98 protein-coding genes and 1 riboswitch (2 of these 99 running past the window's edge) are annotated in these 114,126 nt (G+C 75.2%); of the genes, 20 read left to right on the forward strand and 78 right to left on the reverse strand.

The genetic code is table 11. The features are described 5' to 3' along the window. Positions 1-436: the 5' portion of a CDP-alcohol phosphatidyltransferase family protein gene (locus JK356_RS11040; protein ID WP_236671139.1), read on the reverse strand. The gene continues 218 nt to the left of window position 1, outside the view; only the first 436 of its 654 coding nucleotides appear in the window; the start codon lies at positions 434-436; the stop codon falls past the left edge of the window. Positions 437-579: 143 nt separating this feature from the next. On the opposite strand from JK356_RS11040, the gene ptsP reads away from it, so the two are divergent. Further along, positions 580-2,247, forward strand: coding sequence for a phosphoenolpyruvate--protein phosphotransferase (ptsP, locus tag JK356_RS11045; protein ID WP_201867475.1), 1,668 nt, complete (start codon positions 580-582; stop codon positions 2,245-2,247). Positions 2,248-2,270: 23 nt separating this feature from the next. Here ptsP and JK356_RS11050 read toward each other — a convergent pair whose 3' ends face one another. From JK356_RS11050 to JK356_RS11065, 4 genes are all read right to left on the reverse strand, one after another. Continuing rightward, complete coding sequence (locus JK356_RS11050) at positions 2,271-3,212, reverse strand: hypothetical protein (RefSeq protein WP_201867476.1); 942 nt, start codon at positions 3,210-3,212, stop codon at positions 2,271-2,273. Positions 3,213-3,243: 31 nt separating this feature from the next. Next, positions 3,244-5,283 (reverse strand): acetoacetate--CoA ligase, encoded by a 2,040-nt coding sequence (locus JK356_RS11055; RefSeq protein ID WP_201867477.1) that lies wholly within the window; start codon positions 5,281-5,283, stop codon positions 3,244-3,246. A 273-nt stretch (positions 5,284-5,556) separates the two neighbouring features. After that, positions 5,557-6,006, reverse strand: a complete 450-nt coding sequence (locus JK356_RS11060; protein ID WP_201867478.1) for a roadblock/LC7 domain-containing protein — start codon at positions 6,004-6,006, stop codon at positions 5,557-5,559. 19 nt (positions 6,007-6,025) lie between these two features. Then, the gene (locus JK356_RS11065; RefSeq protein ID WP_236671140.1) at positions 6,026-8,398 is read right to left on the reverse strand and encodes a nitrate- and nitrite sensing domain-containing protein; all 2,373 of its coding nucleotides are present in this window, start codon (positions 8,396-8,398) and stop codon (positions 6,026-6,028) included. A 246-nt stretch (positions 8,399-8,644) separates the two neighbouring features. On the opposite strand from JK356_RS11065, the gene JK356_RS11070 reads away from it, so the two are divergent. Next, complete coding sequence (locus JK356_RS11070) at positions 8,645-8,929, forward strand: hypothetical protein (RefSeq protein WP_201867480.1); 285 nt, start codon at positions 8,645-8,647, stop codon at positions 8,927-8,929. An 18-nt stretch (positions 8,930-8,947) separates the two neighbouring features. Here the strand turns inward: JK356_RS11070 and JK356_RS11075 are convergent, their stop codons facing one another. Genes JK356_RS11075 through JK356_RS11095 form a run of 5 tightly spaced genes read right to left on the reverse strand, consistent with a single transcriptional unit; the run spans position 8,948 to position 21,161 of the window. Then, positions 8,948-13,570: a hypothetical protein gene (locus JK356_RS11075; protein WP_201867481.1), complete on the reverse strand. Its 4,623-nt coding sequence runs from the start codon at positions 13,568-13,570 to the stop codon at positions 8,948-8,950. Positions 13,571-13,618: 48 nt separating this feature from the next. Continuing rightward, positions 13,619-14,467: a hypothetical protein gene (locus JK356_RS11080; protein ID WP_307815526.1), complete on the reverse strand. Its 849-nt coding sequence runs from the start codon at positions 14,465-14,467 to the stop codon at positions 13,619-13,621. Continuing rightward, entirely contained in the window at positions 14,464-15,996 is a 1,533-nt protein-coding gene (locus tag JK356_RS11085; RefSeq protein WP_201867482.1) for a hypothetical protein, read from the reverse strand. The genes JK356_RS11080 and JK356_RS11085 overlap by 4 nt, the downstream gene beginning before the upstream one ends. 45 nt (positions 15,997-16,041) lie before the next feature. Then, the gene (locus JK356_RS11090; protein WP_201867483.1) at positions 16,042-19,665 is read right to left on the reverse strand and encodes a hydantoinase B/oxoprolinase family protein; all 3,624 of its coding nucleotides are present in this window, start codon (positions 19,663-19,665) and stop codon (positions 16,042-16,044) included. A 59-nt stretch (positions 19,666-19,724) separates the two neighbouring features. After that, the gene (locus tag JK356_RS11095; protein ID WP_201867484.1) at positions 19,725-21,161 is read right to left on the reverse strand and encodes a HEAT repeat domain-containing protein; all 1,437 of its coding nucleotides are present in this window, start codon (positions 21,159-21,161) and stop codon (positions 19,725-19,727) included. A 231-nt stretch (positions 21,162-21,392) separates the two neighbouring features. Between JK356_RS11095 and JK356_RS11100 the strand changes: the two genes are divergently transcribed. Then, positions 21,393-22,859, forward strand: a complete 1,467-nt coding sequence (locus JK356_RS11100; RefSeq protein ID WP_201867485.1) for a PP2C family protein-serine/threonine phosphatase — start codon at positions 21,393-21,395, stop codon at positions 22,857-22,859. 48 nt (positions 22,860-22,907) lie between these two features. On the opposite strand, the gene JK356_RS11105 is transcribed toward JK356_RS11100, so the two are convergent. Next, positions 22,908-24,377, reverse strand: coding sequence for a hypothetical protein (locus tag JK356_RS11105; protein ID WP_201867486.1), 1,470 nt, complete (start codon positions 24,375-24,377; stop codon positions 22,908-22,910). A gap of 237 nt (positions 24,378-24,614) precedes the next feature. On the opposite strand from JK356_RS11105, the gene JK356_RS11110 reads away from it, so the two are divergent. Continuing rightward, a complete protein-coding gene (locus JK356_RS11110) occupies positions 24,615-25,727 on the forward strand; it encodes a phosphotransferase (protein WP_201867487.1) in 1,113 nt (370 codons plus the stop codon). An 18-nt stretch (positions 25,728-25,745) separates the two neighbouring features. Here JK356_RS11110 and JK356_RS11115 read toward each other — a convergent pair whose 3' ends face one another. Together JK356_RS11115 and JK356_RS11120 are read right to left on the reverse strand one after the other, a co-directional pair. After that, positions 25,746-26,243 (reverse strand): hypothetical protein, encoded by a 498-nt coding sequence (locus tag JK356_RS11115; RefSeq protein ID WP_201867488.1) that lies wholly within the window; start codon positions 26,241-26,243, stop codon positions 25,746-25,748. 47 nt (positions 26,244-26,290) lie between these two features. Beyond that, entirely contained in the window at positions 26,291-28,105 is a 1,815-nt protein-coding gene (locus tag JK356_RS11120; RefSeq protein WP_201867489.1) for a serine/threonine-protein kinase, read from the reverse strand. A gap of 180 nt (positions 28,106-28,285) precedes the next feature. On the opposite strand from JK356_RS11120, the gene dhaK reads away from it, so the two are divergent. Genes dhaK through JK356_RS11135 form a run of 3 tightly spaced genes read left to right on the forward strand, consistent with a single transcriptional unit; the run spans position 28,286 to position 30,321 of the window. Beyond that, positions 28,286-29,272 carry a dihydroxyacetone kinase subunit DhaK gene (gene dhaK, locus JK356_RS11125; protein WP_201867490.1) on the forward strand — a complete coding sequence of 329 codons (987 nt, stop codon included), beginning with the start codon at positions 28,286-28,288 and terminating at the stop codon, positions 29,270-29,272. Positions 29,273-29,285: 13 nt separating this feature from the next. Further along, positions 29,286-29,903 (forward strand): dihydroxyacetone kinase subunit DhaL, encoded by a 618-nt coding sequence (gene dhaL, locus JK356_RS11130; RefSeq protein WP_307815527.1) that lies wholly within the window; start codon positions 29,286-29,288, stop codon positions 29,901-29,903. Further along, positions 29,896-30,321: a PTS-dependent dihydroxyacetone kinase phosphotransferase subunit DhaM gene (locus JK356_RS11135; protein ID WP_201867492.1), complete on the forward strand. Its 426-nt coding sequence runs from the start codon at positions 29,896-29,898 to the stop codon at positions 30,319-30,321. The genes dhaL and JK356_RS11135 overlap by 8 nt, the downstream gene beginning before the upstream one ends. Here the strand turns inward: JK356_RS11135 and JK356_RS11140 are convergent. From JK356_RS11140 to JK356_RS11150, 3 genes are read right to left on the reverse strand one after another with little or no spacing between them, the layout of a single operon-like run. Further along, positions 30,306-30,791, reverse strand: coding sequence for an NUDIX domain-containing protein (locus JK356_RS11140; RefSeq protein WP_201867493.1), 486 nt, complete (start codon positions 30,789-30,791; stop codon positions 30,306-30,308). The two genes, JK356_RS11135 and JK356_RS11140, sit on opposite strands and share 16 nt — an antisense overlap. A 5-nt stretch (positions 30,792-30,796) precedes the next feature. Next, a complete protein-coding gene (locus JK356_RS11145; protein ID WP_201867494.1) occupies positions 30,797-31,579 on the reverse strand; it encodes a glutamate racemase in 783 nt (260 codons plus the stop codon). 26 nt (positions 31,580-31,605) lie between these two features. Continuing rightward, positions 31,606-32,895: a TerD family protein gene (locus tag JK356_RS11150; RefSeq protein WP_201867495.1), complete on the reverse strand. Its 1,290-nt coding sequence runs from the start codon at positions 32,893-32,895 to the stop codon at positions 31,606-31,608. 273 nt (positions 32,896-33,168) lie between these two features. Here JK356_RS11150 and JK356_RS11155 point away from each other — a divergent pair, with 273 nt between their 5' ends. Beyond that, positions 33,169-33,705: a DUF6643 family protein gene (locus JK356_RS11155; protein ID WP_236671141.1), complete on the forward strand. Its 537-nt coding sequence runs from the start codon at positions 33,169-33,171 to the stop codon at positions 33,703-33,705. 331 nt (positions 33,706-34,036) lie between these two features. Next, positions 34,037-36,499 (forward strand): right-handed parallel beta-helix repeat-containing protein, encoded by a 2,463-nt coding sequence (locus JK356_RS11160; protein ID WP_201867496.1) that lies wholly within the window; start codon positions 34,037-34,039, stop codon positions 36,497-36,499. Between the two features lie 29 nt (positions 36,500-36,528). Here the strand turns inward: JK356_RS11160 and JK356_RS11165 are convergent, their stop codons facing one another. Next, positions 36,529-38,844, reverse strand: coding sequence for a hypothetical protein (locus tag JK356_RS11165; protein ID WP_201867497.1), 2,316 nt, complete (start codon positions 38,842-38,844; stop codon positions 36,529-36,531). Between the two features lie 148 nt (positions 38,845-38,992). On the opposite strand from JK356_RS11165, the gene JK356_RS11170 reads away from it, so the two are divergent. Further along, the gene (locus JK356_RS11170) at positions 38,993-39,823 is read left to right on the forward strand and encodes a DeoR/GlpR family DNA-binding transcription regulator (RefSeq protein WP_201867498.1); all 831 of its coding nucleotides are present in this window, start codon (positions 38,993-38,995) and stop codon (positions 39,821-39,823) included. A 48-nt stretch (positions 39,824-39,871) separates the two neighbouring features. On the opposite strand, the gene JK356_RS11175 is transcribed toward JK356_RS11170, so the two are convergent. After that, complete coding sequence (locus JK356_RS11175; RefSeq protein WP_201867499.1) at positions 39,872-41,374, reverse strand: PLP-dependent aminotransferase family protein; 1,503 nt, start codon at positions 41,372-41,374, stop codon at positions 39,872-39,874. Positions 41,375-41,483: 109 nt separating this feature from the next. Between JK356_RS11175 and JK356_RS11180 the strand changes: the two genes are divergently transcribed. Together JK356_RS11180 and JK356_RS11185 are read left to right on the forward strand one after the other, a co-directional pair. Further along, the gene (locus JK356_RS11180; protein WP_201867500.1) at positions 41,484-42,137 is read left to right on the forward strand and encodes a YitT family protein; all 654 of its coding nucleotides are present in this window, start codon (positions 41,484-41,486) and stop codon (positions 42,135-42,137) included. 244 nt (positions 42,138-42,381) lie between these two features. Then, positions 42,382-42,756 (forward strand): RNA polymerase-binding protein RbpA, encoded by a 375-nt coding sequence (locus JK356_RS11185; protein WP_201867501.1) that lies wholly within the window; start codon positions 42,382-42,384, stop codon positions 42,754-42,756. Between the two features lie 98 nt (positions 42,757-42,854). Here JK356_RS11185 and fxsA read toward each other — a convergent pair whose 3' ends face one another. From fxsA to JK356_RS11210, 5 genes are all read right to left on the reverse strand, one after another. Further along, positions 42,855-43,475 (reverse strand): FxsA family membrane protein, encoded by a 621-nt coding sequence (gene fxsA / locus JK356_RS11190; protein WP_201867502.1) that lies wholly within the window; start codon positions 43,473-43,475, stop codon positions 42,855-42,857. A gap of 3 nt (positions 43,476-43,478) precedes the next feature. Beyond that, complete coding sequence (locus JK356_RS11195; protein WP_201867503.1) at positions 43,479-44,243, reverse strand: polyprenol monophosphomannose synthase; 765 nt, start codon at positions 44,241-44,243, stop codon at positions 43,479-43,481. Then, positions 44,236-45,975, reverse strand: a complete 1,740-nt coding sequence (gene lnt, locus JK356_RS11200; protein ID WP_201867504.1) for an apolipoprotein N-acyltransferase — start codon at positions 45,973-45,975, stop codon at positions 44,236-44,238. The genes JK356_RS11195 and lnt overlap by 8 nt, the downstream gene beginning before the upstream one ends. 537 nt (positions 45,976-46,512) lie before the next feature. Next, a complete protein-coding gene (locus JK356_RS11205; RefSeq protein WP_201867505.1) occupies positions 46,513-48,156 on the reverse strand; it encodes an amidohydrolase in 1,644 nt (547 codons plus the stop codon). Between the two features lie 10 nt (positions 48,157-48,166). After that, complete coding sequence (locus JK356_RS11210) at positions 48,167-48,607, reverse strand: Lrp/AsnC family transcriptional regulator (protein WP_201867506.1); 441 nt, start codon at positions 48,605-48,607, stop codon at positions 48,167-48,169. Between the two features lie 224 nt (positions 48,608-48,831). On the opposite strand from JK356_RS11210, the gene JK356_RS11215 reads away from it, so the two are divergent. Continuing rightward, positions 48,832-49,230 (forward strand): hypothetical protein, encoded by a 399-nt coding sequence (locus JK356_RS11215; protein WP_201867507.1) that lies wholly within the window; start codon positions 48,832-48,834, stop codon positions 49,228-49,230. Positions 49,231-49,317: 87 nt separating this feature from the next. Here JK356_RS11215 and JK356_RS11220 read toward each other — a convergent pair whose 3' ends face one another. Together JK356_RS11220 and JK356_RS11225 are read right to left on the reverse strand one after the other, a co-directional pair. Beyond that, the gene (locus JK356_RS11220) at positions 49,318-49,755 is read right to left on the reverse strand and encodes an NUDIX domain-containing protein (protein ID WP_201867508.1); all 438 of its coding nucleotides are present in this window, start codon (positions 49,753-49,755) and stop codon (positions 49,318-49,320) included. A 17-nt stretch (positions 49,756-49,772) separates the two neighbouring features. Continuing rightward, complete coding sequence (locus tag JK356_RS11225) at positions 49,773-51,155, reverse strand: C39 family peptidase (protein WP_201867509.1); 1,383 nt, start codon at positions 51,153-51,155, stop codon at positions 49,773-49,775. A gap of 131 nt (positions 51,156-51,286) precedes the next feature. On the opposite strand from JK356_RS11225, the gene JK356_RS11230 reads away from it, so the two are divergent. Both JK356_RS11230 and JK356_RS11235 read left to right on the forward strand, forming a co-directional pair. Then, positions 51,287-51,886: a uridine kinase gene (locus JK356_RS11230; RefSeq protein ID WP_201867510.1), complete on the forward strand. Its 600-nt coding sequence runs from the start codon at positions 51,287-51,289 to the stop codon at positions 51,884-51,886. A 44-nt stretch (positions 51,887-51,930) separates the two neighbouring features. Next, a complete protein-coding gene (locus JK356_RS11235; protein ID WP_201867511.1) occupies positions 51,931-53,796 on the forward strand; it encodes an AAA family ATPase in 1,866 nt (621 codons plus the stop codon). Here JK356_RS11235 and JK356_RS11240 read toward each other — a convergent pair. The 14 genes from JK356_RS11240 to fmt form a co-directional block, all read right to left on the reverse strand. Then, positions 53,788-54,282, reverse strand: a complete 495-nt coding sequence (locus JK356_RS11240; RefSeq protein WP_201867512.1) for a PH domain-containing protein — start codon at positions 54,280-54,282, stop codon at positions 53,788-53,790. The two genes, JK356_RS11235 and JK356_RS11240, sit on opposite strands and share 9 nt — an antisense overlap. Further along, a complete protein-coding gene (gene hisG, locus JK356_RS11245; protein ID WP_201867513.1) occupies positions 54,279-55,127 on the reverse strand; it encodes an ATP phosphoribosyltransferase in 849 nt (282 codons plus the stop codon). Before hisG ends, JK356_RS11240 begins: the two co-directional genes overlap by 4 nt. Before the next feature lie 64 nt (positions 55,128-55,191). Further along, positions 55,192-55,464 (reverse strand): phosphoribosyl-ATP diphosphatase, encoded by a 273-nt coding sequence (locus JK356_RS11250; RefSeq protein WP_201867514.1) that lies wholly within the window; start codon positions 55,462-55,464, stop codon positions 55,192-55,194. Positions 55,465-55,476: 12 nt separating this feature from the next. Then, positions 55,477-55,998 carry a 6,7-dimethyl-8-ribityllumazine synthase gene (ribH, locus tag JK356_RS11255; protein ID WP_201867515.1) on the reverse strand — a complete coding sequence of 174 codons (522 nt, stop codon included), beginning with the start codon at positions 55,996-55,998 and terminating at the stop codon, positions 55,477-55,479. Positions 55,999-56,048: 50 nt separating this feature from the next. Beyond that, a complete protein-coding gene (locus tag JK356_RS11260; protein ID WP_307815528.1) occupies positions 56,049-57,374 on the reverse strand; it encodes a bifunctional 3,4-dihydroxy-2-butanone-4-phosphate synthase/GTP cyclohydrolase II in 1,326 nt (441 codons plus the stop codon). Beyond that, a complete protein-coding gene (locus tag JK356_RS11265; protein ID WP_201867516.1) occupies positions 57,371-58,027 on the reverse strand; it encodes a nicotinamide mononucleotide transporter family protein in 657 nt (218 codons plus the stop codon). The genes JK356_RS11260 and JK356_RS11265 overlap by 4 nt, the downstream gene beginning before the upstream one ends. Further along, the gene (locus JK356_RS11270; protein ID WP_201867517.1) at positions 58,024-58,656 is read right to left on the reverse strand and encodes a riboflavin synthase; all 633 of its coding nucleotides are present in this window, start codon (positions 58,654-58,656) and stop codon (positions 58,024-58,026) included. The genes JK356_RS11265 and JK356_RS11270 overlap by 4 nt, the downstream gene beginning before the upstream one ends. Before the next feature lie 325 nt (positions 58,657-58,981). Beyond that, positions 58,982-59,112: riboswitch (FMN riboswitch) on the reverse strand. Positions 59,113-59,176: 64 nt separating this feature from the next. Continuing rightward, complete coding sequence (locus tag JK356_RS11275; RefSeq protein WP_201867677.1) at positions 59,177-60,325, reverse strand: MalY/PatB family protein; 1,149 nt, start codon at positions 60,323-60,325, stop codon at positions 59,177-59,179. A gap of 132 nt (positions 60,326-60,457) precedes the next feature. Further along, positions 60,458-60,922, reverse strand: a complete 465-nt coding sequence (locus tag JK356_RS11280; RefSeq protein ID WP_269137126.1) for a phospholipase — start codon at positions 60,920-60,922, stop codon at positions 60,458-60,460. A gap of 841 nt (positions 60,923-61,763) precedes the next feature. Then, positions 61,764-63,200, reverse strand: coding sequence for a GuaB1 family IMP dehydrogenase-related protein (locus tag JK356_RS11285; protein WP_201867519.1), 1,437 nt, complete (start codon positions 63,198-63,200; stop codon positions 61,764-61,766). A 152-nt stretch (positions 63,201-63,352) separates the two neighbouring features. After that, on the reverse strand, positions 63,353-64,372 hold the full coding sequence (locus JK356_RS11290; RefSeq protein WP_201867520.1) for a sugar-binding transcriptional regulator: 1,020 nt from the start codon (positions 64,370-64,372) through the stop codon (positions 63,353-63,355). A 168-nt stretch (positions 64,373-64,540) separates the two neighbouring features. Then, positions 64,541-65,215, reverse strand: coding sequence for a ribulose-phosphate 3-epimerase (gene rpe / locus JK356_RS11295; protein WP_201867521.1), 675 nt, complete (start codon positions 65,213-65,215; stop codon positions 64,541-64,543). Between the two features lie 34 nt (positions 65,216-65,249). Next, the gene (locus JK356_RS11300) at positions 65,250-66,671 is read right to left on the reverse strand and encodes an RsmB/NOP family class I SAM-dependent RNA methyltransferase (RefSeq protein WP_201867522.1); all 1,422 of its coding nucleotides are present in this window, start codon (positions 66,669-66,671) and stop codon (positions 65,250-65,252) included. A gap of 97 nt (positions 66,672-66,768) precedes the next feature. Beyond that, the gene (gene fmt / locus JK356_RS11305; RefSeq protein WP_201867523.1) at positions 66,769-67,701 is read right to left on the reverse strand and encodes a methionyl-tRNA formyltransferase; all 933 of its coding nucleotides are present in this window, start codon (positions 67,699-67,701) and stop codon (positions 66,769-66,771) included. A 228-nt stretch (positions 67,702-67,929) separates the two neighbouring features. Here fmt and JK356_RS11310 point away from each other — a divergent pair, with 228 nt between their 5' ends. Continuing rightward, positions 67,930-68,421, forward strand: coding sequence for a hypothetical protein (locus JK356_RS11310; RefSeq protein ID WP_201867524.1), 492 nt, complete (start codon positions 67,930-67,932; stop codon positions 68,419-68,421). A 35-nt stretch (positions 68,422-68,456) separates the two neighbouring features. On the opposite strand, the gene JK356_RS11315 is transcribed toward JK356_RS11310, so the two are convergent. The 14 genes from JK356_RS11315 to pyrR all read right to left on the reverse strand — a co-directional run bounded on the left by JK356_RS11315 (position 68,457) and on the right by pyrR (position 84,633). Further along, the gene (locus JK356_RS11315; RefSeq protein WP_201867525.1) at positions 68,457-70,595 is read right to left on the reverse strand and encodes a primosomal protein N'; all 2,139 of its coding nucleotides are present in this window, start codon (positions 70,593-70,595) and stop codon (positions 68,457-68,459) included. A 48-nt stretch (positions 70,596-70,643) separates the two neighbouring features. Continuing rightward, positions 70,644-71,852: a methionine adenosyltransferase gene (metK, locus tag JK356_RS11320; protein WP_201867526.1), complete on the reverse strand. Its 1,209-nt coding sequence runs from the start codon at positions 71,850-71,852 to the stop codon at positions 70,644-70,646. 137 nt (positions 71,853-71,989) lie between these two features. Next, the gene (coaBC, locus tag JK356_RS11325; RefSeq protein WP_201867527.1) at positions 71,990-73,231 is read right to left on the reverse strand and encodes a bifunctional phosphopantothenoylcysteine decarboxylase/phosphopantothenate--cysteine ligase CoaBC; all 1,242 of its coding nucleotides are present in this window, start codon (positions 73,229-73,231) and stop codon (positions 71,990-71,992) included. Further along, the gene (rpoZ, locus tag JK356_RS11330) at positions 73,228-73,500 is read right to left on the reverse strand and encodes a DNA-directed RNA polymerase subunit omega (protein WP_201867528.1); all 273 of its coding nucleotides are present in this window, start codon (positions 73,498-73,500) and stop codon (positions 73,228-73,230) included. The genes coaBC and rpoZ overlap by 4 nt, the downstream gene beginning before the upstream one ends. Before the next feature lie 45 nt (positions 73,501-73,545). Beyond that, positions 73,546-74,097, reverse strand: a complete 552-nt coding sequence (gene gmk, locus JK356_RS11335; protein ID WP_201867529.1) for a guanylate kinase — start codon at positions 74,095-74,097, stop codon at positions 73,546-73,548. 36 nt (positions 74,098-74,133) lie between these two features. Beyond that, on the reverse strand, positions 74,134-74,457 hold the full coding sequence (locus JK356_RS11340) for an integration host factor, actinobacterial type (protein ID WP_201867530.1): 324 nt from the start codon (positions 74,455-74,457) through the stop codon (positions 74,134-74,136). A gap of 236 nt (positions 74,458-74,693) precedes the next feature. Beyond that, positions 74,694-75,548 (reverse strand): orotidine-5'-phosphate decarboxylase, encoded by an 855-nt coding sequence (gene pyrF / locus JK356_RS11345; RefSeq protein ID WP_201867531.1) that lies wholly within the window; start codon positions 75,546-75,548, stop codon positions 74,694-74,696. Next, a complete protein-coding gene (locus JK356_RS11350) occupies positions 75,545-76,660 on the reverse strand; it encodes a quinone-dependent dihydroorotate dehydrogenase (protein ID WP_201867532.1) in 1,116 nt (371 codons plus the stop codon). Before JK356_RS11350 ends, pyrF begins: the two co-directional genes overlap by 4 nt. Positions 76,661-76,665: 5 nt before the next feature. Further along, positions 76,666-79,977, reverse strand: coding sequence for a carbamoyl-phosphate synthase large subunit (carB, locus tag JK356_RS11355; protein ID WP_201867533.1), 3,312 nt, complete (start codon positions 79,975-79,977; stop codon positions 76,666-76,668). Next, complete coding sequence (gene carA, locus JK356_RS11360; RefSeq protein ID WP_201867534.1) at positions 79,970-81,121, reverse strand: glutamine-hydrolyzing carbamoyl-phosphate synthase small subunit; 1,152 nt, start codon at positions 81,119-81,121, stop codon at positions 79,970-79,972. The genes carB and carA overlap by 8 nt, the downstream gene beginning before the upstream one ends. Beyond that, complete coding sequence (locus JK356_RS11365; RefSeq protein WP_201867535.1) at positions 81,118-81,690, reverse strand: hypothetical protein; 573 nt, start codon at positions 81,688-81,690, stop codon at positions 81,118-81,120. The genes carA and JK356_RS11365 overlap by 4 nt, the downstream gene beginning before the upstream one ends. Beyond that, the gene (locus JK356_RS11370; protein ID WP_201867536.1) at positions 81,687-82,994 is read right to left on the reverse strand and encodes a dihydroorotase; all 1,308 of its coding nucleotides are present in this window, start codon (positions 82,992-82,994) and stop codon (positions 81,687-81,689) included. The genes JK356_RS11365 and JK356_RS11370 overlap by 4 nt, the downstream gene beginning before the upstream one ends. Further along, positions 82,991-83,971 (reverse strand): aspartate carbamoyltransferase catalytic subunit, encoded by a 981-nt coding sequence (locus tag JK356_RS11375; RefSeq protein ID WP_201867537.1) that lies wholly within the window; start codon positions 83,969-83,971, stop codon positions 82,991-82,993. Before JK356_RS11375 ends, JK356_RS11370 begins: the two co-directional genes overlap by 4 nt. 77 nt (positions 83,972-84,048) lie before the next feature. Continuing rightward, positions 84,049-84,633, reverse strand: coding sequence for a bifunctional pyr operon transcriptional regulator/uracil phosphoribosyltransferase PyrR (gene pyrR, locus JK356_RS11380; RefSeq protein WP_201867538.1), 585 nt, complete (start codon positions 84,631-84,633; stop codon positions 84,049-84,051). 208 nt (positions 84,634-84,841) lie between these two features. Between pyrR and JK356_RS11385 the strand changes: the two genes are divergently transcribed. Next, positions 84,842-85,342, forward strand: a complete 501-nt coding sequence (locus JK356_RS11385) for a transcriptional regulator (protein WP_201867539.1) — start codon at positions 84,842-84,844, stop codon at positions 85,340-85,342. Between the two features lie 133 nt (positions 85,343-85,475). Here the strand turns inward: JK356_RS11385 and nusB are convergent, their stop codons facing one another. From nusB to rpsD, 15 genes are all read right to left on the reverse strand, one after another. Further along, entirely contained in the window at positions 85,476-85,901 is a 426-nt protein-coding gene (nusB, locus tag JK356_RS11390; protein ID WP_201867540.1) for a transcription antitermination factor NusB, read from the reverse strand. A 2-nt stretch (positions 85,902-85,903) separates the two neighbouring features. Continuing rightward, entirely contained in the window at positions 85,904-86,470 is a 567-nt protein-coding gene (efp, locus tag JK356_RS11395) for an elongation factor P (protein ID WP_201867541.1), read from the reverse strand. Between the two features lie 64 nt (positions 86,471-86,534). Continuing rightward, complete coding sequence (locus JK356_RS11400) at positions 86,535-87,644, reverse strand: M24 family metallopeptidase (RefSeq protein ID WP_201867542.1); 1,110 nt, start codon at positions 87,642-87,644, stop codon at positions 86,535-86,537. Positions 87,645-87,720: 76 nt separating this feature from the next. Beyond that, positions 87,721-88,539, reverse strand: a complete 819-nt coding sequence (locus JK356_RS11405; protein ID WP_236671177.1) for an AAA family ATPase — start codon at positions 88,537-88,539, stop codon at positions 87,721-87,723. After that, entirely contained in the window at positions 88,536-88,976 is a 441-nt protein-coding gene (gene aroQ / locus JK356_RS11410; RefSeq protein WP_201867544.1) for a type II 3-dehydroquinate dehydratase, read from the reverse strand. The genes JK356_RS11405 and aroQ overlap by 4 nt, the downstream gene beginning before the upstream one ends. 52 nt (positions 88,977-89,028) lie before the next feature. Then, positions 89,029-90,153: a 3-dehydroquinate synthase gene (aroB, locus tag JK356_RS11415; RefSeq protein WP_201867545.1), complete on the reverse strand. Its 1,125-nt coding sequence runs from the start codon at positions 90,151-90,153 to the stop codon at positions 89,029-89,031. Further along, positions 90,150-90,665 (reverse strand): shikimate kinase, encoded by a 516-nt coding sequence (locus JK356_RS11420; protein ID WP_201867546.1) that lies wholly within the window; start codon positions 90,663-90,665, stop codon positions 90,150-90,152. The genes aroB and JK356_RS11420 overlap by 4 nt, the downstream gene beginning before the upstream one ends. After that, positions 90,662-91,846, reverse strand: coding sequence for a chorismate synthase (aroC, locus tag JK356_RS11425; RefSeq protein WP_201867547.1), 1,185 nt, complete (start codon positions 91,844-91,846; stop codon positions 90,662-90,664). Before aroC ends, JK356_RS11420 begins: the two co-directional genes overlap by 4 nt. 103 nt (positions 91,847-91,949) lie before the next feature. Beyond that, entirely contained in the window at positions 91,950-92,798 is an 849-nt protein-coding gene (locus JK356_RS11430) for a shikimate dehydrogenase (protein WP_201867548.1), read from the reverse strand. Further along, positions 92,798-94,606 (reverse strand): endolytic transglycosylase MltG, encoded by a 1,809-nt coding sequence (gene mltG, locus JK356_RS11435; RefSeq protein ID WP_201867549.1) that lies wholly within the window; start codon positions 94,604-94,606, stop codon positions 92,798-92,800. The genes JK356_RS11430 and mltG overlap by 1 nt, the downstream gene beginning before the upstream one ends. A gap of 99 nt (positions 94,607-94,705) precedes the next feature. Beyond that, on the reverse strand, positions 94,706-95,170 hold the full coding sequence (ruvX, locus tag JK356_RS11440; RefSeq protein ID WP_201867550.1) for a Holliday junction resolvase RuvX: 465 nt from the start codon (positions 95,168-95,170) through the stop codon (positions 94,706-94,708). Further along, positions 95,170-97,836 carry an alanine--tRNA ligase gene (gene alaS / locus JK356_RS11445; RefSeq protein WP_201867551.1) on the reverse strand — a complete coding sequence of 889 codons (2,667 nt, stop codon included), beginning with the start codon at positions 97,834-97,836 and terminating at the stop codon, positions 95,170-95,172. The genes ruvX and alaS overlap by 1 nt, the downstream gene beginning before the upstream one ends. Further along, the gene (locus JK356_RS11450; protein WP_236671143.1) at positions 97,836-98,144 is read right to left on the reverse strand and encodes a DUF6167 family protein; all 309 of its coding nucleotides are present in this window, start codon (positions 98,142-98,144) and stop codon (positions 97,836-97,838) included. The genes alaS and JK356_RS11450 overlap by 1 nt, the downstream gene beginning before the upstream one ends. Before the next feature lie 6 nt (positions 98,145-98,150). Continuing rightward, entirely contained in the window at positions 98,151-98,597 is a 447-nt protein-coding gene (locus JK356_RS11455) for a DUF948 domain-containing protein (protein ID WP_201867552.1), read from the reverse strand. A gap of 166 nt (positions 98,598-98,763) precedes the next feature. Further along, positions 98,764-99,375, reverse strand: coding sequence for a 30S ribosomal protein S4 (gene rpsD, locus JK356_RS11460; protein ID WP_201867553.1), 612 nt, complete (start codon positions 99,373-99,375; stop codon positions 98,764-98,766). 55 nt (positions 99,376-99,430) lie between these two features. Between rpsD and JK356_RS11465 the strand changes: the two genes are divergently transcribed. Beyond that, on the forward strand, positions 99,431-100,255 hold the full coding sequence (locus JK356_RS11465; protein ID WP_236671144.1) for a DUF2470 domain-containing protein: 825 nt from the start codon (positions 99,431-99,433) through the stop codon (positions 100,253-100,255). Positions 100,256-100,270: 15 nt separating this feature from the next. On the opposite strand, the gene JK356_RS11470 is transcribed toward JK356_RS11465, so the two are convergent. The 4 genes from JK356_RS11470 to JK356_RS11485 form a co-directional block, all read right to left on the reverse strand. Then, positions 100,271-101,623, reverse strand: a complete 1,353-nt coding sequence (locus JK356_RS11470; RefSeq protein WP_201867554.1) for a replication-associated recombination protein A — start codon at positions 101,621-101,623, stop codon at positions 100,271-100,273. A gap of 75 nt (positions 101,624-101,698) precedes the next feature. Next, a complete protein-coding gene (locus tag JK356_RS11475; RefSeq protein ID WP_201867555.1) occupies positions 101,699-102,349 on the reverse strand; it encodes a vitamin K epoxide reductase family protein in 651 nt (216 codons plus the stop codon). A 117-nt stretch (positions 102,350-102,466) separates the two neighbouring features. Then, positions 102,467-103,729, reverse strand: coding sequence for a histidine--tRNA ligase (gene hisS / locus JK356_RS11480; RefSeq protein WP_201867556.1), 1,263 nt, complete (start codon positions 103,727-103,729; stop codon positions 102,467-102,469). Between the two features lie 11 nt (positions 103,730-103,740). Continuing rightward, positions 103,741-104,454 (reverse strand): MBL fold metallo-hydrolase, encoded by a 714-nt coding sequence (locus tag JK356_RS11485; protein ID WP_201867557.1) that lies wholly within the window; start codon positions 104,452-104,454, stop codon positions 103,741-103,743. Positions 104,455-104,730: 276 nt separating this feature from the next. Here JK356_RS11485 and JK356_RS11490 point away from each other — a divergent pair, with 276 nt between their 5' ends. Then, positions 104,731-105,552 (forward strand): peptidylprolyl isomerase, encoded by an 822-nt coding sequence (locus tag JK356_RS11490; protein WP_201867558.1) that lies wholly within the window; start codon positions 104,731-104,733, stop codon positions 105,550-105,552. Positions 105,553-105,734: 182 nt separating this feature from the next. Beyond that, positions 105,735-106,964, forward strand: a complete 1,230-nt coding sequence (locus JK356_RS11495; RefSeq protein ID WP_201867559.1) for a DUF349 domain-containing protein — start codon at positions 105,735-105,737, stop codon at positions 106,962-106,964. 105 nt (positions 106,965-107,069) lie between these two features. Here JK356_RS11495 and JK356_RS11500 read toward each other — a convergent pair whose 3' ends face one another. The 6 genes from JK356_RS11500 to ruvB all read right to left on the reverse strand — a co-directional run. Next, positions 107,070-109,454, reverse strand: a complete 2,385-nt coding sequence (locus tag JK356_RS11500; RefSeq protein WP_374100642.1) for a bifunctional (p)ppGpp synthetase/guanosine-3',5'-bis(diphosphate) 3'-pyrophosphohydrolase — start codon at positions 109,452-109,454, stop codon at positions 107,070-107,072. 138 nt (positions 109,455-109,592) lie between these two features. Further along, positions 109,593-110,153, reverse strand: a complete 561-nt coding sequence (locus JK356_RS11505; RefSeq protein ID WP_201867560.1) for an adenine phosphoribosyltransferase — start codon at positions 110,151-110,153, stop codon at positions 109,593-109,595. A gap of 3 nt (positions 110,154-110,156) precedes the next feature. Beyond that, positions 110,157-111,368, reverse strand: a complete 1,212-nt coding sequence (gene secF / locus JK356_RS11510; protein WP_201867561.1) for a protein translocase subunit SecF — start codon at positions 111,366-111,368, stop codon at positions 110,157-110,159. A 1-nt stretch (position 111,369) separates the two neighbouring features. Beyond that, the gene (gene secD, locus JK356_RS11515; RefSeq protein ID WP_236671147.1) at positions 111,370-113,232 is read right to left on the reverse strand and encodes a protein translocase subunit SecD; all 1,863 of its coding nucleotides are present in this window, start codon (positions 113,230-113,232) and stop codon (positions 111,370-111,372) included. A gap of 102 nt (positions 113,233-113,334) precedes the next feature. Continuing rightward, on the reverse strand, positions 113,335-113,778 hold the full coding sequence (yajC, locus tag JK356_RS11520; protein WP_201867562.1) for a preprotein translocase subunit YajC: 444 nt from the start codon (positions 113,776-113,778) through the stop codon (positions 113,335-113,337). A 161-nt stretch (positions 113,779-113,939) separates the two neighbouring features. Then, on the reverse strand, positions 113,940-114,126 hold the end of the coding sequence (gene ruvB, locus JK356_RS11525) for a Holliday junction branch migration DNA helicase RuvB (protein ID WP_201867563.1). The gene runs 896 nt beyond the window's last position; the window shows 187 of its 1,083 coding nt (coding positions 897-1,083); the start codon falls outside the window, past its right edge — the gene reads right to left on this strand; it ends in the stop codon at positions 113,940-113,942.

The following is a 114,126-nucleotide window of genomic DNA, read 5'->3' on the forward strand; positions in this document are numbered from 1 at the left end:
GGGCGTATCCGCGGCGGTCGAGTATCCAGACCATGACCAGCAGCATCAGCTCCCGCGCCAGCAGAACGGCGGTCAGCCACAGCGGCAGGATGCCGCGCCATGTCAGACCCGTGAGAGTGGCGAGGATGTACAGGCGGTCGGCGGCCGGATCGAGGATGCGGCCGAGTTCGCTGACCTGGTTCCAGCGCCGGGCGAGCTTGCCGTCGAGGTAGTCGCTCACCCCGCTGGCGGCGAGGACGGCAAGAGCCCAGCCGTCGAGGGTGGGGCCGCCGAACTCCGGGGAGAGGATGAGCCAGAGGAACACCGGTACACCGGCGAGCCGCGCCATGCTCAGCAGATTCGGGATCGTCAGGATCCGGTCCTTGTGTGTGCTCGTCCCCTGGACCTCCACCCGGAAGCCTCCCCGCGTGTCCCGTATGCCGTTGTCCCGTTCCATGGCGTGTGCCTGACGCACCTTACCCGCTGCGGCAAAGCGCGCTGAGGGGAGGGGCGCCTTGAGATGACTTACGCTTTTGTGTGGCATGCCGCCCGGCAAGGCGCTGTTGCTGAGTTTCTGTCTTCCGCGGATGAGGCTGTGTGATGAAAACCAGGCTTCGGGGCGTCGGCGTGAGCCCGGGCGTGGCGATCGGCGAGGTGCGGCGCATGGAGACGTCGCTTCCGCCGGTGCCCCCGGGGCGGGTGGCGCCCGAGGACGCGCCCGCGGAGCTGGCACGCGTGCGGCAGGCCGTGGCGGCGGTGGCGGCGGACCTGGCCGCGCGGGGAGAGCTGGCGGGCGGGCAGGCCCAGGCGGTGCTCCAGGCGCAGGCGATGATGGCCCGGGACCCGGAGCTGGGGGCCGACGTCGAGCGGCGGGTGAGCGCGGGGGACACACCGGAGCGGGCGGTGACGGACGCCTTCGCCAGGTACCGGGAGCTGGTGTCCGGGGCGGGCGGGTATCTGGCGGGGCGGGTGGCCGACCTGGACGACGTGCGTGACCGGATCGTGGCGCGGCTGATGGGCGTGGCGATGCCGGGGGTGCCCGACAGCGACGAGCCGTACGTGCTGGTGGCGCGGGACCTGGCGCCCGCTGACACGGCACTGCTGGATCCCTCGCTGGTGCTGGCATTCATCACCGCGGAGGGCGGGCCGACGAGCCACACCGCGATCCTGGCGCGGGCCCTGGGGGTGCCGGCCGTGGTGGCACTGCCCGAGGCGGGCGCCCTGGCGGAGGGGACCGTGGTGGCCGTGGACGGCGGCACGGGCGAGGTGGTGCTGCGGCCGACGGCGGAGGAGCGGGCGGCGCTGGCCCGTTCCGAGGAACGGCGCCGGGCGGCCGCGGCACGGGCCGGCCCCGGGGCGACGGCCGACGGCCACGCGGTGCCGCTGCTGGCCAACGTCGGCGGGCCCGAGGACGTCGCGGCGGCGGTGGCCGCGGGAGCCGAGGGCGTGGGGCTGTTCCGCACGGAGCTGCTGTTCCTGGGCAGCGGGGGGCGGGAGCCCACCGAAGCGGAGCAGAGCGCGGTGTACCGGCGGGTGCTGGAGGCGTTCCCGCAGGGGCGCGTCGTGGTGCGGGTGCTGGACGCGGGGGCGGACAAGCCGCTGGGTTTCCTCGGCGGCGGTGCGGAGCCGAACCCGGCGCTCGGGGTGCGGGGACTGCGGGCCCTGCTGGCGCATCCCGGGGTGCTGGCCGGCCAGCTGCGGGCGCTGGCCCGAGCGGCGGAAGGGCTGCCCGCGGCACTGGACGTGATGGCGCCGATGGTCGCCGACCGGGAGGACGCCAGGGCGTTCCGCGAGGCCTGCCAGGCGGCAGGGCTGGCGGCCCGGCCAGGCGCCATGGTGGAGGTGCCGTCGGCCGCGCTGCGGGCGCGGGAGCTGCTGCAGGAGGCGGAGTTCCTCTCGCTGGGCACCAACGACCTGGCGCAGTACGCCTTCGCCGCCGACCGGCAGGCGGGAGCGCTGGCCCGGTTCCAGGACCCGTGGCAGCCGGCGCTGCTCGATCTGGTCGCGATGGCCGCCGAGGCGGCCAAGGCCGAGGGCAAGAGCTGCGGGGTGTGCGGCGAGGCCGCCGCGGATCCGCTGCTGGCGTGCGTGCTGGCGGGGCTGGGGGTGACGAGCCTGTCGATGGGCGCGGGCGCGATCCCGGCCGTGCGCGAAGCGCTGGCCGGGCACACGCTGGCGCAGTGCGAGCGGGCCGCCGCGGCGGCGCGGGCGGCCGGCGGCGCGGCCGAGGCCCGCGCCGCCGCGCGGGCGGCGCTGTCGGGCGGGTAGGGGGCGGCGGGGACAGGGGCGGCTCAGCCGCCGTCGCACCGGGCGGACGGGAGCGTGAACGCGGCCGTGTAGCTGACTCCGGGCTTTGGCGGGACGGGCTCGCCGGTGCGGGCGTCCGTGCAGTAGGCGGCGAAGACCTCGGCCTCGGTCAGCGCGCGCGGCCGGCCCTGGTGCACGCTCCAGCCGCGGACCCGCTGCGGGGCGGCGGCGTCCGCCGCGGAGCGCAGCACGAGCCCGGCCGGGCGGCCCGTCGCCAGACCGGCGGCGAGCACGGTGCACAGCACCAGCGCCTCGGGCTCGGCCACCCGCACCTCGCCGTCGCCGCCGAGCTCGGCGCTGAGGCTGGCGGTCAGCGGACGGCCGTCGGGGCCGTCTGCGCCGTCTCCGCCGAGGCTGCACACCAGATGGTGGACGCCGGGCTCGGCCCGGCGCAGCAGCGCGGTGAGCACCGAGGTGGCCCGCTGGAAGGCACAGCGCGCCGCGGCGGCGCCGCAGCGGGGGCAGTCACCCGCGGCGGCGAGCAGGGCCGTGCCGCGCTCCCAGGTCTCCCAGCGCTCGTGCTCGGCGAGCAGGGCGGGGACGAGGCGGTGCAGCGGCCGGCCGTCATAGGGCACGGTGGCGCCACGGGCGGCGATCTCCCCGGCGTACCGCGCCCGGGCAGACGGGCTGTCGGGGTCCAGCCGCTGCTCCTGGCACCAGTCGGCGAAGGCCGCCGGGTCGAAGAGCGCCACGCTGGTGTAGCCGTCGCGCCGGGCCAGGGAGCGCAGCAGGGCCTCCATGTGGCGCAGGTAGCTGTGGTGGTCGGCGAAGCGGAACGTGGGATAGCGGCGCATCTGCGCGAAGCCGGCCTCGTCGGCGACGACGGCGACGGTGCTCGCGGCTTCCCGCGGCGGCGCCGCCGGCCTGGTCCGGGCGGGCCGCCGCCCGGCGCCGCTCCGGCGGCCGCGGCCAGTGGTGCGTGCCATGACTCCCCCTCTACGGATCGGGATCTTCCGATCACTTACCGTAGTCGTCGCCACTGACAACGCCGCGCTGGCGGGCCAGACGGACGAACACCTCCAGCAGCTCGGGGTCGTCCACCGATCCGGGGTTGACCGCCTGCCGCAGCGGCGTACCGCTCAGCAGCCGCTTGACGGGCACCTCCAGGCGCTTGCCGGTCAGGGTGTGCGGCAGGCCGGGGACCTGGAGGATCTCGTCCGGGACGTGCCGGGGCGACAGCCGCTCCCGCAGCACGGCCCGCACCCGGTCCCGCAGCGCGTCGTCGAGGACCGCGCCGGGCGCCAGACGGACGAACAGCGGCATCCAGTAGCCGCCGCCGGGCTGCTCGACGCCGACGACGAGCGACTCGGCGATCTCGGGGAGGCTTTCGACGGTCTCGTAGATGTCCGACGACCCCAGGCGCACGCCCTGCCGGTTGAGGGTGGCGTCGGACCGGCCGTGGATGACGACGGTGCCGCGCGAGGTGAGCGTCACCCAGTCGCCGTGGCGCCAGACGCCCGGGAACATCTCGAAGTAGCTCTCGCGGTACCGGGCGCCGTCCGGGTCGTTCCAGAAGCTCACGGGCATCGACGGCATCGGGGTGGTGACGACCAGCTCCCCCACCGCGTCGGTCAGCGGCGTGCCGTCGGGCGCGTACGCCCGCAGCCCGGTGCCCAGGCACGGGGCCTGGAGCTCACCGGCGTAGACCGGCAGTGTCGGCACCGCCCCGGCGAAGCAGCTGCACACGTCGGTACCGCCGCTGACCGAGGCGATCCACAGGTGGGCCCCGGCCTCCTCGTGCAGCCAGCGGAAGCCGGAGGGCGGCAGCGGCGATCCGGTCGTGGCCACGCAGCGTGTCGCCGACAGGTCCAGGTCACGGCCGGGGCGGACGTCCGCCTTGGCGCAGGCCATGACATAGGCGGCCGAGGTGCCGAACAGCGTCGCCCGGGTGCGGGCTGCCACGCGCCACTGGGCGTCGGGCGCCGGGTGGCCCGGGCTGCCGTCGTACAGCACGACGGTGGCGCCGACGAGCAGGCCGGAGACCAGGAAGTTCCACATCATCCAGCCGGTGGAGGTGTACCAGAAGAACCGGTCCCCTGCCGCGAGGTCGCAGTGCAGCCCGAGCTGCTTGAGGTGCTCGACGAGGATGCCGCCGTGCGAGTGGACCAGCGCCTTCGGCAGCCCGGTCGTGCCGGAGGAGTACAGCACCCACAGCGGGTGCGCGAACGGCACCTGGGCGAATACCGGTTCGGCCTCACCCGCGGTCACGGCCGCCCAGTCCAGGGTGTCCTCGGGCGCGGAGGTGCCCAGCAGCGGCACGTGCACCACCGCGCGCAGGCCCGGCAGGCCGCGCCGCACCTGCGCGACAGTGGCGGTGCGGTCGTGGGCGCGGCCGCCGTAGCGGTAGCCGTCGGCGGCGATGAGCACGGCGGGCTCGACCTGCTGGAACCGGTCGAGCACGGCCCGCGCCCCGAAATCCGGGGAGCAGCAGGTCCACACCGCGCCGGTGGCGGCGGTGGCGAGAAGGGCGACGACCGCCTCGGGCACCGTGGGCAGGTAGCCGGCGACGCGGTCCCCCGGGCGGACGCCGAGCCGCCGCAGCTCAGCGGCGAGCGCGCCGACCTGGCGGCGCAGTTCCGCCCAGCTGACGGCGCGGGGCTCCGCCTGGCGCTCGTCGGCGCACAGCAGCGCCGGGGCGCCGGCCAGCGCCGGGTCGGCGGCGGCGCGCAGCGCGTGCTCGGCGTAGTTGAGGCGGGCGCCGGGGAACCAGCGGGCGCCGGGCATGACCGGATCGGCGAGCACCGCCCGGGGCGGGGAGGAGAACCGCACGCCGAACCAGTCGGTGACGGCGTGCCAGAACGCCTCCAGGTGAGTGACGGACCAGCGGTGCAGAGCGGCGTAGGAGGCGGCCGGGTCGCCGTCCGCCGGCGGCGGGGCGCCGTGGCGGGCGGCCGCGGCGGCGTGGAAGCGGGCGAGCTGGGAGGCGGCGGCCCGGTCGGGGCCGGGGCGCCACAGCGGCTCGGGCGGGGACGCGGGGTCGGCGTGCGCTGCTGTCATGGGGGCGGCTCCGGTGGGTACGTGACGCGGCAGAGCAGGACGATGCCAGCTCACCGCGGGCCGCGCCAGGGTCCGGACCCGCCCGGAACAACGGCCGGCGGCGCCGGGGCCACCCCCGTGGGTCCCGGCGCCGCCGTCACGGTCACCGACGCGGGGACGGCCGGGGCCGGTTCGCCGCGGCCGCCGCTGTCACCCGTTCGCGACACGCGTGCAGCACGGCGGAGACAACCCGGGCGGCTGACCCGCCGTCCCAGCCGTCCCAGCCGCCGTCAGTCAGCCGCCGGCCCCGGGACGCGGCGGGGTGGCCAGGTGCGGCCCGACCCGCTTGACCAGCAGCGTCATCTCGTAGGCGACCTGCCCGATGTCGGCGTCCGCCTCAGCGAAGACGGCAAGCGCGCTGCCGGACCCGGCGGCGGAGACGAGGAGGAAGGCGTCGTCGAGCTCGACCAGGGTCTGCCGCACTCCCCCGGTGTCGAAGTGCTTGCCCGCGCCCCGGGCGAGGCTGTGCAGGCCGGAGGCGACGGCCGCGAGCTGCTCGCTGTCCTCCCTGCCGAGGCTGCGGGAGGCGCCGCGCGCCAGCCCGTCGCTCGACAGGACCAGGGCATGGCGCACATGCGGGACACGGGCGACGAGTTCGTCCAGGAGCCAGTCGAGCTGGCCCCGCTCCTGCGGGCTGCCGTGGTGTGGGGTGCCGCCGTGGCCCGCGGCCTCCGGTGCGGTCATCGGTCTCCGCCTCATCCGTTCATGGTTGCGTGCCCGGCGGGGTCGGGCCCCGCCGGTTCTCGGTCTGCTGCCTTCCCCGCCGCCAGCCGCGCTGGAGCGACGACATGCGGGCACGGACGGCCTCGGCGTCCAGGTCCGCCACGGGGTTCTCCGGGCGGCCGTCCGGGGTGTCCGGGGACGCGTCCGCCGCGGGCCGGGGCGCCCGGGGACCGGGCGCCGCGCCCCGCACGCGGCGGGGCAGCCCGGAGCGCGTGGTGGCGGCCGCGGGTCTCTCCTGGTCCGGCGGGACGCCGGGCGGCGGCGCGACGGGCCGCCCGTGGTCGGCGACGAGCACGGGGGTGCGGCGCACCGGCGCACCCGGCTGCCGCCCATCGCCCGGCGGGTCCGGCGTGCCGTCGGCCTGCTGGCCGTCGCCGGCGGGCGGCCAGCCGGAGCCGGGTGCCGCCCGCGGGCCGGTGTCCGCGGGGGCGACGGGGGCTTCCAGCTCGACCGGCCCGTCGGCGGGCCCTTCCAGGAGCGCGGGCCGCTGCCCGTGCGGGAGAGCGTCCTGGCCGCCGGTCTCGGTGAGCAGGTCGCCGGGGATGAGGGTCACGGCGGTGGTGCCGCCGTAGGGCGACTCCCTGAGGGAGACCCGCACCCCGTGGCGCTCGGCGAGGCGGGCGACGACGAGCAGGCCGAGCCGGTCGGTGTCGGCGGCCTCCGGGTCCGGCGGCTGCGCGAGCCGCTCGTTGGCCTCCTGGAGCGCCTCGGCCGTCATGCCCAGGCCCCGGTCGTGGATCTCCAGCGTGAAGCCGTGCGGCACGCGCTCGCCGTAGACCTGGACGGCGGTGTGCGGCGGGGAGAAGACCGTGGCGTTCTCCAGCAGCTCGGCCAGCAGGTGGCGCAGGTCCGCCACGGCGGCGCCGGCGACGGCCAGCGCCGGCAGGCGGCGGATCTCGATGCGGTCGTAGTCCTCGACCTCGTCGACGGCGCCGCGGACCACGTCCATCAGCAGCTCGGACTTGGCCCACTGGCGGGAGCCCGCGGCGCCCGAGAGCACGACCAGTCCCTCGGCGTGGCGCCGCATCCGCGCGGTGAGGTGGGTCAGCCGCACCAGCTCGTCGCGGTCGACGCCGGTCCCGGCGCGCTGTCCGGCCGTCTCCAGGATGTTCAGCTGGCGGTGGAGCAGGACCTGGCTGCGGCGCGCGAGGTTGACGAAGACCTCGGAGACGCGGTGGCGGACGGCGGCGCGTTCGACGGCCGCCGACAGCGCGGCCCGCTGGAGGGTGTTGACCGCCTTGCCCACCTGCCCGGCCTCGTCGGCCCCGTACTCCAGGCGGGGCGCCTCGGTCTCCACGTCGACGCGGTCGCCGGCCGCCAGGCGGCGCAGCACGCCGGGCAGCCGCACCTCGGAGGCCTCGCGGGCCTCACGGACGAGGGTGCGCATCTCACGCAGCTGGGCGCGGGAGACGCGCCAGGCCACGGCGGCGGACAGCGCGACGGCGAGGAAGCCGCCCGCGCCGACGAGGACGGCGCGCCTGACCAGGCCGCCGCGCGCAGAGGCGGCGGCGTCCTCACACCGGTCGCCGGCCTCGGCGGCGAGACCGGCCAGTTCGCTGAGCGCGGCGCCGCTGACCTCGTCCCACTGCCCGGGCTGGACCGAGCCGGTCTCGGCCAGGGACTGTTCCGTGCTGCTGAGCACCCGGCCGCCGCCGTCCTCCCAGAAGCTCTCGTGGGCCAGGCGGTCCTCCAGCGGCAGGCCGCTGAGGAAGGTGTCGTAGGCGGCCTGGCGCTCGGTCATCAGCGCGGCCAGCGCGTCGCGTTCGGTGTCGGTGGTGCGCCCGGCGGCCAGCGCGCCTGCGACCAGCGCGTCCTCGCGTGCGAGGTACTCCCTGGCCAGGTGGAGTCCGGCGACGGCGCGGGCGTGCAGCCCGGTCTCGCTGTCGGTGGAAGGCGGGAGGGCGGCCAGCAGGCGCAGGGCCGGGTCGGCGAGCCTGTTGTAGGCGCCGAGGACCCGGGTGCGGGATATGGTGCCGCGCTCGACCTGGTCCCGGAGCTGGCCGAGGCTGCCGAGCGCGGTGGACAGGGCGTCGACGGCAGTGGCGGCGGAGCCGTCGAGGCCGCCGCGGGCGCTGGCGGCGCGGCTGAGGAGCCGGCTGGCGGCGGCGTCGGTGGCCTCACGGGTATCCTCGAGGCGGCTGAGCGACTCGGCGCGGCGCGGGTCGGCGCGGTGGATGACGGTCTGGCGCCGCTCCTGCTGGACGGCGGCGAGGAAGTCCTCGGCCTCCGGGGCCAGGGAGCTGGCGACGGACGACGCGCCGAGCGCCTGGCGGGCATCGGAGACAGTGATGGCCGTCGCGCAGGCCCAGACGACCGCGAGTGACAGCAGGGGCACCAGCGCGAGCGTGCTCATCCTGCGCCTGACCGTCGTGCCGCGTACGCGCATGCCCTCCCCAAGTCTCCGGGCCCGCACGGGGGTTGCCACCGTCCGACAGCGCGAGCCTACTACCCGCAACCGCCGGGTACGGCGTCATCGCGCAATGCGGCACGGAGTCCGCGCGGGGGCCCCATCCTGGCCCGGGACCGGCGCGGCCGCAAGGCGTTCTACCATGGGGGGCGACATATCCGCTCATCTCACCGTGCAGAGAGGGACAGCGGAGTGTACGCGAGACCCCGGCTCCCGGATCCCGTGCGCGCCGCGGCGGTCCGCGCCGTCATCATCATCGCCCTGACGCTCACCCAGCTGGTCGTGGTGCTGCTGTGCACGCTCGCCGGTTCGTGGCTGGCGTTCCCGATGCTGCTGACCACGATCGCCAGCACCGTCGTGGCCACCTGGGCGGTGCTGGACATCTGGGTCACCCGGCAGGCGTGGCAGCAGCGGAACGGTGTGCTCTCCGAACCGAGCAGCGTCGCCCGGCCGCGGCGGTGGCCCGCGCGGGGTTAGCCGCGCGGGCCGTCCCGGTCAGGGGGTGCCGCCCGGCGCGGGCCGCCGGAAGACGCGGGTGGCGGTGACCTCCCCGTGTGCGGGCGTGCCGCTGGTCTCCGGCGCGGGCAGACCGGGCCGCAGATGTTCCTCGACGCTGATGTACTTCAGGCCCGCCCGCAGGTCCGCGTCGTTGCGCAGCCGGATCACCAGGGGGAACTCAGCGAGCGCCGTGGTGTCGAACAGCCCCGTGGTGTACAGCAGCTGGACGCCCAGCGCGTCGGCCACGGCACGTTGCAGCTCCAGCAGGTACGTGGCGTTGGCCCGGCCGATGGGGTTGTCGAGGAAGAGGGTGCCCGCGTGGGCGTGCTGGTGGCGGCCCCGGTCGTTGCCCCGGAGCGCGGCCATCGTGCAGTACAGCGCGATGGCGGCCGTGAGCAGCTGGCCGCCGGAGAAGACGTCGCCCATCTGCCCGACCGGAACCCGCTCGGCGCGCAGCACGGCGTCGGGCTTGAGGATCTCGACGCTGACCCCCTTGGGCCGCAGCGCCGCGTGGACGCCGCGCAGCAGCAGCGTCATGCCGTCGCGGCGCAGGTCGGCGTTCTTGGCCACAGCGGCGCGGGTGGTGACGTCGACGACCTCGCCGAGCCGCTCGGTCAGGGTGGCCTGGTCGGGGTCCTCGAAGCGGATGCGCAGGAACTCCTGCCCTGACCACTCCCCCAGTCCTTCAGGGAGCCGGGACAGCCGCTGGGCCGCGCGGAGCGTGGCGAGGGAGGACTCGACGAGGCCGCGCAGCCGGTCGACGATGCTGTCGCGGTTGCGTTCCAGCTGGGCGAGTTCGTCGGTGAGGACGCGCAGCCGCGGGGCGAACGCCTCGGCCCAGGCGGGGGCGTGCTCGGGGAGTTCAGCGGCGGGCAGCTCCCGGATCTGCTGCCGGGCGGGGGTGCGCACCTGCTCGTAGCGGGCGGCGTTGGCGTGCCGCACGAGGCGGTCGCTGGCGTCGCGGAGGGCGGACTCGGCGGCGCTGAGCGCAGCGGCCTGCTCCCGCAGGGCGCGGCGGGCGCTGGCGGCGGCCTGGCGTGCCTCGGGCAGGCCCCCCGGGTAGGGCTCGGGAGCCGCGGTGGTGGCGGTGTCGTCGGCGGCGGTGTCCCGCTGCGGGTCGCGGAGCAGGTCGCGCAGCAGGGCGGCGGTCTCCTCGAAGCCCTCGGCGGCGTCACGGGCCTGGTGGTGGTCGCGGGCGAGGGCCTCGTGGGCCGCGCGGGCCGACTCCAGGGCCTCCTCGCGGGCGGCGAGGCCGGCCGTGGCCTCGCGCAGCAGCTGGCTGGCCTCCTCGGCGGTGGACGGCTGCTGGGAGGGAGGCAGGTCGATGTGGGAGCCGCCGTTCGCGGGGGCCAGCCGCTCGGCCTCGCCGCGGAGCCGGCCCAGCCGCTCGCTGGCGGCGCTGGCACGGGTCTCCAGCAGCTGGACGAGGGACTCGGCCCGGGCGGCGGCGGCCTGGCGCGACGGGCCGTCGGCGCCCTCAGGGCCGTCGAGCAGCTTGGCAGCGCGCGTCCGCACCTTGGCGCTGAGCCGGTCGAGGGCGGCGCGGGCGGCGCTTTCGTCGCCCTCGGCACGGGCCTGCTCGGCGCGCAGGTCGGCGCCGACGGCCGCCTTCTCGTACAGGCGGGAGGCGGAGCGGTAGGCCTCGCGCAGCGCGGGCAGCGACGCGGTGCTGGCTCCGCCGTCAGCGGCGGTGTCGTCGGCGGTGTCGTCGGCGCCGGTCTCGGGGACGCCGGAGATCTCGGTGGTCTCGGCGCGCAGGGCCCGGGCCGTGCGGCGGGCGTCGTCGGCGGCGCGCTGGGCGGCGCGCCGGTCCTCGTCGGCGGTACGGGCACGGGCGAGTGCCGCCTCGGCGCGGGCCTCGGCCTCGGCGGCCTCGGCGGCGAGTTCGCTGAGCCGGGCCTGCCAGCGGGGGCGCTCAGTGAGCCGGGAGGCCAGGCCGGCCAGGGCGTCAGCGGACCGGCCGGCGCGCTGGGCGGCCTCCTGCCGCTCGTCGCGGGCGCGGGCGGCCTCGGCGGCCGCCTCCTCCGCTTCGGCGCGGGCGGCGGCGGCCTCGGCGAGGCGGCGCTCGGCCAGCGCGGCCTCCTGGCGGGCGCGTTCGGCGGCCGCGGCCAGCTCGGCGAGGCGGCCCGGGGGGCAGTCGGCGCGCCAGGAGGCGAGGCGGGCGGCGAGCTGGCGGGCCTGCGAGACTCCCGCGGCCAGGTCCCGGATGCGGGCGTCACGGGCGGCGGCGCGGTCGCGCAGCGCGTGCCGTTCGTCGTCGGCGGCGCGCTCGTCGTGCATGGCGGGGTTCGGCGGGACGAGGAAGACATCGCTGTCCCCGCCGCCCGGGGCGGGAGCGGGGGCCAGGAGAGCGGCGGCGGTGCCGACGGCGACGGCGGAACGCGGCAGCAGGGCCGCGCCGGAGAGGACCTCGCGGGCGCGGGCGTGGGAGCCGGGGTCCGTGAGGATGACGCCGTCGACGAGTTCGGGGCGGGCGGCGAGCACCGCGGCGTGGTCGGCGGGCGGGACGGCCTGCGCCAGGTAGCGCCAGCCGGGCAGGGCCGGGATGCCGTGCTCGCCGAGGTACTCGACGGTGGCCAGGACGTCGGGGCTGGGCGGCAGCAGCCCGCCGTCGCCGAGGGCGGCGAGGATGCGGGAGTCCTCGGCGGCGGCGGTGCGCAGCTCGAACAGCTCGCGCTCGCCGTCGGCGATCTGCTCGTCGAGCAGGCGGGCGAGGGTCTCGGCGTTGCGGTCGAGGTCGTCCGCCGTGAGCGCCGGGCCGTCGCCGGCGGGGGTAACGCCGAGGAGACGGGCGAGGCGCTCCTCGGCGGCGAGGGCGGCGGCGGTGCGCTGCTCGGCGGCGCAGGCGTCCCGGGCGGCGGCCGCGGCGTCGGCGGCGCGGGCGGCGGCGAGTTCGGCCCGCCCGTGGTCGCGGGCGGCCTCGCTGGCGGCGTCGGCGGCGCGGCGGGCGGCCTCCCGGGCGCTCTCCCAAGCCGCAACCGCGGCGCGGGCGGCGTCGCTGGCGGCCAGGGCGGCGCGGGCGGGGTCGGCGTCCGGGCCGCCGTCCTCCAGCCACCCGGCCTCGACCGCCCGGGCCGTCTCCTCGCGGACCTCGGCCAGGCGCTGCCGCAGGTGCCCGGCCTCGCTGCGGGCCCGTTCGGCCTCGGTGGCGGCGGTGGTGGCGTCGCGGTACGCGTCCTCGGCGGCCCGCTGGAGCGCGGCGGAGCGCTCCTCGTGTTCGGCGGCGGCGCGTTCGCTCGCCGTGGCGGCCGCGTGCAGGGCGCGCACCAGGGCGGCGGCGGCCCTGCCGCGCGCGGCGAGCGCGGGGGCGGCGTCCCGCTCGGCTTCGCGGATGGCGGCGGCGGCGCGGGCGGCCCGGTCGGCGGCGGCGCGGTGCTGCAGCACGGTCTCGGTGGCCTGCCAGGCGGCGTGCAGCGTGCGGGCGTCGGCGAGTTCGCGGCGCTGGGCGGCGGCGTCCTTCTCCGCGGCGGCCAGGGCGAGGGAGGCGTGGCGGTAGGCGAGCTCGGCGGCGGTGCGGGCGGCGCGGGCGCGGGCGGTCTCGGCGGCCGTGACAGCCTGCTGGGCGGTGGCGAGACGGTCGGCGAGCCCGGCGGCGCGCGTCCGTTCGGCCTCGGCGCGGGCGGTCAGGCGGCGGGCGAGGGCGCGGGCGGCGTGCTCGGCGCGCTGGTGGCCGGCGCGGGCGGCGTCGCGCCCCGCCGCGGCTTCAGTGACGGCGGCCAGCAGATCGAGGGAGCCGGCGGTGAAGTCCCGTTCGGCCGCGAGCTCGTCGCGGCGGCCGAGCTTGTGGGCGAAACCGTGGACGAGGTCGGCCAGGCCGTCGGTGTCGCGGGTGTCGGTGACGGCGCGGAGCAGCAGGTCGGTGAAGTCAGCGTCGTTCTTCACGGCGAACAGGCCGGCGGCCTCGCCCTCGTCGGCGTTCATCTCGCGCTGGTAGCGGAAGAGCTCCGGGTCCAGGCCCAGGCGGCCGAGGTGCTCGGTCCAGCGCTCGTGCACTTCTTCCCAGACGACGTCCAGGTTGGGGTAGGCCTTTCCGGTCTCGATGAGGACGTCGCGGAAGCCCTTGAGCGTGCGGCGGCGGCCGCGGGCGCCGGAAGTGCCCTCGCGGGGCCGCAGCGCGGTGGACTCCGCCACGGGCAGGGAGTCCAGGCTCATGCCGGGGCCGGGGCGGAAGGAGTACCAGGCCTCGGTGAAGCGGCGGGGGTCGGTGGAGACCTGGCGGCCGCGCCACTCGCTGACCTTGCCGACGACGATGGTCTCGCCGGTCCTGGTGTGCTGCCATTCCAGCGCGACGTGGCCGCAGTCGTCGGCGAGGAGGAACTTGCGCAGCACGCCGGAGCTGGCGCCGCCCAGGGTGTTGCGGTGCCCGGGCAGCATGACGGAGAAGATGAGCTTAAGCAGCACGGACTTGCCGCCGCCGTTCTCCAGGAAGAGGACGGCGGCGGGCGCGGGGCGGCGCGGCGGCCCCGCCGGCTCGTCGGCCAGCAGCTCGAAGACGTCCGTCTGCGTGGGCGCGGGCTCGGGCACGGGGGCGCCGACGCCGCGCAGGTCGAGGTTGGTGTCGGCGTACCGGGCGCCGGCCGGCCCGATGGAGTACAGGCGGATCCGGGACAGCTCGTACATGGCGGCTTTCGTGAGCGGGCTTTCGTGAGGGGCGTCTCGTCGTGGCGGTCAGTCGTGGAAGGGCAGGCCGGCACCGTCGGGCAGGGGGTCCTCGCCGGCGGAGGGCGGCGCCAGCGAGGCCGTGCCGTCACTGACCGGGACGACGCCGAGCTGCATCAGCTCGGACATGGCGCTGCTGGCGGCCAGCTCGCGGACCTGGAGCTGGTAGCGGGGCGTGGTGCGGTAGGAGCCGCCCGCTTCGTCGCCGGTGCGCTGCAGGAAGCCGGAGTCGGCGAGAAAGGCGATGGCCTTGCCGACGATGCCGGTGGTGGAGCTGGCCAGGCGGCGGGCGTCCTTGGTGGCGCCGGTGGCGGTGCGGCGGGCGTAGACCCGCCAGGCCGCCTCCAGGCCGGGAGTCTCGCTGGCCGGATCGGTGTTCTCGCCCCGTTCCGCGGCGCGTTCGGCGAGGCGGCGGCAGGCCTGGCGGACGAACGCCTCGACGCCGTTGACGGTGATGCGGCCGAGGTAGTCGTCGTCGGCGAGGTCCTGCGGGCGGGGGAAGGCCAGGGCGGCAACGGCCAGGTGGGCCAGGCCGTGGAGGAAGCGGTCAGCGGGGTCAGCGGCGGCGCGGCGGGCGTAGTCGCCCATGCGGACCGCGAAGACGGAGTCCTCGGCAGCCGCCACGGCCATGCCCGCGCGCGGCGAGACCTCCAGGACGATCAGGCCCAGGCCGGTGGCGACGGCGTCAGTGAGCCGGGCAAACGCGGGGTCCTCGCGGTAGCGGCGCAGCAGCGCCGCGTACTCGGCGTCGCGGGCGGGCAGCAGCCGGGGGTGGAGCCCGAAGGAGACCAGGCGGGAGGCGTCGGCGGCGTCCGCGGGCGTCAGCGGCGGCGCGTCATCGCGGGCGGGGGTGGTCACGGCGCGTTCTCCGATCGTCCTGCGGCCATGCCGGCCGCGTCCAGCAGCGCGGTTCCGACGATGAGGTCGGAACCCCCGAACTCGGGGTCGTCCAGCGGGGTGCCGTCGTCGACGGCGAACAGCAGGCTCCGCTCGCCCTGCCGGTAGGCGGTGCCGACCGGCGGGCTGGCGGCGTGGACCGCGAGGAGGGCGACCAGGTGGGGCAGGTCGGGGTCGGCGCGGCGGGCCTCGGCGAGCAGCCCCGACAGCCGGCGGGGGGCGTCGGGCGGAACGCTGAGGAGCGCGGTTGCGGCGGCGAGCTGCTCCTCGCTGAAGCGGCTGTCGTCGGGGGTGGCCACCAGGTCAGGCTCGGGGAGCTCGGCTCCCAGGTGCTCGCGGGGGGCGGGCGGGGTGAGGAGCATCTCGGTGAGGTCGGCGAGGCGCACGGCGGCGGGGGGCCGGGGCGCGGTGCCGCGGCGGAAGTAAGCGTCGGTCACGCGCGTGGCCTGGTCCAGGGTCAGCTCCAGGACCGGGGCGAGCAGCTGGCCGTGCAGGTCGGTGCCGGCGCGGGCGGGGACCGGGCGGAACGCCTGGCGGTCCTGCTCGGCGCGGAACAGCGGCCCGGCCTGCAGGAGCCGGGACTGCAGCTGGGTGTGGCGCCGGATGCAGTCCTTGACGATGTCGACGAGCTCGGCGGCGCGCAGCTTGTGGCCCGGGTCCTCCGCCTCGTCGCGGGCGCGGCGGATGTTGGTGAGGATCGCGTTCTCGTGGCGGTAGCGCTCGGCGATGTGGGCGAGGGCCTCGTCGATCAGGTCGGGGACGGTGCGGACCCAGTCGACGGCGCGGACGTCGCGGCGGGTGGCTTCCAGGGCGCGGCGCAGCGCCTCGGCGTACTGCACGGTGCGGTACCTGGCCTGCTCGGCGGCGAGCTGGGCGTCGGCGAGGCGGCCGCGGCTGATGAGGACCTCCAGCTTGACCTCGGCGGCGATCTGGGCGCTGGTGACGTCCGTGTCGAGGGCGCCGACCAGCACGTTGACCGCCTCGTCGGTGGTGCGCAGGTAGACCTCGCCGCCGGGGCCCGGCACCTCCTCGATGAGCTTGAAGTCGTAGTCGCGGCGCACGTAGCTGCCGTCGGGGGCGAAGGTGCCGTAAACGGCGCGGAAGCCGCGGTCGACGCTGCCGACGTTGATGAGGCTGTCGAGCACCCAGCGGGCCACGCGCTCGTGCTCCTCGGCGGGGCGCGAGGGCGCCTGCGCGGCGACCCGGGGCAGCAGGCGGGCGACGACCTGCTCGTGGTCGGCGCCGGTGTCGAAGTCCATGCTGAGGGTGACCAGGTCGATGGCGGCGAGCCCGAGCTCGGCCATCGCGTAGACGCTGTACTCGCCCGCGAGGTTGGCCTTGCGGGCGTCCAGGTCGTGGAGCGGGGCGGTGCAGGCGAGCGCGCGCAGCCGCCGGGCGAGCCCCTCGTCGGCCGCGGGGCCGGGCGCCGGGCGCGGCGCGGGCGTCCCGGGCGGCGGGGCGGCGGGCGGCTGAGCAGCGGTTCCGGTCACGACGGACAGATTAGGCGGTGCCGCTGACAGCCGGCCGCCGGCCGGTCACTCCTCGCCGGGCGGGCCGTAACCGCCGCCGCCGGGCGTGCGGATCACGAGGACGTCGCCGGGGGCGGCCTCGGCGCTGTCGCGGCCCTGGAGCGTGACGGTCGTGCCGTCGGCGCGCAGCAGGGTGTTGGTGCCGAGGGCGCCGGGGCGGCCGCCGGCCATGCCGTACGGCGGGACGCGGCGGTGCCCGGTGAGCAGGGCGAGGGTCATGGGCGCCAGGAAGCGCAGCCGCCGTTCGACGCCGTCGCCGCCGCGCCACCGTCCGGCGCCGCCGCTGCCGGTGCGGACGCGGAAGTCCTCGACGCGCACGGGGTAGCGCCATTCGAGGATCTCCGGGTCGGTCAGCCGGGAGTTGGTCATGTGGGTCTGCACGGCGTCGGCGCCGGGGAAGCCGTCGCCCGCGCCGGAGCCGCTGGCGATGGTCTCGTAGTACTGGACGTCCTCGTTGCCGAAGGTGAGGTTGTTCATGGTGCCGGAGCCTTCGGCCTGCACGCCGAGGGCAGCGTAAAGGGCGCCGGTGACGGACTGTGAGGTCTCGACGTTGCCGGCGACGGTCGCGGCCGGGTAGGCGGGGGCGAGCATGCAGCCGGGCGGGATGCGGATGTCCAGCGGTGCCAGGCAGCCGCTGTTGAGGGGGATGTCGTCCGCGACGAGGGTGCGGAAGACGTAGAGGACGGCGGCCTTCACCACAGCGCTGGGGGCGTTGTCGTTGCCGGGCTGCTGGGGTGAGGTGCCCGCGAAGTCCAGGACGGCGGACCGGGCGGCGCGGTCGACGGTGACGGTGACGTGGATGACGGCGCCGGTGTCGGTCTCGTACCGGTAGGAGCCGTCGTGGAGGGTGGCGATGATGCGGCGCACGGCCTCCTCGGCGTTGTCCTGGACGTGGCGCATGTAGGCGCGGACCACGTCGAGCCCGAACTGGTCGATGATGGCGCGCAGTTCGGCGATGCCCTTCTCGTTGGCGGCGATCTGGGCGCGCAGGTCGGCGAGGTTGGCCTCGGGGTTGCGGGAGGGGTAGGGGCCGGAGGTGAGCAGGGCGCGTGTCTCGGACTCGCGCAGGCGGCCGTCGCGGACGAGGAGCCAGTTGTCGAACAGGACGCCCTCTTCCTCGATGGTGCGGCTGAACGCGGGCATCGAGCCGGGGGTGATGCCGCCGATCTCGGCGTGGTGGCCGCGGGAGGCGACGAGGAAGAGGAGTTCGGCGCCGGGCCCGTCGCCGGAGAAGACGGGCGTGACGACGGTGACGTCCGGCAGGTGGGTGCCGCCGTGGTACGGGTCGTTGACGGCGTAGACGTCGCCGGGTCGCATGGTGCCGGCGTTGCGGCGCAGCACCTCCTTGATGGACTCGCCCATGGACCCGAGGTGCACCGGGATATGGGGGGCGTTGGCGATGAGGTTGCCCTCGGCGTCGAACAGCGCGCAGGAGAAGTCCAGCCGTTCCTTGATGTTGACGGAGTGGGCGGTGTTCTCCAGCCGGACGCCCATCTGTTCGGCGATGGCCATGAAGAGGTTGTTGAAGACCTCCAGCTTCACGGGGTCGACGGCGGTGCCGATCGCGGTGGCCGCGGGCAGCGGCCGTACGCGGGTGAGCACCAGGTGCCCGTGCGGCCCGGCAGCGGCGCGCCAGCCGGGATCGACGACGGTGGTGGCGTCCGGCTCGGTGATCAGCGCGGGGCCGTCGACCGTCTCGCCGGGGCGCAGCGCGTCGCGGCGGTGCAGCGGTACGTCCTGCCACCGGCCCTCGGCGTACAGCGGCACACGCGCCGCGGGCGCCGCCGGGCGTGCCGGGGCGGCGGCCGGGGCGGCGGCCGGGTCAGGCGCGGTGGCGCGCGGCCCGGGGGCGCCGGTGGCCTCGGCGGCGACGAGCCCGGCGACGAGCGGCTTGTCCATGGTGAAGCCGTAGCGGGCGCGGTGGAGGCGGGCGAACTCCTCGGCCATCTCGGCCCGCCCGGCCAGCGGGACGGGCAGCGCGGCGTCGGTGCCCGCGTAGCGCAGGTGGATGCGGACGGCGGTGCGGATCGCGGCGTCGTCGATGCCGTCGGCGCGCAGGTCGGCGCGGGCCTGGGCGGCCAGCTCCCTGGCGGTCTCCCGGAGCGCGGGCATGGCCTCGTCGGTCAGACCGGTCTCGGCGGAGCGTTCGCGCAGGGCGGTGGCGTCGGCGACCCCGATGCCGTAGGCAGAGAGCACCCCGGCGAGCGGCGGGATGAGGACGGTGGACACGCCCAGGGCGTCGGCGACGGCGCAGGCGTGCTGGCCGCCGGCGCCGCCGAAGCTGGTCAGGGCGTACTGGGTGATGTCGTGGCCGCGCTGGACGGAGATCTTCTTGACGGCGTGCGCCATGTTCTGGACGGCGATCTCCAGGAAGCCGGCGGCGACTTCCTCGGGGGTGCGGCGGTCGCCGGTGGCGGCGGTGATCTCGCCGGCGAGGCGGGTGAAGCCGTCACGGACGGCCTGGGCGTCGAGCGGCTGGTCGCCGCCGGGGCCGAAGACGTGCGGGAAGTGGCCGGGCTGGATCCGGCCGAGCATGACGTTGGCGTCGGTGACGGTCAGCGGGCCGCCGCGGCGGTAGCAGGCGGGACCGGGATCGGCGCCGGCGGAGTCGGGGCCGACGCGGTAGCGGGCGCCGTCGAAGCGCAGGAGGGAGCCGCCGCCCGCGGCGACGGTGTGGATGTCCATCATGGGTGCGCCCATCCGCACGCCCGCGACCTCGGTGCCGAAGACCCGTTCCAGTTCGCCGGCGTAGTGGGAGACGTCGGTGGAGGTGCCGCCCATGTCGAAGCCGATGACGCGGTGGTACCCGGCCTCGGCGCTGGAGCGGGCCATGCCGACGACGCCGCCGGCCGGCCCGGAGAGCACCGCGTCCTTGCCGCGGAACCGGGCGGCTTCCCGCAGCCCGCCGTTGGACTGCATGAACAGCAGCCGCACGCCCTTCAGTTCGCTGGCGACCTGCTCGACGTAGCGCCGCAGCACGGGCGAGAGGTAGGCGTCGGCCACGGTGGTGTCGCCCCGGGTCACCAGCCGGATCAGCGGGCTGACCTCGTGGGAGGTGCTGACCTGGGTGAAGCCCGCCTCGGCGGCGAGGGCGGCGGCGAGGCGTTCGTGGGCGGGGTGGCGGTAGCCGTGGAGGAAGACGATGGCGGCGGCCCGGAAGCCGTCGCGGCGGGCGCCGGCCAGGGCCTCGGCAAGGGCGCCGGTGTCGAGGGGGCGCACGGTGGTGCCGTCGGCGGCGAGGCGTTCGGGCACCTCGATGACGCGGTCGTAGAGGACCTCGGGGGTGACGATGCGGCGGTCAAAGAGGCGGGGCCGGTTCTGGTAGCCGATGCGCAGCGCGTCGCGGAAACCCTCGGTGGTGACGAGCACGGTGGGCTCGCCCCGGCGTTCCAGGAGGGCGTTGGTCGCGACGGTGGTGCCCATCTTGACGACGGCCACGCGCTCGGCGGGGACCGGCTCGCCGGGGGCGAGCCCGAGCATGCGGCGGATGCCGGCGACGGCGGCGTCGCGGTACCGCCCGGGGGCGTGCGAGAGCAGCTTGGCCGTCTCCAGCCGTCCGTCGGGGCGGCGCCCGACGATATCGGTGAAGGTCCCGCCCCGGTCAACCCAGAATTCCCAGCGCCCGTTCACGCCGACATGGTGCCAGGCCGCCGGCGCGCGCGGCAGCCCCCGGCCCCGCCGGGCGCGGGTCAGCCGGCGGCGCGGCCGGCCAGCCGGCCGCGCACCACCGTCCGGACGCCGGCCTGCTCGGCGGGGTCGGCCGCCAGCCCCCGCAGCCGTGCCACGACGCGGGTGTCGACCGTGGTGGCGTAGCGGGCGCCGGTCGCCCGGGTGTCTTCCTCGCAGTCCCACAGGCATTCGATCGCGAAGCCGGCCGGGAACGACGGGTCGGTGGCCGCCAGGGCACGCGCGGCATGGCCGCGCAGCAGGGAGGACGACGTCTCGCGGTAGACGTGCCGCAGCACCGGCACGGCCGCCGTCAGGGCGAGCCGCCCCGCGCCCTCGACGAGCGACCGCAGGCCGCGGGCGTCGGGGCCCTGGGAGCGGACCAGGCGGCGCAGCGCTGCCAGGACGCGCGGCCCGTCGGCGGCCTCGCCGCGCCGGGCGAGCATGGCGGCCGCGCAGGCGCCGAGGTCGTCGGGCCGGTGAGCCCACCGCCTGGCCTGGGCCAGCGCGGACGGGCCGCTCATGCGGGAGAACGCGGTGACGGCGGCGCGTGAGACGTCGGGGTCGCCGCCGGAGGCGGCGGCGGACAGCAGCGCGAACGCCTCGGGGTCGGAGCGCTCGGCCAGGTGCCGCAGCGCGGCGGCGCGCGCGGCGGGCGGCCCGGAGGCGGCGGCGGACAGCAGCGCGGGCCGGTCACCGGGGCCGGCGACGGCCGCCAGGCAGCGGGCGGCCGCGGCCTCGCGCCACTGCCGCGGCGTCTGCTCGTACCCGTCCTGCGCCCAGGCGAGGATCTCCACGACGCTCCAGCCCGGGGCAGGCCCGGTGTGCCGCAGCTGCCGCTGCCACTGGTCGAAGTCGCCGGCCTGCAGGGCGCGGGACAGGCGTGCCCGCTGGGCCGGGCGGCCGGGGTCCTCGGCCCACACCCGCCAGGGGCGGGGCTCGAAGGAGTCCCTCACGGCGGCCGTGAGGGCGCGGTCGCCGTCGGGGGTGGCGGGGAAACGGGCCAGGATGCGCGGTCCCAGGGCGCGCAGTCCGTCGTCGTCGTCGCGGACGGCCAGCTCGTCGAGGGCCCAGCGCCAGTTGGAGCCGGTCACGGCGTACTGCCGCAGCAGCCGCAGCGCCTCGGCGTCGCCGTAGGAGACGAGGTGGCCGAGGACGGACAGGGCCAGGCCGGTGCGCTCCTCCTCGGTGTCGACCGCGTCCGCGGGGTCGGTGAGGTGGGCGGCGATCGCGTCCAGCCCGGGGTCCAGCTCGCGGTAGAGCCGGGCGTAGTACAGGGACCGGTGTTCGAGCCGCCAGTCGGGCCGGGGGTCATGGAGGACGCACTCCTCCAGCGCTGCCACGGCGGCCGCGCGGGGCGCGGCCAGGGCATGGAGCCACCCGTCGCCGCGCCCCCGCTGGAGAAGTCCCAGGAGGGTGCCGCTGGGCGCTATGCCTGTTTCGATCGGACTGGCGAACATATGAGTCAGCATCCGGTGAGGGCGATCCGGTGGCAACGGGATTTCCGCTGAACCGGCTTCTTGCCGGTCACGGCCGTTCTACACCTGGTCCCGGTCCCGCCCCCGGCCCGGGGTATCGTCCGGCCGCCGGGAACGGCCCAAACCCTTACGGCGCGGACGGGGCTGTGGGACAGTCGGGTCATCCGCCGCGGGCCGTGCCCGCGGGCCGGTCCCGCCGTCACGGGAGTCGCCATGCTCTCCTCTCCGCCCCCGTCCCGTCCCGCGCCGGCCACGCCGGGTGACGACGGGATCGACGCGCTGGTCGGGGCGGTCCTCCGGCTGCGTGACCGCGCCGGGGCGGCCCGGGATGCCGTTCCGCCCGGCGGGCAGCGCCGGGCGCGGTGGGAGGCGGTGGTGGCGCGGCTGGAGGAGGCGGCCGCCCGGCTCGCTGAGCTGCGGCCGGCCGCCGCGCCGGCGGGCACGGCGCGGCTCGGGGCCAGGGTCGGCAGCGCGGAGTGGAACCTGCTGACCGACGAGGTGACGTGGTCGGAGGAGACGTACGCGATCTTCGGCAGGGAGACGGCAGACGGCCCGCTGACGCTGGACCAGCTGCCGGCGTGCGTGCAGCCCGCCGACCGGCCGGCGCTTACCGCGGCGGTGACCGCGTGCCTCGTCGACGGCCGGCCCGTGGACTGCGAGGTCCGGGTGGACCGGCCCGACGGCACGGCGCGCACCGTGCAGCTGGCGGGCGAACCGGTCGTGGACGACGGCGGCGGCACGGTGGCGATGTGGGCCGTGGTCCGCGACGTCAGCGAGCTGCGGCGCGGGGGCGCGGCCGCGGCGGCGGGCGCGGGCGAGCTGCAGCGCGCGCGGGAGGCGGCGCGGGGGGCGCGGCGGCTTCAGCTGGCGCTGGCGGGTGCCGCGCCGGTGCCGTGGCTGGATCCGCTGGAGGGCGCGGACGGCACGGCGGGCGGTCTGGAGGTGGCGGCCCGGTGCCTGCCGGCGGCGGGGCGCTCCCTGGACGGGAACCGGGGCGGGGACCTGGGCGGGAAATGGTTCGACGCGATGGCGCTGCCGGGCGGCGGGCGGCTGCTGAGCGTGGGCGACCTGTCGGGGCAGGGCGCGGGCGCTGCCGCGGGGGCGGCCGTGGCCGTGGGAGCGCTGCGGGGCGTGGCGCTGACGGGCGTGCCCCCGGGCGCGCTGCTCGGCTACCTCAGCCAGCTGCTGGACCGGGGCACGCACCCGGCGCTGGCCAGCGCGCTGTGCTGCCGCTGGCTGCCCGGCGACGACGGGGGCGGGGTGCTGACGTGGGCCCAGGCCGGTCACCCCGCGCCGGTGGTGTGCCGGGCCGGCGGCGGCGTGGTGCTGCCCCGGCCCGCGGGGACGCTGCTCGGCGCGGTCGCCGGGGCCGCCTACGGGGAGCGGTCCGACCGGCTGCGGCCGGGCGACGTGCTGGTCCTCCATACGGATGGCCTGTTTCCGGACATCTCTCCCGGCGCCGCGGACCTCTCGCGGGACGCCGCTGCGCACTCCCCCGCGCCCGGAGCGCCGGGCTCCCGGCCGGCCGGGCGCGACCGGGGGGCGCGGCTGGTGTCGCTCGCCCCCCGGATCGCGGCGGCCACGAGCGCGGCCGGGTGCCTGGACGTGGTGGCGGAAGCGTGCGGCACGGCGGGCCGTGCGGAGGACGCCTGCGTGCTGGTGGCACGCGTCGCGCCCTGACGACCACGGGGCCTGCCCGTGGCTGCCCGGTGCCGTCCGCTCCGCCGGTCACACCAGCCGGGCGCCCCGCCCCGCGGTGCCGCCCAGCGCCGAGGGCATCGAGGTCTCGATGCGCTCCCGCAGGTCCTGGATCCTCGGGTAGTCGGCGTAGGCAGCGGTCAGGCGGTACATCTCGCGCAGCCGGTCCCAGGTGCGGTGCGAGGAGTTCTCCCCGATCGCGGAGAGCGCCAGCCGGGCGTAGGTGTCCGCCTGGTCGGGGTCGTCGGCGATGAAGCAGGCCGACGCCGCGGTGATCTGGTCGAAGATCCGTGACCGGTCGCGGCCGCTGCGGCGCAGTTCCAGGGCCTGCCTGGCGTGCTGCTCGGCCAGGGGCGCCGCCGCGGGGTCGTGCTCGGCGAGCGTCCGGTACGCCAGCGCCTCCATGCCGTGCAGGTCGGCCTCGTCGAACATCTGCATCCAGCTGGGCGGCGGCACATCGCCCCGGTCGGAGACGAACAGGTCCTCTGCCTCGCCGAGGGCGTGGCGCATGGCCTGGCCGCGTCCCATGGACGCCTGCGCCCACGCCTCGATGGTGCGCAGCATCGCCCGGGTGCGGGGCAGGGCCTCGCGCCCGGCGCCGTGGTTGGCCAGGCGCATCAGGTCGAGGGCGTCGTCGGGGCGGCCCAGGTGCACCATCTGGCGGGCGGCGCGTGAGAGCGCCTCCCCCGCACGCGGCCGGTCGCCGCCCTCCCTGGCGGCGTGCGCGGCGATGACGAAGTACTTCTGGGCGGTGGGCTCCAGGCCCACGTCGTGGGACATCCACCCGGCCAGGACCGCGAGGTTGGCCGCCACGCCCCACAGCCGCCGCTGGAGGTGCGGGGGGTGGCGGTAGGCGAGCATGCCGCCGACCTCGTTGAGCTGGCCGACGACGGCCTTGCGCTGGAGCCCGCCGCCGCGGGTGGCGTCCCAGGCGCGGAAGACCTCCACGGAGGCCTCCAGCGCCTCGATCTCCTCCGAGCCGACGGGGGCCGCCTCGTAGCGGTCGAGCCCGGCCTGCTCGGCGCCTGCCGGTGGGTGAGGGGTGTGGGAGTCCGGAGCGGTCCGGAGCCAGTCGTGCAGAGCGTCGCTGAGTGCGGAACCCGCGGCGAGCGCGGCGCCCGCGCCCACCATGCCGCGTCGGTTGAGCATGAGATCCATTCCCGTGAATTCGGTGAGGACCGCGGCGGTCCGGTGGGAATGCCACGGCAGCCCGTCGTAGGCCTGCCGCGTCCCCGCGTTCCCTGGCCGGCGCAGCCCGAGGTCCTCGGTGGTCACGACACGGCCGAGTCGCTCCGTGAACAGGGACGCCAGCAGCTCCGGCACCGGGTCGCGGGGCGTCTCTCCCCCGTCGATCCAGCGCCTCACCCGCGAGGTGTCGGTGGCCAGCTGCGGGTAGCCCTGGGCCGCCGCCTGCCGGTTCACCAGCCTCGCAAGTTCGCCCTTGGACCACCCAGCGAGCCGGAACAGGTCCGCAAGGCGGGTGTTGGGTCCTCCGGTCACGTCAAGCCCCCAGGATCTCGGCTGAGTTGACAGTAACCGCCGTACAACGCCGCCATGACAATTCGCCAGGGTTCGCCAGGGCACGCCACATGGTGTGCCACCCGCGCGAGGGAGTGGTGTAGACACGCGCCACCCCGGCCCGGGTGAGGCCACGGGCATGTCCCCAGGGTGTCCGCGGCCGTCCCGGCCGGGGGGCGCGGCGAACCTTCCGGCTTCACGAAGGGATCATGCCCGCCCATGTACCCAGCACCCTCTTCCGTGGCCAGCCGGGCCCGCCCGGGCCCCGGCCTCCGGCCGGCCGTCCCGGGCGCCCGCGCCGCCGCGGAGCAGTTGACGCGCCGTCAGCGCCGTCCCGGGCCGCTGCCGCCCGCGGGCGGGCTGGACTTCACGGGGCCGCGGGGCGCGCGGCTGCGCACGGCGCTGGCGGCCGTGCAGGAGGTCTGCCCCGATTTCAGCCCGGTGCGCGTGCTGCGGGACGGGACGCGGTCGGTGGCGCTGATCGGCATGACCGGGCGGCGCGCCGCGGTCGCCAAGTGCCTGCTCGATCCGTCCGGCCCGGGGGCGGAGAGCCTGCGCCAGGAAATAGCGGCCTACCGGGGCTTCGCCCGCGCCCGCCCGCCGGTGCGGGTGCCGGGACTGATCGCGGCGGACACCCGGACCTGCGTGCTGGTGACCGACTTCGTGCCGGGCCGCACGGCCGCGCCGCGGCGCCACCCCTCCGCCCCGCCGCCGGCGCCGGACATCCGCGCCGTGCTCAACGGGCTGCGCCGCCTCAACCAGTGGGAGCCACCGGCCTCGGCGTTCCCCAGCGCGGTCAGCTATTCCGCGCAGCTGGCGCGCTACCACACGCTGGGGCTGCTCACCGACCGTGACCTGACGGATCTCCAGACGCTGCTGATGGGGCTCGGCGGCCGGGGGCGGCGGCCCGCGCGGCAGTTCTGCCACGGCGGCTCGCCGCTGACCAGCGTGGTGCTCTCCCCCGCGGGCCCGGTGCTGGTGGGCTGGGAGTCGGCCGGCTGGTACCTGCCCGGCTACGACCTGGCACTGCTGTGGACAGTGCTGGGCAACGCACCGCTGACGAGGCGCCAGATCAGCCAGGCCGCCCAGGCGTCGGGACCGCGCGGACGGGACGCGTTCCTGGTCAACCTCATGCTCGTGCTCATCCAGGAGATCCGCGTCTGCGAGGCGGCCGTGCAGCGGGCGATGCGCGACCCCGCGCCGCCGGCACCGGCAGGCAGGCCGGGCGGGGCGCTGGCGTTCGGGGAGCAGCAGCGGCTTCTGCTGCGGCGGCTGCACGACGACTGCGCCCTGGTGCGCCGCGCCGTCCGCGCCGCCGTCAGCACGCGCTGAGGGAGGGCGCCCGGGTGCCTAGCGCCGGAACATCTCCGCGGGCAGCGGCTTCAGCAGCCGGTACAGGTCCTCGCTGATCGGCCGGTCCCAGCTGGCGATGGTGACCAGCACCCCGTCGCTGCGGTCGAACTGCACGCAGGACACGCGCTGCTCGGTGCAGGTCAGCCGCCGCACGATCAGGAGGTTGTCGTCCAGCATCACGGGGACGTCCTCGGTGCTGGTGACCCGGACGTCCTCGTCGATCTCCAGGGCCGCGAGCAGCTGGCCCACCTCGAACGGCGCCTCGCCCTCAGGGACGTCGCGGGCCGGTGACCCCTCCGGAAGGTTGCCGATGACCATGGCCGGGCCCCGGCCGCCGAACAGGTCGTACCGCAGCACGACTCCCTGGCAGCTGCCGTCGGGGGCGGGCAGCAGACCCGCGCCCAGTACCCCCGGCCAGTCCCCGGGGTCCATGGCCAGGACGTCGAAGTCCGGGCCGGCTGGCGATGCGGCGCCACGGCGGCGGAGAAAGGACATGCGGCCATGGTACGCGGGCCGCGGGCAACCGCCGGGCGGCGGTTCCGTCAGCCGCCGGGGGCGGCGTCGCGGAGCCGGGCTACCTGCCGGTAGAGCGCGACGGCCTCCTGCGCCCGGCCGAGCCGTTCCAGGCAGTGGGCCTCGTCGTTGCGGCTGGCCAGGGAGTCGGGGTGGCCGGGGCCCAGGACCCGCTCGCGGGCCTGCCGCACGTGCCGGTACTCGTCGAGCGCCTGGTCCCAGTGGCCGAGCCAGCCGAGGGCGACGGCGATCTCGCGGCGGCTGACGAGCGTGTCCGGGTGGTCGGGGCCGAGAATCTGGGCACGGATCGCCCACACCTGCCGTGCCTCGGCCAGGGCGTGGTCCCAGCGGCCGACGCGGCCCAGGCTGATGCCCCGGCCGTGGCGGGCGCGCAGCGTCTCGGGGTGGGTGCGGCCCTGGGCGCGCGTGCGGGCCTCGACGAGGTCGGTGTACAGCCGCAGCGCCTCCTCGGGGCGGCCCAGCCGGCCGAGGCTGATGCCGATCTCGTAGCGGGCGTCGAGCGTGCTGGGGTGGTCCGGGCCCAGCACCCTGGCGCGGGCGGCGGCGACGCGCTGGTAGAGGGCCAGGGCCTCCTCCCAGCGGCCGAGGCGGCCGAGCGCGTAGGCCGTCTCGTAGTGGCTGTCGAGGGTGTCGGCGTGCTCGCCGCCCAGGGCGCGCTCCCGCTCGGCGGCGACGGCGCGGTGCACGTCGTACGCCTCGGTCCAGCGGCCCAGGCGCCCCAGGCTCATGCCGGCGCTGTGCCTGCTGGCGAGGATCGCCAGGTACTCGGGGGACGGGCCGGTCCGCTCCTCGGCGAGCGTGGTGGCGCCGGCGCCGGTCAGGCCCGTCCACTGGCCCGTGAGGCCGGCGGAGCGGTCCGGCGGCAGCCGCATGGACCACGAGCCGCTGGCGCGGAAGCCGGGGCGCATGCCCCGCGTCCACTCCGGCAGCCGCTCGGCCGGCCTGCGGGGCACCGCGCCGGCCGGCTGGGGAGCGGCGGCGCCGGTCACCAGCCGGCGGGCCAGGGCGGCGGCGTCCTTGGGCCGGTCGGCGGGGTCCTTGGCCAGCAGCGCGAGGATGAACGCGTCCAGCTCCTCGGGCAGCTCTGGCCTGCGGGAGCGCGGCGGCTCGGGCGGGGTGTCGCGGTGGCCGACGAGGATGGCCCAGGGGTCGCCCAGGTCGAACGGCGGCGCCCCGGTGGCGATCTCGTAGAGCACGCAGCCGAAGGAGTACAGGTCGCTGCGGTAGTCCACGGTGGCGCCGGCGATCTGCTCGGGCGACATGTAGTGCGGGGTGCCCATCGCCATGCCCGCGCTGGTGAGCTTCGCGCTCAGGCCCATGTCGTGGCCCAGCCGCGCGATGCCGAAGTCGCAGATCTTGACGGTGCCGTCGGTCAGGCGCATCACGTTGGCCGGTTTCAGGTCCCGGTGCACGATGCCCCGCTCATGCGTGTACGCCAGGGCGCTGGCGACCTGGTCGGCGATGTCGGCGACCTCCTCGGCGGGCAGCGGCACCGAGCGGCGGTCGCTGAGCAGCTCGCTGAGGTTGCGGCCCTCCAGCAGCTCCATCACCAGGAAGAGCACGCCGTCGGACTCGCCGAAGTCGTGCACCACGGTGATGCCCCGGTGCTGGAGGCTCGCCGCGACCCGTGCCTCGCGCCGGAACCGCTCGCGGAGCACCGCCAGCACGGACTCCTCGTGGCGCGAGCCCAGGGGCTTGAGGCACTTGACGGCGACCTGGCGGTCGAGCGCCTCGTCACGGGCACGCCAGACCTCCCCCATGCCGCCGCGCCCGATCAGGTCACGCAACTGGTAGCGGCCGTGGATCAGCGTGCCTTCCGCCATCGCCCGTCTCTCGCCCCCGTCATCGGCCCGGTTCCGTCGCCACGCCTACCCAGTATGGCTTCCAGTCCGGGACGTTCTTATGCGCGCGGCCGGAACACCGCGAGGAGGTGCACTCCGGGCACGTCGCGCGTACGGTGGTGGCGGCGCCGTTGCCGATCACGCCTGGAGGACCGCGTGAAGATGCTGATCAACGGACCGGAACGCGTGGTCGAGGATGCGCTGCGGGGCATGGCGGCGGCGCATCCTGAGCTGTCGGTGGACGTCGAGAACCGCCTGATCGTGCGACGGGACGCGCCCGTGACCGGGAAGGTCGGCCTGGTCTCCGGCGGCGGTTCCGGCCACGAGCCGCTGCACGGCGGCTTCGTGGGGCCCGGGATGCTGGACGCCGCGTGCGCGGGCGAGGTGTTCACCTCGCCGGTGCCGGACCAGATGACGCGGGCGGCCGCGGCGGTGGACGCGGGCGAGGGCGTGCTGTTCCTGGTGAAGAACTACACCGGCGACGTGCTGAACTTCGGCATGGCGGCCGAGGAGGCCGAGGAGGAGGGGCGGCGCGTCGCCCAGGTGCTGATCGAGGACGACGTGGCGGTGACGGACAGCCTGTACACGGCGGGCAGGCGGGGCACCGGCGGCACGCTCTTCGCCGAGAAGCTGGCGGGCGCCGCCGCCGAGGAGGGCGCGCCGCTGGAGCGCGTGGCGGACGTGGCGAAGCGGGCGGCGGAGTCGTCCCGCAGCTTCGGGGTGGCGCTGAGCGCGTGCGCTACGCCGGCCCGGGGCGGGCCCACGTTCGACCTGCCGCCGGACCAGCTGGAGCTGGGTATCGGCATCCACGGCGAGCCGGGCCGGGAGCGGCGCCCGATGATGAGCGCGGCCGAGATCGCCGACGTCTGCGTGGACGCGCTGGCGAAGGACCTGCGGCCGTCGGGCCCGGTGATGGTGCTGGTGAACGGCATGGGCGGCACGCCGCTGCTGGAGCTGTACGGGTTCGGCGCGGAGGTGCGCCGGGCCCTGGACGAGCGGCGGGTGGCGGTGGCGCGGATGCTCGTCGGCCCGTACGTGACGTCGCTGGACATGGCGGGCTGCTCGGTGACGCTGTGCCAGGCGGATGAGGAGATGCTGCGGCTGTGGGACGCGCCGGTGGCCACGCCGGGGCTGCGCTGGGGCCGGTGAAGGGGAGGCGGCGGTGACGCGGGTGGACGCCGCGCTGGTCAGGCGCTGGCTGACGGAGACGGAAGAGGCCCTTGCCCGGGAGGCGGGGCGGCTGACGGAGCTCGACTCGGCGATCGGGGACGCGGACCACGGCAGCAACATGCGGCGCGGTTTCGCGGCGGTGCGGGCGGCGCTGGAGCGGGAGGAGCCGGCCTCGCCGGGGCGGGCGCTGGTGCTGGCCGGGCGCACCCTGGTGGGCACGGTCGGCGGCGCCTCGGGGCCGCTGTTCGGCACGCTGCTGCGGCGGGCGGGCAAGGTGCTCGGCGAGGCGGAGCAGGTGAGCGCGGAGGAGTTCGCCGCGGCGCTGCGTGAGGGCGTGAGCGCGGTGGCGCGGCTGGGCGGCGCAGCCGCCGGCGACAAGACGATGGTGGACGCGCTTGAGCCCGCCGCGGCGGCGCTGCCCGACTTCGCGGCGGCACAGCGCGCGGCGGAGGAGGGCGCGGCGGCCACGGTGCCGCTGCGGGCCCGCAAGGGCCGGGCGAGCTATCTGGGCGAGCGCAGCGCGGGGCACGAGGACCCGGGGGCAGCGTCGGCGGCGCTGCTGGTGGCGGCGCTGGCGCGCGCGGCGGAGCAGGAGGCGTCCCGTGGCTGACGGCGGGGGCGACGGCGAGGGCCTGGTGGGCATCGTGCTGGTGTCGCACAGCGCCGAGGTCGCCGCGTCGGTGGCGGCGCTGGCGCGCGGGCTGTCCGGCGGCGGGCGGCTGCCGGTGGTGGCGGCCGCGGGGGGCGACGAGGACGGGGGCCTGGGGACCAGCGCCCGGCGGATCGCCGAGGCGGCGCGGGAAGCCGACCAGGGCGCCGGGGTGGCGGTCCTGGCCGATCTGGGCAGCGCCGTGCTGACGGTGCAGGCGATGCTCGCGGAGGACGGTGAGCTGCCTGCGGGCACGCGGCTGGTGGACGCGCCGTTCCTGGAGGGCGCGGTCGCGGCGGTGGTGACGGCCGCCGCCGGCGCGGACCTGGCGGCGGTCGCGGCGGCGGCCGGGGAGGCGTACGGCTACCGCAAGGTGTGACGCGCGGGCGCGAACCAGGTGGGGCCCGGCTCGGCGGCCAGGCGGATGCGGCGCAGGGCGTAGTCGCTCAGCGGCGGCAGCTGCCCGGGAGCGAACCAGCCGACATCGGTCGACTCGTCGTCGTTGACCCGCGCCTCGCCGCCGGTGGCCCGGCACAGCAGGCTGACGTCCACGTACTGGCACTGGTCGCCGTTGGCGTAGCGCACCGGCTCCAGCGTCTCTACGAGCAGCACCCGCTCGGCCTCGCAGTGCACGGCGGTCTCCTCGTACACCTCGCGCACGGCGGCCTCGGCGGGCTGCTCGCCGGGTTCGGGGATGCCGCCGATGATGGACCACGCGCCGGTGTCGGCGCGGCGGCCAAGGAGGACACGGCCCTCCGCGTCCCGCACGACAGCGCTCACGCCGGGGAGGAAGAGCAGGGTGTGGCCGATGCGGCTGCGCAGGTCGCGGATGAAGCCGGGGGTGGCCATGGCCTTCAGCCTACGGGGGCGCGCAGCAGCGCCTGGGCCTCGGGGTACCTGCGGACGGCCTCGGGCAGCGTGGCCTCCTCGCCGCCGGCCAGGACCGTCAGGCGGCCGGTGGCGGGGGCGGCGGGGTCGGCAGCGGTGCCCAGGCGGCGCAGCGCCTGGGCGGCGACGGCGGTGGCCGAGCCGTGCAGGGCGACGGGGCGGTCCGCGGCGGCGGGCAGGTGGCTGCGGATCCGGTCGGCGACCAGCTCGTAGTGGGTGCAGCCCAGCACGAGGGCCCGGGTGTCCGGGGGGGTGAGGGCGGCGGCCGCGGCCAGGGCGGCGTCGATGGCCGCGTCGTCGGCGCGCTCGATGGCGTCGGCCAGGCCGTGGCAGGGCACCGGCGTGGCCGGTGTGCCGGCGGCGAACTCGCGGATCAGCCGCCGCTGGTAGGGGCTGGCGGTGGTGGCGGGGGTGGCCCACACGGCGAGCGGGCCGCCGCCGGCCGCGGCCGGCTTGACGGCGGGCACGGTGCCGACGACGGGGAGGTCCGGCTCGAACTCGGCGCGCAGTGCGTCGAGGGCGTGCACCGTGGCGGTGTTGCAGGCCACGATGAGGGCATCGGGCCGCTGAGCGGCGGCGGCCCGGGCGCAGGCGCGGGCCCGGGCCGTGATGTCCTCGGGTGTCCTGGGCCCCCATGGCATGCCGCCGGGGTCGCTGGCCAGGACCAGGGAGGCGTCGGGCCGCATCCGGCGCAGCGCGGCGGCGGCGGCCAGCAGGCCGATGCCGGAGTCGATGAGAGCGATCTTCACGGCATCTCAGGGTACGGCGGGAAGCGTCACTTCCGGCCCGGCGTCCACTGCATGCCCCAGCCGTACGCGTGATCGACGGTGCGCTGCGGGCTGACGCCCCGCTCCGGCACGAGGTACCGCGCCTCGCGGTTGACGACCAGTTCGCCGCCTTCGTTGGTGAGCAGCGCCAGTGCGCACACCGGGGAGTCGACGGTGCACTCGTCGAGGAAGAACTCCACGGGCGCGCCGTTCTCCGGGGTGAGCGTGACGGTGGCGTTGGCGACGTCCTTGAAGCTGCTGGCGCCCGAGTAGATCGTCACGAAGATCAGGACGCGCCGCAGGTCGCGGACGTGGTCGAGGTTGATCGTGAGGTTCTCGCCGGTGGCCACGGCGCCCGTGCGGTCGTCGCCGTCCAGGTGGATGTAGGGCGGCTGGTGCAGCGAACCGAAGGCGTTGCCCAGGGCCTGGACGACGCCCTTGCGGCCGTCGGTGAGCTCGAACAGGGCGCACAGGTCGAGGTCGAGCCCGCCGGAGACGGCCTTGGTGATCCGCTCCTTCCAGCCGCGGGCGGGCTGGGGCCGCTCCTGCCAGTTGAGGTTGACGCGCATGGCGCCGGAGGTGCCGCCCTGCTTGGCGAGGGAGATCTTCGGCGCCTCCTTGGTCAGGGTGACCTTGCTCAGGCGCACGGGCGCGGCCGGAGCGGGCGCCGCCGGGGCAGGCGCCGGGGCAGGCGGTGCCTGAGGCGGTACCGGGGGTGCCTGGGGCGGCACCGGTGCGGCGGGCGGCGCGGGTGCGGTGGCCGGCGCCGGCGCGGCAGGCGCGTCGTCGACGGTGATGCCGAAGTCGGTCGCCAGGCCCGCGAGCCCGCTGTCGTACCCCTGGCCGACGGCACGGAACTTCCAGGCGCCCTGCCGCCGGTACAGCTCCCCGAGCACGAACGCGGTCTCGGTGGTGGCGTCCTCGCTGTCGAAGCGGGCCACTTCGGCGCCGCTGCCCGCGTCGATCACGCGGATGTGCAGCCCGGGCACCTGGCCGAAGGTGCCGCCGTCGGCGGACGCCGCCAGGACCACCTTCTCGATGTCCGGCTCCACGGCGTCCAGGTCGACTGACAGCCGGTCGGTGACCTCCTGCCCCTGCGGCTGCTTGCCGTCGTGCCGGACGGCGCCGGAGGCGTGGCGGGGCTGGTTGTAGAAGACGAAGTCGTCGTCGGAGCGCACCCGGCTCCCCGCGAGCAGCAGCGCCGAAGCGTCCACGTCGGGCACGCCCGCCGCGGTCCGCCACCCGATCTCGACCCGCACCGAGCGGGCCGCCACGGGAACATTCGCGCCTTTGAGCATCGTGAGGTTCCTCCCCGTCGGTCCGGCGCCGACACGCCTCCTGTCCAGCGCGGGCATACCCCACTATGCCACCCGGCTTCCGGCCGCCGGACACCCCCCTGCAAACACCGTTCGCAGAACTCCGGCCGGGTAACCGCGGCCCGTTTATCCCGCGCCTTTTCTGGTGTTTTCCGGCATTCCGGCTTCCTGGTGGCCTGCCGTCAGCGAAAGGCCCGTAAAACAACCGCCAATCGGTCTCCCCAACCGCCCTGCGGTGCGCTTAACTTATGGGGCATGACCTCCCCGCGCCCCTATGGCGGTGCTTATTCCTCGCCGTCATTCGCTGACACTCCCATCTACGACAGCCTGGTGGCCGAGCGGGGAACCCCGCAGATCGCGCCCATCCGGGTCCCGGCCGCCTACGAGCCCCTTGAGGGTTACGCGCAGCCGTCCTCGCAGCCCGCGCTGCCGGCACTGCCGTCGCCGGCCGCAGCGCCGCAGGCGCCCGCGCCGGTGCCCAGCCCGCAGCCTCAGCCGCACCCGTACCCCGGGCACCATCCGGCCCCGCCGCGGCAGCAGCTTCCCGCGCCGGCCCCGCAGCCGGCGGCGCCGTACCCGGCGCAGCAGCACGCCGCGCCGCGGCCCTACCCCGCGCCGCAGGCGCCCGCGCCGGCGGCCGCACCGCGCCCGGCCGCGCCGCGTCCGCCCGCGCCACGGCCCGCCGCGCCGCGCCAGGTGCCCGCCGGGTACCAGAACCCGTACCCGGTCCCGCAGCGGCCGCAGGAGTACCAGCAGTCCGGTTACTGGGCCGACCAGGGCCCGCGCCAGTAGGCGGACGCGCCCCCGCCGTCCCGCGGCGTGCCTCCTCCCGGCGCACGGGGCGAGCCGGGACGGAGGAACCGGTACACCGCGGGCGGCGGGGCGCGGTATGCCCCCGCGTGTGCCACGGTGCCGCGGAACGCCTCCCCGGAACAGCGGCTACGTCCCGCGGGGACTGCCCTGGGATCCCCGGGAGCTCTCAAGGGAGTCGCCGCAAGGGAGTCTCAAGGGAGTCTCAAGGGAGGCTGTCAGCGGCCGAGTTCGGAGCGCGCTACGGTGGAGCGGCCGCCTTGCTGGTCATGGGCGGCGTCGGTCTCCGCAGGAAGTTGGGGCACATCAGTCCATGGCTACGGGCTCGGTCCAGGTGACGCATTCGGGAACGTCGCGCTGGCGGCGCAGGACGGCCGTCTACGGCACGGTCGCCGAGGCGCTCGCGGCGGCAGGCGACGGGGACGTGCTGGTTCTCGCGCCCGGGATCTACCGGGAGAACTTGGTCATCGAGCAGTCGGTCACGGTGCGCGGACCGCAGCAGGACAAAGACGGCCCGGCGCGCATTGCCCCGCCGCAGGGCGTGCCGCTGACCGTGCGCGGGTCGGCGACGGTGCAGCGGCTGCGGATCGAGGGGCAGGACACCTCGGCGCCCGCGGTGCTGGTGGAGGGCAGCAGCCCGGAGCTGTCGGAGCTCGACGTGCACACGGCCTCGGCGGCCGGCATACAGGTGCGCGGCGGTGCGCGTCCCACCGTGCGGCAGTGCGCCGTCAAGAACGCCTCGGGCGCCGGGATCAGCGTGGAGGACGGCGCCGGCGGGCTCTTCGAGGACTGCGACGTCAGCGAGTCCGGCCAGCCGGGTATCGCGGTCACCGGCCCCGCGCACCTGCGACTTGAGCGGTGCCGCGTGCGCCAGTCGGCGGGAGCGGGCCTGGCCGTTACCGGCGAGGGCAGCTCGGTCGACGCGCTGGCCTGTGCCTTCACGGACGTGCGGGGGCCGGGCGTGCACCTGGCCGGCCGCGCCACCGCCCACCTGACGGAGTGCGGCGTGGAGCGCACCTCGGGCGACGGCGTCACGCTGGACGGCGACGCGGTGCTGACGCTGACGGACAGCCGCGTGGCGGACGTGCCGGAGAACGCGCTGGACCTGCGGTCCCGGTCGGTGCTGACGCTGGTGCGCACCGCCGTCACGCGCTTCGGGCGCAACGGCCTGTCGGTGTGGGACCCGGGGACCCGCGCGGACGCCCACCACTGCGACATCCACGAGTCCACCGGCGACTACCCGGCGGTGTGGGTGAGCGACGGCGCCACGGCGGTGCTGGAGTCCTGCCGGGTCAGCGACGTGCCGGACGCGCTGTTCGTGCTCGACTCGGGCTCCCGCGCGGACGTCGTGGACAGCGAACTCGCCGACGTGCGCGGCTCGGCGGTGTCCGTCAGCGACGGCGCCACGGCGCGGCTGGACGCCTGCCGGGTGCTGCGGGTCGGCACCGGCGCCTGGTTCCGTGACCCCGGCAGCGGCGGGGTGCTCAGCGGCTGCGACTTCCACCAGGCGCGGACCGGGGTGATCGTCGCCAAGGAAGCGGACCCCGAGGTCACGGACTGCACCGTGACCGACCCGGTGGAGGCCGGGGTGTACGTGTCGGCCGGGGGCCGCGGGTCGTTCACCCGCTGCCACGTCGCCGGTTCCCGCGGCTACGGCTTCCACGTGATCGACGGCTGCCGTACCGAGCTGACGCGCTGCCGCACCGAGCGCTGCGCGCGGGGCGGTTACGTCTTCGCCGACTTCACCGAGGACGCGCCGCCGAAGCTGTCCGACTGCCGCAGCGACGAGAGCCAGCGGCCCGGCGCGGACCTGAGGGCCGCCGCGCCCGCCCCGTCGCCGGCCGCCGCGGTGGTGTCGGCCGCCCCGCTGGCCCCCGCCCGCGCGACGGCGCCGGCCAGCACCGCGGCGGCGGAGCCGGGCGGCACCGCGGGCGGCCCGGCCAGGACGGACGCGCCCGCGCCCGGCCGCCCCGCACAGGAGGTGCTCGCCGAGCTGGAGTCCCTGGTGGGCCTGCGGACCGTCAAGCGCGAGGTGCGCGCCCTCATCGACATGATCGAGGTGGGCCGGCGGCGGCAGCAGGCCGGGCTGAAGGCGGCGTCGGTGCGGCGGCACCTGGTCTTCACGGGGCCGCCGGGCACCGGCAAGACCACGGTGGCCCGGCTGTACGGGGAGATCCTGGCGTCGCTGGGCGTCCTGGAGCGCGGGCACCTGGTAGAGGTCTCCCGGGTGGACCTGGTCGGCGAGCACATCGGCTCGACGGCGATCCGCACCCAGGAGGCGTTCGAACGGGCGCGCGGCGGCGTGCTGTTCATCGACGAGGCGTACGCGCTGGCGCCGGAGGACGCCGGGCGTGACTTCGGGCGGGAGGCCATCGACACCCTGGTGAAGCTGATGGAGGACCACCGGGACGCCGTGGTCGTCATCGTGGCGGGCTACACCGCCGAGATGGAGCGGTTCCTGGCCGCCAACCCGGGCGTGGCTTCGCGTTTCTCCCGCACCATCGCCTTCAGTGACTATTCCCCCGAGGAACTGCTGAGCATCGTGGAACGGCAGGCGCGGGAGCAGGAGTACGACCTGGGCGAGGGCACGCCGGAGGCGCTGCTGGCGTATTTCTCGAAGCTGGAGCGGGGGCCGTCGTTCGGCAACGGCAGGACGGCGCGGCAGACGTTCGAGGCGATGGTGGAGCGGCACGCCGGCCGGGTGGCGCGGCTGGAGAACCCCAGCACGGCGGAGCTGAGCCTGCTGTATCCCGGGGACCTGCCGGATCCGGCCTGACCCCCGGCCGGCGGGTGCCGCCGCGGTGCTCAGCCGGCGGCCTCCTGCTCGGCGGCGGCAGGGCCGGCTGGCCGGGGCAGCGCGCCGTCCCCGGCCTGGCGGGAGAGGCGGCGGTGGAGGGCGGCGCGTTCCTCGGCGAAGGCCGGGTCCTCGGCGTAGTCGCCGTGCCCCAGGACGGGTTCCGGCAGGGGGCGCAGCAGGTTCCGCCCGTAGTACAGGGGGTCGTCGAGCGGGCCCCGGTCCACCGGCGGCAGCCCGGCGGCGGCGACGCCCACGGGCCCGCCGATGGGATCGGTGGCGCGCCACAGGTTCCGCCAGCACGGCACGTCGCCGTGGAGTGACCGCAGCGCGTCGGGCCCGAAGAAGGCGGGGAACCAGCGGCCGTACAGCCGCTGCAGCGGCGAGCCGTGGGTGAGCAGGGCGGTGCGGCTGCGGGTGGCGGCGTCAAGCTGCCAGACGGCCGCGGCGGCCAGGACGCTGCCCTGGGAGTGGCCGGAGATCACCAGGCGCCCGCCGGTGGCGTCGATCCAGGTGCCCATGCGCCAGGACAGGTCGGGCACGGCCCGCTCGGCGTAGCACGGCGGCGCGAAGGGATGGGCGGCGCGGGGCCAGAACGTGCCGACGTCCCACAGGATGCCGATGGTGCGGCGGGCGCCGGCGTCCCGGTACGCGCGGCGGCCGAGGGCCACCAGCAGCACCACGGCGCCCGCCAGCAGCCAGGAGCCGAGGCTGTGAGAGGCGGAGGTGAGAGCGGGCAGCGGGTCCGGGGCGTCCCGGAGCGCCTGCACGGGAGGCTCGCCGGTGAGCGACCCGGCCACGGCCGCCGCGCCCAGCGCGACCCCCAGCACGGTGATCCCGCCGACGAACTGCGGCAGCAGGTCGGTGAGTTCCGCCAGGGCCACGGCGGTGGCGATGGAGCGGCTGCGGGCGGGCTCGGCCTCGCAGCTCTCGCCGGGGTACCAGCCGCGCACCTGCTCCCGCAGCCGCTGGCGGCGGCGCCAGGCCCGCCACGCGGCGGCGGCGGCCGCCACCACCAGCCCGCACAGCAGCGCGGGGACGGCGGCGGCCTGCCAGCTCAGCAGCACGGGCGGGCCGGGGATGAGCCCGTCCGGCTCGCCCGCCGCGGGGTCGAGCAGGTCGGAGGTGTACTGCGTCACTCCCCCGGTCAGCGCGCCGCCCAGCGCGCACGCGAGCAGGGCGACGGCGGCGCCGCCCAGGCCCGCCAGCACGCCGCGCGCACCGCGCGGGGCGCGCCGGTGGAGCGCCGCGGCGGCCAGGGCCAGGCCGAGCACCAGAGCGCCCTGGACGGCGATGAGGGCGGTGAGGACGCCGTCGGCGGTGAGCCGTCCGCTGGCCTGCCAGCCGGGGCGGTCCCAGGCGGTGTAGACGGCCGTGAGCAGCAGCAGGCCCAGCGCCGCCCACGGCAGCGCGGCGACGGCGCGCGGCACGGGCTGCACGTCGGGCTCGTCCTCGGTGCGGTGGTGGCGCAGCTGGAGGGCGGTGACGGCGGCCATCCCGGCGGCCGTCAGCGCGGCGAGCGCCCAGCCCGCGGCGGCCAGCGGCGCGCTGCCGTCCGCGCCGGCGTCGCGCCTGGCGGTGACGGCCAGCAGCGCCGCGCAGACCGTCAGCAGGGCGGCGGCGGTGTGGGTGGCGCGCAGCTTGCTGACCGCCTGCCGGCCGTACCAGAAGCCGGGCTGGCTCAGCAGCGCGCTGCCCTCGGCGTCGGGGCGCGGCCGTACCGGCGGCGAGGCGGACTCGTAGGCGCTCCAGGTGCGGTGGGACAGCCACCACAGCAGCCCCGTCAGAGCGGCGGGCACGGCGGCGGCGAGGGCGAGGCGGCGGCCCGGCTGCTGCCACCAGCCGCCTTCGCTGGTGAGCGGGCCGAGCCAGGAGACGTTCGCGGCGCACTCCGGCGCGCCGCCGCACTGCCAGGCGACGAGGTCGAGGCAGACGGCGCAGGCGCCGGCGGCCAGCAGCACGGTGAGGGTGAGCGCGAGGAGGCGCAGCAGGACGTCGTAGGCGTAGTGGGCGGCGCGGGGCCGGGGGGAGCCGGGGCGCATCCAGTGGACGAGGTTGACGACCATGAACGGCAGCAGCAGCAGCCACAGGGCGCGGGCGGCGTTGCCCGAGGTGAGTCCCGACCAGGTGTACGCCTCGCGCAGCGGGTCGGTGTCGTCCCAGGGGCGGTCGTCGAGGTCGGCGGTACGGCGGTGGATGCTGGCGGTGCCGTCGCCGGTGATCCGGGTGGTGCGCTGGTCCGCCAGGAGCTGCTCGGGGCTGGCGCCGCCGACGCCGTGCACGAGCAGTTCCATGGCGGGCGTTGCGGCGGTGCGGTCGGCTGTCATCGCCTCGTCGTCTCCGTGGGGGTGTGGGCTGCGCCGTCGTGTAGGAATCTGCCCCGGTAACCGGCCCCATGCGCCACCCGGTTGGCGGACGCCTGGTCCGTGCGAGGATGACCCGCACCGGGTGACGTGGAGATGACGAAGGAGTGCCGTGAGCGACAACCAGAACCTGCTGGCCGGCCAGCGGCGGGCGCTCATCCTCGACGAGGTGCGCCGCAGGGGCGGCATCCGGGTCAGCGAGCTGACGAGGATGCTTCAGGTCTCGGACATGACGGTGCGCCGTGACCTGGACGTGCTGGCGCGCCAGGGCGCCTTGGAGAAGGTGCACGGCGGCGCGGTTCCGGTAGCGGAGGCCCGGACGCACGAGCCGGGGTTCGAGGCGAAGTCGTCGCTTGAACTGTCGGCGAAGAGCGAGATCGCGCGGGCGGCGGCGGCGCTGGCCACACCGGGCAGCGCGGTGGCGCTCTCGGGCGGGACGACGACGTTCGCCGTGGCGCATCAGCTGCTGGAGGTGCCCGATCTGACGGTGGTGACGAATTCGGTGCGGGTGGCGGACGTGTTCCACCACGCCCACCACGTCGCGGAGGGGGGCAGGTCCGCCGGCCCCGGGACGACGACGGTGGTGCTGACCGGCGGGGTGCGCACGCCTTCGGACGCGCTGGTGGGGCCGGTGGCGGACGCCGCGATCGCCTCGCTCCACTTCGACGTGCTGTTCCTCGGCGTCCACGGCATCTCCGTGGAGGCCGGCCTGAGCACGCCGAACCTGGCCGAGGCGGAGACCAACCGCCACTTCATCCGCTCGGCGCGGCGGGTGGTGGTGGTCGCCGACCACACCAAGTGGGGGACGACCGGCCTGAGCTCGTTCGCCTCGCTGGACGAGGTGGACACGCTGGTGACGGACGCGGGGCTGCCGGACTCCGACCGTGAGGAGATCTCCGGGCACCTCGCGGAGCTGATCATCGCCGGCAGCGACGGGTCCTGACGCCGGGCCCCGCCCGGCGGCGGCCTGGCTGGCGGGGCGGGCGAGCGGTCAGGCCGTGTAGCCCAGCGGCGTCTCGGGGCTCGGCGCGCGCCCCTCGGCGACCTGCCGGGCGGCGGCCGCCAGCCGGGCAGCGGCTTCTTCGGCGACCGGCCCGCCGACGGTGAACGGCAGCCTCACGTATCCCTCGAAGGCTCCGCCGACGCCGAATCTCGGCCCGGACGGCACGCGCACGCCGAGCCGCTCGCCCGCCTCCGCGATCCGCGAGCCGGACAGCCCGCCGGTGCGCGCCCACAGCGTCAGGCCGCCGCCAGGCACGCTGAACTCCCAGTCCGGGACGTGCCGCCGCAGCGCGGCGACGAGGGCGGCGCGGTTCTCGCGGATCTCGGCGCGGCGCAGCGCGGCCGCCTCCTCCCAGCCCTCCCCGCGCATCAGCCACGTCAGGGCGAGCTGCTCGACGACGGGGCTGCCGAGGTCGGCGTAGGCGCGGCCCGCCACGAGGCCGCGGATGAGGTCGGGCGCGGCGCGCACCCAGCCGATGCGCATGCCGGTCCAGAACGTCTTGCTCGCGGAGCCGACGGTGACGACGGCGGACCCGCCGGGGTCGAAGGCGCACACGGGCCGGGGCGGCTGTTCGCCCGGTGCCAGGTCGAGGGCGAGCCCTGCCATGGTCTCATCGGCGACGAGGACGGTGCCCGCGGCGCGGGCGGCGGCGACCAGGTCGCGGCGCTGCTCGTCGCTGGCCAGGGCGCCGGTGGGGTTATGGAAGTCGGCGACGACGTACGCGGCGCGCGGGGCGGCGTCGCGGAGGATGCGGCGCCAGGCGGGCAGGTCCCAGCCGGCCAGCCCGGCCGCCATCGGCACCGGGACGAGGCGGGCCCCGGCTTCGCGGAGCAGCTGGAGGACGTTGGCGTAGGAGGGGTGCTCCACGGCGACGCGCTCGCCCCGGGCGGTCAGCAGGCGGAACACGGCGGCCACCGCCCCCATCGCGCCCGTGGTGATCATGATCTGCTCGGGCATGGTCGGGACGCCCAGCGCCGTGTAGCGGTCCGCGAGCGCCTGCCGCAGCGCGGGCACGCCCGCCGGGAAGTCGCCGTGGGTGCGGGCGGCGGGCGGCAGGTCCGTCACCGCGGCCTGCAGGGCCCGGGTCAGCCACGGCTCCGGCGCGGGCAGCGCCGCGCAGGCCAGGTCGATGACGGAGCCGGTCGCCTCGGGCGGCAGCGGGTCCAGGCTGCGGCTGGGCGTGGGACGTCCGGCGGGCACGGCGGTCCAGCTGCCCGAACCGCGGCGGGAGCGCAGGAAGCCCTCGGCGCGCAGCGCCTCGAAGGCGGCGGCGACGGTGGTGCGGCTGACGGCGAGGGCGGCGGCGAGCTCCCGCTCGGCGGGCAGGCGGGCGGCGACGGGCAGGCGGCCTTCGAGCAGCAGCAGCCGCAGACCGTCGGCGAGCGCACGGTAGGCGGGCACGCGGCGCGGGCCGGCGGGTTCGCCGCGGCGCTGCGGGCCCAGGAGCTGGGCGAGCTGCGCGGCTCCGACCCGCGAGGTCCACTCAGGCATTTTTCAGGCCACCTTTCCGCTATTGGCCATGGCACTGCCATTCTTCCCGGCCACAGGATGCCGTGCAAAGGGTCCACCTGGCCAGGTGGCCTGGAAGGGAGGGCATAGGATGACCGGGGCGGACCCGGGGGGAAGGCTGCCGCGCCGCCTTCTTCAGCTGTACGCCGGCCTGCTGCTGTACGGCGCCAGCGCGGCGCTGCTGGTGCGGGCCGGGCTGGGGCTCGGCCCGTGGGACGTGTTCCACCAGGGGGTTGCGGAGGGCACCGGGCTGTCGATAGGGACGGTGGCGGTGGCCACGGGCGCGGCAGTGCTGCTGCTGTGGCTGCCGCTGCGGCAGCGTCCGGGCCTGGGCACGGTCTCGAACGTGGTCCTGGTGGGCGTCGCGATCGACGCCACGCTGGCCGCCGTGCCGCCGCCGGACGCGCTGGCTGTGCGGGTGCCGCTGATGCTGGCGGCCGTGGTGCTCAACGGGCTCGCCACCGGTCTGTACATCGCCGCCGGGTTCGGCCCGGGGCCGCGGGACGGCCTGATGACGGGCCTGCACCGGGTCACCGGGCGGTCGCTGCGGCTGGTGCGCACCGCCATCGAGGTGGCGGTGCTGGCGGCGGGGGTACTGCTGGGCGGCACGGCGGGCGCCGGGACCGTGGTGTACGCGCTCGCCATCGGCCCGCTGGCGCAGTTCTTCCTGCGCCGGTGCGCGATGCCCGGCCGCGCCGGCGCGGGAACGGGGGGCCGGTTTCGGCGGCAGGCGGCGGAACGGTAATCTACCCGTTCGGTCCCGCCGGATGGAGCATTCCTGCGCATGTCCCCGTGCGGACGCCGGAGTGACACTTCCTGACAGATATCTGTCGGATGTGACAAACGGGGCGCTGGCGGGTACAAGAAGGGCGGTACGACGGGCGACGCATGACCCCCAGCGGGAATCTTCACCGCCGACCGGACGTTGACCTGAGTGATGACGACAGTGGCACCTGTCATGTGGGCGACCAGCCCGGGAGGCACGATTCATGAGTGAGCGAGCTCTTCGCGGCACGCGGCTCGTGGTGACCAGCTACGAGACGGACCGCGGCATTGACCTCGCGCCGCGCCAGGCGGTGGAGTACGCATGCCAGAACGGACATCGGTTCGAGATGCCGTTCTCGGTGGAGGCCGAGATCCCGCCGGAGTGGGAGTGCAAGGTCTGCGGCGGACAGGCGCTCCTGGTGGACGGGGACGGCCCCGAGGAGAAGAAGGCCAAGCCGGCGCGGACGCACTGGGACATGCTCATGGAGCGGCGTACCCGTGAGGAACTGGAAGAGGTGCTGGCCGAGCGGCTGGCGGTGCTGCGCTCCGGCGCGATGAACATCGCGGTCCACCCGAGGGACAGCCGCAAGTCGGCGTAGCGGGCGGCCGCCTTACAGACGGCGGAAGGGGCCGGGTCACGCGGTGACCCGGCCCCTTCGCTGTCCCGGCGCACCAGCGCCGCGGGCAGGGGCAGAGTTCAGGGCGTCTGGCGCGGACCGCCGCCCGCCCCGGCGCCGCCGTCCTCGCCGTCCCGGCTGTCCCGGATGACCTCGCCCCGCACGACCTTGCCGCCGGGGCCGCCGGGTTCGCCGGCCCGCCGCCGCTGCTCTTCGCGGAGCCTCTCCCTGGCCTCCCGCGCCTGCTGGAACGCCGTGCCGACCGGGCCGTGCGAGCCCGCGAGCACCCGGGCCCCGGCCCGGCTCAGCAGCGCGGCCGTGGGCGGGAAGACGCACAGCAGCCCCACCGCGTCGGTCAGCAGCCCGGGCACCATCAGCAGCAGGCCGCCCAGCATCGTGAGCATGCCCGTGCCGGCCTGGCCCCCCGGCTCCGGCAGGCCGGCACCCGGCCGCGCGGCGGCGGCCAGCCGCTGCCAGGCGCGGCGCCCGGCATGCCGGATGACGGCGGCACCCACCACGACCCCGGCCGCCAGCAGCAGGAAGACGGTCAGCCCGCCCGCAGCCTGGCCGACGCGCGTCAGCAGCCAGATCTCCAGCAGCGCCCACGCGGCGATGCCCAGGGGCAGCCAGGCGCGCCGGCGGCCCCGGCGCGGGTGCGGGTCACGCCGGGCGCGGTACGGGTCGGGGGTGCCGGTGCTCATGGTTCAAGTGTGCCTGGCGCCCCTGCGCCGCCCGAAACGGGTGGCGATCCCCCACGCCGTGACACGCCACAGCGCCTCGAAGACGATGTCGCGGCTCATCTTGCTGCTGCCGTGCTCCCGCTCGACGAACGTGATCGGCACCTCCACCACCCGGTGGCCCGCCGCCACGGCGCGGTAGGCAAGGTCGACCTGGAAGCAGTACCCCTGCGAGGCGACGTTCCGCAGCAGGCCCGCGCTGAGCACGTGGCTGCGGAACGCGCGGAAGCCGCTGGTGGCGTCGCGCAGCGGCAGGCCCAGCAGCAGCCGGGCGTACGTGCTGCCGCCGCGTGAGAGCAGATGGCGGTGGGCGGGCCAGTTGACGATCCGGCCGCCGGGCACCCACCGCGAGCCGAGCACGACGTCGGCGCCGCGCAGCGCCCGCAGCAGGCGCGGCAGCTGCTCCGGCTGGTGCGAGCCGTCACCGTCCATCTCCACCAGGGCCCCGTAGCCGCGGCGCAGGCCCCAGGCGAAGCCCGCCAGGTAGGCGGCGCCCAGGCCTTCCTTGCCGGGCCGGTGCAGGACGTGCACCCGCTCGTCCACGGCCGCGATCTCCTCGGCGATCTTGCCCGTGCCGTCAGGGCTGTCGTCGTCGGTGACGAGGATGTCGCAGGCGGGCACCGCCTGACGCAGGCGGGCCAGCAGCGGGGGCAGGTTCACCGCCTCGTTGTACGTCGGAATGATGACCAGGACCCTGCCGAACGGGCCGTACCGCCGCCCGCCGTCAGTCACCCGCACCGTCCTCGGCGCCCGCGGCTGCCGCGCCGGCCCGGACACGCCGGCGCCGTTCCCGCACCGCGACGAAGCCCCAGGCTCCCAGCCCGGCGGCGGTCAGCACCCACTCGGGCGCGGCGCCCACCCGGTCGGCCACGGTGACCCCGTCGCGCAGCGGCAGAGTGGCGGTGAGCACGTCCTGGGTGAACTCCTCGGTGCGCTGCTCGATAGAGCCGTCGGGCGCCACGATGGCGCTGATGCCGCTGGTCGCCACCGTGACGACGGAGCGGCCGTGCTCGACGGCCCGCAGCTGTGACATCGCCAGCTGCTGCTCGGGCTGGCCGGTACGGCCGTAGGTGGCGTTGTTGGTCTGCACGACCAGGGCGCGGGCACCGTCGTTGACGGTGTCCCGGACGATGCCGTCGTAGGCCACCTCGAAGCAGATGACGTCGCCGAGGCGGGCGGGCCCGACGTCCAGCACGCCGGTCTCGTCGCCCGGGTAGAAGTCGCGCGGCACCCGCTCCAGCCGGGAGATGAACGTGCTCAGCTGGTCGCGGAAGGGGACGTACTCGCCGAACGGCACCGGGTGCTGCTTGGTGTAGGAGTCCCCCGGCCCGCTGCCCGGCTCCCACACGATGCCCTGGTTGAGGACGTAGCCCTCCCGGGTGGGATGGTCGATGAGGGCGCCGACGAGGACGGGCACGCCCACGGCCTCGACCGCCCGCTCGATGGCCTGGTACGCCTGCGGCTCGGTGTACGGGTCGAGGTCGGAGGCGTTCTCCGGCCAGAGCACCAGGTCGGGGCGCTCGGTCCGGCCCGCCTCGATGTCCCGGGCGAGCGCGAGCGTGGCCTCGACGTGGTTGTTGAGGATCATCATGGGCCGGCCGAGGAAGTCCATGCCCGGCCGCTGCACGTTCCCCTGCACCACGGCGATGCGGACCGTGTCGTCGGCGGCCGTCGGCACGGGGACGGCGGCGGCCGCGACGGCCGGCACGGCCGCGGCGAGCGCCAGCGCCCCGGCGGCGGGCAGCGCGGCGCGACGCCGCGGCGGGCCGCCGCCGTCGCGGAGCAGGCGGTACCCGGCGAGCGCCGCCCACGCCAGCAGCGCCCCGCTGAGCGCGACGGCGAACGTGACCAGCGGCGCGCCGCCGAGGGCGGCGAGCGGCGTGAACGGCGTGCTGGTGTTGGCGAAGGCCAGCCGCCCCCACGGGAAGCCGCCCAGCGGCACCCGGTCCCGGGCCCACTCCTCGGCGACCCACAGGCACGCCGTCCACAGCGGCCACACCGGAAGCCGGGAGGTGGCCGCCATGGCCGCGCCCATAGGGACGAAGAACAGCGCCTCGACGAGCGAGAGCCCCACCACGGTGTCCCAGCCGACGACGTGCAGCCACTTCAGCAGCACCACGAAGAACGGCAGGCCCGCAGCGAAGCCGAGCCAGGCGCCCTGCCGCGCGGTCCTGCCCCGCACCAGCACGGCGAGCACCGCCACGGCCGCCAGCGACAGCGGCCAGATGCCGTACGGCGGGAAGGCGAGGGCCAGGCCGGTGCCGGCGGCGGCCGCCGCCAGACTGGCGCGCCAGTGCCGCCGGCCGGCCGCGGCCAGGCGCCGGACCCGGCCGGGGCGGCGCGGCGGGGCGGGCCGCGGCACGGTGCCCTGGTCCGTTCCGCCGTCGGCGGCGTGCGGCCCGGAGGTGCCCGCGGCCGCGTCGTCGGCGCCGCTCGCGGTGGTCGTCGGGGAGCCCGGTGGCACGGTCGTGGCCTCCTGTGGAAAACGGGCGATGATGCACGACCGTACCCCGTGGCCGCGTCGCGGCCGAGACGAGGGGCGGCGGGAGGCGTGCGGCAGGGCGGGCAGAGCGCTGGGCGGGGAGTGCTCCCGCGCGCTGCGGGCCGGAGCCCGGCGCTCTTCGGGCCGACCTGGGGCCCGCTGGCTGCGGGCCTGCCGAAAGCCGTTGTCTACTGAGCGTCCGGGCCCCGCCCGGGTCTCACCAGCCGGCCGGAGGAACCTTCCGCCCCCGTGCCGCAGGCACTGGACCTGGCTCCCGGTGACGCGGCACCGCCTGACGGTACCCCGCCCTCTGGCCCAGCGGCGTTCGACGACTGCGCGGAGGATGTCCGGCCGGACGTCCCGTGGTGGACCCGGCCGAACCTACCGTTCCGTGACCGCCGCCTGTCAACACCGGCGTGACCAGGACATTCTCGTCAAACCGGCAGGTCAGTGCGGAGAAGGAGACGCCGGCGGAGGACCGGGACGCACGTCGTTCGGCGGTATCGGCACCGCAGCGGATCACTCGTTCAGCCGGTCGTACACCGTCCGGCCCGCCACCACGGTGCGCAGGCAGCGCGGCAGCGGCGCCCCGGGGCTGAGGTCGGGCAGGCCGGGGGTGCCGGAGCGGGGGTCCGTGGACCACCGCGCGATGCGGTCGTCCGGCGCCTGCACGACGAGGTCGCCGGTGTCCCACACCGCGTAGTCCGCAGGCGCGCCGGGCCGCAGCACGCCGCCGTCGTCGCGGCCGGCGGCGCGCCAGCCGCCGCGGGTGTGGGCGGTGAAGGCCGCGCGCACCGACACCCGGTGGGCGGGGGTGCGGTGGAAGGCGGCGGCGCGCACGCCCTCCCAGGGCGCGAGCGGCGTCACCGGGGCGTCCGAGCCGAAGGCGAGGGGAACGCCGGCCCGCAGGAAGGCGGCGAACGGGTTGAGCGTGCGGGCACGCGCGGCACCGAGGCGGCGCGCGTACATGCCGTCCTCGCCGCCCCAGGCGGCGTCGAAGGCGGGCTGGACGGAGGCGGTCACGCCGAGGGAGGCGAAGACGGCGATGGTCTCCTCGCTGGCCATCTCGGCGTGCTCGACGCGGTGCCGCAGGGCGCGGACCCGGTCGGCGCCCACCCGCTCGGCGGCCTGTACCAGCCCCTCGGCCACGGCGGCGAGCGCGGCGTCCCCGATCGCGTGGAAACCGGCCTGGAGGCCGGCCTCGGTGCAGGCGGCGACGTGTGCGGCGATCTCCCCGGCCGTCAGGTGCGCGGTGCCGGCGGTGTGCGGCGCGTCGGCGTACGGGGCGCTCAGGTGGGCGGTGCGGGAGCCGAGGGAGCCGTCCGCGAACAGGTCGCCCGCGGCCCCCGCCGCGCCGGTCTTGCGCACCCGGGCGGCGTCGGAGGGGCCGGTGACGAGGCCGGCCCAGTAGGCGGTCACGCGCGGGCCGGGCTCGGCGGCGGCGAGCGCGAGCAGGTCGGTGAGGTCGTCCTCGCTGGAGATGTCGGGGCCCGCGCACTCGTGGAGGCTGCCGATGCCGAGGGACGCGGCGCGGCGGAGCGCGGCGCGCTGGGCGGCGGCGCGCTGGGAGGGGCCGAGGGCAGCGTCGGCGGCACGGCGGACGGCGTGGTGGGCCTCGCCGGTGAGCGGGGCGTCCGGCTGGTATCCCGCGAGCCTGGTGATGCCCGGGACGCGGTCCAGGAGCGCGGTGGTGGCGAGCGCGGAGTGCACGTCGACGCGGGCGAGGTAGAGCGGGCGGCCGAGCGCGGCCTGGTCCAGCTCTTCGCGGGTGGGCGGGCGGCCCTCGGGCCAGGCGGTGGCGTCCCAGCCGTGTCCCAGGAGCACGTCGGCCGCCGGCGAGGACTCGGCGTGGACGCGGACCCGGTCGAGCGCCTCGCGGAGCGTGGTGGCGCCGGCCAGGTCGAGCCCGGTGAGCGCCAGCCCCGTCGCTGTCGTGTGCACGTGTGCGTCCGTGAACGCCGGGGTCACCAGCGCGCCGTGCAGGTCGACCACCTCGTCCGCCGAGGCGGCGAGGGTGTCGGCGGCCGATTCCGAACCGATCCAGGCGACGCGGCCGTTCTCGGTGGCCATAGCGGTGGCGAAGGGGTCGGCAGGGCTGTGGATCCGGCCGTGGCGCAGCAGAACGGTGCGGGGCGCCGCGCCCGGGGTGGCGCTGTCTGTCATGGCGCCAGTGTCACAGCCGCGGCGGGCGCGCCTCATACGGGGTGGAGAGAACGACGGTGGTGCGGGTCGACACCCCGGCCAGGGAGCGGACACGGGCGAGCAGGTGCTCCAGCTCGGCGGGCGTGGCGACGCGCACCTTGAGGATGTAGTTCTCGTCCCCGGCCACGGAGTGGCACGCCTCGATCTCGGGGACCCCCGCGAGGCGCTCGGCGATGTCGTCGGGCGCGCTGGGGTCGAAGGGCTTGACGGAGATGAACGCCGTGAGCGGCAGGCCCAGGGCGTCGGGGTCGACCATCGCGGTGTAGCCGCGGATGACGCCGCGCTGCTCCAGGCGGCGCACCCGCTGGTGCACGGCCGACGTCGACAGCCCGGTGGCCTTGCCGAGGTCGGTGTAGCTCATCCGGCCGTCTTTGAGGAGCAGCTCCACGATGCGCCGGTCCAGTTCCTCCACGGGACCGTAACCTACCCGCATCCGGCCGCCGGCGGGTGCCCCGGGGCGTCCGGGCGGACGCCGCGCGGGGCGCGCGGAGCACGTCCGGGGAACGGCGCGGCAACGATTATGTGACGAAGGCCACAGCGGGCGGCGGGCGGGCCGGGGCGGCGGGCGATTAGCCGCCCGGGGCGGCGGGAAGTGCTTGCTGTGGTCAGGGCCGCAGTGCCGTCCTAGGGGGAAGTATGCGCAGTACCAAGGCAGTCCGCCGTGCCAGCCGCAATCCGGTGACACTCGTCGAGGACGACGTGCTGGACGAGGCGGAGGAGCCCGAGGGCGACGTGGTCCGCGTCGTCTGCCGGGACTGCCGCCAGCCCGTCGCGCTGACCGGGCAGGACCAGTCGCTGCCGGAGCACGCGCTGTGCCCCACGCCGTGGGACCCGTTCGGCCTGACGGTGTGCCCGGGGTCGGGCCGTGCCGTCGCCGGCGAGGAGGGCGCGCTGCCGCTGCCGGCGGCCGCCGGCGGGGAGGACGCCACGCGCGCCAGCCTGCCCGAGAGCCTGGACTGGCGCCTCCAGCCGTTCTCGCACGCCGGCCTGGGGCCGCGCCCGCTGCGCGCGCCCCGGCTGCGCCAGGCGGCCTGAGCCGGCGCCCGCCGCTGGCCCTCCCTTCCTCCCGCGGCTGCGGGGTGAGGGCGGGTGCCGGGAGGGCGCGGGCGGGACCGTCCCGCGCTACCCGCTGTCCCTGAGCCTGGCGTCCAGCCACGCCTGCACCGGGTCGAAGAGGCCGTAGGGCACGTACCGGGGGATCTCCTCCCGTGCAGCCCAGGCGACCTCGGCGGTCTCTTCGTCCCCGGCGTCCGCAGCGGCGGTGCCGGCACATGCGACGCCGGCCCGCACCTCGCAGGCGACGTAGGAGACGGCTCGCCCGGTCAGCGGGTGCACGCGCCTGCCGAGGAGCCGCACGGCCCCGACGGTGAGCCCGGTCTCCTCGGCCGCCTCGCGCACCGCGGCGCGCTCCGCGCTCTCGCCGGGCTCGATGCCGCCGGCGGGGAACTGCCAGCTCAGGTCGCCCTCGCGCACGCGGCGCCGCACCAGCAGGACGCGGCCGTCCCGGACGATGACGGCGGCCGCGACGCCGGGCAGCCGGCGGGGGCCGTGGCCGGTCACGGCGGTCCGGCCCGCCGCTACCGGATCCCCACCGAGGCCAGCGCGCGCCGCTGGGCGGCCGTCGGGCGGGCCGGGAAGTACAGGTAGCAGACGCCGCCGGTGCCGGAGGCGGTCGTGCCGTCCTGGGTGGTGCGCCGGGTGCGCAGCCACACGTTCTCGAACTGGCGCCTGGGGTAGACGCGGCGCACCGCGTCGTTGTCGGGGCTTGCCGGGTCGTTGGCGATCACGTCGCCGTCCGCGGTGAAGCCGATGACCGTCATCAGGTGGCCGGCCGTGCCGTACCCCGCGCCGTCGAGCTCCTCCTCGTAGAAGGACTGGGAGGTGATCAGCGGGATGCCGGCCTGGATGAGGCGCTCGGCGTCGGCGAGGGAGGCGCAGCGGGTGACCACGCCCCGCAGGCCCTCGTAGGTGGCGGCGTAGGCGGCGTTGAACGGCCAGTTGCCGCAGCCCTGGTAGGCGTAGTCGAACGTCTGGCGCGCGGCGTGGCACACCTGCGGGTCGCTGTAGGAGGGGTCGACCCAGGCCAGGTCCTCGGGCGTGGGGTGGTGGCCCCAGTACTCGATGATCATCTGCGAGGAGGTGGGGCTGCACCACGCCTCTCCCCCGTTGTCGTACTCGGGGTACCGGCCGATGTGGACGTTCTGGGAGTAGCGCGGCACCGGCAGCTCGATCCCGGCGGCGGGGCCGGGCTCGGTCGCGGGGACCTCGAAGCGCTCCGGCACGTCGGAGGCCATGGCGCCCGCCCGCCACACCTCGGGGGTGGCGCCGGAGCCCGGCAGGCGGCACAGCGTCAGGCGCAGCCGCCAGGAGACGATGCGGGCGCCGGAGGCCGGGTCGGTCACGGCGACGGTGTCGGTCCACACGGTGCTCACGCCGTCGCCCTGGCCGTCGACGGAGGTGCGGCGGATCTCCTCGTCGCCGGAGGCCCACACGCCCATCGTGTACCAGGGGGTCTGGCCGCCGCCCGCGTACGTGCCGCGCACCTCCACGCGCAGGTGGGTGTGGGCGGGGGTGCGGGCGTTCCAGGAGGCGATGAGCTCGGTGGCCGGTTCGGCCGGGCGGTGCTCCGGCGAGACCCACCGCGCGTACTCCCAGGTGCGGGTGGTGCCGGTGTGCGGGTCGGTGTAGTCGAGGGTGCCGGCCGGCGTGTCCAGCACCAGGGCGGGGGTGCCGCCGCCGGTGACCGCGGTGCCCTCGGCGGTGCCGGACGCCCAGTCCCCGGCCGTGGACCAGCCGCGGTAATCGATGGCCGCGGCGGCGGGACGGGGCCGGCCGCCGGTGCCGGGGCGGGGGCGGGAGCCGGGGCCGCCCGCCGTCGCGGTGCCCGCGCCGAGCGTGGCGGCGGCTCCGGCAACGGCGACAGCGGCGGCGAGCACGGTGCGGCGGGGCGTCCTGGTCACGGTGGCCTCCGGATCGGGTCGGTGCGGGAACGGGCACCACTATCGCCCCTCCCCCGGCTGACGGCCAGTAATCCGCCGCGGACCGCCGCCGGCAATATTGGTGCGACCTGTGGCGCGGTTACGCTGGCGCCGTGTCCCCTGGTGCCGTACGCGCAGGCGGCGATCCGCTCGCCGCGCTGTCCTCCCGGCTGCCCGCGCTGCCGCCGTCCTGCGGCCCGGTGCGGCTGGTGGGCGTGGACGGGCACGCAGGTTCCGGCAAGACGACGCTCGCCGGGCGGCTGGCGGCCGCGCTGGGCGGCGCCCCCGTGGTGCACCTGGACGATCTGGCGTGCCACGGCTCGTTCTTCGGCTGGACCGGCCGGCTGTTCCGGGAGGTGCTCACCCCGCTGTCGCGGGGCCGCGTCGCCCGTTTCCGGGTTTACGACTGGGAACGCCGCGCGTTTGACCGGACCGCCGTCATCCCGCCCGCACCGGTGGTACTCGTCGAGGGCGTGGGCGCGGGGCGGCGCGCGCTGCGGCCGCTGCTGGCGTACCTGGTCTGGGTCGACGTGGAGCCCGGTGAGGCGTGGGCGCGGGGAATGCGCCGGGACGGGCCGGCGCTCGGCGGGTTCTGGCGCCAGTGGCGGGCGGCCGAGCTGCGCCACTTCGCCGATGATCCGTCAAAGCCCTTTGCGGATATGCTGATAAGAGCGAGGGGTGACAGCTACGCGGCCCGCACGCCGGGCCGGTGAGCCCCGGCACAGGGCGGCACACGGGCCCGGTGGTGGGAGTCGTCATGAGTACTGGCACACACGGGGTTCACGGCCGGCAGCCGTCGGCCGACCTGTCCTGGCTGCGCGGCGTGGACGCGTACACCGCCGCCGCCTACCCGGAGGCCGAGGAGGAGTTCCGCGCGGCGGTCCGGGAGGACCCGGGCATGGCAGACGCCTGGCTGGGCCTGCACGCGCTGCGGGCGGATGTGCCCGTCGCGCTGCGGCACATGTACCGCAACCGTGAGCGGTTCGGCGAGCAGCGCGAGCGGTACGGCCGCCCCCTGAGCTCCTCGTACTGGCTGGGCTGGTGGGTGCAGCCGGTGCTGGAGACGGAGCGGGATCTGCTGCTCGCGCACGCCTCGCACCTGCTGGACGGCCGCCGCCTGGCCGAGCTCGACCAGGCCCTGGCCGCGTGCCCGCCGCCGGAGTCCGACCCGTACGCACGCTTCCTGCACGCCTGCCGCGCCTACCTGGCCAAGGACTGGGAGGGGCTGCTGCGGCTGGCGTCCCCGCTGGTGGACGACCCGCTGCTGGGCGTGGAGGCCGGTCTGTTCACAGGCATGGCACGGGTGCGGCTGGAGATGTACGAGCAGGCCGAGCCCACGCTGGCGGCGGCCCTGATGCGGTGCCGTACCGAGCAGCCGCACCGCAAGGAGCTGCGCTACTGGCTGGCGCGGGCGCGGGAGGGCAGCGGGCGCAGCGCGGCGGCCCTGCCGCTGTACCGCGTGGTGCACGAGGCGGACCCGGAGTTCATGGACACGGCGGTGCGGCTGTCGGCGCTGGCCGGTGAGGACCCCGACGCCGCGCACGCGGCGCCCCCGCCCGGCGCCCCGCCGCCCTCCGCCGCCGGGACAGCGGACGGGCCGGCCGGCGTGCAGATGTCCTCGCCGCCCCCGCCGTGGGCCGGTGCCGCGCCCGCCGAACGGGAGCTGCCGCCGGGCGGCGGCGGGCACGCGGCACCGCCGCCCGCCGCCCGCGACGCGACGGCCGGCAACCCGCAGCTGCTGGAGCGGGCGCTGCGCGAACTGGACCGCATGGTGGGACTGGAGCCCGTCAAGGAGCAGGTCAAGGCGATGTCGGCGCAGCTGCGGATGGCGCGGCTGCGCTCGGGCCAGGGCCTGCCGGTACAGCCGCCCAAGCGGCACTTCGTGTTCTCCGGCCCGTCGGGCACGGGCAAGACGACGGTGGCGCGGCTGCTGGGCCGGGTCTTCCACGCGCTGGGCGTGCTGGCCCACGACCGGCTCGTGGAGGCACAGCGGGCGGACCTGGTGGGCGAGTTCCTCGGCCAGACGGCCGTGAAGGCCAACCGGCTCATCGACTCCGCCCTCGGCGGCGTGCTGTTCATCGACGAGGCGTACAGCCTGGTCCACACCGGCTACAGCAAGGGCGACGCCTACGGCGATGAGGCGCTCCAGGTGCTGCTGAAACGGGCGGAGGACAGCCGTGACCACCTGGTGATCATCCTCGCCGGGTACCCGGAGGGCATGGACCGGCTGCTCGCGGCCAATCCCGGCCTCAGCTCCCGGTTCTCGGTGCGCGTGGAGTTCCCCAGCTACCGGCCGGAGGAGCTGACGGCGATCGGGCAGCTGCTGGCGGCCGAGAACGGCGACACCTGGGACGCGGAGGCGCTGGAGGAGCTGCGCAGCATCAGCGAGCACGTGGTGGCCCAGGGCTGGATCGACGAGCTGGGCAACGGCCGGTTCCTGCGCACCCTGTACGAGTCGAGCTGCGCCTTCCGTGACATGCGGCTGGCCGGGTCGGCCGCCTCCCCCACGCGGCAGGAGCTGTCCACGCTGCGGCTGCCGGACCTGATGCAGGCGTACGGCGAGGTGCTGTCGAGCCGGGGCGCGGTCAGGCCGCCCGACGCCGGCCCCGCGCCGTCACTGTGAGGCGCCGTCCTCGCGCGGCGCCGTGCCGTACGCCTCGGCGAGCGCGCGCAGCGCGCGGGCGTCGGCCAGCGCCCGGCGGCGCGAGACGCCGGGCTGGATGGCCATGACGGCCAGCACGGTGCCGTCGGACAGGTCCAGCGTCACCCATGGGTCGCCGGGCCGCAGCGTGACCCGCAGGATCTCCGCCCAGGCGAGGCGGCGCCGGGTGGTGAGGTTGACCACGGTCAGCCCCTGCCGGTCGGCCTCGGCCTTGGGGCGGCTGAGCAGGGCGAGCACGCCCCAGGCCAGCAGGCCGCTGGCGCTGACGGCGGCGCGGTCGCCCGTGCTCCAGCTGACCGCGCCCTGCGAGGGCAGCAGCACGGCGATGAGGGTGAGGACGGCGAACACGACCGCCCCCGTGGTCAGCAGCACGACGCGGGTGACGACGGGGCGGAAGACGACGGGGAGCGCCGGGAGCTCTGCCTCCGGCTCGGCGGCGGGCGTCACAGCCGGGCGGCGTGGATGCCGGTGGTAAGGATGGCCCGGGCACCCAGGTCGTACAGCTCGTCCATGACACGCTGGGCCTCGCTGACCGGGACCATGGAGCGCACCGCGACCCAGCCCTGGTCGTGCAGCGGCGAGACCGTGGGCGACTCCAGGCCGGGCGTGAGGGAGACCGCCTTGTCCACCAGCTCGGCGCGGATGTCGTAGTCCATCATCACGTACCTGCGGGCGACGAGGACGCCCTGGAGGCGGCGCAGGAACTGCTGCACCCGCGGCTCGTTGCCGGTGTCGCCCTGGCGGCGGATGACGACCGCCTCGGATTCCAGCACGGGCTCGCCGATGACCTCCAGCCCTGCGTTGCGCAGGGTCGTGCCGGTCTCGACGACGTCGGCAATGACCTCGGCGACGCCGAGCTGTATGGCCGTCTCCACCGCGCCGTCGAGGTGCACCACGGAGGCGTCCACCTGGTGCTCGGCGAGGTGGCGCCGGACGACGCCGGCGAACGACGTGGCGATCGACAGGCCGCCGAACTCGCTGACGTCGCTGACCGTGCCGGGCCGCGTGGCGTACCGGAGGGTGGAGGCACCGAAGCCGAGCTGCATGATCTCCTCGGCGGGGGCGCCGGAGTCGAGCAGCAGGTCACGGCCGGTGATGCCGAGGTCGAGGCGCCCGGAGCCCACGTACACCGCGATGTCGCGGGGGCGCAGGTAGAAGAACTCGACCTTGTTCTCCGAGTCCATCAGGACCAGCTCCCGACGCTCCTTGCGCTGCCGGTAGCCGGCCTCTTGGAGCATCGCCGACGCGGGGTCGGACAGCGTGCCCTTGTTGGGGACGGCGATGCGCAGCATGTGAGGCGGTTCCTTCGCTGGTGTCGCGGGCGGGCGGCCCGCGGAAAGTGCGGTCACAGGTGAGTCACAGGTGAGCGTATACGTCCTCCAGGGAGATCCCCCGGGCCACCATCATCACCTGGACGTGGTACAGCAGCTGGGAGATCTCCTCGGCGGCACGGTCGCGGTCCTCGTGCTCGGCGGCCATCCACACCTCGGCGGCCTCCTCGACGACCTTCTTGCCGATGGTATGGACCCCGGCGGCGACCAGCTCGGCGGTCCGTGAGGTGGCGGGGTCGGCGGTGGCGGCCTTCTCGCGCAGCTCGGCGAAGAGGGCGTCGAACGTCTTGTTGGCCATGGTCCTCTTACCCTACGGCGTGCCCGCGGACGGCCGTGACCTGGGGCCGTGGGGCGGGGCCGGCGGCAGGGCGCGCAGCGCCGCGGCGGTGGCGACGGCCGCGGTAGCGGCCTCATGTCCCTTGTCCTCGCGGGATCCGGGCAGCCCGGCGCGGTCGAGGGCCTGGCTTTCGGTGTCGCAGGTCAGGACGCCGAAGCCGACGGGGATGCCGGTGTCCACGCTGACCCGGGTGAGGCCCTCGGTCACGCCCTGGCAGACGTAGTCGAAGTGCGGGGTGCCACCGCGGATGACGACCCCGAGGGCCACCACGGCGTCATAGCCCAGGCCCGCCAGCGCCCGCGCGGCGACGGGCAGCTCGAAGCTGCCCGGGACGCGGACGAGGGTGGGTTCACCGAGCCCGAGCTCCGTGAGGGCGCGGCGGGCCCCGCCGATGAGCCCGTCCATGACCGTGGCGTGCCACTGGGCCGCGGCGACGGCGACGCGCAGGCCGCGCGCGCCCGTCACGCTGAGCTGGGGCGCTCCCGTTCCGCTCATGTGCGTGTCTCCTTGGGATGGGTTGGGGGTCGCGTCCCGTCACCCGCCGGCTACGGGCGGGTGCACGGGGAGACGGGCGGCGCGTCGAGCCACGGCAGGTCGTGGCCCATGCGGTCCCGTTTGGTGCGCAGGTAGCCCAGGTTGTGCTCGCTGGGCGGCACCGGCAGCGGCTCGCGGCCGGTGACGCGCAGTCCGTGCCGGACCAGGGCGTCGGTCTTGCCGGGGTTGTTGGTCATCAGCCGCACGGAGCGGACGCCCAGGTCGGCGAGGATGCTGGCGGCTGCGGCGTAGTCGCGGGCGTCGGCGGGCAGGCCGAGTTCGAGGTTGGCGTCGAGGGTGTCCCGGCCGTGCTCCTGCAGCTGGTAGGCGCGGAGCTTGGGCAGCAGCCCGATGCCGCGCCCCTCGTGGCCCCGCAGGTAGAGCACGACGCCGCGTCCCTCGGCGGCGACCCGCGCCAGCGAGGCGCGCAGCTGCGGGCCGCAGTCGCAGCGCCGGGAGCCGAGGGCGTCGCCGGTGAGGCACTCGGAGTGGAGCCGCACCAGCACGTCCGCGCCGTCGCCGAGCTCCCCGGCGACCAGCGCCACGTGCTCGGCGCCGTCGCCGGCCGCCCGGTAGCCGTAGGCGCGGAAGTCGCCGTGTGCGGTCGGCAGGGAGGTGACGGCCTCGCGCCGCACGGCGGGAGCCGCGTCGCCCGGGCGGCCGGCGTCGCCCAGGGCGCGGCGGTACGCGGCGAGGTCCTCGATGGAGATCAGCCGCAGCCCGTGGCGGCGGGCGAACTCCCGCAGCGCGGGCAGCCGCAGCATCGTGCCGTCGGCCGCGGCGATCTCGACGACGGCGCCGGCCGGGCGCAGGCCGGCCAGCCGGGCCAGGTCGACGGCCGCCTCGGTGTGGCCGGGGCGGGCGAGCACGCCGCCGGGGCGGGCGCGCAGCGGGAAGACGTGGCCGGGGCGCGCGAAGTCGCCCGGGGCCGCGGCGGGATCGGCCAGCAGCCGCAGGGTGGTGGCGCGGTCGGCGGCCGAGATACCGGTGGTGGTGCCGTGGGCGGGGGCGGCGTCCACGGAGACCGTGAAGGCGGTGGCCATCGGCTCGGTGTTCCGCTCGACCATCTGCGGCAGGGCCAGGCGGTCGAGGTCCTCGCCCGTCATGGGGGCGCAGATCAGGCCGCGGCACTCACGCATCATGAACGCCACGGCCTCGGGGGTGACGTGCTCGGCGGCCATCACCAGGTCGCCCTCGTTCTCGCGGTCGGCGCTGTCGGTGACGACGACGGGGCGCCCGGCGGCGATGTCGGCGACCGCGTCCTCGACGGCGTCGAGGACGGGGGCCTGGTCGCCGCCGGCGGCGAGCAGGCGGGGGGCGGGCGGGGTGGCGGTCACGCCGCGGCTCCTTCCAGTGCGGTCCCGGCCGGCGTGTGGCGCGAGCGCAGCCACCAGTCGCGCATGCCCCACAGGACGAGGACGAGGTAGATGACGTAGACCAGGCCGGAGAACGGCAGGCCGCTGCTGAACGCCAGCGGTACGCCGACGAGGTCGACGAGCAGCCAGGCGATCCAGAACTCCACCAGGCCGCGGGCCTGGGCGACCATGGCCACCAGGGTGCCCGTGAAGATGTAGGCGTCGGGCCAGGCGTTCCACGACAGGCTGGGGAAGGCGGTGAACAGGCCGCCGACGGCCAGGGTGCCGAGCACCGCTCCCGCGGCGAGGCCGGCGCGCTCACGCCAGGTGGCGAAGCGGACCTCGATCTGGCCGTCTGGCGAGGCATGCCCGCCCTGGTGCCACTGCCGCCAGCCCCAGAGCGCGACGGAGATGACCAGCAGCTGCTTGCCGACGCCGCCGCCGAGCTGGGCGGAGGCGTAGGCGGCGACGAGGATCAGGCCGGACAGCAGCTGCACAGGCCAGGTGGCGACCGAGCGCCGCCAGCCGAGGGCGAGGGCCAGCAGGCCGGCGAGGTTGCCGGTCATGTCGGACCAGATGACGTCCTGGCCGAAGGCGGTGAAGGCCGTGCTGTTGAGCTGGTCGAGGGCGTTCACCGCGTCACCGCCCCGTCCGCCGGGGCCGCGGCGCCGCGCGGGGCGGCGGCCAGCAGCCGCTCGACGTACTTGCCGAGGACGTCCGTCTCCAGGTTGACGAGGTCGCCGGGCCGCCGCCGGCCGAGCGTGGTGCTGGCCAGCGTAGTGGGAATCAGGCCGACGGAGAACGTGCCGGCGGTGACGCCGGCGACGGTGAGGCTGACGCCGTCGACGGCGATGGAGCCCTTCTCGACGACGTAGCGGGCGAGGTCGCCGGGGAGGGTGAAGACGACCGTCTCCCAGTCCTCGCCCGGGGTGCGGGAGACCACGCGGGCGACGCCGTCCACGTGCCCCTGGACGAGGTGGCCGCCGAGCCTGCCGCCGAGGGGGACGGCCCGTTCGAGGTTGACCGGGTCGCCCGGGGCGAGCTGGCCGAGGCTGCTGCGGTCCAGCGTCTCGGACATCACGTCCGCGCTGAACTCGCCGCCGGCGGCGGCGGTGACGGTCAGGCAGACGCCGTTGAGCGCGAGGGAGTCGCCGTGCCGGACGTCCTGGGTGACCAGGGGGCCGCGCACGCGCAGCCGGGCGGACCGGGGGTTCCGCTCGACGCCGGTGACCTCTCCGACCTCTTCGATGATTCCGGTGAACACCTGATGGCTCCTTGGCAGCGATGGCGGGGGCGGCGGTGAACCTGCCGCGGGGCCAGCGCGAGCGGTGCCATACGCGCGAGAGCGCGGGGCGGGCGCGGAGAACCCTGAGGCCGCTGCGGAGCGGGACGGCCCGGGAAACGCCGGGAACGGGAACCCGTAAGCCGCGGCGGCCGTCTCGCCACCGGGCGGAGCTGGCGTGGTGCCTGCCACCGGATCCTCCTGCCTGCCAGGCACGGTCCGGGGCGCACGACGGGCGGACACCGGGCACCGGCGGGGCCGGCAGCCGCCCGCAGGGGGTGGCCGCGCACACGCCGCACCCGTTCCGCCGCGCACTGCCTCCCATCCGGACTTTCACCGTCGGTCCAGGAGTTCCACCTGGTCAACCGGCCGCTGGCGGCGGCCGGGTCGCGGACTGTTACCGCCGGTTCGGACTTTCACCGACCCCGGAGTGCGCATCGTCACTGGTACGGCTACCAGTGTGCCACGGCCCGCACGGGCCCGCGCCGCCGTGTGGGAGGCCTCACAGCCGCTCCGGCCGGGCGGCCGCTTCTCCGCTGCTGCCCCCGCTGCCGCTCCCGTCCCGGACGGTCGCGGCCATCCGGCGCACCGCCTCGGTGAGTGTCCCGGGCGAGGCGGCGAGGTTGAGGCGGACGTGCCCGGCGCCGCCGGGGCCGAAGCCGGGGCCAGGGCTCTGCGCCACGCGCCCGGTCTCGAGGAAGGCCGCGGCCGGGTCGTCGCCCAGGCCGAGCGCCCGGCAGTCGAGCCAGGCCAGGTAGGTGCCCTGCGGCGGGCGGTACCGCACGTCCGGCAGGGCATCAGCCAGCAGGGTGGCCAGCAGCGACCGGTTGTGGTCCAGGTCAGCGAGCAGGTCCGCCAGCCAGGGGCCGCCGTGGCGCAGCGCCGCCGTGTGGGCGAGCACGGCCACGTGGCTGGCGCTGTAGCCGGTCTGGGCGGGGATCCGGGCAAGGTCCGCGGCGGCCTCGGGGCCCGCCAGCGCCAGGGCGGCTTTCAGCCCGGCGAGGTTCCACGCCTTGGACGACGACAGCAGCGTGACGGCGTCCTCCGCGCCCGGGACGGACAGGTAGGGCACGTGGACGGCGCCGGGCAGCGTGAGCGGCGCGTGGATCTCGTCGGCGATGACGCGCACGCCGTGCTCGCGCGCCAGGCGCGCCACGGTGGCCAGCTCGGCAGCGGTGTGCACCGTGCCGGTCGGGTTGTGCGGGCTGCACAGCAGGTAGGCGGCGCGGCCGCCGCCGGCCGTGGCCTGGCGGAAGGCGGCGGCCAGCGCCTGCGGGTCCAGGCGGTGGTCCGCGCCGAGCGGTGCGGCCAGGACGCGGCGGTGAAGGTGGTCCAGGGTGGTGTAGTAGGGCGGGTAGACGGGCGGATTGATCACCACCGCGTCCCCGGGGTCCGTGACGGCCCTGAGCAGCTCGGCGATGCCGGTCATCACGTCGGGGACGAGCGCGGTGCGCGCCGGGTCCGGCTCCCAGCCCCAGTGCCGGGCGGCGAAGTCGGCCAGCGCCTCGGCGTAGGCCGTGCCCGCGGGGTACCCGGTGTCTCCCCGCGCGACTGCCTCGGTCAGGGCGGCGGCGACCGGCTCAGCCAGCGGGACGTCCATCTCGGCCACCCACAGCGGCAGCACGTCCTCGGGGTAGGTACGCCACTTCATGCTGGTGCGCTGGCGCAGTTCGGCCAGCGTCAGCCGGGAGAGCGGGCCGCCGGGGCCGGGGGCGGGAGCGGTCACCGAAGGTCCTCCTGTCGTGGGCGGTGCCCCGCCCGGGCGGGGCGGGGCACCGGCGGCTCAGCTGCCGAGGTTGCTCACGGCCTGGTAGTACGTCCACGCCGTAGCGTCGCACGCCGCTCCGGTCGCGCCGGAGTAGCCGTCGCACACGCGCTGGAGATCCGCGTAGAAGGCGTTGTCCAGCCGCGCCTTGTTGGCCTCGAACGTGCCCAGGTCCTTGTAGTTGCGGTACCCGAAGTCATGTCGGGCACATGACAGTTCGAAGGGGAAGCCGAACGGGTTATCGGGCGACCAGGAGCAGTAGTCCGTGGACCAGTCGAAGCCGTAGTCCGACCACGCGGCCTGGTTGTTACGCGCGTTGAGCCAGGCCTGGTAGCTGCTGGCGCTGGTCTGCGTCCAGGACGACAGCACCTGCGGCTTGTCGGCCGGCGCGGCGGTGGCGGCCGGCGCGGCGGAGACCGCGGCGGCGAGGGTGAGCGCGAGAGCGGTGACGGCGGTGGAGAGCCGTCGGCGGCGCGTGCGCATGCGCATCCTCCGGGAGGTCAGGCGGCCCGCGTTCCGGACAGCGGGCCGGTTTCCGGAAGAGGAAGCTACCCGCGGGTTACCGCCAGTCAACCCTCAGCGCAGTCAGCGCGCCTGACCTGCCGTCACACTCACCGTGCCGCAGCAGCCAGGAGCCGTCCGGAGTGAGTTCCGACTCCACCGCGAGCCCGGCCCCGGCCAGCGTCCGCGCGAATGTCTCTCCCCCGGGAACTCGCAGGAGGGGAAGGTCTGGGGCCAGCGGGCGTCGGATACCCGTACCCGACGTGGTACCTGACGGTGCCGGGGGCGCCACCGTCTCGGCGGACAGGACCCGGGCCAGACCGCCGCCGGGCAGCAACTCCTCGCGCGGCACCGGCCGTGCCGGGCCCGGCGGAGACGCTGCACCAGCACCGCTCCCCCGTCGGTGGTATGGCGGACGCAGGCGCGCAGCATGCCGTGCCGGACCGCCGCGTCGGCGTGAGGGATGGGGTACGGGACCAGCACGACGGCGTCGAACCGCTCACCCGCCAGGTCGAGTTCCCCGATCGCCGCGCACAGCGTACGGGCCCCGCGCACATGGGCGAGCATCCCGGGCGACTCGTCGACGGCCGTCACGGCGATGCCGCGCGCCACCAGCAGGTGCGTCCCCTCCCCACGCCGCAGCCGCGTTCCGGCAGCGACGCGCCGGGAGGGACGGCACCCGCGATGTCTCCGGCTCGTCCCCCGCCGACAGCCGCAGCCAGTGCTCGATGGCACGGCGGCCATGCGGCCATTCCACCACCCACGGGACCGCCGGGCGGGCAGGGCTGAAGCTGAGTCAGTGCCCGGCCAGGGGCAGTGCCGGTCAGTCCCAGCTGGCGTGCAGCGGCTTGCCCTCGGCGTACCCGGCGGCGCTCTGGACACCGACCAGCGCCTTCTCGGCGAACTCCGCCAGCGTGGCCGCCCCGGCATAGGTGCAGGCCGACCGCACCCCCGCGACGATCGAGTCGAGCAGATCCTCCACGCCCGGCCGTTCCGGGTCGAGGTACATCCGGGAGGTCGAGATGCCCTCCTCGAACAGCGCCTTGCGGGCGCGCTCGAAGGCGGTCTCGTCGCTCGTGCGGTTGCGCACCGCGCGCGCGGAGGCCATGCCGAAGCTCTCCTTGTACAGCCGGCCGTCGCTGGCCTGCTGCAGGTCGCCGGGCGACTCGTGCGTGCCCGCGAACCAGGAACCGATCATCACGTTGGACGCGCCCGCGGCCAGCGCCATCGCCACGTCGCGCGGGTGCCGGATCCCGCCGTCGGCCCAGACGTGCTTGCCGAGCTTCCGGGCCTCGTCCGCACAGTCGAGCACGGCGGAGAACTGCGGCCGTCCCACGCCGGTCATCATGCGCGTGGTGCACATGGCGCCCGGCCCGACGCCGACCTTGACGATGTCCGCGCCCGCGTTGACCAGGTCCCGCACGCCCTCGCGGGAGACCACGTTCCCCGCGACCACCGGGACGCCCGGGTCCAGGCCGCGGACCGCCGCCAGCGCCGCGAGCATCAGCTCCTGGTGCCCGTGCGCGGTGTCCACCACCAGCGTGTCCACGCCCGCCTCCAGCAGGCCCTTGGCGCGGGCGGCGACGTCCCCGTTGATCCCGACGGCCGCCGCCACCCGGAGCCTGCCGCTGGCGTCGGTGGCCGGGGTGTACATGGTCGCGCGCAGCGCGCCGCGGCGGGTGAGGATGCCGACCAGGCGGCCCTCGCGGTCCACGGCGGGCGCGAGCCTGCGGTGCGCCGCGTCCAGCGCCTCGAACGCCTCCTGGGCGCCGGTGTCCGCGTCGAGGACCATCAGGTCGCGCGACATGACCTCGCCCAGCTGCGTGAAGCGGTCCACGCCCGACAGGTCACCCTCCGTGACGATCCCCACCGGGCGGCCCTCGGAGACCACCACGCCCGCGCCGTGCGCCCGCTTGGGCAGCAGCGCCAGCGCGTCGGCGACGGTCTGGGTCGGCGCCAGCACGATGGGGGTGTCGAAGAACAGGTGCCGCTGCTTGACCCAGGCGATGACGTCGGCCACCACGTCCAGCGGGATGTCCTGCGGGATGACCACCAGGCCGCCGCGGCGCGCCACCGTCTCGGCCATGCGCCGCCCGGCCACGGCGGTCATGTTGGCCACCACGACCGGGATGGTGGTGCCGCTGCCGTCGCTGGTGCGCAGGTCCACGCTGTAGCGTGAGCCGACCGCCGAGCGGCGGGGGACCATGAAGACGTCGTCGTAGGTGAGGTCGTAGGGCGGCGGAGCGTTCAGGAACTCCATGCGGGCTCTCCTCCCCCGCCTGCGGGTCGCCAGGCGGATCGCGCGGGCAGGGAGCTGCGGCTCCTCTGTCCAGTATCACCGATCCCGCGCCGTCTGCTCCCGGCGCGCGGCACACGCGGCGCTCCCGGCGCCGCCCGGCGCGCTCCCGGACGTTACGCCCCGAGCGCCCCGCCGGGGCGGACCGGCTCCTCCAGGTCCGGGTCGGCGCGCTCCAGCGCCGGGCGGCGGCCGGGGGACTGCGCCAGCAGCCGGTCAGCCGCCGCCGTGTCCGTCACCAGGCTCGTCACCAGGCCGGAGCGGAGCACGGCACCGATGGCGTCGGCTTTGCGGCGGCCGCCGGCGATCGCCACGACCTCCGGCACGCGGCGCAGCCGCTCGGGCTCCACCGTGATGCAGCGCTCGCCCAGGTCCCGGCCGACGCGCCGGCCGTCGGCCGCGAACAGGTGGGCGGACATCTCGGCGGCGACGCCCAGCGAGTCGTAATGCGCCCGCTCCTGCTCCCCCAGCATGTCGTGGACCGCGGAGATGCCCGCCTCCCAGGAACCGATGGACACGGCGGCAATGGTGACCTTGTCGAAGTAGTCGAAGGCCGCGGCGATGCCCGGCTGGCGGCGCAGCGCCGCGGCGGTGGCCGCGTCCGGCAGCAGCATGGGCGCGTAGATCGGATGCGCCTGCCCGCCGGAGACGGCGGCGGCGCGCCGCACCGCCTCCACGGAGCCGCGCTCGGCGGTTCCCGCGTCGTAGACCCCGGTGAGCTGGACGACGGTGCACGGCGGCAGCTCGCGCAGCGCCGCCGCCATGTGGTTGGTCGAACGCCCCCAGGCCAGCCCCAGCACGTCGCCCTCGGTGACCAGCTCGCCGAGCAGGTCCGCCGCGACCTCACCGAGGTGCTCGGGGTCGGGGGTGTCGTCGGCCGTGCCCGCGGGGGCCTGCGCGACGACGACGTGCCGCAGCCCGTAGCGGGCGCGCAGGGCGTCCGACCGCTCGGCGTCGAGTTCGGCCGGGATCCGGATCTCGATGCGCACCAGGTCCTGCTCGACGGCGGACTCCAGCACCCGCGCCACCTTGAACCGGCTGACGCCGAACTCGTCCGCGATCTGGATCTTCGACTTGCCCTCCAGATAGAAGCGGCGGGCCATGGCCGCCGCCTGCATCAGCTCGGCCGGCCCCATCCGGGTGGCTGCTCTTCCGGCCGACACCGCTCTCACCTCACTGTCTCCCGGCTCAGGTCCCGCTGGTTCTCGGATGTCATCCTCGCAGATCCGCAAGGCCGTTGAAGCCCCGTGCGCGCCGCCGCCCCGGCGGGCGGGGGTACCCGGCGACGGCGGCGCGCGCGGGGTTCACCCGGCTGTGCGACCGCGTGCGCCCCGCTCCGCCAGCTCCCGCAGCCGGCTCACGGCCGCCGCCGGGTCCGCCTCGCCGTACACCGCGGACCCGGCCACGAACACGTCGGCGCCCGCCTCCGCACAGCGCTCGATGGTCTCGGCGGAGACCCCGCCGTCGACCTGGAGCCACAGCGGCAGCCCGTGCCGGTCCAGCAGAGCACGGGTGCGGCGGATCTTCGGCAGCATGACGTCCAGGAACGCCTGCCCGCCGAAGCCGGGCTCCACGGTCATGATCAGCACCATGTCCAGCTCGGGCAGCAGGTCCTCGAACGGCTCGATGGGCGTCGCGGGGCGCAGCGCCATGGACGCCCGCGCCCCGTGCGACCGGATCTCGCGGGCCAGCCGCACCGGCGCCGCGGCGGCCTCGGCGTGGAAGGTGACGGATCCCGCACCCGCCTCGGCGTAGGCCGGTGCCCAGCGGTCGGGATCCTCGATCATCAGGTGGCAGTCCAGCGGTATGCCGGTGGCCTTCAGCAGCGCCTCGACGACCGGCAGCCCGATCGTCAGGTTGGGTACGAAGTGGCCGTCCATGACGTCGATGTGAAGCCAGTCGGCTCCCTCGACGGCGCGGGCCTCGTCGGCGAGGCGCGCGAAATCGGCGGACAGCATGCTCGGGTTGATCTGGACCATGTGCCCCAGTATTCAGCAGCCGGGGCGGCCGTGGTCAGCCGGTGCGGCGCAGCAGCGCCAGGTACATGGCGTCAGTGCGGTGCAGGTGCGGCCACAGCTGCACGTCGGGCCCCTCGCCGAGCCGGGGCACGCCGGGCAGCAGCGGCCGGGCGTCCAGCCACTCGGCGGGCGCGCCGTCCGGCCGCTTGAGCACGTCGGCGACGACGGCCCGGGTCTCCGCCAGGTGCGGCGAGCAGGTGACGTAGGCGACGACCCCGCCGGGCCGCGCGGCGGCCAGCGCCTGGCGCAGCAGGGCGCGCTGGAGCGTGCCGAGCGTCTCCAGGTCCGCCGGGGTGCGCCGCCAGCGCGCCTCGGGGCGGCGCCGCAGCGCGCCCAGCCCGGTGCAGGGCACGTCGGCGAGCACGCGGTCGAAGCCGCCGGGGCGCCACGCCGGGCGGGTGCCGTCGGCGACGACCGTCTGGTGCGGTGCGGGAGTGCCGGCCAGCGCGCGGGCGACGAGCCCGGCGCGGTGCGGCCGCCGCTCGGCGGCCAGCAGCGCGGCGCCGCGCCCGGCGGCCAGCCCGCCGAGCAGGGCGGCCTTGCCGCCGGGGCCGGCGCACAGGTCCAGCCACCGCTCGTCCCGGCCAGTCAGCGGCGCGTCCGCGAGCGCCAGGGCAACCAGCTGGCTGCCCTCGTCCTGCACCCCGGCCCGGCCCTGGCGCACGGGCTCCAGCGCGCCGGGGTCGCCGCCGTCGGTGAGCCGCACCGCCAGCGGCGACCAGCGGCCCGGCTGTGCGCGCGGCCCGGCCGCCGCCGCGAGCTCCCCGGCGGTGAGGCGGCCGGGGCGGGCGGCCAGGACGGTCTCGGGCCGCTCGTTGTCCGCGGCCAACAGCGCCTCGATGTCCTTGCGGCCGCCGCCGAGCGCGTCCCACAGCGCGGCGACGACCCAGCGGGGGTGCGCATACCGCAGCGCCAGGTGACGCTCGGGGTCGCGGTCGAACGGCGGGGCCAGCTCATCGAGCCACTCGTCCAGGCTCCGGGCGGCCACGCGGCGCAGTACGGCGTTGACGAACTTGGCGGGCCCGGCCCCCAGGGCGGCGCGCGCCAGGTCCACGGACGAGCTGACGGCGGCGTGGCTGGGAACGCGGGTGCCGAGCAGCTGGTGCGTGCCCAGGGCGAGGACGTCGAGCACCGGCGGGTCGATGTCCTCGGCGGCACGGTGGGCGCAGGCCGCGATCACCTCGCGGTAGGTGCCCTGCCAGCGCAGCGCGCCGTAGACGAGTTCGGTGGCCAGCGCGGCGTCCCTGGCGTCGAAGCCGCCGTTCTCCCGGGCACGGCGCAGCAGCGGCGGCAGGACCAGGTTGGCGTAGGCGTCGCGCTCGGCGACGGCGCGCAGCGCCTCCAGGGCGAGCGCGCGGACCGGGTCGGGGCGGGCCGGGCGGCGCGGTCCGGCGGGGCGGCGCGGGCGGTGGCTCACGGGCGGTTACTCCAGCGGGTCTGTCGGTGGTGCGCGCGGGGACGGGCGCGCGGCGTCGAGGGTACGACGGCGCGCCCGGCCGGCCGCCAGCCGCCCGTCACTCGCCGAGCCGCTCCGACGCGCCCAGGCGCACGCCCCGCGCCCAGTCCGCCGCGCGCATCGGCTTCCTGCCCTGCGGCTGCACCCACAGCAGCTCCACGGCGTGCGAGCCGGTGCCCACGTGCACGGTCTTCTTGTCCGCGGCGATCTCACCGGGGGCCAGGTCCTCGCGCCCGGGCGCGAGCGCGGCCTGCCGCACCTTCAGCCGCTCGCCGCGGAAGAGGGTCCACGCGCCGGGCGCGGGCGTGCAGGCGCGCACGACGCGGTCCACGCGCAGCGCCGGTGCCGACCAGTCGATCCGCGCGTCCTCGGTGGTGAGCTTCGGGGCGAGGCTGACGCCCTCGGCCGGCTGCGGCCGGGGGGTGAGAGTGCCGTCCTCGATGCCGTCCATGGTGGCCGCCAGCAGCCCGGCGCCGGCCAGCGCCAGCCGGGTGAGCAGGTCGCCGCTGGTGTCCTGGGGGCGGATCTCCTCGGTGACCACGCCGTAGATGGGGCCGGAGTCGAGCCCTTCCTCGATCTGGAAGGTGGTGGCGCCGGTGACCTCGTCCCCTGCCAGCAGCGCGTGCTGCACCGGGGCCGCGCCGCGCCACGCCGGCAGCAGCGAGAAGTGCAGGTTGACCCAGCCGTGGCGCGGGATGGCCAGGGCGGAGGGCGGCAGCAGCGCGCCGTAGGCCACGACGGGGCAGCAGTCGGGGGCGATCTCGCGCAGCCGCGCCTGGAAGTCCGCGTCACGCGGGTGCTGGGGCCGCAGGATCTCCACGCCCGCCTCGCGGGCGCGCTCGGCCACCGGGCTGGCGGTGACGCGCCTGCCGCGCCCGGCGGGTGCGTCGGGGCGGGTGACGACGGCGGCCACCTCGTGCCGCTGAGACGACAGCAGCGCGTCGAGGGCGGGCACGGCAACCTCGGGGGTTCCTGCGAAGACGAGCCTCATCGTGGGCGGATCACCTCTCCGGCGGGGTCCGGGACGGCCCACGAGTCTACGGTCCTGGCCGGGCCGGCCGTGCCAGGGGCGTACAGCTCCCCGTGCGCTCCGCCGAGTTGGCGCCGCGCACCGTCTGCGTGACCCGCCGGGCGCTGCCGCGTTGGTCAAGGGAGATTGACACAAACACGGGCTCATCCGGGCCCGTTTTCCCTTGACGCCGGTTCGAGAGGCTTGTTCATGGCCGACCACGCCACCCCCGACGCTCAGGCACGGGCCAGCCTGCATCTGCTGGTACGGGACATCGAGCGGGTCCGCCGCCAGGTGGACGCGCTGCGCACGCTGACCGCGCAACTGGGCAACGTCTACCGTCCCCGCCGCACCGGGCACCCCACCGGGTTCACCGTCTACGGCCGTGCCCCCGCCCCGACGGTGCGCCTCGCGCAGGAGCTGCGGGACAGCGTGGAGACCCTGGTGACCGCCGCCGTGGACTTCGACAGATCGCTCGGCTTCTCCTGGGACGCCGTGGGCTCGGCGCTGGGAGTGACCAAGCAGGCCGTGCACCGCCGGTACGGCTCGCGCCGCGCCGCGGCCGCGCGCGAGGCGGCGGCGCGGACCGGCGCGGGCGGGCCGGGGGTGCCCGTGGCGCGGGGGGTGCCGGAGCGGACGGCCCCGCAGTCCGGCGCCCCGGAGGCGCGGCCCGGCGCACTGCCCGGCCCGCGCCACGGATAGCCCACAGAGCGCGCCGTAGAGAGCGCCATGGCGGATCAGCCGATGCCGTCGGGATCGATGGTCACCCTGGGGTGCGGGGCCTCTCCCCGCGCCATCCGGGCGGCCAGCGCGGTCTTCAGCGCGGCCGCGAGCGCCGCGCCCCGCCCCGGCGGCACCCGCACCAGGGCGCGGTGCCACTGCTCGCCTGGCGGCGGGTCCCCGGTGCGGCGCGGGCGCGCCGCACTGGTCACGGGCAGCGGCACCGGGCCCAGCGTCTCCGCCTCGGCGGGCAGGCGGGCGGCGCGCAGCAGCCCCGTGACCGCCGGCTCCGGGCCGGTCACGGCGGCCATCCGGGCGACCGGCGGGAAGCGCAGCGCCTCCCGGTCGGCCAGTTCCGTCCCCGCGTACCAGACCGGGTCCCAGCGCAGCAGTGCCTCCACAGGCCGGGGCCCGGGCCCGGCCACGACCACGACCCGGCCGCCCTCCTCGCGGCCGCGCACCAGGGCGGCGGCGTTCAGCCAGCACCGCAGCGCCTCCTCGCCGGCCCGCAGGTCGGGCCGGCTCAGCAGCGCCCAGCCATCGAGCAGCGCGGCCGCCGCGTACCCGGGGCCCTCGGCGACGGGCTCGGCGCCCGGCGTGGCGATGACGAGCGCGGGCCGCGCCGGGACGGTGTCCAGCACGTGGTCGCGTCCCGATGTCCGCACGGGCACGCCGGGGAAGGCCCGGCCCAGTTCCTCCGCGGTGCGCGCCGCCCCGACGACGACGGCCCGCAGCCGCCGTTCCCCGCACTCCGGGCAGTGCCAGCCGGGCGCCTCCTCGCCGCACCAGCCGCAGCGCAGCGCCTGCGCGGGGCCGGTCGCGGCCAGCGGCCCGTGGCAGCGCCCGCAGCGCGCCGGCTCCCGGCACCGCAGGCATGCCAGGCGCGGGGCGTAGCCACGGCGCGGCACCTGCACGAGCACGGGCCCGTCGGCCAGGCCGTCCCGCAGGGTCTGCCAGGCGAGGCTGGGGAGCCGGGCCGTGGTGGCGGCGGTGTCGCGCGCCTGGTCCTCTTCCTGCGGGGCGCGCACCAGGGGCGCGGCGGCGCGCGCGGTGGCGCGGTCGGGCGTGAGCGGCCGCGCCCAGCCGGTGGCCACGAGCTGGGCGGCCTCGGCGGTGAGGGCGTGCCCGCCCAGCAGCAGGGCCGCCTGCTCCTCGACGGCGCGCAGCGCCAGCACCTCGCGGGCGTGCGGCCGCGGGGCGCGGTCGTCGCGGTGGGCGGCGTCGCCGTCGTCCCACAGCGCGGCCAGCGCCAGGTCACGGACCGGCGCGAACATGGCGGCGCGGGTGCCCACGACGCAGCGGATGTGCCCCCGGCTGACGGCGAGCCAGCGCCGGTAGCGCGTCTCGGGGCCCGCATCGGCGGTGAGCAGGACGTGGTGGCCGGGGCCGGCGAGCGCGGTCAGGGCGGCGTCCACCCGGGCGGCGGCCCGGCCGTCGGGCAGCACGGCCAGGGCGCCGCGGCCGGACGCCAGAGCGGTGGCCAGGGCGGTGGCCAGCTCGTGCGGCCAGCCGGGCCCGGGCAGCGCGGTCCACACCGCGCGGGGCGCCTGGCCCGCGGCGAGTGCGGCGAGGAACGCCTCGCCACCCGGGTAGCGCGCCCAGCCGCCCGGCTCCGGCGGCGCGGGCGGCGGCGGCGCCGGGCGGCTGGGGCGCTGCTCGGCCCGGGCGTGGCGGGGCGGGACGGCGAGCTGCACGACGTCGGCCAGGGCCCCGGCGTAGCGGTCGGCCACGGCGCGGCACAGCGCGAGCAGCGGAGGCCGCAGCACGGGCTCCGGGGAGAGCACCTGGGCCAGCGGGGCGAGCGTGCCGGGGAAGTCGCTGCGCGCGCACCGCTCAACGATGAAGCCGTTGACGAGCCGGCCGCCCTCGCGGCGGCCGTTCCGCTCCCCCGCCCCGAACCGCACCCGCACGCGGACGCCGGGCTGGGCCTCGGCGTCCATCGCGGCGGGAACGGCGTAGTCGAAGCAGCGGTCGAGGTGGAGCAGCCCCTTGTCCACCAGCACCCGCGCCACCGGGAGCCGCTCGGCCAGCGGCGCGTTCCGCCAGGTGCGCGGTTTGGCCCTGGGGGGCTTGTGGCGCCGGATGGTCTCCCGGATGAGCGCGAGCTGCTCCCCGTGGCCCGCCGGGCCCCCCGTGCCGTCGTGCTCGGTGCTCACCTGGCCAGTACAGCAGACGCGGCGGCCGCGCCGCCGCGCCCGGCCGGGTCAGGCACCCGCGGCGGCGCGCAGGGCGTCCGTGCGGTCGGTGCGCTCCCAGGTGAAGTCCGGCAGCGGACGCCCGAAGTGGCCGTAGGCCGCGGTCTGGGCGTAGATGGGCCGCAGCAGGTCGAGGTCGCGGATGATCGCGGCGGGCCGCAGGTCGAACACCTCGGTGACCGCCTTGGCGATCCGCTCCTCCGGCACCGTGGCGGTGCCGAAGGTCTCGACGAACAGCCCGACCGGCTCGGCCCTGCCGATGGCGTAGGCGACCTGGACCTCGCAGCGCGAGGCGAGCTGGGCGGCCACGACATTCTTCGCGACCCAGCGCATCGCGTACGCGGCGGAGCGGTCCACCTTGGAGGGGTCCTTGCCGGAGAACGCGCCGCCGCCGTGCCGGGCCATGCCGCCGTAGGTGTCGATGATGATCTTCCGCCCGGTCAGGCCGGCATCGCCCATCGGGCCGCCGATCTCGAACCGGCCGGTGGGGTTGACCAGCAGCCGGTAGTCGTCGGTGCGCAGCGAGATGCCCTCCTCCGCCAGCGCCTTGAGCTCCGGCTCGACGACGAACTCGCGGATGTCGGGCGCGAGCAGCGAGTCGAGGTCGATGTCCGAGGCGTGCTGGCTGGAGACCACGACGGTGTCCAGGCGGACGGCGCGGTCGCCGTCGTACTCGATGGTGACCTGCGTCTTGCCGTCGGGCCGCAGGTAGGGGATGGTGCCGTTCTTCCGCGTCTCGGACAGGCGGAACGCCAGCCGGTGCGCGAGGTGGATCGGCAGCGGCATCAGCTCGGGTGTCTCGTCGCAGGCGTAGCCGAACATCAGGCCCTGGTCGCCCGCGCCCTGGCGGTCAAGCTCGTCCGCCACGCCCTCGACGCGCGTCTCGTAGGCCGTGTCCACGCCCTGCGCGATGTCCGGGGACTGTGACCCGATGGACACGGAGACGCCGCAGGAGGCGCCGTCGAAACCCTTCTTCGAGGAGTCGTAGCCGATCTCCAGGATGCGGCTGCGCACCAGGGAGGCGATCGGTGCGTAGGCCTTGGTGGTCACCTCGCCGGCCACGTGCACCAGGCCGGTGGTGATCATGGTTTCCACCGCCACGCGGGAGGACGGGTCCTCCTTCAGCAGGGCGTCGAGGATGGTGTCGCTGATCTGGTCGGCGATCTTGTCGGGGTGCCCCTCGGTCACGGATTCCGAGGTGAAAAGACGGCGGGACACGTCGCTCCCTGGGTTCGCAGCGGCTGCTGGCTTGACTCTCCGCCGGCCGCGGGCGGCGGGCCGGATTCGGATCATTCTATCCGCGCCCGGATGCCCCGCGGGAGGGCGCCCGCACTGCGAGACGCCCCCCTTGGCGGCTACCCGGCGCTGGGTTCCTCCCACAGGCGCCGTACCTCGTCCCAGATCCGGTCGGCCAGCGCCTCCTTGGGGCCGCGCGGCACCGTAGTGCTGCCGCCCCCGGCGGCCAGGATGACCGCCTCGTTGTCGTCGGTGCCGAAGGCGAGGCCGTCGCCGACCTGGTTGACGACGAGCAGGTCGCAGCCCTTGCGGACGAGCTTGGCCCGGCCGGCCGCCAGCACGTCGTCGGTCTCGGCGGCGAACCCGGCGACCACCTGCCCGGGGCGGCGGGCGGCCGCCAGCTCCGCGAGAATGTCCCGGTTGCGCACGAGGACGACGGGCGCGGGGTCGGCGTCCGTCTTCTTGATCTTGCTGGTCGCCCGCTGGGCCGGCCGGAAGTCGGCCACGGCCGCGGCCATCACCACGGCGTCGGCGGACGCGGCGGCCTTGGTGACCGCCTCGCGCATCTCCTCGGCGGTGGTGACGCGGACCACGTCGGCGCCCGCCGGGTCGGGCAGCGCCGTGTGCGCGGCGACGAGCGTGACGCGCGCGCCGCGGGCGACCGCCGTGCGCGCCAGGGCGTAACCCTGCTTGCCGGACGAGCGGTTCCCCAGGAAGCGGACCGGGTCCAGCGGCTCACGGGTACCGCCCGCGCTGACGACGACGTGCCGGCCCGCGAGGTCGGGCGCGACGGCGGCGGCCCCCCGGTCGAGCACGCGGCGGCAGACCTCGAACAGCTCGGCGGGCTCGGGAAGCCGGCCCTTGCCGCTGTCGGCGCCGGTCAGCCGGCCCGTGGCCGGCTCGACGACCACGGCGCCGCGGCGGCGCAGCGTCGCGACGTTGTCCTGGGTCGCCGGATGCTCCCACATCTCCGTGTGCATCGCGGGCGCGAAGACCACGGGGCAGCGGGCGGTGAGGATGGTCGAGGTCAGCAGGTCGTCGGCCAGCCCGGAGGCCGCCTTGGCCAGCAGGTCGGCGGTGGCGGGCGCGATGACGAGCAGGTCGGCCTCCTGCCCGAGCCGCACGTGCGGCACCTCGTGGACGCCCTCCCAGACGGTCGTGGTCACCGGGGCGCCGGAGAGCGCCGCCCAGGTGGGCTCGCCGACGAAGCGCAGCGCCGCGGCCGTCGGCACGACCCGTACCCGGTGGCCGGATTCGGTGAGACGGCGCAGCAGCTCACACGCCTTGTAGGCGGCGATGCCGCCGCCTACCCCCAGGACGACCCGGGGGCCGCCGCCGTCTCCCGTGCCAGGCGGCGTCACTCCGCCGGGGTGTCGACGGCCTCGGACGTGAGAAGACCCGCGTTGATCTCGCGCAGCGCGATCGACAGCGGCTTCTCGTGGACGTGGGTGTCCACCAGGGGGCCGACGTACTCCAGCAGGCCCTCGCCGAGCTGCGAGTAGTACGCGTTGATCTGGCGCGCGCGCTTGGCGGCGTAGATCACGAGGCTGTACTTGGAGTCCGTGGCCTCGAGCAGCTCATCGATCGGCGGGTTGATGATGCCCTCGGGCGTGGCAATGGGAGAGGACACGCTCTGCCTTCCGCTGGGTGGTCGCGGGGCGCGATCGCCCCCGTTTCAGCTCACCAAGGCTAGCAGCTCGGCGACGACGTCCTCGACGGAGGTGTTGACCAGCGTGACGTCGAACTCCGACTCGGCGGCCAGCTCCGTGCGGGCCGCCGCGAGACGCTTCTCGATCACCTCGGGCGGCTCGGTGCCCCGCCCGCTGAGCCGGCGGACGAGCTCCTCCCAGCTGGGCGGGGCGAGGAACACCAGCCGCGCCTCCGGCATGGACTGGCGCACCAGGCGGGCGCCCTGGAGATCGATCTCCAGGAGCACGGGATCCCCCGCCGCCAGCCGTTCCATCACGGCGCGGCGGGGGGTCCCGTAACGGTGCCCGGCGAACTCGGCCCACTCCAGCAGTTCGCCGTTGGCGATGAGCTTGTCGAACTCCTCATCGTCCACGAAGTAGTACTGCGTGCCGTGCCGCTCTCCGGGACGTGGTCTGCGCGTGGTGGCAGAGACGGAAAGCCAGACCTCCGGATGGGCTTTGCGCAGGTGGGCGACGACCGTGCTCTTCCCGACCCCGGAAGGGCCGGAGAGCACCGTCAGCCGTGGACGATCGTTCATGCGGCGATTATCCCGGTTCCCGGCGGAGCCGGGAAATCAGGCCGTGCCGCCGCCGAACTCGCGCTCCAGCGCGGCGATCTGGTTGGAGCCAAGACCGCGGACCCGGCGGCTCTCGGAGATACCGAGCCGCTCCATGATCTGGCGAGCGCGGACCTTGCCGACGCCAGGCATCGACTCCAGCAGTGCGCTGACCTTCATCTTGCCGATGACATCGTTCTCCTGGCCCTGCTTGATGACCTCGTGCAGCGAGGCGCCGGAGTGCTTGAGCCGATTCTTGACCTCGGCGCGCTCCCGGCGAGCCGCGGCGGCCTTCTCAAGCGCGGCTGCGCGCTGTTCAGGGGTTAGGGGCGGAAGAGCCACGCCTACGTCACCTCGGGTGTCGAACTGTCGGATACGGAATCGGTGAGGAACCTAGTGGCCCCGCACCGGCGGAGCAACGAGCAACGCGCCCGGGTGCTCCGCTCTCGACGGAGACTAGCGGCCGTTGCGGCCTCAAGTCAGCGAGAATCGTCAAAAAGTCCTGGTCAGCCTCGGAACAATACGCTCTTTTCAGCCATATCACCACGCCGCTCGCGCCCCTGGCGCCCCCGGCGGGCTCAGCCGGTGGCCCCGAGGACGGCCGCGAGGCCCTCCGCCTGGCGGGCCGCGGCGGCCCGCAGCCCGGCGGGCGAGGGGCCGTGCCGCAGGATCTCCCTGCTGACGCTGGGCAGGACGTCGGGCAGCGCCTCGCCGAAGAGGCCGGGCAGGTCCGCCGCGGTGGCGCCCTGCGCACCGATGCCGGGGGCCAGCAGCGGGCCGTTGATGGCCAGCGGCAGCCCGGCGGCGTCCTCGGGGCGCAGCGTGGCGCCGACGACGGCGCCGAACGAACCCAGCGGCCGGGCTCCGGCGTTCTCGCGCGCGAGCGCGGTGAGCATCCGCGCGCCGAGCGTGCCGCCGCCCGGCGCGGTGGCCGTCTGCACCTCGGCGCCCTCCGGGTTTGACGTCCGGGCCAGCACGAACACGCCCGCGCCGTGGCGGCGGGCGAGGTCGAACGCCGGGCGCAGCGACTCGAACCCCAGGTACGGGCTGAGCGTCACGGCGTCGGCGCGCAGCGGGGCGCCGGGCGCCAGGTATGCCTCGGCGTACGCCGCCATGGTGGAGCCGATGTCGCCGCGCTTGACGTCGAGCAGCACCAGCGCCCCCGCCTCCCGCGCCTCGGCCACGGCCCGCTCCAGGACGGCCAGGCCGCGCGCGCCGTGCCGCTCGAAGAACGCGGACTGCGGCTTGAGCACCGCGACGCGGTCGGCCAGCGCCTCGACCACGGTGCGGGCGAAGCGTTCCAGCCCGGCCGGGTCGTCGGGCAGGTCCCAGGCGGCCAGCAGCGACGCGTGCGGGTCGATACCGACGCACAGCGGGCCCCGGGCGGCGGTGGCGCGGCGCAGCCGGGCGCCGAACGGCTCGGGGGCGCTCATGACCGCGCCTCGCGTGCCCCGGCGCCGGTGGCCTCCGCCAGCGTCGCGAACGGGCTGGCAGCCAGCCGCGCGGCCAGGCCCCGGTGGAGGGTACGGGCCCAGGCGGGGCCGCCGTAGATGAACCCGCTGTACGCCTGCACCAGCGTCGCGCCGGCCAGGATCCGCTCCCAGGCGTCGTCGGCGGTCTCGATGCCGCCGGCGCCGATGAGGGTCAGGCGGCCCTCGGTGCGCGCGTACAGGCGCCGCAGGACGTGCAGGGAGCGCTGCTTCAGCGGCGCGCCCGACAGGCCGCCCGGGCCGAGCGCGGCGACGGCCCTGGGCGGCGTGCGCAGGCCCTCGCGGCCGGTGGTGGTGTTGGTGGCGATGATCCCGTCCAGCTCCAGCTCGATGGCGAGGCCGGCGACGGCGTCGACGTCCTCATCGGACAGGTCCGGCGCGATCTTCACCAGCAGCGGGACGCGGGCGCCGGGCACCGCGCGGTCGGCGGCTTCGCGGACGGCCGTCAGCAGCGGGCCGAGCCGGTCGGCGGCCTGGAACCCGCGCAGGCCGGGGGTGTTGGGCGAGGAGACGTTGACCACCAGGTAGTCCGCGTGCGGCGCCAGCCGGGCGGTGGCCTCGGCGTAGTCGCGGGTGGTCTCGTCCTCCGGCACCGCCTTGGTCTTGCCGATGTTGATGCCCAGCACGGGACGGGGCCCCGGGCGGCGGGCAGCGAGCCGGGCGGCGACGGCGGCGGCGCCGTCGTTGTTGAAGCCCATGCGGTTGACCAGAGCGCGGTCGCGCGGCAGCCGGAACAGCCGGGGCCGCTCGTTGCCCGGCTGCGGCTGGTTGGTGACCGTGCCGGCCTCGATGAAGTCGAAGCCGAGCAGCGCCAGCTGGTCGGCGCCGACCGCGTTCTTGTCGAACCCGGCGGCCAGTCCGAGCGGCCCGGGCAGGTCGCGCCCGAACGCCCGCACCCGCAGGCTGGGGTGCGGGGGCGCGAACACGGCGCGCATCGCGTCGCGGACGCCGGGGATGCGGCCGGCGGCACGGATCGACCCGAACGCCAGGTGGTGAGCGCGCTCGGGGTCGATGCGGCGCAGCACCGTGCGGAAGAGCAGGGGGTAGACGGCCACGGCGGTCACCCGTTCCGCGCGTCGGTCAGCCGGCGGGCGTGCTCCTGCAGGGAGCACACGCTCACCTCGCCGCGGGTGAGGGCGTCGATGCCCTGCACGGCGGCGGCCAGGGCCTGCACCGTGGTCAGGAGCGGCACGCCGCGGGCGACGGCAGCGGTCCTGATGTCGTAGCCGTCCAGGCGCCCGCCGGTGCCGTAGGGGGTGTTGACGATGAGGTCGACGGCGCCCTCGTGGATGAGCTGGACGATGGTGGGCTCCCCGTTGGGCCCCGGGCCCTCGCTCTGCTTGCGCACGACGGTGGCGTGGATGCCGTTGCGCCGCAGGATCTCGGCGGTGCCGGAGGTGGCCAGCAGCTCGAAGCCGTGGTCGACGAGCGCGCGGGCGGGGAAGATCATGGCCCGCTTGTCGCGGTTGGCCACCGAGACGAAGGCACGGCCCTTGGTCGGCAGCGCGCCGTAGGCGGCGGCCTGCGACTTGGCGTAGGAGGTGCCGAACACCTCGTCGATGCCCATGACTTCGCCGGTGGAGCGCATCTCGGGACCGAGCACGGTGTCCACGCCCCGGCCGTGGACGTCACGGAAGCGCGACCACGGCATGACCGCCTCCTTGACGGAGATCGGGGCGTCCATCGGCAGGGTGCCGCCGTCGCCGTGCGCCGGCAGCATGCCCTCGGCGCGCAGCTCGGCGATGGTCGCGCCCAGCGAGATGCGGGCGGCAGCCTTGGCCAGCGGAACGGCGGTGGCCTTGGAGGTGAACGGCACGGTGCGGGAGGCGCGGGGGTTGGCCTCCAGCACGTACAGGATGTCCCCGGCCATCGCGAACTGGATGTTGATCAGGCCGCGCACGCCCACGCCGCGGGCGATCGCCTCGGTCGAGGCGCGGAGCCGCTTGATGTCGTGGCCGCCGAGGCTGATCGGGGGCAGCGCGCAGGCGGAGTCGCCGGAGTGGATGCCGGCCTCCTCGATGTGCTCCATCACGCCGCCCAGGTAGAGCTCCCGGCCGTCGTAGAGGGCGTCGACGTCGATCTCGATGGCGTCGTCGAGGAAGCGGTCGATGAGCACGGGGTGCTCGGAGATCAGGCCGGCGTGGTGGGTGAGGTAGTCGGCCAGCGCCGCCTCGTCGTAGACGATGCGCATGCCGCGGCCGCCCAGCACGTAGGAGGGGCGGACCATGACCGGGTAGCCGATGCTGGCGGCGATCGCCTTGGCCTCCTCGAAGGAGAACGCCGTGCCGTACTTGGGCGCGGGCAGCCCGGCCTCGGCCAGCACGCGGCCGAACGCGCCGCGCTCCTCGGCGAGGTTGATGGCCTCGGGCGAGGTGCCGACGATGGGCACGCCGCTGTCCTTGAGCGCCTGGGCCAGCCCCAGCGGGGTCTGGCCGCCCAGCTGCACCAGAACGCCGGCCACGGGGCCGGCCTGCTGCTCGGCGTGGACGACCTCCAGCACGTCCTCCAGCGTCAGCGGCTCGAAGTAGAGCCGGCCGGAGGTGTCGTAGTCGGTGGAGACCGTCTCGGGGTTGCAGTTGATCATGACGGTCTCGTAGCCGGCCTCGCTCAGCGCGAACGAGGCGTGGACGCAGGAGTAGTCGAACTCGACGCCCTGGCCGATGCGGTTGGGACCGGAGCCGAGGATGATGACGGCCGGGCGTTCGCGCGGGGCGACCTCCGTCTCTTCGTCGTAGGTGGAGTACAGGTAGGGGGTGCGGGCGGCGAACTCGGCGGCGCAGGTGTCCACGGTCTTGTAGACGGGCCGCACGCCCAGGGAGTGGCGCACCTCGCGGACGACGTCCTCGCGCAGGCCGCGGATCCGGGCGATCTGGGCGTCGGAGAAGCCGTGGCGCTTGGCGGTGGCCAGCAGGTCCGCGCTGAGCCGGTCGGCGGCGGCCAGGTCGTCGGCGATCTCCTTGATGAGGAAGAGCTGGTCGGTGAACCAGGGGTCGATGCCGGTGGCGCGGACGATCTCCTCGGGGGTGGCGCCCGCGCGGATAGCGGCCATCACGGTGCCCAGGCGGCCGTCGGTGGGGACGGCGGCCTGGCGCAGCAGGGCGTCCTTGTCGCCGGGCTCGCCGGTGAAGTCGAAGGGGGCGTCCTTCTTCTCCAGGGAGCGCAGGGCCTTGTTGAGCGCCTCGGTGAAGTTGCGGCCGATCGCCATGGCCTCGCCGACGGACTTCATGGTGGTCGTCAGCGACGGGTCGGCGCCGGGGAACTTCTCGAAGGCGAACCGCGGCGCCTTGACGACGACGTAGTCGAGGGTGGGCTCGAAGGATGCCGGGGTCTCCCCCGTGATGTCGTTGGGGATCTCGTCCAGGGTGTAGCCCACGGCGAGCTTGGCGGCGATCTTCGCGATGGGGAAGCCGGTGGCCTTGGAGGCGAGGGCGGAGGAGCGGGAGACCCGGGGGTTCATCTCGATGACGACGATGCGGCCGTCCGCCGGGTTGACCGCGAACTGGATGTTGCAGCCGCCGGTGTCGACGCCGACCTCCCGGATGACGGCGATGCCGATGTCGCGCAGGATCTGGTACTCGCGGTCGGTGAGCGTCATGGCCGGGGCGACGGTGATGGAGTCGCCGGTGTGCACGCCCATCGGGTCGAGGTTCTCGATGGAGCAGACGACGACCACGTTGTCGTTCTTGTCGCGCATCAGCTCCAGCTCGTATTCCTTCCAGCCGAGGACTGACTCCTCCAGGAGCACCTCGGTGGTCGGCGAGAGCGCGAGCCCCTGCCCGGCGATGCGGCGCAGCTCCTCCTCGTCGTGGGCGAAGCCGGAGCCCGCGCCGCCCATGGTGAAGGAGGGCCGGACCACGACGGGGTAGCCGCCGAGGCGCTCCACGCCCGCGAGCACCTCGTCCATGGAGTGGCAGATCACGGACCGGGCGGACTCGCCGTGGCCGGTGACCTCGCGGACGGCGTCCACGACGGCCTTGAAGCGGTCGCGGTCCTCGCCCTTGGCGATGGCCTCGACGCTGGCGCCGATCAGCTCCACGCCGTGGGCGGCCAGGACGCCGGACTCGTGCAGGGCGACGGCGGTGTTCAGAGCGGTCTGGCCGCCGAGGGTGGCCAGCAGCGCGTCAGGACGCTCCTTGGCGATGATCTTCTCGACGAACTCCGGCGTGATCGGCTCGATGTAGGTGGCGTCGGCGATCTCCGGATCGGTCATGATCGTCGCCGGGTTGGAGTTGACCAGGATGACGCGCAGCCCTTCGGCCTTCAGCACGCGGCACGCCTGGGTACCGGAGTAGTCGAACTCGGCGGCCTGACCGATGACGATCGGGCCGGAGCCGATGACGAGTACGGACGAGATGTCGCTGCGCCTAGGCACGCTGGCCCTCCATCAGGGACACGAAGCGGTCGAACAGGTAGCGGGCGTCGTGCGGGCCCGCCGCCGCCTCGGGGTGGTACTGAACGCTGAACGCCGGCCGGTCCAGCAGCCGCAGCCCTTCGACGACACCGTCGTTGAGGCAGACGTGGGAGACCTCGGCGCGGCCGTAGGGGGTGTCGGAGACGCGGTCGGTGGGCGCGTCCACGGCGAAGCCGTGGTTGTGCGCGGTCACCTCGACCTTCCCGGTCGCCCGGTCCATGACCGGCTGGTTGATGCCGCGGTGGCCGTACTTGAGCTTGAACGTGCCGAAGCCCAGGGCGCGGCCGAGGATCTGGTTGCCGAAGCAGATCCCGAACAGCGGGGTGCCGCGCTCCAGGACGCCGCGCATGACGGCGACGGGGTGGTCGGCGGCGGCCGGGTCGCCGGGGCCGTTGGAGAAGAACACGCCGTCGGGAGAGGCGGCGTAGATCTCGTCCAGGCTGGCGGTGGCGGGCAGGACGTGCACCTCGATGCCGCGCTCGGCCATGCGCTGCGGCGTCATGCTCTTGATGCCCAGGTCGACGGCGGCCACGGTGAACCGCTTGGCGCCGAGCGCGGGGATGACGTAGGGCTCCGTCGTAGCGACCTCGGCGGCCAGGTCGGCGCCGGCCATCTGCGGGGTGGCGCGGACCCGGGCCAGCAGGGTGGCCTCGTCGGCGAGGGCGTCGCCGGAGAAGATGCCGCACCGCATGGCGCCGCGCTCCCGCAGGTGGCGGGTGAGGGCGCGGGTGTCGACGCCGCTGATGCCGACGACGCCCTGGGAGGCCAGTTCCGCATCGAGGGAGCGGCGGGCGCGCCAGCTGGACGGGATGCGGGCGGGGTCGCGCACGACGTAGCCCGCGACCCAGATCCGGCCGGATTCCGGGTCCTCGTCGTTGACGCCGGTGTTGCCGACGTGCGGGGCGGTCATGACGACCACCTGGCGGTGGTAGGAGGGGTCGGTGAGGGTCTCCTGGTAGCCGGTCATGCCGGTGGAGAAGACCGCCTCGCCGAACGTCTCCCCGACCGCGCCGTAGGCGCGGCCGCGGAAGCTGCGGCCGTCCTCCAGGACCAGCATGGCGGGGGGCGCGCCGGCCCGGCCGGTTCCCTGCGTCGCGGTGGTCATCGTGCACCTTCCTTGTCACGTGCGTTGCTCAGCTCCGTCAGCGCCTCGACCCAGTCGGGGTGCTCGGCGGCGTGGTCGGAGCGGAAGCCGGAGTCGAGCAGCCGGTCGCCGTGCTGCCAGGTGATGACGAGCAGGGCGCCCTCGGTGAGGACCTTGCCGGCGATGCCCTTGTCGAGCCGGGCGCCGCGCAGGGCGCGGGCGGGGATGAGGAACCCGGGGGCGCCGGTCCGGGTGACCTCGACGCCGTGCGCGGTGAGCGCGAGTTCGGCGCGGCTCCTGGCGCCCAGGCCGTGCGCCACGATCCGGTCCAGCCACTGGCCGGCGCTGGTCGTGCCGTGGTAGCGGCCGGTCAGGCGCAGCCGGGGCTCGCCGTCCCCGGCGGCGCCGGCGGGGATGGGGGGAAGCGGCGGCAGGTCGCCCTGGAGGGTGGCGCGCCACTTCCAGCCCTCGCGCATCAGCCAGTACACGAGGGCGACGAACAGCAGCAGCCCGGCGACCCAGCCCAGGCGCGCGGCCCAGTCGGTGACCGGCTGGGAGGCGGGTCCGGCGATCAGGTGCGCCGCCGTCACACCAGCCTCCCGTCGAGCAGGGTCGCCCGGCCGCGCAGGAACGTGTGCACGACGCGGCCCGGCAGCTCCCGGCCCGCGTAGGGGGTGTTGGCGCTGCGCGAGGCGAACGAGGCGGGGTCGACCGGGGCACGGTGCGCCGGGTCGAGCAGCGTGAGGTTGGCGGGCTCACCGGGGGCGACGGGGCGGCCGTGCCCGGCGAGGCGGCCGATGGCGGCGGGGCGGCGGGACATGCGGTCGGCGACGCCCGCCCAGTCGAGCAGGCCGGTGTCGACCATGGTGTGCTGCACGACCGACAGGGCGGTCTCCAGCCCGATCATGCCCATGGCGGCCGCGCCCCACTCGCAGTCCTTGTCCTCCTGCGGGTGCGGGGCGTGGTCCGTGGCGACGCAGTCGATCGTGCCGTCCGCGAGCGCCTCGCGCAGCGCGCGCACGTCATCCTCGGTGCGCAGCGGCGGGTTGACCTTGTAGACCGGGTCGTAGGAGCGGACCAGGTCGTCGGTGAGCAGCAGGTGGTGCGGGGTGACCTCGGCGGTGACCTGCCAGCCCTTGGACTTGGCCCAGCGGATGATCTCGACCGAGCCGGCCGTGGAGACGTGGCAGACGTGCAGGCGGGAGCCGACGTGCGCGGCGAGGAGGGCGTCGCGGGCGATGACGGACTCCTCGGCGACCGCGGGCCAGCCCGCCAGGCCCAGCTCGGCGGAGACGGCACCCTCGTTCATCTGGGCGCCCTCGGTCAGCCGCGGCTCCTGGGCGTGCTGGGCGATGACGCCGTCGAACGCCTTCACGTACTCCAGGGCGCGGCGCATGGTGACGGCGTCGTCGACGCACTTGCCGTCGTCCGAGAAGACCCGCACGCGGGCGGCGGAGTCGTGCATCGCGCCGAGTTCGGCGAGCTGCTTGCCCTCCAGGCCCACGGTGACAGCGCCCACCGGCTGCACATCGCAGTAGCCGGACTCGCGGCCGAGCCGCCAGACCTGCTCGACGACGCCGGCGGTGTCGGCGACCGGGAAGGTGTTGGCCATGGCGTGAACGGCGGTGAAGCCGCCCGCGGCGGCGGCCCGGGTGCCGGTGAGGACCGTCTCGGAGTCTTCGCGCCCCGGCTCGCGCAGGTGGGTGTGGAGGTCCACCAGGCCCGGCAGCAGGACGAGCCCGTCGGCGTCGATGACGCGGGCGCCCGCGGCCTCGGCCCGCGCGCCGACGGCGGCGATGGTCTCGCCCTCGATGAGGACGTCGGCCGGGGCCGCGCCGAGGATGCGCGCGCCGCGGATCAGGGTCCGGGTGGTCGGGGTGTCGGTGGTGGTCACGCGCTCTCCTCGGGGCGGGTGGCGGTTTCGGCGGGGGCGGCGCCGCCCAGCAGCAGGTACAGGACGGCCATGCGGACGCTGACGCCGGCCCTGACCTGCTCGACGGCGGTGCAGCGCGGCGAGTCGGCGACCTCGGCGGTGATCTCCATGCCGCGGTTCATCGGGCCGGGGTGCATCACGATGGCGTGTTCGGGCATCCGGGCCATCCGGTCGGCGTGCAGGCCGTACCTGCGGGCGTACTCACGCTCCGTGGGGAAGTAGGCGGCGTTCATCCGCTCCCGCTGGACGCGGAGCATCATCACCGCGTCGGACGTGGCCAGCTGGGAGTCGAGGTCGTAGCTGACGGCGCAGGGCCACTTCTCCACGCCGATGGGCAGCAGTGTCGGCGGCGCGACGACCGTGACCTCGGCGCCGAGCGTGGTGAGCAGGTGGATGTTGGAGCGGGCCACCCGGCTGTGGAGGATGTCGCCGACGATGGTCACCCGGCGCCCGGACAGGTCACCGCCGGTGCCGTCGCCGTCCCTGGCGAGGCGGCGGCGGAGCGTGAAGGCGTCCAGCAGCGCCTGGGTGGGGTGCTCGTGGGTGCCGTCACCGCCGTTGACGACGCAGCCGCCGATCCAGCCCGAGGTGGCGAGGCGGTGGGGGGCGCCGGAGTCGTGGTGGCGGATGACGACGGCGTCGGCACCCATGGCCTCCAGCGTCAGGGCGGTGTCCTTCAGCGACTCGCCCTTGGCGACGGAGGAGCCCTTGGCGGAGAAGTTGATGACGTCGGCCGAGAGCCGCTTGGCGGCGGCCTCGAAGGAGATGCGGGTGCGGGTGGAGTCCTCGTAGAAGAGGGTGACGATGGTGCGGCCGCGCAGGGTCGGCAGCTTCTTGATCGGCCGGTCGGCGACGCGGGCGAGTTCCGCCGCGGTGTCGAGGATCAGCACGGCGTCGTCGCGCGTGAGGTCGGCGGCCGAGACGAGGTGGCGCTTCATCGGTGGCTTCCGTGTGTCTTCGTGGGGTGCGGCGGGCACGCTGGCGGCGCCGCGGCGGGGCCCGGGCGGTGCGGGCGTCAGCGGTGGCGCGTCCCGGCGGAGTCGCGCACACCCAGCAGGACGCGGTCGCGGCCGTCCTCCTCGGTGAGCTGGACCCTGACCGTCTCACGCAGCGAGGTGGGAATGTTCTTGCCGACGTAGTCGGCGCGGATCGGCAGCTCCCGGTGGCCCCGGTCGACGAGGACGGCGAGCTGCACGGCGCGGGGGCGGCCGATGTCGCCCAGTGCGTCCAGGGCGGCCCTGATGGTGCGCCCCGAGAAGAGCACGTCGTCGACCAGCACGACCAGCCGGCCGTCAACGCCTTCGGCGGGAATCTCGGTGCGCGCCAGCGCACGGGCGGGACGCAGCCGCAGGTCGTCGCGGTACATCGTGATGTCGAGGGAGCCGACGGGCACGGGGTGCCCGGTGATGTCCTCCAGCTTGGCGGCCAGCCGCCGGGCCAGGAAGACCCCCCGGGTGGGAATGCCGAGGAGCACCACGTCGCCGGCGCCCTTGGCGCGCTCGACGATCTCGTGGGCGATGCGCGTGAGCATCCGCGCGATGTCGGGGGCGTCGAGCACGGGGCGTGCCCGTGTCCCGCCCTCGCTGTCCTGAGTAGCCATGCGGAATGGACCTCCTTCCCCGCCTCACGGGACGGGCCTTAAAGGACGTCGGGTGAAACCACCGCCGAGCGTACCAGCAGGCAGGAAAGGCCCCGGCAGCGGGCGGCATCGCCGCAGGTCAGCGCGGACTCCCCGGCTTCCGCTTGACGGCGCTTATTACGCTGCGTAACCTCACTAAGAGTTACGAAGAAGCCGTCCGGGGAGACACATGTCCAGCGAATACGCAAAACAGCTCGGAACCAAGCTCCGCGCCATCCGTACGCAGCAGGGGCTGTCGCTCCACGGGGTTGAGGAGAAGTCGCAGGGCCGCTGGAAGGCGGTCGTGGTCGGCTCGTACGAGCGCGGCGACCGTGCCGTGACCGTGCAGCGCCTCGCTGAGCTGGCGGACTTCTACGGCGTGCCGGTGCAGGAGCTGCTGCCGGGCTCGACGCCGGGCGGTGCGGCGGAGCCGCCGCCGAAGCTCGTGCTCGACCTGGAGCGGCTGGCCACGGTGCCCAGCGAGAAGGCGGGCCCGCTCCAGCGCTACACCGCCACGATCCAGAGCCAGCGCGGCGACTACAACGGCAAGGTGCTGTCGATCCGGCAGGACGACCTGCGCACGCTCGCCGTGATCTACGACCAGTCGCCCTCGGTGCTCACGGAGCAGCTCATCAGCTGGGGCGTGCTGAACCCTGACGCCCGGCGGGCGGTGCAGACGGAGGAAAGCTGACTCCGGCTCCCCAGCGGTGCGCCGCACGCGGCCGGGTGGGAGAGGGGGCGGTCCGCGCCCCTCGGCCACCCGGCCGCACGCTTTGTGCCTGCGGTTGTTCCGCGGTCTGCCTGACGCTCTTCCTCAGCCTTCCTCAGCGGCGCAGGGTCGGTTTCAGATCCTTCAGGCGGCCCAGCAGGCCGTTGACGAAGGACGGCGACTCGTCGGTGGAGAACTCCCTGGCCAGGCGCACTGCCTCGTCGAGGACCACCGCGTCGGGAGTGCCGTCCTCCCAGATCAGTTCGAAGGCGCCGAGCCGCAGGATGTTCCGGTCCACGACGGGCATACGGTCCAGCGGCCAGCCGACGGCGTACTGCGCGATCAGCTCGTCGATGCGCTCGGCGTGCGCTGCGTAGCCTTCGACGAGCGTCATGGTGTACTCGCTGACCGGCGGGTGCCGGTCGTCGGTGCGGGCCAGCCGTATCCAGTCAGCAAGGACATCGGTGGGTGCGCTGCCGCGCTGGTCCGCCTCGAAGAGGATCTGCAGGGCGCGCTGACGGGCCTTGCTGCGGGCTGCCACGGTTAGCTGCTCACCCGGCCGAGGTACTCGCCGGAGCGCGTGTCGACCTTGATCTTCTCACCGGTGGTGATGAACAGCGGCACCTGGATCTCGTAGCCGGTCTCCAGCCGGGCCGGCTTGGTGCCGCCGGTGGAGCGGTCGCCCTGGACGCCCGGCTCGGTGTACTCCACAACCAGCTCGACGGCGGCGGGAAGCTCAATGAACAGCGGGTTCCCCTCGTGCATGGCGACCGTGCACTCCTGCCCCTCGAGCAGGTAGTTGGCGGCCTCGCCCACCGCTTCCGGCGTCATCTGGAGCTGGTCGAACGTCTCCGAGTCCATGAAGACGAAGTCGGCGCCGTCCTTGTAGGAGAACTGCATGGCGCGGCGGTCGACCGTGGCCGTCTCCACCTTGGTCCCGGCGTTGAACGTCTTGTCCACCACCTTGCCGGACAGCACGTTCTTCAGCTTGGTGCGGACGAAGGCACCGCCTTTGCCTGGCTTGACGTGCTGGAACTCGACGACGGACCACAGCTGGCCGCCGTCGAGCTTGAGCACCATGCCGTTCTTGAGGTCGTTCGTGGTGGCCACGGCCTGGAATCTCCTACCGACTGCTGCTTGGGCGACCAGGATCTCCCCCGCCGGCCCCGCTGGGTTACAGGGCGAGGAGTTCCTTGGTCGTGATCGTGAGTAGCTCGGGTCCGCCGTCCGCTGGGGGGCGGACGACCAGCGTGTCATCGATGCGGACACCGCCCCGCCCTGGAAGATGCACCCCCGGCTCGACGGTGACCGGCACGCAGGCGTTCAGTCTACCCATGGCCGCAGGTGACAGCCGAGGGTCCTCTCCGATTTCCAGCCCCACCCCGCGGCCCGTGACAGGTCCCAGCGCTGCGCCGTGCCCGGCCGCCGCCAGCAGGTCGCGGGCCGCGGCGTCCACCTCGCGGCACTCCGCGCCGGGCCGCAGCGCCTCCCGCGCGGCCCGCTGCGCCGCGAACACCAGGTCATACAGCTCGATCTGCCAGTCCGCGGGGCTGGTGCCGACGACGAACGTCCGGCCGATCTGGCAGCGGTAGCCGCGGAACCGCGCTCCCAGGCGGACGGTGAGGAAGTCGCCCTCCTCGACGCGGCGGTCGGTGGGCCGGTGCCCGGCGAGCCCGGAGTGGCTGCCGGTCGCCACCGACGTCGGGAACGCCGGGCCGTCGGCGCCGTGATCGATGAGGCGGCGCTCCAGCTCCAGCGCGAGGTGGCGCTCGGTGCGCCCGACCAGGATCGACTCCAGCAGTTCGCCCAGCGCGCGGTCGGTGATCTCCGCGGCGGCCCGGAGGGTGGCGATCTCGTCCTCGTCCTTGACCAGCCGCTGCTCCTCGACCGCGCGGCCCAGGTCCGTCAGCGGCAGGTCTGGGGCGGCGGCGGCCAGCGCCCGGTGGCGGGCGACCGTGAGGTGGTGCTCCTCCACCGCCGCCGCGGCCGCCCCCGCCGCGGCGGCCCGGCTCACCGCGGCCACGGCCGGGTCGGTGTCGCCGTCGAGCAGCACCGTGCGCAACGCCCCCTCCTCCCCGTCCGGCGGCGCGCCACCGGGCGCCGGGTGCCAGCGGCTCAGCAGCAGGTCCTCCCCCGTGTGCCCCACGAGCAGGGCCGAGTCGGGAGGGGCCTGCCCGGCCAGGTAGCGGACGTTGGCGGGCCGGGTGATGACCAGGGCCGTGCTGCCCGCTGGCGAGCAGCGGGCACGCAGCCGTGCGCGGCGGGCCGCGTGAACGTCTGACATGGCTTGAGCGTACGCACGCCCAGCGGCGCGGGCCGCCTTTAGCGCGTCCTATCGAGCGTGCGGCGCGCCGCCCCCGTCACCACTGCGGCGGGCTCGCCAGGCTGTGGGCGACCGCGTCGTCGAGCATGCGCGCGGTAGTGGCGACGTCGTGCCGCGAGTTGTCGATGATGGGGAGGCCCGAGCCGTACCAGCCGGCCATCCTGCCGTGGATGGTCGCCACCTCCTCGTCGGAAAGGCGGCGGGTGCCGGTACGGGCGGCGTTCCGCTCCAGCACGACCTCCAGGCCGGGCAGCAGGACGATCGGGATGAGGCCGGGGCCGACGTGCCGTTTCCAGCCGCCGAGGCCGACCGCGGGCCGGTCGGGGAAGACGGCGTCGTCGAGGATGCAGGAGATGCCGTTGGCGAGGAAGTTGCGCGCGGCGAAGCCGCAGGTGCGGCGGGCCAGCCGGTACTGGGCCTCGGAGCGGTCGTTCCAGCCGGAGCGCGGGTCGGCGAAGCCGGACCGCACCCACTCGCGCACGTCGTCGAGGCTGATGTGCGCGGTGGGCACCGGGCGGCGGTCGGCCCAGTAGCGGGCCACGGTGGTCTTCCCGGCGCCGGCCGGGCCTATGAGCAGAACGGCGACCCCGGCGTGCGCGACGTCCGGCGGCGCCGCCGCGGGCCCGGGCGCGGGCACCGCGCCGCCGGAGGGAAGCTGGAGAAAGCCCGTGCTGCCGCCATCGGACGGCGCGGGAGGTGGCGCTGGCATCCCATGCTGCTGCTGCATCAGGTCCCCACTCCGTACCTCGTCGGATCGTGCGCCGCGCGGCCGGTCACCTACCGTACCGCCTTGCCTGGCAGTCGGTGCAACGAGTGGCGGCGCCGGCGAGTGCCGGGCGCCGCCGCCCCGTTTCAGCTGGCCATCCCGCCCGCGACCGCGCGCAGGGCGAGGAGATAGGAGTCGATGCCGAACCCGGCGATAGTGCCGCTGGCCACCGCACCGACGACCGAGGTGTGGCGGAACTCCTCCCTCCGGTACGGGTTGGAGATGTGCACCTCGATCAGCGGCGCGGTGCGCTGGCTGGCGGCGTCCCGCAGGCCGTAGGAGTAGTGCGTGAACGCACCGGGGTTGAGGACGACGGGAACGGAGCCGTCGGCGGCCTCGTGCAGCCAGCGGATCATCTCCCCCTCGTCGTTGGTCTCCCGCACCTCCACCGCCAGCCCCAGCTCCTCGCCGAGCGCGGTGCACCGCTTGACCAGTTCCGCGTAGGAGGTCGAGCCGTACACGTCGGGCTCGCGGGAGCCGAGGCGGCCCAGGTTGGGACCGTTGAGCACCAGTACGGGGCGGCTCATGCGCCTTGCGTCTCCTCGTCGTCGGGTCGTCGTCAGGTCGTCAGAGCGCCGTTCAGGCGGCGATCTCGCCGTGTGCGGCCACCAGCAGCGCCGGGTCGGGGGCCTCCAGGATGGCCGGGCGCGCCAGGCCGTCCAGGACGACGAAGCGCAGCCGGTCGCCGCGTGCCTTCTTGTCGACCCGCATCGACTCCAGCAGCCGGGGCCACTGGTCGCCCCGGTAGGTCACCGGCAGGCCCACGGCGGACAGCACGGCGCGGTGGCGGTCGGCCGTCGCGTCGTCGAGGCGGCCGGCCAGCCGGCCGAGCTCGGCGGCGAAGACCATGCCGACGGAGACCGCGGCCCCGTGGCGCCACTGGTACCGCTCGTTGCGCTCGATGGCGTGGCCGAGGGTGTGGCCGTAGTTGAGTACCTCCCGCGGCCCGGCTTCCCGCAGGTCGCCGCTGACCACCTCGGCCTTGACCCTGATGGACCGCTCCACCAGCTCCTGGGTGTGCGGCCCGCCGGGGCCGCGGGCGGCCTCGGGGTCGGCCTCGATGAGGTCCAGGATGACGGGGTCGGCGATGAAGCCGGCCTTGATGACCTCGGCGAGCCCGGACACGTAGTCGTGCACCGGCAGGGAGTCCAGCGCCGCCAGGTCGCACAGCACCCCGGCGGGCGGGTGGAAGGCGCCCACCAGGTTCTTGCCCTCGGCGGTGTTGATGCCGGTCTTGCCGCCGATGGCCGCGTCGACCATGCCCAGGACGGTCGTCGGCACGGCGATCCACCGCACGCCGCGCAGCCACGTGGCCGCGACGAAGCCGGCCAGGTCCGTAGTGGCGCCGCCGCCGACACCCACGATGACGTCGGTGCGGGTGAAGCCGCTCTGGCCCAGCGCTGTCCAGCAGTAGGCGGCGACCTGGGAGGTCTTGGCCTCCTCGGCGTTCGGCACCTGGATGGCGATGGCCTCGTAGCCCTGCCCGGCGAGGTCGGCGCGCACGGTCTCGCCGGTCTCGGCCAGCGCCTCCGGGTGCACCACGGCGACCCGCTTGGCCTCTGGCCCGATCAGGCCGGGGAGTTCGCCCAGCAGGCGGCGGCCGACGACGACGTCGTAGGCGGCGGTGCCCGCGCTGGGGCCCACCGTGATCCGGGACGGGGCCCCGGCCGGTGCGCCGGCCGGGGCGTTCGGAGAGGTGGTCATGTGGTCGTGAGCTCCAATGCGTCGGCGACGGCCTGGGCGGCTTCCTCCGGGGTGAGGTCCTCGGTGCGCACCACCGCACGGGCGACCTCGGTGTACAGCGGGCGCCGCTCCTCCATCAGGGCGCGCCAGCGCTGGCGGGGGTTGACGGCGAGCAGCGGGCGCGGCGCGGACAGGCCCACCCGGCGGACGGCCTCGGCGGCCGCCACGTCGAGGAAGACCACCGGGTGCTGTGCCAGCAGCTCGCGGGTGCTCCGCCGGACCACGGCACCCCCGCCCAGCGAGACGACGCCGTCGTGCTCGCTGAGCGCGGCGCGGACCGCCTCAGCCTCCAGCTCGCGGAACGGTTCTTCTCCGTCCTCGATGATGATGTCGGATACGGACCTGCCCGTGGTGCGCTCGATGTCGGCGTCGGTGTCGCGCAGCGTGACGCCGAGCCGCTCGGCCAGGAGCGCGCCGACCGTCGACTTCCCCGAACCGGGCGGCCCGACGAGGACGGCGAGCGGGCCGCTCACCGGATCTCCATGTGGTCCAGGTACCCGGTGACGTTACGCCGGGTCTCGGCCACGCTGTCGCCGCCGAACTTCTCGGCCACGGCGTCGGCGAGCACCAGGGCCACCATGGCCTCGGCGACGATGCCCGCGGCCGGGACGGCGCAGACGTCGGAGCGCTGGTGGTGGGCGCGGGCGGGCTCGCCGGTGGTGACGTCCACGGTGCCCAGGGCCCGCGGCACCGTGGCGATGGGCTTCATCGCGGCGCGCACGCGCAGCAGTTCACCGGTGGACAGGCCGCCCTCGGTGCCGCCGGAGCGGCCGGAGGCGCGGCGGATGCCCTCAGGCGTCGGGGTGATCTCGTCGTGGGCCTGGGAGCCCGGGACGCGGGCGAGCTGGAAGCCGTCGCCGACTTCCACGCCCTTGATGGCCTGGATGCCCATGAGCGCCCCGGCCAGCCGGGCGTCGAGGCGGCGGTCCCAGTGGACGTGGGAGCCCAGGCCGACGGGCACGCCGTGGGCGACGACCTCCACGACGCCGCCGAGGGTGTCGCCGTCCTTGTGGGCCTGGTCGATGACCTCGACCATGGCCGCGCTGGCCTGCGGGTCGAGGCAGCGGACGGGGTCGGCGTCGAGGCGTTCGACGTCCTCGGGCCGGGGCACCATGCCGGCGGGGGCGGCGGCACCGCCCAGTTCCACGACGTGCGAGACGATCTCGATGCCCGTGGTCTCCCGCAGGTAGGAGCGGGCCACCGCGCCCAGCGCGACGCGGGCGGCGGTCTCCCGGGCGGAGGCGCGTTCCAGCACCGGGCGGGCCTCGCCGAAGCCGTACTTCTGCATCCCCGCGAGGTCGGCGTGGCCGGGCCGCGGGCGGGTCAGCGGGGCGTTGCGGGCCAGGCCCGCGAGCTCCTCGGCGTCCACCGGGTCCGCCGCCATGACCTTCTCCCACTTGGGCCACTCGGTGTTGCCCACCATGATGGCGACGGGCGAGCCGAGAGTGAGGCCGTGGCGCACACCGCCGAGGAAGGTCACCTCGTCGCGCTCGAAGGACATCCGGGCGCCCCGCCCGTAGCCGAGACGGCGGCGCGCCAGGGCGTCGGCGACCATCTCCGTGGTGACCGGTACTCCGGCGGGAAGCCCTTCCAGCGTCGCTACCAGTGCGGGGCCGTGGGACTCCCCCGCCGTCAGCCAGCGCAACCTGCTCAACGGTGCTCCTTGGGTACGCACTCGGGAACGTGGAACGTGCCTGGTACGCCTAGATCCTTTCACGAACCGGGGCCGTCCAGACGGGGCAGGCCGGTGAGCTGCGTTACTGCCGGGCGGTGGCGCCCCGCAGCGCGGCCTCGCCCGCCTCGCGCATCTCCCGCAGCGGCCCGGGCGCCTTGCCGGTCATCAGCTCGACCTGGAGCACCGCCTGGTGCACGAGCAGGTCGAGCCCGCCGATGACGCGCCCGCCGCGCGCCGCCCAGGCGGCGGCCAGCGGCGTCGGCCACGGGTCGTACAGCACGTCGAAGAGCGTGCCGGGCGCCTGGGGCACGCGGTCGGCGAGGCCGTCGGTCGCGCCCGCCGGGGTGGTGGCGATGACCAGCGGCTCGGCCAGGGCCCGGTGCGCCTCGCTCCAGTCGGCGGTGCGGACGGTGACGCCGAGCCGCTCGCCCCAGCCGCGCATCTCGGCGGCGCGGGCGGGGCTGCGGACGTAGGCGGTGACCTCGCCCTCGCAGATCCGGCCGAGTGCGGCCAGGGCGGACGAGGCGGTGGCACCCGCGCCCAGCACGGCGGCCCGTTCGACGCGGTGGACGCCGCGCTCACCGAGCGCCGCGACGAGGCCGGGGATGTCGGTGTTCTCGCCGCGGCGGCGCCCGCCGGGCCCGAAGACCACCGTGTTCACGGTCTGCACGGACGCGGCGGTCTCGCTGATCTCGTCGAGCAGCGGCAGGACGGCGCGCTTGAGCGGCATGGTCAGCGACAGGCCGGCCCAGTCGGGGCCCAGGCCCGCTATGAACGGGGCCAGGCGCTCCTCGTCGACCTCGTACCGCCCGTAGCTCCAGCCGGTGAGGCCGAGCGCCTGGTAGGCGGCGCGGTGGAGCGCCGGGGAGAGGGAGTGGGCGATGGGCGAGCCGAGGACGGCGGCCCGGCGGGCCGGTGGCGCGGAGGTCATCAGCCGTTTCCTTCCTGCTCCGAACGGTTGCGCTGTGCCTCGTTGAAGTCCTGGACGTTCTGCTCGTGTTCCTCCGGGTCGGCCGTGAAGCGGGTGTCACCTTCGCTGACGGTCACGAAGTACAGCCAGTCCCCCGGGGTCGGGTTGAGCGCGGCCTCCAGGGCCTGGTGGCCGGGGTTGCAGATCGGGCCGGGAGGAAGGCCGTACTCGACGTAGGTGTTGTACGGCGAGTCGATCTGGGTGTCCTCGATGGAGACATCGAGCGTGGAGCGGCCCAGCGCGTAGTTGACCGTCGAGTCGAACTGGAGCCGCATGTCGATCTCGAGCCGGTTGGCGATGACGCGGGAGACCTTGCCGAAGTCCTCGTCCTCCTGTGCTTCGGCCTGGACCAGGGAGGCGGTGACGAGCGCCTCACGCGGCGTCATGCCGGCCTCGGCGGCGGCCGATTCGAGATCGATCTCCTCGAACTCGGCCTCGGCGTGGTCGATCATGTCCCGCAGCACGTCCTCGGGAGTCGTCTCCTGGCCCACAGGATAGGTCGAGGGGAACAGGAAGCCCTCGGGGTCGCCCTCGGCCCAGTCCGGCAGGCCAAGGTCCGCCTCTTCGGCGACCTGCTCGGTAGTGCCCTCGTCCAGGCCGAGCCGCTGGTCGATCGCGGCGTAGACCTGGGTGGCCCGCCAGCCCTCGGGGATGGTGAGGTTGTTCCGCGAGGCGGGGTCGGTGAGCATCTCGAGCGCGGCCTCGGCGGACATCCGCTCGCGCAGGGTGTAGACGCCGGGCTGGATGCCGCTGGCGGCCTCCTCGTTGGCCAGGGCGACGTCGACGAACGCCTCGGCGCTGCGGACGACGCCGTTCTCGTAGAGGACAGCGGCGATGTCGGCGGCCGAGGAGCCCTGGGCGATCTCGATCTGGATCTCGCCCGTGCCGCGCCCCTCGTAGTCGGGCGCCGGCCCGAAGCGCTCCTGGTACTCCTGGTAGCCGAAGTAGCCGACGGTGCCGATGCCGCCGACGAGGACCGCGGCGAGGGCGAGACAGCCGCAGCCCGCCCGCCGCTTGCGGGGTCTGCCGCCGCGCCGGCCCGCGCGGCCGGTCGTGCCGCCGCCGTCCCTGCCGTCGTCCCGGTCGTCCTCGTCATCGCGGCGGGAGAAGAAGTCACGCTCGCCCTGGTCAGGGCCGGGGTCCCAGCCGGTCTCGGGGTCGGGGCCCTCCCCCGCCCGGTGGCGGTCCCCGGGACTGCCCTGGCCGCCGTCGCGGCCGGGGGCGTAGCCGCCCCCCTGGCCCGGTCCACTGTCCGGGCCACTGTCCGGGCCGGGACCGGAGCCGTGGCCGGCGGCGTAACCGTCATAGCTGTCATAGCCGTCGTAGCCGCCGCGGCCGTCGCCGTGCGCCCCGGGGAGCCCGTCGTAGGGGCCGGGCTGCTGCACCTGGTGCGGCGCCTGCTGGAACGGCTCGGGTCCGTGGTCCTGCGGCGTCTGCGGCGGGTGCCCGGACGCGGCCGGGAACTGCTGGGTGGCCGGGTAGCCGGCCTGCTGCGCCGAGGCATCGAACTGCCCCTGGTACTGCTGGCCGTAGGGGTCCTCCGGGTAGTAGTGCCCCGGGGCACCGGCGTCCGGGGCGCCGCCGGGCTGCGGGTAGTACTGCTGCTGGCCGCCGTAGGTGTCCCAGGAGTCCTGCGCCGGGTCCTGCTGGCCCTGCGCCTGGTGGGGCGCGGCGGTGCCGTGCTCCCCCTGCCAGCCTGGCCGGTCCCCGTACAGCGGGTCGTCGGAGTACCACGATTCGGAGCCAGTGCCCCGGCCATAGTCAGTCATCGGTCCCCTTGTGACGGGTGTCGGCCACGCGTCTCCCCCCGCCAGGCGGCCGGGCACGCGGACGGCTGCCGTGTCGCGCCGAACGTTACCGTATCGCGATCAGACAACCACCTCGACGCACTCCCCTGGCGGGCGCCCGGACAGCCGCTCCGCTTCGAGCGCGCTCTGCAGGATCACGACGGCCGCGGCCTGGTCGATGCGCGAACGGCCCCGCTTGGCCGAGACGCCTGACATCCGCATGTCACGGGCGGCTGTCACCGTGGACATCCGCTCGTCGACCAGCCGCACCGGAACCGGGGCGACGCGGCGGGCAATCCGCTGGGCGAGGGCCCGCGCGGTGGCGGCTGCGCGGCCCTCGGTGCCGTTGAGCGACCGCGGCAGCCCGACGACGACCTCGATCGGTTCATACTCCGCGACGAGCTGCGACAGGCGGCGCAGGGCGGCGGGAGTGTCCCGCGCGGGCACGGTCTCCACCGGCGTCGCCAGCAGACCGTCCGGATCGCACGAGGCGACGCCGATGCGGGCCGCGCCCGCATCGACGCCGAGCCTGCGGCCGCGGCGCATCACGCCTCCCTGACGAGGCGTTCGACGGTCTCGAGCGCCTGGTCGATGGCGGCCGGGTCCTGGCCGCCGCCCTGGGCGAGGTCGGGCTTGCCGCCACCGCCGCCGCCGAGCGCCCGGGCAGCGGCGCGCACCAGGTCGCCCGCCTTCAGGCCGCGTTCGCGGGCGGCGTCGTTGGTGGCGATGACGGTGAGCGGGCGGCCCTTGGTGACGGTGAAGAGGGCGACCACGGCGGGCCGGCCGCCGGTGATGCGGCCGCGCACGTCCAGCACGAGCGTGCGCAGGTCCTCCGGCGTGGTGCCGTCGGGCACCCGGCCGCTGGCCAGGGCGACGCCGTTGACGTCCCGCGCGGACTCGGCCAGGCCGCCGGCGGCCTGGAGCACCTTCTCGGCGCGGAACCGCTCGATCTCCTTCTCGGCTTCCTTCAGGCGGGCCAGCATGCCGGCGACCCGCTCCGGCAGCTCCTCCGGGCGGCCCTTCATCAGCTCGGTCAGCTGGGCCACGACCGTGTGCTCGCGGGCCAGGAAGCGGTACGCGTCGGTGCCGACGAGGGCCTCGACCCGCCGCACGCCGGAGCCGATGGACGACTCGCCCAGCAGCTTCACCAGGCCGAGCTGGGCGGTGTTGTGCACGTGGGTGCCGCCGCACAGCTCCTTGGAGTAGTCACCGATGGTGACGACGCGGACCTGGTCGCCGTACTTCTCGCCGAACTCGGCGATGGCGCCCTGCCGCTTGGCCTCCTCCATGGGCATCACCTCGGCGGTGACGTCCAGTTCGCGGGCCAGCACCTCGTTGATCTTCTGCTCGACGTCCAGCAGCACCGGCGTCGGCACGGCCGACGGCGAGCCGAAGTCGAAGCGGAAGCGCCCGGGAGCGTTCTCCGAGCCCGCCTGGGCGGCGGTGGGGCCGAGAGCGTCGCGCAGCGCCTGGTGCGTCAGGTGCGTGGCGCTGTGGGCGCGGGCGATGGCCCGGCGGCGCGCGGTGTCGATCTGGCAGTACACCCCGGCGCCGACGGTGACCTCGCCGACCTGGACGACGCCCTTGTGCACGCTGACGCGGGGCACGGGCTGCTGCACGTCGCGCACCTCGATGACGGCGCCGTTGTCCGCCTTGATGCGGCCGGTGTCCGGCTGCTGGCCACCGCCCTCGGCGTAGAACGGGGTGCGGTCGAGCACGACCTCGACCTCGTCGCCCTCGTGCGCCGCGGGAGAGCTCACGCCGTTGACGAGGAGGCCGACGATGCTGGCCTCGCCCGCGGTGTGGGTGTAGCCGGTGAACTCGGTGCCGCCGGACCGGTCCGCGATCTCGCGGTAGGCCGTCAGGTCGGCGTGGCCCTGCTTCTTGGCGCGGGCGTCGGCCTTGGCGCGCTCGCGCTGCTCCTTCATCAGGCGGCGGAAGCCGGCCTCGTCCACGGACAGCCCCTGCTCGGCGGCCATCTCCAGGGTGAGGTCGATGGGGAAGCCCCAGGTGTCGTGGAGCAGGAACGCCTTGTCGCCGGGGAGCACCGCGGAGCCGCGGGCCTTGGTCTCGGACACGGCGGCGTCGAAGATGCCGGTGCCGGCGTTGAGGGTGCGCAGGAAGGCGGCCTCCTCGGCGAGCGCGACCGTCTCGATGCGCTTGCGGTCGGTCAGCAGCTCCGGGTACTGCTGGCCCATCGACTTCAGCACGACGTCGGCGAGGTCCGCGACGACCGGGCCGGTGGCGCCGAGGATCCGCATGTTGCGGATGGCGCGCCGCATGATGCGCCGCAGCACGTAGCCGCGGCCCTCGTTGCCCGGCGTGACGCCGTCGCCGATGAGCATCATGGACGTGCGCATGTGGTCGGCGACGACGCGCAGCGAGACGTCCTGGCGCTCGTCGGCGCCGTAGCGGGTGCCGGTCAGCTCGGCGGCGCGGTCGATCACCACGCGCAGCGTGTCCGTCTCGTACATGTTGCGGACGCCCTGCAGCACCATCGCCAGGCGCTCCAGGCCGAGGCCGGTGTCGATGTTCCGGGCCGGCAGGTCCCCCAGGATCGGGTAGTCGTCCTTGCCCTCGCCCGGCCCGCGCTCGTACTGCATGAACACGAGGTTCCACAGCTCCACGTAGCGCTCGTCGTTGACGGCGGGGCCGCCTTCGGGACCGAACTCGGGGCCGCGGTCGTAGTTGATCTCGGAGCAGGGGCCGCAGGGACCGGGCACGCCCATGGACCAGAAGTTCGAGTCCATGCCAAGGCGCTGGATCCGCTCGGCGGGCACGCCGATCACGTCCCGCCAGATCTGCTCGGCCTCGTCATCGCGCTCGTAGACGGTGATCCACAGCCGCTCGGGGTCCAGGCCGTAGCCGCCGTCGTCAACGGAGGTGGTGAGCAGCTCCCAGGCGAAGCGGATGGCGCCTTCCTTGAAGTAGTCGCCGAAGGAGAAGTTGCCGCACATCTGGAAGAAGGTGCCGTGACGGGTGGTCTTGCCGACCTCCTCGATGTCCGGCGTGCGGACGCACTTCTGCACGCTCACGGCCCGCCGGTACGGCGGTGTGGCCTCGCCGAGGAAGTAGGGCTTGAACGGCACCATGCCCGCGTTGACCAGCAGCAGCGTCGGGTCGTCGGCGATCAGCGACGCCGACGGCACGACGGTGTGCCCGCGCTTCTCGAAGAAGCTCAGCCAGCGGCGGCGGATTTCAGCCGACTCCATCAGTGGTCCTCTTTTCGGGTCGTCAGGGTGGTGCGCGTGAGCGGGGTGACGGGAAGGGTGCGGGGACGGGCCGTCTCGCTGTCCGGGGTCAGGCCCAGCGCCTGGTTCAGCTCGTCCTCGCGCTGGGCCATGCCGGCCCGCACGTCGTGCGCGAACGCGCGGACGCGCCGGCCGGCCGCGGCGGCACGGCCCGCGGCCTGTGCGGGAAGGCTGTCGGGCGCCAGGCCGCGCAGGGTGCGCTGGACCTTGGTGGTGGCCCAGATACCGGCGGCGGCGCCTGTGGTGAACCAGAAGGCGCGGCGGAACATGGCGGGTCAGTCCTTTCCCCTCAGGCGCCGCTGCCGGCGCCCTGTGCGAGCCCGCCGCGCGGGCGGAACGGCCCGGATCGCGGCGGCGCGCCCGTCGGGCGTGTCCCGGCCGCGGCGGGCGAGTGCCTGGCGGACCCCGAACCCGAACGCGGCGACCTTGACCAGCGGGCCGCCGAAGGCGGTGGCCACCGTGCTGGAAAGCGCGGAAGCATTGGCGGCGGCGTCCTGGACGTCCGTGGTGATGCTGTCCACCCGGTCCAGCTGCTCCTGGGCCGAGCGGACGGTCGCGGACGCCTCGCCGAGCAGCGGGACGGCGCGCTCGGTCACGTGGTGCACCAGCGTGGTCGCGGCCCTGAGCACCTGGGCCAGCCTCGCCAGCACCACGGCGAGAAAAGACACCAGGATGGCCCAGAAAACGGCCACCAGGAGACCGGCTACCTCGCCACCGGACACGTGCTCCGCTTCCCTCGTCTGCGTCCTGCCGGACGGGTCGTCTGGGGTTCTGGGCCGCCGCAGCCCCGGCCGGAGGCCGCGTGGGCGTGACAGCGCGGCGGCGGACAGGAGACGACCTTATCGCGCCCCGGGGACTGGCCCGTACCGGATTCCGGGAGCGGGGCGGTCAGCGGGCGTAGTACTCGACCACCAGCTGCTCGTCGCAGACCACCGGGACCTCGCGGCGGACCGGGGTGCGGTCCAGCCGGAACGCCAGGGCGGGGAGGTTGACCTCCAGGTAGCGGGGCGTCTCGCCGTCCGTCGCGTACCCGCCCTCGCGCGCGACGAGGAACGGGTGCTTGCCGCGGCTGCGCTCGCGGACGGTCACGACGTCGTCCGGGCGGACGCGGAAGGACGGCTTGTCGACCTTGGCGCCGTTGACCGCGATGTGGCCGTGCACGACCATCTGGCGGGCCTGGTAGATGGTGCGGGCGAAACCGGCGCGCAGGACCAGCGCGTCGAGCCGGCGCTCCAGCTCGGCGATGAGCGCCTCGCCGGTCTTGCCCTGCACCTTGCGGGCGCGCTCGTAGGCACGGACCATCTGGCGCTCGCTGATGTCGTACTGGGCGCGCAGCCGCTGCTTCTCCAGCAGGCGGACCTTGTAGTCACTGGTCTGCTTCCGGCCGCGTCCGTGCTGCCCGGGAGGGTAGGGACGGCGCTCGAGGTGGCCGGCAGCCTTGGGGGTCAGGGCCACGCCGAGGGCGCGGGACTTCCTGACCTTGGGACGCGACTGGTTCACGGTGGACAGACCTCCCTGTAAGTTAGGTAAGGCTTACCTTATCTGAGGAGATCGCATGGTCCGACCTGGGAGGCCCGTGCGGAACGACGGCCCGCCGCGGTCCGGCGAGTCCGCCCGGCGGCCGGCCGCCGCCGAACGCGTACGCACCCTCGTGGAGTCCAACGCCTCCGGCGCCCTCACGATTCCTGGCCTGGCCGCCGGCGCCCGGGACGACCAGGCGCTGGGCCACAGCCCGCCGGAGGTCCGTGCCGTGGCGCCGTCGGGCGACATCTACCTGCTGGTGCCGGCCGGTTCGCCCGCCGCGCGGGCGGCCGCGCACGCGGCCGGCGAGGAGCTGGCCGCTGTGATGGACCTCACGGATGTCGCACCGGTCTCCGTGCCCCACCGGATCCGGGGCCGCGGCTGGATCGCCGGCTGGCTGACCGCCGCCCGGCGCAGCGAGCGGGCCTGGGCCGGCGCCCTGCTGGCCCGGCGGCACCCCACCGGGCCGATGGAGGGCCCGCACTGGGCGCTGCTGCGGATGGAGATGGGCGAGGGCTACACCGACGACCTGTGGGGCGCGGCCCGCGTCGGACCCGAGGAGTTCGCCGCCGCCGAGTCCGACCCGGTCTCCCGCCACGAAGCCGACCTGCTCCAGCACCTCGCGTGCTGCCACGGGGAGCGGCTGGCGGGGCTGGCCGGTCTCCTCAGCGAGGAGGAGCGCGGCAGGACCCAGGGCCGCCGCGTGGTGCCGCTGAGCCTCGACCGCTTCGGCCTGCGGGTGCGTTTCTGCGGCGCCGGCCCGGGCTGCTACGACGCGCGCTTCGACTTCCCGGAGCCGGTGCGGGACGCGGCCGGGCTGCGGCGCGCGCTGCGCCGCCTGCTGGACGCCGCCGCGTAGCGGCCGACGCCCGGGTCAGGGACGGTCCGCCAGGCGCTCGCGGATCCGTTCTAGCACCTCGGCGCAGCGCGCCTCCGCGCCGTGCCGGGTCGGGGTGTAGTAGCGCTTCCCGTCGACGGCGTCCGGGGCGTACTGCTGGGCGGCGATGCCGCCGGGCAGGTCGTGCGGGTACTGGTACCCCTGGCCGTGTCCCAGCTTCTTTGCCCCCTGGTAGTGGCTGTCCCGCAGGTGCGCCGGGACAGGCCCGGCGAGCCCCGCGCGCACGTCGGCCAGCGCCGCGTCGATGGCCGTCACCGCGGAGTTGGACTTCGGGGCCAGGGCGAGTGCGATCGTGGCGTGGCTGAGAGTGATCCGCGCCTCGGGGAATCCGATCATCGCCACGGCCTGCGCCGCGGCGACCGCCGTCTGGAGCGCCGTGGGATCGGCCATGCCGATGTCCTCGCTGGCGGAGATCATCAGCCGGCGGGCGATGAACCGGGGGTCCTCCCCCGCCTCGATCATCCGCGCCAGGTAGTGGAGCGCGGCGTCCACATCCGAGCCGCGGATCGACTTGATCAGCGCGCTGGCCACATCGTAGTGCTGGTCGCCGTCCCGGTCGTAGGCCACCGCGGCCCGGTCGACGGCCTCCTCCAGCACGGACAGGGAGACCTCCTCCTGGCCCTGTGCCAGGGCGGCGCCCGCGCCCGCCTCCAGGGCGGTCAGCGCCCGGCGCGCGTCCCCGCCCGCGATGCGCAGCAGGTGCTCCTCGGCGTCCTCGGTGAGCCGCACGGAGCCCGCCAGGCCCCGTTCGTCGGTGACGGCGCGGCGTACCAGGCCCCGCACGTCCTCCTCGGTCAGCGGCTCCAGCGTCAGCAGCAGCGAGCGGGACAGCAGCGGGGAGATCACCGAGAAGTACGGGTTCTCCGTCGTGGCGGCGATGAGCGTCACCCAGCGGTTCTCCACGGCCGGCAGCAGTGAGTCCTGCTGGGCCTTGCTGAACCGGTGGATCTCGTCGAGGAAGAGCACCGTCTCCTTGCCGTAGGCGCCCGAGGAGCGGCGCGCGCCGTCGATGACCGCCCGGACCTCCTTGACGCCCGCCGTGATCGCCGACAGCTCCACGAAGCGCTTGTCCGTGGCCTGGCTGACGACATAGGCCAGCGTCGTCTTCCCCGTGCCGGGCGGGCCCCAGAGGATGACGGACGACGGCCCCGCGGGCCCCCGGCGCCCCTCCCCGACCAGCCGCCGCAGCGGCGAGCCGGGGCGCAGCAGATGCCGCTGCCCGACGACTTCGTCCAGGGAGCGGGGGCGCATGCGCACAGCGAGCGGGCTGGCGGCGGGGTCCTTCTCGGCGCGCTCCTCCGCCGCAGCGGTGAACAGATCGGGCTCCACGCGTCCGACCCTAAGCCACCGCGCCGGCAGCCCCGTCCGTGCCCGCCTCCCGGCCGGCGCCGGGGCGCGGCCGGGTCAGCTGGTCCAGAAGTCCCACCAGCGGGTCAGCACCAGCATGCCGATGACGGCGACGTGCAGCACCGGGAAGAGCCAGTGGAACTCCTCCAGGGTCCGCTTGAGCCCCGCCGGTGCCGGCAGGTGGCCCTGGCGGACGTTGTGCCAGGTCGTGTACCAGAACATGGTGATCGTGGCGACCCAGACCAGGCAGCACCACAGGCACAGGGCGCCGATGTTGTACAGCGACTGGTACTGCAGCCAGGTGCAGAAGGCGACACCGAAGAGGGTGCCGCCCTGGAGGCCCAGCCAGAACCAGCGCCGGTACCGGGCCCCGGCCAGCAGGCCCATGCCGATGGCGATGACCGCGCCGTAGGCGACCAGCCCCAGCATGGGGTTGGGGAAGCCGAAGGCCTCCGCCTGGTCGCTCTCCATGACGCTGCCGCACGAGACGACGGGGTTGAGGCTGCACGACGGGGTGTAGATGCGGCCCTCGGCCTTGTACTCCAGGATGTGGTTCTTGTCGAGGGTGATCACCCAGGCCGCCAGCAGCCCGGCGAAGCCCGTGATCACCAGCAGCAGCGCGAAGGGGCGCCCCGCACCCGCACCCGCGTCCCGCTCCGGGCGCGGGGGCTCGCTCGTGCGGACCTCGTCCACCACCGATGCCGTCATCTCACCATCCGTCTCTGCCGGGTACGGCACCCCATTGTGCACCAGGCGCTGCGGCCCGGTACCCCGCCGTATCAGCCGTTCGGAGCACCGGGCCCGCGGGGAATCCGGCGCGGTGGCTCACCCCAGGCGGCGGCGCAGCTCCTCCAGCGCCTTGTCACCGGGCACGGGCTCCTGCTCACCGGTGGTGAGGTCCTTGAGCTGCACGACGCCCTCGGCGAGGTCCCGCTCCCCCGCGACGACGGCGAACCGGGCGCCGCTGCGGTTGGCGGCCCGCATCGCCGCCTTGACGCTCCGGCCGCCGTAGGCGAGGTCGGCGGACAGCCCGGCCCGGCGGGCCGCCGTGACCAGCGCGAACAGCTCCCGGCGTGCCTCCTCGCCCAGCGGGACGGCGAAGACGTCCACGGGAGCGGGCAGGTCCAGGGTGACGCCCTCGGCCCTCAGCGCCAGCACGGTGCGGTCGACGCCCAGCGCCCAGCCCACGGAGGGCAGCGCCGGACCGCCGATCATCTCGGACAGCCCGTCGTAGCGCCCGCCGCCGCCGACCGCCGACTGCGAGCCCAGCCCGTCGTGCACGAACTCGAACGTGGTGCGCGTGTAGTAGTCGAGTCCGCGCACCAGCCGGTCGTCGTCCTCGAAGGCCACGCCCTCGGCCGCCAGCAGCTCGCGGACCCGCTCGTGGTAGTCCCGGCACGCCGCGCACAGGTGGTCGCGCATCAGCGGTGCCTGGGCCAGCTGGGCCCGGACGCTCTCCCGCTTGTCGTCCAGCACCCGCAGCGGGTTGATCTCCACCCGGCGGCGCGTCTCCTCGTCGAGGTCGAGCGTGCGCAGGAACTCCTGGAGCGTGGCCCGGTACGCCGGCCGGCACGCGGGGTCGCCCAGGGAGTTGAGCAGCAGCCGCACCTGCGTCAGGCCCAGGGAGCGGTAGGCGTCGGCCGCCAGGATGATCAGCTCGGCGTCCAGGGCCGGGTCCTCCGCGCCGATCGCCTCGGCGCCGACCTGCGAGAAGTGGCGGTACCTGCCCGCCTGCTGGCGCTCGTAGCGGTAGAACGAGCCGGAGTACCACAGCTTGACCGGCAGGTTGCCGGCCCGGTGCAGGTTCGCCTGAAGCGCGGCGCGCAGCACGGCCGCCGTGCCCTCGGGCCGCAGCGCCAGCTGGTCCCCACCCTTGGTGGTGAGGGTGTACATCTCCTTGGTGACGATGTCGGTGGACTCGCCGACGCCGCGGGAGAACAGCTCGACGTGCTCGAACCCTGGCGTCTCGACGTAGCCGTAGCCGGCGCGGCGCAGCGGGGCGGCCAGGGCCTCGCGCACCGCCAGCACGGTCGCGGAGTCCGGAGGGATCAGGTCGTACGTGCCCCGGGGGGCGGAGAAGGTGCTCACAGGGGTGCTCTTCACATTCCTCGTCGCGGCGCCGCCTCGGTGGCGGCGTCCCGGCCGGCGGCCAGCTCCCGCAGGAAGGGATTGGTGGCCCGTTCCCGGCCGATGGTGGTCTGGGGGCCGTGCCCGGCCAGGACCACGGTGCTGTCGTCCAGCGGGAGGCAGACACGGGCCAGGGACCGCAGGATCTCGTCGTGGTCGCCGCCGGGAAGGTCGGTGCGTCCGATGGAGCCGGCGAACAGCAGGTCGCCCGAGAACAGCACCTGCGGAACGTCGTCCGCCTCGGGCAGCCGGAAGGTCACCGACCCCTTGGTATGGCCGGGCGCGTGCGCGACAGAGAAGCGCAGGCCGGCCAGCTCCAGCTCCGTGCCGTCGGCGAGGTCGCGCAGGTCGTCCGGCTCGCCGACGGTCAGCTCGCCGAGCAGCGGCTGGCCGATGCTGGCGCCGAGCGCGCTGGCCGGGTCGTCGAGCATGTACCGGTCGGCGGGGTGCAGCCAGGCGGGCACCCCATGGGCCCCGCAGACGGGCAGGACGGACGCGGTGTGGTCGAAGTGGCCGTGGGTGAGCACGACGGCCACGGGCTTGAGCCGGTGCCGGGCGATGGTCTCCTCGACGCCGGGAGCGGCCTGGTGGCCGGGGTCGATGATCACGCATTCCTCACCCGCGGCGGGGGCGACCAGGTAGCAGTTGGTCCCCCACGCTCCTGCGGGGAAGCCGGCGATCAGCACGCTCGTCCTTACCTGTCCGGGAACGGTGGCAACGCGGTCCGGGGGCGCCCGGACCGTTCGCGGCGGGCCCAGGCGGCCCCGCCGCGCGGATCCGTCAGCGCCTCCCCGGCGGATCCGTCGGCGCAGAAGCCTACCGGCGGCGGTGCGGCCGGGGCGAACCCGTATACGGTGGCGCCCAGGCGTGGCCCGGAACGGATTGCCCACCGTGGTTCGTCAGTCACATGCCGGAGCTTGGGAACGTCTGCCAGGACCAGGGATTCGTCAGGAGGAGAAGCGGTGTCCACCAAGAAGCAGCGGCGCAAGCAGCTCGCTCGGGCGAAGTGGGAACGCCAGCGCCAGCGGCAGGCGTTGCGGGCGCGCCGGGCCCGGCGGCGCAACATCATCATCGCGGTGGTGCTCGTGGTTGCGATCGCCGCCGGGGGCACCGCGCTCGCCGCGCTCAGCGGCGGGGACTCCAGCGAACCGGACACGGACGCCGCCGGGGAGCCGGCTCCGGAGCCTCCCGAGGACCCCTGCGAGCAGCCGGCTCCGGGCGAGCCCACAGGCGGCCAGTGGGACTCCGAGCCCGAGATGACCGTGAACGAGGAGTCCACCTACGTGATGCAGCTGGACACCACCTGCGGCGCCATCGAGATCACCATGGACGCCGCCGCCGCGCCGCACACCGTCAACTCGTTCGCTTTCCTGGCCGGTGAGAACTACTTCGACCACACGCCGTGCCACCGGCTGACCACCTCGGGGATCTTCGTGCTCCAGTGCGGCGACCCGCAGGGCACCGGCATGGGCGGGCCGGGCTACACGCTGCCCGACGAGAACCTCGGCGACCCGGACATCGCGGACGGCGTCTACCCGGCCGGCACCGTGGCCATGGCCAACAGCGGTCCGGACACGGGCGGCAGCCAGTTCTTCCTCGTCTACGAGGACAGCCAGCTGCCGGCCGACTACACGCCGTTCGGCGAGGTGACGGCCGGCATGGACGTGCTGCAGAAGATCGCCGACGCGGGGAGCACCGAGCCCGACCCGCAGACGGGCAACACCGCTCCGAACGCGACGGTGGTCATCAACGAGGCGCGGGTCGAGGAGCGCGAGGCGAGCTGAAGCCAGTTCACCGGAATTTGCGGCCGGCAAGGTGCGGACAGCCGGGTACGTGGTCGCCTATGTTGGCGTGGAACCTGGTGCCGTCCGCCGTCCGGCCGACGAGGACAGCCGGTGGCACCGGGTGAGAACTGTGGACGATGCCGGGGGCGTGCGCCCGTGGTGGGCATCTGGAGGAGGGCGCTGTGAGCAGCGAGCCGTGGGGCCGTGTTGACGAGACCGGGACGGTGTACGTGCGGACGGCCAGCGGGGAGAAGGTCGCTGGCTCGTGGCAGGCGGGATCGCCCGAGGAGGCGCTCGCCTATTTCGAGCGCAAGTACGAGGGCCTGGTCGTCGAGATCGACCTGCTCGAACGCCGCGTGCGGACGACGGACCTGTCCGCCAAGGACGCCACGGCGGCCATCGGCCACCTGCGGCAGCAGGTGGCCGAGGCCCACGCGGTGGGCGACCTGGACGCGCTGGACCGGCGGCTCGACCAGCTCCAGGAGGTGGTCGAGGCCCGCCGCGAGGAGCGCAAGGCGGAGCGGGCACGGCAGGCGGAGGAGGCCAGGGCCGCCAAGGAGGCGCTCGTCGCCGAGGCCGAGGAGCTGGCCGCCAGCGACCAGTGGCGGGCGGCAGGCGAGCGCCTGCGCGGGCTGGTGGAGACCTGGAAGAGCCTGCCCCGTCTGGACCGGAAGACGGACGACGAGCTGTGGCGCCGCTTCTCGCATGCCCGCTCGGCGTTCTCCAAGCGCCGCAAGGCGCACTTCGCCGCGCTGGACGCACAGCGCGAGGAGACCAGGCGCCGCAAGGAGAAGCTGATCGCGGAGGCGGAGGCGCTGTCGGAGTCGACGGACTGGGGCCCGACCGCCGCGCGGTACCGCGAGCTGATGCGGGAGTGGAAGGCGGCGGGCCGGGCGCACCGGGACGTCGAGGAGGACCTGTGGGCCCGGTTCCGGGCGGCGCAGGACGTGTTCTTCCAGGCGCGTGCGGAGGTGTTCGCCGAGCGGGACGCCGAGTACCGCGACAACCTGGCCCGCAAGGAGGAGCTGGCCGCCGAGGCCGAGAAGCTGCTGCCGGTCACCGACGTGCGGGCGGCCCGCGCCGCGCTGCGCTCGATCGGCGAGCGCTGGGAGGCCATCGGGCGGGTGCCGCGCGACGCCCGCGCCGCCATCGAGGGCCGGCTCCAGGCCGTGGAGCGGGCGGTGGCGGAGGCCGAGGAGGCCGAGTGGCGGCGCACCAACCCGGAGGCGCGGGCGCGCGCCGAGGGCCTCACGGGCCAGCTGCGCGACGCCGTGAACCGGCTGCAGGAGCAGCTGAAGGCCGCCAGGGCGGCCGGCAACGAGGCGAAGGCCGCGAAGCTGGAGGAGGAGCTGGCCGGGCGCCAGGCGCTGCTGGACCAGGCGCTCAAGGGCCTGGCCGAGTTCGGCGGCTGACACCGCGGCACACCCGGCCGGCACGGCTGCCACAGCCACGCCGCACGGGGGCGGCGGGGACGGCCGGGCCCGCGCGGGCCCGGCCGTCCGGCGTGCCGGGGCCGGTCAGGGCCGGCGCGGCGAGGTGACGCGGTAGACGTCGTACACGCCCTCGACGCCCCGCACCGCCTTCAGCACGTGGCCCAGGTGCTTGGGGTCACCCATCTCGAACGTGAACCGCGAGGTGGCGACCCGGTCCCGGGAGGTCTGGACCGCGGCCGAGAGGATGTTCACGTGCTGGTCGGACAGCACGCGTGTGACGTCCGACAGCAGCCGCGAGCGGTCCAGCGCCTCGACCTGGATGGCGACAAGGAAGACCGACGACTGCGTCGGTGCCCACTCGACCTCCAGGATCCGCTCGGGCTCGCGGGAGAGCGACTCGACGTTCACGCAGTCCGCGCGGTGGACCGAGACCCCGTTGCCCCGGGTGACGAAGCCGATGATGGGGTCGCCGGGCACCGGCGTGCAGCAGCGGGCCAGCTTGACCCACACGTCGTCGGCGCCCTTGACGACGACGCCGGGGTCGGCCGCGGCACGCCGCCTGCGGCGGGCGGGCACCGGCGCGGCGCTCTCGGCGATGTCCTCGGTGGCCGCTTCCTCGCCGCCGATGGCCTGCACGAGCTTCTGCACGACGTTCTGCGCCGATACGTGGCCCTCGCCGATGGCGGCGTACAGCGAGGAGATGTCGGGGTACCGCATCTCGTGGGCGAGGGTGACGAGCGAGTCGCCGGTCAGCACGTGCTGTATCGGCAGGTTCTGCTTGCGCATCGCGCGGGCGATCTGCTCTTTGCCCTGCTCGATCGCCTCGTCGCGGCGCTCGCGGGAGAACCAGGCGCGGATCTTGTTGCGGGCGCGGGGCGACTTGACGAAGCCGAGCCAGTCGCGCGAGGGACCTGCCCCGGCGGCCTTGGAGGTGAAGATCTCGACGGTGTCGCCGTGGTCCAGGGTGGACTCCAGCGGGACCAGCCGCCCGTTCACCTTGGCCCCTATGGTGCGGTGGCCGACCTCGGTGTGGACGGCGTAGGCGAAGTCCACGGGCGTGGCGCCCGCGGGCAGCGCGATGACGTCGCCCTTGGGCGTGAAGACGAAGACCTCGTTGCGGGAGAGGTCGAACCGCAGCGACTCCAGGAACTCGCCCGGGTCCTTGGTCTCCTTCTGCCAGTCCAGCAGCTGCCGCAGCCACGCCATCTCGTTGACGGTGGTCTCCCCGCGCCGCTCGCCCTTCTTCGGGGCGTCCGCCCGGGCCCGCGAGGAGCCGCCGACCGCCTGCTGCTTGTACTTCCAGTGCGCCGCGATACCGAACTCGGCCCGCCGGTGCATGTCGAAGGTGCGGATCTGGAGCTCGACGGGCTTGCCGCCCGGCCCGATGACCGTCGTGTGCAGCGACTGGTACATGTTGAACTTGGGCATCGCGATGTAGTCCTTGAACCGCCCCGGCACCGGGTTCCACCGAGCGTGCACGGTGCCCAGCGCCGCGTAGCAGTCGCGGACGGTGTCCACCAGGACACGGATGCCGACCAGGTCGTAGATCTCCGCGAAGTCCCGCCCCCGCACGATCATCTTCTGGTAGACGCTGTAGTAGTGCTTGGGGCGGCCGGTCACCGTCGCCTTGATGCGGGCGCCGCGCAGGTCGGCCTGGACCTCGTTGATGACGGTGGCGAGGTACTCGTCGCGCTTGGGGGCGCGCTCGGCCACCAGGCGCACGATCTCGTCGTACATCTTGGGGTAGAGGATGGCGAACGCCAGGTCCTCCAGCTCCCACTTGATGGTGTTCATGCCCAGGCGGTGGGCCAGCGGCGCGTAGATCTCCAGGGTCTCCCTGGCCTTCTGCTCCTGCTTCTCGCGCTTGAGGTAGCGCATGGTCCGCATGTTGTGGAGCCGGTCGGCCAGCTTGATGACCAGGACGCGCGGGTCCCGGGCCATGGCGACGACCATCTTCCGGACGGTCTCGGCCTGGGCCGCCTCGCCGAACTTGACCTTGTCCAGCTTGGTGACGCCGTCGACGAGCTGGGCCACCTGGTCGCCGAAGTCGCGGCGCAGGCTGTCGAGCCCGTACTCGGTGTCCTCGACGGTGTCGTGCAGCAGCCCGGCCATCAGGGTGGCCGAGTCCATGCCCAGCTCGGCGAGGATCGTGGTGACCGCGAGGGGATGCGTGATGTACGGGTCGCCGCTCTTCCGCTTCTGCCCGCGGTGCCACCGCTCCGCCACCTGGTAGGCGCGCTCGATCTGCCGCAGCGCCGCCGTGTCGGCCTTGGGGTCGTTCGCCCTGACCACACGCAGCAGCGGCTCGAGTACGGGGTTGTACGGGGTAGAGCGCTGCACGCCCAGGCGGGCGAGCCGCGCGCGCACGCGGTTGGAGGACCCAGAGCGGCCGGAGACTCCCGAGACGGCCGGGGCCGTCTGACCGGCGGGCGCCTGGGGTGAGGTGAGCGGCTGGGCGTCGTCTGGCAAGGGCACTCCTTCTCGGCCCGTCCCTGCCCACGGGAGGCCGCGGACGTTCGGACTGCCATGGTAACGAGCCATGGCCGCCGGCTCACGCGCGGCGGCGGCGCCGCGCGCGGGCCGTCGACGGCCCGCGCGCGGCGCGTCTCAGACCGTGATCAGGCAGTGGAGAGGCGCTCCCCCGAGCGCGGGCAGCACCCGCTCGCGCCCCTTGAGGAAGCTCAGCTCCATCAGCACGGCCAGCCCGGCGATGCTGGCCCCGGTGCGCTGGATGAGCCGCAGCGACGCCTCGGCCGTGCCGCCGGTCGCCAGGACGTCGTCAACGACGAGCACGCGGTCGGCGGGCGACAGGTCCTCGGCGTGGATCTCGATCTCGGCGCTGCCGTACTCCAGGTCGTAGCCCTGCGAGAGCGTCGCCCCGGGCAGCTTGCCCGCCTTGCGGACGGGCACGAAGCCGATCTGGGCGCTCACCGCGGCGGGGGCCGCCAGGATGAAACCGCGCGCCTCCAGGCCGACGACCTTGGTGGCGCCGCTGGCGCGGGCGAAGGCGGCCAGCTGCTCCGTCAGGGTGGCGAGGGCCCGGGGGTCGGCCAGCAGGGGCGTGATGTCCTTGAAGACGACCCCGGGCTTCGGGTAGTCGGGGACGTCGCGGATCCGGTCGAGCAGCAGCCGCCTGACGTCCTCGGAGACGGCTGGAAGAGAACTCATCGTCTACCTCCGCTTTCCCGACGGGCGGCCGCGGCCGCGGTGGCGGGAGACCGGCTGGCGGCGCGGGCCGCGTGCCGGGGCGACCCGGCCGCCCGCGGCGACGGCTCCGGCGGACTCGGGCTCGCTCCCGCTGGGTTCCTCAGTCCCGGTATCCGTCCCGGATTCAGCCCCCGGGCCAGCCTCAGCGGCGCCGTCCCCGGTGCTGTTCCCGGAGCCGTCCTGGGCACCGGCTGCGTCGTCGTCGCGGCGCTTGGCGCGCTTGGCCAGCACCCTCCTGTCGTGCTCCCTGATCTGCGGCTCGCGCGACTTCAGGTCGGAGACGAGCGGCGTGGCGATCACAATCGAGGAGTAGGCGCCGGCGGTCAGGCCCACGAACAGCGACAGGGCGATGTCGTTGAGCATGCCGCCGCCCAGCACGCCTCCGCCGATGAACAGCAGGCCGGCGACGGGCAGCAGCGCGACGACCGAGGTGTTGATCGACCGGACCAGCGTGCCGTTGAGGCTGCGGTTGGCCAGCTCCGCGTAGGTGAACCGGGTCTGCTTGGTGAAGTTCCTCGTGCTCTCCCGCAGGCCGTCGAAGACGACGACGGTGTCGTAGAGGGAGTACCCGAGGATCGTCAGCAGGCCGATGACCGTGCCGGGCGTGACCTCGAAGCCGACCAGGGCGTAGACACCGACGGTGATCGTCAGGTCGTGGATGAGCGCGATCAGCGCGGCGAGCGCCATGCGCCACTCGAAGGCGACCGCCAGAAAGGCCACGACGAGCACCATGAAGATGCCCAGGCCCTGCCAGGCCTTGTTGGCGATCTGGGAACCCCAGCTGGGGCCGATCAGCTCGGCGTTGAGGTCCTCGGTGGGGATGCCGAGCTCCTCGGCGAGGGCGGCGCGGGTCTCGTTGGACTGCTCGGTGTCAAGGCCGCTGACCTGGATCCGCATCTCGCCGCCGTCGCCGAGGGTCTGGACGAGCGGCATGCTGCCGGAGACGTCCTCGACGACCTCCCGGGCCTCCTCGACGGAGACATCGGTCGCCGGGGTGGTGAAGACCGCGCCGCCCTCGAACTCGACGCCCATGTGCAGGCCCCGGAGGCCGAGCCCGCCGAACGCCAGGATGGTGATCAGGACGGAAATGCCGTACCAGATCTTCCGGCGGGCGACGAAGTCGATGGTGACCTCGCCGCGGTACAGCTTCGCGCCCAGGTTTCCGAGCCGCGACATCTCACGCCTCCTTGGGGTCGCTGGGGACGGTCACCGGTCGCGCGCCGCGCCGCAGCGGCGGACGGGCTCCCAGGCGCCGGGGGTCGAGCCCGGACCAGGGATGGCCGCTGTAGAAGAACCTTCTGGCCGCCAGGAGCGTCATGAGCGGCTTGGTGAACAGGAACACCACCAGGACGTCGAGCGCGGTGGTCAGGCCCAAAGTGAACGCGAAGCCCTGCACCTTGCCGACTGTCACCGTGAAGAGGACGGCCGCGGCGAGGAACGAGACGAAGTCGGAGACCAGGATCGTCCGCCGGGCACGTGGCCAGCCGCGCTCCACGGCGGTGCGCAGGGACCGGCCCTCCCTGATCTCGTCCCGGATCCGCTCGAAGTAGACGATGAACGAGTCGGTGGTGATGCCGATGGCCACGATGGCGCCGCAGACCGCGGGCAGGTTCAGGGCGAACCCGATGGCGGGCCCGAGCAGCGACATGATCGTGTACGTCAGCACGGTGGACACGAGGAGGCTGGCGATGGCGATCAGGGCCAGGCCGCGGTAGTACGTGACCATGTAGATCACGACGAGCGCGAGGCCGATCGCGCCCGCGATCAGTCCGGCACGCAGCTGCTCGCCGCCGAGCGTCGGGGAGACCGTGGAAACGCTGGCTTCCTCGAAGGTCAGGGGCAGCGCGCCGTAGCGCAGGATGTTGGCCAGTTCCTCGGCGGACTCCTGGGTGAAGCTGCCGGAGATCTCGGCGCGGCCGCCGCCGAGGCGCTGGGAGACGCTGGGGGCCGAGACGACCTCGCCATCGAGGACGATGGCGAACTGGTTCATCGGCTCGACCTGCTGGGCCAGTTCGGCGGTGATGTCCGCGAACGCGCTGGTGCCGGCGTCGTTGAACTCCATCTGCACCACCCAGCCCTGGCCGGTCTGGGAGTCGAAGACGGCGCTGGCGTCGGACACGTCGCGGCCCGGCACGGCCACGGGGCCGAGGATGTACTTGAAGATGCCGTCGGTGTCACAGGCGACGACGGGCTCGTCGTCGTCAGCCCTGGCGGCCTCCTCGCTGGCCCGGAGCCTGGCCTGCTCCGTGGTGCAGTCGAGATTCTCCAGGCGGGCCTCCAGCGTGGTGTCGCCTTCGGAGTCGCCCTCCTCGCCTTCGGCTTCGGCGCCGTCGCCTTCGGAGTCGCCCTCCTCGCCTTCGGCTTCGCCGCCGTCGCCTTCCGACTCGCCGTCCTCGCCGCCGGCGTCGCTGGTGCCCTCCTCGTCACCGCTGCCGCCGTCCTGGCCCTCCCCCTGGGCGGGGTAGGAGGCGGTCTGCACGCTGGTGCCGGACCCGGGCGCGGGCAGCGACTGGTTCTCGGTGCCGTCGTCGTTGCTCTCTTCGCCGTCCCCGGCGGAGCCGGAGTCCCCGGAACCGCTGTCCGAGTCGTCCCCGGCGGAGCCGGAGTCCTCCTCGCCGGAGCCGGAACTCTCGTCACCGGACCCGGAGTTCTCCTCGCCGGACCCGGAGTCCTCCTCGCCGGATTCCTCCTCGTCCTCAGCCGGAGGCTCCGCGATCGCTGAGGAGAGCACCGGCCGGAAGCCCAGTTCGGCGGTCGTGCCGACCTGCTCCCGGGCCTCCTGCTCGTCCGTTCCCCTCGGGATGTTGACGATGATGTTCCGGTCGCCCTGGGTCTGCACCTCCGCCTCGGAGACGCCCAGGCCGTTGACCCGGCGCTCGATGATCGAGACGGCGGTGTTCAGGTTCCCCGGGTTGATCGCTTCCTCGTTCCCCTCCTCGGTCACGGCGGACAGCGTGATGCTCGTGCCGCCCGCCAGATCGATACCAAGGCGCGGGGTGGTGGAGCCAGAGAGGAACATGCCGCCGGTGAGGGCCACCATGAGGCACACGATCAGCAGCAGGGCACGTCCCGGTCTGCCCTTGGCATTCCGGGACGCGAGATTCCTCCTCCGTGAGGATCCGAAGCCCTTCTTCGTCGCCACTTACTTGGATCCGTTCTCTCCGTCGGTCCCTGAGTCGCGCTCGTCCGCCTCGTCCGTGCTGTCGTCACCGTCCTTCTCCAGGCGCGGCCCGTCCTGAGCGGTGCCCTCACCGGTCAGCGACGAGGCGTCGTCGGGAACGACGGGAGTGTCGTCCTCGGCCGGCTCGCCCGAGACGATGCGGTGGTACTCGTCCCCCTCCAGGACCGCGCCGATCGCGTTCTTGGCGTAGACCGCGTGGACGCCCGGCGCGACCTCCAGCAGCACGGTGTCCTCGCGGACCTCCTTGACGAGGGCGTACAGGCCGCCGATCGTGCGGACGCCCGTGCCTGGCTGCATTGCTTCACGCATCTCCATGACCTGGCGCTGCCGGTTCTTGGCAGACCGGGACATGAGGAACATGACGCCAATGAGCAGAAGGAACGGGAAGAGAATCGCGATATCCACGGCGAAGGAATGTCCTTGTGTGAGGCCGCTGAACGGCCTGGGTGTGCGGGGGCGGGTGCCGCCCGTGACGGGGCGGCGTCGGCGGAGTCTAAATGAGGCTGCGCCGGGGGAACAACGTGCACGATGTTATCGGAGTTCCGTCACGGGAGAATTCCACTGCGTCACGCCCCGAACAGTCCGGGTTGTCCCCCGCCGCCGGCGGACGGCGGCGTGAGCCCGAGATGGCGCCAGGCGGCCGGGGTGGCGACCCGTCCGCGCGGCGTACGGGCCAGCAGCCCCTCGCGGACGAGAAACGGCTCGGCAACCTCCTCGACGGTCTCGCGCTCCTCCCCCACGGCGACGGCCAGG

It is taken from the genome of Streptomyces sp. 7-21, assembly GCF_016741785.1.
Lineage (GTDB): Bacteria > Actinomycetota > Actinomycetes > Streptomycetales > Streptomycetaceae > Streptomyces.

Excerpts from the sequence above, each read along its gene's own strand:
- ptsP (WP_201867475.1), top strand. The coding sequence starts at position 580 with ATGAAAACCAGGCTTCGGGGCGTCGGCGTGAGCCCGGGCGTGGCGATC.
- JK356_RS11050 (WP_201867476.1), bottom strand. The coding sequence starts at position 3,212 with ATGGCACGCACCACTGGCCGCGGCCGCCGGAGCGGCGCCGGGCGGCGG.
- JK356_RS11055 (WP_201867477.1), bottom strand. The coding sequence starts at position 5,283 with ATGACAGCAGCGCACGCCGACCCCGCGTCCCCGCCCGAGCCGCTGTGG.
- JK356_RS11060 (WP_201867478.1), bottom strand. The coding sequence starts at position 6,006 with ATGACCGCACCGGAGGCCGCGGGCCACGGCGGCACCCCACACCACGGC.
- JK356_RS11065 (WP_236671140.1), bottom strand. The coding sequence starts at position 8,398 with ATGAGCACGCTCGCGCTGGTGCCCCTGCTGTCACTCGCGGTCGTCTGG.
- JK356_RS11075 (WP_201867481.1), bottom strand. The coding sequence starts at position 13,570 with ATGTACGAGCTGTCCCGGATCCGCCTGTACTCCATCGGGCCGGCCGGC.
- JK356_RS11095 (WP_201867484.1), bottom strand. The coding sequence starts at position 21,161 with ATGTTCGCCAGTCCGATCGAAACAGGCATAGCGCCCAGCGGCACCCTC.
- JK356_RS11100 (WP_201867485.1), top strand. The coding sequence starts at position 21,393 with ATGCTCTCCTCTCCGCCCCCGTCCCGTCCCGCGCCGGCCACGCCGGGT.
- JK356_RS11110 (WP_201867487.1), top strand. The coding sequence starts at position 24,615 with ATGTACCCAGCACCCTCTTCCGTGGCCAGCCGGGCCCGCCCGGGCCCC.
- JK356_RS11115 (WP_201867488.1), bottom strand. The coding sequence starts at position 26,243 with ATGTCCTTTCTCCGCCGCCGTGGCGCCGCATCGCCAGCCGGCCCGGAC.
- JK356_RS11120 (WP_201867489.1), bottom strand. The coding sequence starts at position 28,105 with ATGGCGGAAGGCACGCTGATCCACGGCCGCTACCAGTTGCGTGACCTG.
- dhaK (WP_201867490.1), top strand. The coding sequence starts at position 28,286 with ATGCTGATCAACGGACCGGAACGCGTGGTCGAGGATGCGCTGCGGGGC.
- JK356_RS11140 (WP_201867493.1), bottom strand. The coding sequence starts at position 30,791 with ATGGCCACCCCCGGCTTCATCCGCGACCTGCGCAGCCGCATCGGCCAC.
- JK356_RS11150 (WP_201867495.1), bottom strand. The coding sequence starts at position 32,895 with ATGCTCAAAGGCGCGAATGTTCCCGTGGCGGCCCGCTCGGTGCGGGTC.
- JK356_RS11155 (WP_236671141.1), top strand. The coding sequence starts at position 33,169 with ATGACCTCCCCGCGCCCCTATGGCGGTGCTTATTCCTCGCCGTCATTC.
- JK356_RS11160 (WP_201867496.1), top strand. The coding sequence starts at position 34,037 with ATGGCTACGGGCTCGGTCCAGGTGACGCATTCGGGAACGTCGCGCTGG.
- JK356_RS11165 (WP_201867497.1), bottom strand. The coding sequence starts at position 38,844 with ATGACAGCCGACCGCACCGCCGCAACGCCCGCCATGGAACTGCTCGTG.
- JK356_RS11175 (WP_201867499.1), bottom strand. The coding sequence starts at position 41,374 with ATGCCTGAGTGGACCTCGCGGGTCGGAGCCGCGCAGCTCGCCCAGCTC.
- JK356_RS11180 (WP_201867500.1), top strand. The coding sequence starts at position 41,484 with ATGACCGGGGCGGACCCGGGGGGAAGGCTGCCGCGCCGCCTTCTTCAG.
- JK356_RS11185 (WP_201867501.1), top strand. The coding sequence starts at position 42,382 with ATGAGTGAGCGAGCTCTTCGCGGCACGCGGCTCGTGGTGACCAGCTAC.
- fxsA (WP_201867502.1), bottom strand. The coding sequence starts at position 43,475 with ATGAGCACCGGCACCCCCGACCCGTACCGCGCCCGGCGTGACCCGCAC.
- JK356_RS11205 (WP_201867505.1), bottom strand. The coding sequence starts at position 48,156 with ATGACAGACAGCGCCACCCCGGGCGCGGCGCCCCGCACCGTTCTGCTG.
- JK356_RS11215 (WP_201867507.1), top strand. The coding sequence starts at position 48,832 with ATGCGCAGTACCAAGGCAGTCCGCCGTGCCAGCCGCAATCCGGTGACA.
- JK356_RS11235 (WP_201867511.1), top strand. The coding sequence starts at position 51,931 with ATGAGTACTGGCACACACGGGGTTCACGGCCGGCAGCCGTCGGCCGAC.
- hisG (WP_201867513.1), bottom strand. The coding sequence starts at position 55,127 with ATGCTGCGCATCGCCGTCCCCAACAAGGGCACGCTGTCCGACCCCGCG.
- JK356_RS11250 (WP_201867514.1), bottom strand. The coding sequence starts at position 55,464 with ATGGCCAACAAGACGTTCGACGCCCTCTTCGCCGAGCTGCGCGAGAAG.
- ribH (WP_201867515.1), bottom strand. The coding sequence starts at position 55,998 with ATGAGCGGAACGGGAGCGCCCCAGCTCAGCGTGACGGGCGCGCGCGGC.
- JK356_RS11275 (WP_201867677.1), bottom strand. The coding sequence starts at position 60,325 with ATGAAGTGGCGTACCTACCCCGAGGACGTGCTGCCGCTGTGGGTGGCC.
- JK356_RS11280 (WP_269137126.1), bottom strand. The coding sequence starts at position 60,922 with ATGCGCACGCGCCGCCGACGGCTCTCCACCGCCGTCACCGCTCTCGCG.
- JK356_RS11285 (WP_201867519.1), bottom strand. The coding sequence starts at position 63,200 with ATGGAGTTCCTGAACGCTCCGCCGCCCTACGACCTCACCTACGACGAC.
- JK356_RS11290 (WP_201867520.1), bottom strand. The coding sequence starts at position 64,372 with ATGGGGCCGGCCGAGCTGATGCAGGCGGCGGCCATGGCCCGCCGCTTC.
- rpe (WP_201867521.1), bottom strand. The coding sequence starts at position 65,215 with ATGGTCCAGATCAACCCGAGCATGCTGTCCGCCGATTTCGCGCGCCTC.
- fmt (WP_201867523.1), bottom strand. The coding sequence starts at position 67,701 with ATGAGGCTCGTCTTCGCAGGAACCCCCGAGGTTGCCGTGCCCGCCCTC.
- JK356_RS11310 (WP_201867524.1), top strand. The coding sequence starts at position 67,930 with ATGGCCGACCACGCCACCCCCGACGCTCAGGCACGGGCCAGCCTGCAT.
- gmk (WP_201867529.1), bottom strand. The coding sequence starts at position 74,097 with ATGAACGATCGTCCACGGCTGACGGTGCTCTCCGGCCCTTCCGGGGTC.
- pyrF (WP_201867531.1), bottom strand. The coding sequence starts at position 75,548 with ATGAGCGCCCCCGAGCCGTTCGGCGCCCGGCTGCGCCGCGCCACCGCC.
- carA (WP_201867534.1), bottom strand. The coding sequence starts at position 81,121 with ATGACCACCGCGACGCAGGGAACCGGCCGGGCCGGCGCGCCCCCCGCC.
- JK356_RS11375 (WP_201867537.1), bottom strand. The coding sequence starts at position 83,971 with ATGAAGCGCCACCTCGTCTCGGCCGCCGACCTCACGCGCGACGACGCC.
- pyrR (WP_201867538.1), bottom strand. The coding sequence starts at position 84,633 with ATGGCTACTCAGGACAGCGAGGGCGGGACACGGGCACGCCCCGTGCTC.
- JK356_RS11385 (WP_201867539.1), top strand. The coding sequence starts at position 84,842 with ATGTCCAGCGAATACGCAAAACAGCTCGGAACCAAGCTCCGCGCCATC.
- JK356_RS11400 (WP_201867542.1), bottom strand. The coding sequence starts at position 87,644 with ATGTCAGACGTTCACGCGGCCCGCCGCGCACGGCTGCGTGCCCGCTGC.
- aroQ (WP_201867544.1), bottom strand. The coding sequence starts at position 88,976 with ATGAGCCGCCCCGTACTGGTGCTCAACGGTCCCAACCTGGGCCGCCTC.
- aroB (WP_201867545.1), bottom strand. The coding sequence starts at position 90,153 with ATGACCACCTCTCCGAACGCCCCGGCCGGCGCACCGGCCGGGGCCCCG.
- JK356_RS11430 (WP_201867548.1), bottom strand. The coding sequence starts at position 92,798 with ATGACCTCCGCGCCACCGGCCCGCCGGGCCGCCGTCCTCGGCTCGCCC.
- mltG (WP_201867549.1), bottom strand. The coding sequence starts at position 94,606 with ATGACTGACTATGGCCGGGGCACTGGCTCCGAATCGTGGTACTCCGAC.
- ruvX (WP_201867550.1), bottom strand. The coding sequence starts at position 95,170 with ATGCGCCGCGGCCGCAGGCTCGGCGTCGATGCGGGCGCGGCCCGCATC.
- alaS (WP_201867551.1), bottom strand. The coding sequence starts at position 97,836 with ATGGAGTCGGCTGAAATCCGCCGCCGCTGGCTGAGCTTCTTCGAGAAG.
- JK356_RS11450 (WP_236671143.1), bottom strand. The coding sequence starts at position 98,144 with ATGTTCCGCCGCGCCTTCTGGTTCACCACAGGCGCCGCCGCCGGTATC.
- JK356_RS11465 (WP_236671144.1), top strand. The coding sequence starts at position 99,431 with ATGGTCCGACCTGGGAGGCCCGTGCGGAACGACGGCCCGCCGCGGTCC.
- JK356_RS11475 (WP_201867555.1), bottom strand. The coding sequence starts at position 102,349 with ATGACGGCATCGGTGGTGGACGAGGTCCGCACGAGCGAGCCCCCGCGC.
- JK356_RS11505 (WP_201867560.1), bottom strand. The coding sequence starts at position 110,153 with ATGAGTTCTCTTCCAGCCGTCTCCGAGGACGTCAGGCGGCTGCTGCTC.
- secF (WP_201867561.1), bottom strand. The coding sequence starts at position 111,368 with ATGTCGCGGCTCGGAAACCTGGGCGCGAAGCTGTACCGCGGCGAGGTC.
- secD (WP_236671147.1), bottom strand. The coding sequence starts at position 113,232 with ATGGTGGCCCTCACCGGCGGCATGTTCCTCTCTGGCTCCACCACCCCG.